The organism is Stenotrophomonas sp. CASM106 (assembly GCF_049384825.1).
Classification (GTDB): domain Bacteria; phylum Pseudomonadota; class Gammaproteobacteria; order Xanthomonadales; family Xanthomonadaceae; genus Stenotrophomonas; species Stenotrophomonas muris.
In genome coordinates, this window is sequence record NZ_JBMRFS010000006.1 from 1 (window position 1) to 111874 (window position 111874).

At 67.9% G+C, this 111874-nt stretch carries 104 protein-coding genes, 1 other RNA gene, 2 pseudogenes and 1 riboswitch (1 of these 108 cut by a window edge); of the genes and pseudogenes, 48 read left to right on the forward strand and 59 right to left on the reverse strand.

Going from position 1 to position 111874, the window contains the following annotated elements; all coding sequences use genetic code 11:
- Positions 1 to 128 precede the first annotated feature (128 nt).
- From VG556_RS14950 to prmC, 3 genes are all read right to left on the reverse strand, one after another.
- A complete protein-coding gene (locus VG556_RS14950) occupies positions 129 to 269 on the reverse strand; it encodes a hypothetical protein (protein WP_154583310.1) in 141 nt (46 codons plus the stop codon).
- Between the two features lie 138 nt (positions 270 to 407).
- A complete protein-coding gene (pip, locus tag VG556_RS14955; protein ID WP_032956979.1) occupies positions 408 to 1349 on the reverse strand; it encodes a prolyl aminopeptidase in 942 nt (313 codons plus the stop codon).
- 48 nt (positions 1350 to 1397) lie between these two features.
- A complete protein-coding gene (gene prmC / locus VG556_RS14960) occupies positions 1398 to 2222 on the reverse strand; it encodes a peptide chain release factor N(5)-glutamine methyltransferase (protein ID WP_275585156.1) in 825 nt (274 codons plus the stop codon).
- Between the two features lie 280 nt (positions 2223 to 2502).
- On the opposite strand from prmC, the gene ahpC reads away from it, so the two are divergent.
- From ahpC to VG556_RS14985, 5 genes are all read left to right on the forward strand, one after another.
- Positions 2503 to 3066: an alkyl hydroperoxide reductase subunit C gene (gene ahpC, locus VG556_RS14965; RefSeq protein ID WP_005408159.1), complete on the forward strand. Its 564-nt coding sequence runs from the start codon at positions 2503 to 2505 to the stop codon at positions 3064 to 3066.
- Between the two features lie 224 nt (positions 3067 to 3290).
- Complete coding sequence (gene ahpF, locus VG556_RS14970; protein WP_100449363.1) at positions 3291 to 4883, forward strand: alkyl hydroperoxide reductase subunit F; 1593 nt, start codon at positions 3291 to 3293, stop codon at positions 4881 to 4883.
- An 85-nt stretch (positions 4884 to 4968) separates the two neighbouring features.
- The gene (locus VG556_RS14975; RefSeq protein WP_100449362.1) at positions 4969 to 5931 is read left to right on the forward strand and encodes a LysR substrate-binding domain-containing protein; all 963 of its coding nucleotides are present in this window, start codon (positions 4969 to 4971) and stop codon (positions 5929 to 5931) included.
- 123 nt (positions 5932 to 6054) lie between these two features.
- Positions 6055 to 6459 carry a nucleoside diphosphate kinase regulator gene (rnk, locus tag VG556_RS14980; protein ID WP_014036052.1) on the forward strand — a complete coding sequence of 135 codons (405 nt, stop codon included), beginning with the start codon at positions 6055 to 6057 and terminating at the stop codon, positions 6457 to 6459.
- A 50-nt stretch (positions 6460 to 6509) separates the two neighbouring features.
- Positions 6510 to 7466, forward strand: coding sequence for a transaldolase (locus VG556_RS14985; protein ID WP_100449361.1), 957 nt, complete (start codon positions 6510 to 6512; stop codon positions 7464 to 7466).
- Positions 7467 to 8031: 565 nt separating this feature from the next.
- Here VG556_RS14985 and msrA read toward each other — a convergent pair.
- Positions 8032 to 8697, reverse strand: coding sequence for a peptide-methionine (S)-S-oxide reductase MsrA (gene msrA, locus VG556_RS14990; protein WP_032956996.1), 666 nt, complete (start codon positions 8695 to 8697; stop codon positions 8032 to 8034).
- 30 nt (positions 8698 to 8727) lie between these two features.
- Positions 8728 to 8991 (reverse strand): DUF2007 domain-containing protein, encoded by a 264-nt coding sequence (locus VG556_RS14995; protein WP_423180028.1) that lies wholly within the window; start codon positions 8989 to 8991, stop codon positions 8728 to 8730.
- A gap of 190 nt (positions 8992 to 9181) precedes the next feature.
- Here VG556_RS14995 and VG556_RS15000 point away from each other — a divergent pair, with 190 nt between their 5' ends.
- The 6 genes from VG556_RS15000 (at position 9182) to VG556_RS15025 (ending at position 14569) form a co-directional block, all read left to right on the forward strand.
- Positions 9182 to 10930: a glutamine--tRNA ligase/YqeY domain fusion protein gene (locus VG556_RS15000; protein WP_111144262.1), complete on the forward strand. Its 1749-nt coding sequence runs from the start codon at positions 9182 to 9184 to the stop codon at positions 10928 to 10930.
- Positions 10931 to 10973: 43 nt separating this feature from the next.
- A complete protein-coding gene (locus tag VG556_RS15005) occupies positions 10974 to 11627 on the forward strand; it encodes a hypothetical protein (protein WP_100449359.1) in 654 nt (217 codons plus the stop codon).
- 48 nt (positions 11628 to 11675) lie between these two features.
- Positions 11676 to 12398, forward strand: a complete 723-nt coding sequence (locus VG556_RS15010) for a DUF6348 family protein (RefSeq protein ID WP_100449358.1) — start codon at positions 11676 to 11678, stop codon at positions 12396 to 12398.
- Positions 12399 to 12494: 96 nt separating this feature from the next.
- Complete coding sequence (locus VG556_RS15015; RefSeq protein ID WP_004154307.1) at positions 12495 to 13055, forward strand: nucleoside deaminase; 561 nt, start codon at positions 12495 to 12497, stop codon at positions 13053 to 13055.
- Entirely contained in the window at positions 13039 to 14106 is a 1068-nt protein-coding gene (gene rlmM / locus VG556_RS15020) for a 23S rRNA (cytidine(2498)-2'-O)-methyltransferase RlmM (protein ID WP_100449357.1), read from the forward strand. Before VG556_RS15015 ends, rlmM begins: the two co-directional genes overlap by 17 nt.
- Before the next feature lie 64 nt (positions 14107 to 14170).
- Entirely contained in the window at positions 14171 to 14569 is a 399-nt protein-coding gene (locus VG556_RS15025) for a hypothetical protein (protein WP_100449356.1), read from the forward strand.
- A 68-nt stretch (positions 14570 to 14637) separates the two neighbouring features.
- Here VG556_RS15025 and VG556_RS15030 read toward each other — a convergent pair whose 3' ends face one another.
- Both VG556_RS15030 and ubiH read right to left on the reverse strand, forming a co-directional pair.
- The gene (locus VG556_RS15030; protein WP_100449355.1) at positions 14638 to 15819 is read right to left on the reverse strand and encodes a UbiH/UbiF family hydroxylase; all 1182 of its coding nucleotides are present in this window, start codon (positions 15817 to 15819) and stop codon (positions 14638 to 14640) included.
- Positions 15816 to 17024 (reverse strand): 2-octaprenyl-6-methoxyphenyl hydroxylase, encoded by a 1209-nt coding sequence (gene ubiH / locus VG556_RS15035; protein WP_049404153.1) that lies wholly within the window; start codon positions 17022 to 17024, stop codon positions 15816 to 15818. Before ubiH ends, VG556_RS15030 begins: the two co-directional genes overlap by 4 nt.
- A gap of 109 nt (positions 17025 to 17133) precedes the next feature.
- Between ubiH and VG556_RS15040 the strand changes: the two genes are divergently transcribed.
- From VG556_RS15040 to VG556_RS15085, 10 genes and pseudogenes are all read left to right on the forward strand, one after another.
- Positions 17134 to 17718 (forward strand): hypothetical protein, encoded by a 585-nt coding sequence (locus tag VG556_RS15040; RefSeq protein WP_014645992.1) that lies wholly within the window; start codon positions 17134 to 17136, stop codon positions 17716 to 17718.
- A gap of 8 nt (positions 17719 to 17726) precedes the next feature.
- Positions 17727 to 18281 carry a cob(I)yrinic acid a,c-diamide adenosyltransferase gene (locus tag VG556_RS15045; RefSeq protein ID WP_014645991.1) on the forward strand — a complete coding sequence of 185 codons (555 nt, stop codon included), beginning with the start codon at positions 17727 to 17729 and terminating at the stop codon, positions 18279 to 18281.
- A gap of 9 nt (positions 18282 to 18290) precedes the next feature.
- Positions 18291 to 19229 (forward strand): histone deacetylase family protein, encoded by a 939-nt coding sequence (locus VG556_RS15050; protein ID WP_014645990.1) that lies wholly within the window; start codon positions 18291 to 18293, stop codon positions 19227 to 19229.
- An 89-nt stretch (positions 19230 to 19318) separates the two neighbouring features.
- A complete protein-coding gene (gene lptD / locus VG556_RS15055; protein WP_197602846.1) occupies positions 19319 to 21820 on the forward strand; it encodes an LPS-assembly protein LptD in 2502 nt (833 codons plus the stop codon).
- A pseudogene (locus VG556_RS15060) lies at positions 21817 to 23148 on the forward strand (peptidylprolyl isomerase); the annotation flags it as partial. The gene lptD and the pseudogene VG556_RS15060, both read left to right, overlap by 4 nt.
- A gap of 18 nt (positions 23149 to 23166) precedes the next feature.
- Positions 23167 to 24147, forward strand: coding sequence for a 4-hydroxythreonine-4-phosphate dehydrogenase PdxA (gene pdxA / locus VG556_RS15065; protein WP_032959015.1), 981 nt, complete (start codon positions 23167 to 23169; stop codon positions 24145 to 24147).
- Positions 24144 to 24947: a 16S rRNA (adenine(1518)-N(6)/adenine(1519)-N(6))-dimethyltransferase RsmA gene (gene rsmA, locus VG556_RS15070; RefSeq protein WP_014645986.1), complete on the forward strand. Its 804-nt coding sequence runs from the start codon at positions 24144 to 24146 to the stop codon at positions 24945 to 24947. Before pdxA ends, rsmA begins: the two co-directional genes overlap by 4 nt.
- Before the next feature lie 13 nt (positions 24948 to 24960).
- On the forward strand, positions 24961 to 25344 hold the full coding sequence (gene apaG / locus VG556_RS15075; RefSeq protein WP_008268668.1) for a Co2+/Mg2+ efflux protein ApaG: 384 nt from the start codon (positions 24961 to 24963) through the stop codon (positions 25342 to 25344).
- Positions 25345 to 25359: 15 nt separating this feature from the next.
- Entirely contained in the window at positions 25360 to 26376 is a 1017-nt protein-coding gene (locus VG556_RS15080) for a symmetrical bis(5'-nucleosyl)-tetraphosphatase (RefSeq protein ID WP_053495547.1), read from the forward strand.
- Positions 26373 to 27035, forward strand: coding sequence for a DUF1287 domain-containing protein (locus VG556_RS15085; protein WP_100449354.1), 663 nt, complete (start codon positions 26373 to 26375; stop codon positions 27033 to 27035). The genes VG556_RS15080 and VG556_RS15085 overlap by 4 nt, the downstream gene beginning before the upstream one ends.
- Positions 27036 to 27148: 113 nt before the next feature.
- Here the strand turns inward: VG556_RS15085 and VG556_RS15090 are convergent, their stop codons facing one another.
- The 9 genes from VG556_RS15090 to VG556_RS15130 all read right to left on the reverse strand — a co-directional run bounded on the left by VG556_RS15090 (position 27149) and on the right by VG556_RS15130 (position 34532).
- Positions 27149 to 27640 (reverse strand): dihydrofolate reductase, encoded by a 492-nt coding sequence (locus tag VG556_RS15090; RefSeq protein ID WP_049440214.1) that lies wholly within the window; start codon positions 27638 to 27640, stop codon positions 27149 to 27151.
- A 5-nt stretch (positions 27641 to 27645) separates the two neighbouring features.
- A complete protein-coding gene (locus VG556_RS15095) occupies positions 27646 to 28440 on the reverse strand; it encodes a thymidylate synthase (RefSeq protein ID WP_049440158.1) in 795 nt (264 codons plus the stop codon).
- Positions 28437 to 29324 carry a prolipoprotein diacylglyceryl transferase gene (lgt, locus tag VG556_RS15100; RefSeq protein WP_014645981.1) on the reverse strand — a complete coding sequence of 296 codons (888 nt, stop codon included), beginning with the start codon at positions 29322 to 29324 and terminating at the stop codon, positions 28437 to 28439. The genes VG556_RS15095 and lgt overlap by 4 nt, the downstream gene beginning before the upstream one ends.
- A gap of 95 nt (positions 29325 to 29419) precedes the next feature.
- Entirely contained in the window at positions 29420 to 29914 is a 495-nt protein-coding gene (locus VG556_RS15105; protein ID WP_053495551.1) for a TPM domain-containing protein, read from the reverse strand.
- Positions 29914 to 30801 (reverse strand): TPM domain-containing protein, encoded by an 888-nt coding sequence (locus VG556_RS15110; protein ID WP_049420663.1) that lies wholly within the window; start codon positions 30799 to 30801, stop codon positions 29914 to 29916. The genes VG556_RS15105 and VG556_RS15110 overlap by 1 nt, the downstream gene beginning before the upstream one ends.
- Before the next feature lie 3 nt (positions 30802 to 30804).
- Complete coding sequence (locus VG556_RS15115) at positions 30805 to 31425, reverse strand: LemA family protein (protein WP_005415338.1); 621 nt, start codon at positions 31423 to 31425, stop codon at positions 30805 to 30807.
- Between the two features lie 539 nt (positions 31426 to 31964).
- The gene (locus tag VG556_RS15120) at positions 31965 to 33125 is read right to left on the reverse strand and encodes an MFS transporter (RefSeq protein ID WP_014645977.1); all 1161 of its coding nucleotides are present in this window, start codon (positions 33123 to 33125) and stop codon (positions 31965 to 31967) included.
- 228 nt (positions 33126 to 33353) lie between these two features.
- Positions 33354 to 34103: a TerC family protein gene (locus VG556_RS15125; RefSeq protein WP_005408127.1), complete on the reverse strand. Its 750-nt coding sequence runs from the start codon at positions 34101 to 34103 to the stop codon at positions 33354 to 33356.
- A 33-nt stretch (positions 34104 to 34136) separates the two neighbouring features.
- Positions 34137 to 34532 (reverse strand): diacylglycerol kinase, encoded by a 396-nt coding sequence (locus VG556_RS15130; protein WP_014036025.1) that lies wholly within the window; start codon positions 34530 to 34532, stop codon positions 34137 to 34139.
- Positions 34533 to 34745: 213 nt separating this feature from the next.
- Here VG556_RS15130 and VG556_RS15135 point away from each other — a divergent pair, with 213 nt between their 5' ends.
- Entirely contained in the window at positions 34746 to 35447 is a 702-nt protein-coding gene (locus VG556_RS15135; RefSeq protein WP_014645976.1) for an SGNH/GDSL hydrolase family protein, read from the forward strand.
- Positions 35448 to 35582: 135 nt separating this feature from the next.
- Here the strand turns inward: VG556_RS15135 and VG556_RS15140 are convergent, their stop codons facing one another.
- The 3 genes from VG556_RS15140 to VG556_RS15150 all read right to left on the reverse strand — a co-directional run bounded on the left by VG556_RS15140 (position 35583) and on the right by VG556_RS15150 (position 38450).
- Positions 35583 to 36854 (reverse strand): sensor histidine kinase, encoded by a 1272-nt coding sequence (locus tag VG556_RS15140; protein ID WP_014645975.1) that lies wholly within the window; start codon positions 36852 to 36854, stop codon positions 35583 to 35585.
- A 153-nt stretch (positions 36855 to 37007) separates the two neighbouring features.
- Positions 37008 to 37721: a response regulator transcription factor gene (locus VG556_RS15145; RefSeq protein WP_002811889.1), complete on the reverse strand. Its 714-nt coding sequence runs from the start codon at positions 37719 to 37721 to the stop codon at positions 37008 to 37010.
- An 87-nt stretch (positions 37722 to 37808) separates the two neighbouring features.
- Positions 37809 to 38450, reverse strand: coding sequence for an arylesterase (locus VG556_RS15150; protein ID WP_049406109.1), 642 nt, complete (start codon positions 38448 to 38450; stop codon positions 37809 to 37811).
- Positions 38451 to 38525: 75 nt separating this feature from the next.
- Here VG556_RS15150 and VG556_RS15155 point away from each other — a divergent pair, with 75 nt between their 5' ends.
- Positions 38526 to 39173 (forward strand): ABC transporter ATP-binding protein, encoded by a 648-nt coding sequence (locus tag VG556_RS15155; protein ID WP_075076551.1) that lies wholly within the window; start codon positions 38526 to 38528, stop codon positions 39171 to 39173.
- Positions 39170 to 41680: an ABC transporter permease gene (locus VG556_RS15160; protein ID WP_100449353.1), complete on the forward strand. Its 2511-nt coding sequence runs from the start codon at positions 39170 to 39172 to the stop codon at positions 41678 to 41680. Before VG556_RS15155 ends, VG556_RS15160 begins: the two co-directional genes overlap by 4 nt.
- Before the next feature lie 102 nt (positions 41681 to 41782).
- Here VG556_RS15160 and VG556_RS15165 read toward each other — a convergent pair whose 3' ends face one another.
- From VG556_RS15165 to VG556_RS15185, 5 genes are all read right to left on the reverse strand, one after another.
- Positions 41783 to 42718, reverse strand: a complete 936-nt coding sequence (locus VG556_RS15165) for a DUF6607 family protein (RefSeq protein WP_032956723.1) — start codon at positions 42716 to 42718, stop codon at positions 41783 to 41785.
- Between the two features lie 73 nt (positions 42719 to 42791).
- Complete coding sequence (locus tag VG556_RS15170; RefSeq protein WP_032956720.1) at positions 42792 to 43391, reverse strand: hemin transporter; 600 nt, start codon at positions 43389 to 43391, stop codon at positions 42792 to 42794.
- A gap of 4 nt (positions 43392 to 43395) precedes the next feature.
- Positions 43396 to 45588 (reverse strand): TonB-dependent hemoglobin/transferrin/lactoferrin family receptor, encoded by a 2193-nt coding sequence (locus tag VG556_RS15175; RefSeq protein ID WP_414616623.1) that lies wholly within the window; start codon positions 45586 to 45588, stop codon positions 43396 to 43398.
- 153 nt (positions 45589 to 45741) lie between these two features.
- The gene (hemP, locus tag VG556_RS15180) at positions 45742 to 45936 is read right to left on the reverse strand and encodes a hemin uptake protein HemP (protein WP_005412278.1); all 195 of its coding nucleotides are present in this window, start codon (positions 45934 to 45936) and stop codon (positions 45742 to 45744) included.
- Positions 45937 to 46138: 202 nt separating this feature from the next.
- Positions 46139 to 47110, reverse strand: coding sequence for an aldo/keto reductase (locus VG556_RS15185; protein WP_014645969.1), 972 nt, complete (start codon positions 47108 to 47110; stop codon positions 46139 to 46141).
- A gap of 193 nt (positions 47111 to 47303) precedes the next feature.
- Here VG556_RS15185 and VG556_RS15190 point away from each other — a divergent pair, with 193 nt between their 5' ends.
- The 5 genes from VG556_RS15190 to VG556_RS15210 all read left to right on the forward strand — a co-directional run bounded on the left by VG556_RS15190 (position 47304) and on the right by VG556_RS15210 (position 52230).
- The gene (locus VG556_RS15190) at positions 47304 to 48602 is read left to right on the forward strand and encodes a NupC/NupG family nucleoside CNT transporter (RefSeq protein ID WP_014645968.1); all 1299 of its coding nucleotides are present in this window, start codon (positions 47304 to 47306) and stop codon (positions 48600 to 48602) included.
- 25 nt (positions 48603 to 48627) lie between these two features.
- Entirely contained in the window at positions 48628 to 49593 is a 966-nt protein-coding gene (locus VG556_RS15195) for a ribokinase (RefSeq protein ID WP_069117984.1), read from the forward strand.
- Positions 49594 to 49742: 149 nt separating this feature from the next.
- A complete protein-coding gene (locus VG556_RS15200) occupies positions 49743 to 50174 on the forward strand; it encodes a hypothetical protein (protein WP_049406097.1) in 432 nt (143 codons plus the stop codon).
- A 147-nt stretch (positions 50175 to 50321) separates the two neighbouring features.
- Positions 50322 to 51317 carry a tRNA dihydrouridine synthase DusB gene (gene dusB, locus VG556_RS15205; protein ID WP_069118098.1) on the forward strand — a complete coding sequence of 332 codons (996 nt, stop codon included), beginning with the start codon at positions 50322 to 50324 and terminating at the stop codon, positions 51315 to 51317.
- Between the two features lie 85 nt (positions 51318 to 51402).
- Complete coding sequence (locus tag VG556_RS15210; RefSeq protein WP_005415318.1) at positions 51403 to 52230, forward strand: class I SAM-dependent methyltransferase; 828 nt, start codon at positions 51403 to 51405, stop codon at positions 52228 to 52230.
- Between the two features lie 57 nt (positions 52231 to 52287).
- Here VG556_RS15210 and VG556_RS15215 read toward each other — a convergent pair whose 3' ends face one another.
- From VG556_RS15215 to VG556_RS15225, 3 genes are all read right to left on the reverse strand, one after another.
- A complete protein-coding gene (locus VG556_RS15215; protein WP_032956710.1) occupies positions 52288 to 53355 on the reverse strand; it encodes a metal-dependent hydrolase in 1068 nt (355 codons plus the stop codon).
- Positions 53356 to 53474: 119 nt separating this feature from the next.
- Positions 53475 to 54275: a UDP-2,3-diacylglucosamine diphosphatase gene (locus tag VG556_RS15220; protein WP_005412268.1), complete on the reverse strand. Its 801-nt coding sequence runs from the start codon at positions 54273 to 54275 to the stop codon at positions 53475 to 53477.
- Positions 54272 to 55987, reverse strand: a complete 1716-nt coding sequence (locus VG556_RS15225; protein ID WP_100449351.1) for a lysophospholipid acyltransferase family protein — start codon at positions 55985 to 55987, stop codon at positions 54272 to 54274. The genes VG556_RS15220 and VG556_RS15225 overlap by 4 nt, the downstream gene beginning before the upstream one ends.
- Before the next feature lie 335 nt (positions 55988 to 56322).
- Between VG556_RS15225 and metK the strand changes: the two genes are divergently transcribed.
- Together metK and VG556_RS15235 are read left to right on the forward strand one after the other, a co-directional pair.
- Positions 56323 to 57534, forward strand: coding sequence for a methionine adenosyltransferase (metK, locus tag VG556_RS15230; RefSeq protein ID WP_111144236.1), 1212 nt, complete (start codon positions 56323 to 56325; stop codon positions 57532 to 57534).
- A gap of 141 nt (positions 57535 to 57675) precedes the next feature.
- On the forward strand, positions 57676 to 58182 hold the full coding sequence (locus tag VG556_RS15235) for an acyl-CoA thioesterase (RefSeq protein ID WP_010481883.1): 507 nt from the start codon (positions 57676 to 57678) through the stop codon (positions 58180 to 58182).
- A gap of 116 nt (positions 58183 to 58298) precedes the next feature.
- Here VG556_RS15235 and ppc read toward each other — a convergent pair whose 3' ends face one another.
- Together ppc and VG556_RS15245 are read right to left on the reverse strand one after the other, a co-directional pair.
- Complete coding sequence (gene ppc, locus VG556_RS15240; protein WP_423180029.1) at positions 58299 to 61010, reverse strand: phosphoenolpyruvate carboxylase; 2712 nt, start codon at positions 61008 to 61010, stop codon at positions 58299 to 58301.
- A gap of 237 nt (positions 61011 to 61247) precedes the next feature.
- Complete coding sequence (locus VG556_RS15245; RefSeq protein WP_100449350.1) at positions 61248 to 63764, reverse strand: S9 family peptidase; 2517 nt, start codon at positions 63762 to 63764, stop codon at positions 61248 to 61250.
- 120 nt (positions 63765 to 63884) lie between these two features.
- Positions 63885 to 63968: riboswitch (S-adenosyl-L-homocysteine riboswitch) on the forward strand.
- Positions 63969 to 64004: 36 nt separating this feature from the next.
- Here VG556_RS15245 and ahcY point away from each other — a divergent pair.
- From ahcY to VG556_RS15270, 5 genes are all read left to right on the forward strand, one after another.
- Entirely contained in the window at positions 64005 to 65450 is a 1446-nt protein-coding gene (gene ahcY / locus VG556_RS15250; RefSeq protein ID WP_014645960.1) for an adenosylhomocysteinase, read from the forward strand.
- Between the two features lie 260 nt (positions 65451 to 65710).
- Positions 65711 to 66499 carry a lysozyme inhibitor LprI family protein gene (locus tag VG556_RS15255; protein ID WP_100449349.1) on the forward strand — a complete coding sequence of 263 codons (789 nt, stop codon included), beginning with the start codon at positions 65711 to 65713 and terminating at the stop codon, positions 66497 to 66499.
- Between the two features lie 50 nt (positions 66500 to 66549).
- Entirely contained in the window at positions 66550 to 67884 is a 1335-nt protein-coding gene (locus VG556_RS15260) for a peptidoglycan-binding domain-containing protein (RefSeq protein WP_100449378.1), read from the forward strand.
- A 110-nt stretch (positions 67885 to 67994) separates the two neighbouring features.
- The gene (ybaK, locus tag VG556_RS15265; RefSeq protein WP_014645957.1) at positions 67995 to 68468 is read left to right on the forward strand and encodes a Cys-tRNA(Pro) deacylase; all 474 of its coding nucleotides are present in this window, start codon (positions 67995 to 67997) and stop codon (positions 68466 to 68468) included.
- Positions 68468 to 68953, forward strand: coding sequence for a hypothetical protein (locus VG556_RS15270; RefSeq protein ID WP_100449348.1), 486 nt, complete (start codon positions 68468 to 68470; stop codon positions 68951 to 68953). Before ybaK ends, VG556_RS15270 begins: the two co-directional genes overlap by 1 nt.
- A 70-nt stretch (positions 68954 to 69023) precedes the next feature.
- Here VG556_RS15270 and VG556_RS15275 read toward each other — a convergent pair whose 3' ends face one another.
- The 5 genes from VG556_RS15275 to VG556_RS15295 all read right to left on the reverse strand — a co-directional run bounded on the left by VG556_RS15275 (position 69024) and on the right by VG556_RS15295 (position 73136).
- Positions 69024 to 69659: an energy transducer TonB gene (locus VG556_RS15275; RefSeq protein WP_100449347.1), complete on the reverse strand. Its 636-nt coding sequence runs from the start codon at positions 69657 to 69659 to the stop codon at positions 69024 to 69026.
- Positions 69660 to 69760: 101 nt separating this feature from the next.
- Entirely contained in the window at positions 69761 to 70345 is a 585-nt protein-coding gene (locus tag VG556_RS15280; protein ID WP_014645954.1) for a DUF3228 family protein, read from the reverse strand.
- A gap of 50 nt (positions 70346 to 70395) precedes the next feature.
- Positions 70396 to 71127 (reverse strand): LytR/AlgR family response regulator transcription factor, encoded by a 732-nt coding sequence (locus tag VG556_RS15285; protein WP_100449346.1) that lies wholly within the window; start codon positions 71125 to 71127, stop codon positions 70396 to 70398.
- On the reverse strand, positions 71124 to 72173 hold the full coding sequence (locus VG556_RS15290; RefSeq protein ID WP_100449345.1) for a sensor histidine kinase: 1050 nt from the start codon (positions 72171 to 72173) through the stop codon (positions 71124 to 71126). The genes VG556_RS15285 and VG556_RS15290 overlap by 4 nt, the downstream gene beginning before the upstream one ends.
- Positions 72174 to 72209: 36 nt before the next feature.
- A complete protein-coding gene (locus VG556_RS15295; protein WP_100449344.1) occupies positions 72210 to 73136 on the reverse strand; it encodes an alpha/beta fold hydrolase in 927 nt (308 codons plus the stop codon).
- A gap of 202 nt (positions 73137 to 73338) precedes the next feature.
- Here VG556_RS15295 and metF point away from each other — a divergent pair, with 202 nt between their 5' ends.
- A complete protein-coding gene (gene metF, locus VG556_RS15300; RefSeq protein WP_032956691.1) occupies positions 73339 to 74166 on the forward strand; it encodes a methylenetetrahydrofolate reductase [NAD(P)H] in 828 nt (275 codons plus the stop codon).
- Positions 74167 to 74206: 40 nt separating this feature from the next.
- Positions 74207 to 74791, forward strand: a complete 585-nt coding sequence (locus tag VG556_RS15305) for a DUF4124 domain-containing protein (protein ID WP_100449343.1) — start codon at positions 74207 to 74209, stop codon at positions 74789 to 74791.
- A 103-nt stretch (positions 74792 to 74894) separates the two neighbouring features.
- On the opposite strand, the gene VG556_RS15310 is transcribed toward VG556_RS15305, so the two are convergent.
- From VG556_RS15310 to VG556_RS15320, 3 genes are all read right to left on the reverse strand, one after another.
- On the reverse strand, positions 74895 to 75848 hold the full coding sequence (locus VG556_RS15310; RefSeq protein ID WP_049406070.1) for a Nudix family hydrolase: 954 nt from the start codon (positions 75846 to 75848) through the stop codon (positions 74895 to 74897).
- A gap of 102 nt (positions 75849 to 75950) precedes the next feature.
- On the reverse strand, positions 75951 to 78683 hold the full coding sequence (gene secA / locus VG556_RS15315) for a preprotein translocase subunit SecA (protein WP_014645947.1): 2733 nt from the start codon (positions 78681 to 78683) through the stop codon (positions 75951 to 75953).
- A 287-nt stretch (positions 78684 to 78970) separates the two neighbouring features.
- A complete protein-coding gene (locus VG556_RS15320; protein ID WP_014645946.1) occupies positions 78971 to 79927 on the reverse strand; it encodes a M23 family metallopeptidase in 957 nt (318 codons plus the stop codon).
- A 12-nt stretch (positions 79928 to 79939) separates the two neighbouring features.
- Here VG556_RS15320 and VG556_RS15325 point away from each other — a divergent pair, with 12 nt between their 5' ends.
- Positions 79940 to 80389, forward strand: a complete 450-nt coding sequence (locus VG556_RS15325; protein WP_032956682.1) for a DUF721 domain-containing protein — start codon at positions 79940 to 79942, stop codon at positions 80387 to 80389.
- Positions 80390 to 80670: 281 nt separating this feature from the next.
- Here VG556_RS15325 and lpxC read toward each other — a convergent pair whose 3' ends face one another.
- The 15 genes and pseudogenes from lpxC to mraZ form a co-directional block, all read right to left on the reverse strand.
- On the reverse strand, positions 80671 to 81582 hold the full coding sequence (gene lpxC / locus VG556_RS15330; protein WP_014645945.1) for a UDP-3-O-acyl-N-acetylglucosamine deacetylase: 912 nt from the start codon (positions 81580 to 81582) through the stop codon (positions 80671 to 80673).
- 205 nt (positions 81583 to 81787) lie between these two features.
- Positions 81788 to 83023, reverse strand: a complete 1236-nt coding sequence (gene ftsZ, locus VG556_RS15335) for a cell division protein FtsZ (RefSeq protein ID WP_005415297.1) — start codon at positions 83021 to 83023, stop codon at positions 81788 to 81790.
- Positions 83024 to 83193: 170 nt separating this feature from the next.
- A complete protein-coding gene (gene ftsA, locus VG556_RS15340) occupies positions 83194 to 84429 on the reverse strand; it encodes a cell division protein FtsA (protein WP_005408083.1) in 1236 nt (411 codons plus the stop codon).
- 68 nt (positions 84430 to 84497) lie between these two features.
- Positions 84498 to 85175, reverse strand: a pseudogene (locus VG556_RS15345) (cell division protein FtsQ/DivIB); the annotation flags it as partial.
- Positions 85172 to 86134: a D-alanine--D-alanine ligase gene (locus VG556_RS15350; protein WP_014645943.1), complete on the reverse strand. Its 963-nt coding sequence runs from the start codon at positions 86132 to 86134 to the stop codon at positions 85172 to 85174. The pseudogene VG556_RS15345 and the gene VG556_RS15350, both read right to left, overlap by 4 nt.
- The gene (gene murC / locus VG556_RS15355; protein ID WP_014645942.1) at positions 86131 to 87567 is read right to left on the reverse strand and encodes a UDP-N-acetylmuramate--L-alanine ligase; all 1437 of its coding nucleotides are present in this window, start codon (positions 87565 to 87567) and stop codon (positions 86131 to 86133) included. The genes VG556_RS15350 and murC overlap by 4 nt, the downstream gene beginning before the upstream one ends.
- 40 nt (positions 87568 to 87607) lie before the next feature.
- Positions 87608 to 88696 (reverse strand): undecaprenyldiphospho-muramoylpentapeptide beta-N-acetylglucosaminyltransferase, encoded by a 1089-nt coding sequence (gene murG / locus VG556_RS15360; protein WP_014645941.1) that lies wholly within the window; start codon positions 88694 to 88696, stop codon positions 87608 to 87610.
- On the reverse strand, positions 88693 to 90018 hold the full coding sequence (ftsW, locus tag VG556_RS15365; protein ID WP_014645940.1) for a putative lipid II flippase FtsW: 1326 nt from the start codon (positions 90016 to 90018) through the stop codon (positions 88693 to 88695). The genes murG and ftsW overlap by 4 nt, the downstream gene beginning before the upstream one ends.
- 1 nt (position 90019) lies before the next feature.
- Positions 90020 to 91105, reverse strand: coding sequence for a phospho-N-acetylmuramoyl-pentapeptide-transferase (gene mraY / locus VG556_RS15370; protein WP_004154219.1), 1086 nt, complete (start codon positions 91103 to 91105; stop codon positions 90020 to 90022).
- Positions 91095 to 92489 (reverse strand): UDP-N-acetylmuramoyl-tripeptide--D-alanyl-D-alanine ligase, encoded by a 1395-nt coding sequence (locus tag VG556_RS15375; RefSeq protein WP_032956672.1) that lies wholly within the window; start codon positions 92487 to 92489, stop codon positions 91095 to 91097. Before VG556_RS15375 ends, mraY begins: the two co-directional genes overlap by 11 nt.
- Entirely contained in the window at positions 92486 to 93994 is a 1509-nt protein-coding gene (locus VG556_RS15380; RefSeq protein WP_032956669.1) for a UDP-N-acetylmuramoyl-L-alanyl-D-glutamate--2,6-diaminopimelate ligase, read from the reverse strand. The genes VG556_RS15375 and VG556_RS15380 overlap by 4 nt, the downstream gene beginning before the upstream one ends.
- A complete protein-coding gene (locus tag VG556_RS15385) occupies positions 93991 to 95835 on the reverse strand; it encodes a peptidoglycan D,D-transpeptidase FtsI family protein (protein WP_014645937.1) in 1845 nt (614 codons plus the stop codon). The genes VG556_RS15380 and VG556_RS15385 overlap by 4 nt, the downstream gene beginning before the upstream one ends.
- Positions 95832 to 96095, reverse strand: coding sequence for a cell division protein FtsL (gene ftsL, locus VG556_RS15390; protein ID WP_005415286.1), 264 nt, complete (start codon positions 96093 to 96095; stop codon positions 95832 to 95834). The genes VG556_RS15385 and ftsL overlap by 4 nt, the downstream gene beginning before the upstream one ends.
- Positions 96092 to 97060 carry a 16S rRNA (cytosine(1402)-N(4))-methyltransferase RsmH gene (rsmH, locus tag VG556_RS15395; protein ID WP_100449342.1) on the reverse strand — a complete coding sequence of 323 codons (969 nt, stop codon included), beginning with the start codon at positions 97058 to 97060 and terminating at the stop codon, positions 96092 to 96094. Before rsmH ends, ftsL begins: the two co-directional genes overlap by 4 nt.
- Before the next feature lie 14 nt (positions 97061 to 97074).
- Positions 97075 to 97521, reverse strand: coding sequence for a division/cell wall cluster transcriptional repressor MraZ (gene mraZ / locus VG556_RS15400; RefSeq protein WP_004143635.1), 447 nt, complete (start codon positions 97519 to 97521; stop codon positions 97075 to 97077).
- 324 nt (positions 97522 to 97845) lie between these two features.
- Here mraZ and VG556_RS15405 point away from each other — a divergent pair, with 324 nt between their 5' ends.
- Positions 97846 to 98634, forward strand: a complete 789-nt coding sequence (locus VG556_RS15405; RefSeq protein WP_100449341.1) for an NRDE family protein — start codon at positions 97846 to 97848, stop codon at positions 98632 to 98634.
- Positions 98635 to 98986: 352 nt separating this feature from the next.
- Positions 98987 to 99466 (forward strand): DM13 domain-containing protein, encoded by a 480-nt coding sequence (locus VG556_RS15410; protein ID WP_049405822.1) that lies wholly within the window; start codon positions 98987 to 98989, stop codon positions 99464 to 99466.
- Positions 99467 to 99551: 85 nt separating this feature from the next.
- On the opposite strand, the gene rnpB is transcribed toward VG556_RS15410, so the two are convergent.
- An RNA gene (gene rnpB, locus VG556_RS15415) (RNase P RNA component class A) lies at positions 99552 to 99903 on the reverse strand.
- 126 nt (positions 99904 to 100029) lie between these two features.
- The gene (gene rsmI / locus VG556_RS15420; RefSeq protein ID WP_014645933.1) at positions 100030 to 100848 is read right to left on the reverse strand and encodes a 16S rRNA (cytidine(1402)-2'-O)-methyltransferase; all 819 of its coding nucleotides are present in this window, start codon (positions 100846 to 100848) and stop codon (positions 100030 to 100032) included.
- Positions 100849 to 100929: 81 nt separating this feature from the next.
- Between rsmI and VG556_RS15425 the strand changes: the two genes are divergently transcribed.
- The 4 genes from VG556_RS15425 to VG556_RS15440 all read left to right on the forward strand — a co-directional run bounded on the left by VG556_RS15425 (position 100930) and on the right by VG556_RS15440 (position 105182).
- Entirely contained in the window at positions 100930 to 102651 is a 1722-nt protein-coding gene (locus tag VG556_RS15425; protein ID WP_032956659.1) for a penicillin-binding protein activator, read from the forward strand.
- A complete protein-coding gene (locus tag VG556_RS15430; protein ID WP_181452944.1) occupies positions 102641 to 103009 on the forward strand; it encodes a YraN family protein in 369 nt (122 codons plus the stop codon). Before VG556_RS15425 ends, VG556_RS15430 begins: the two co-directional genes overlap by 11 nt.
- A 110-nt stretch (positions 103010 to 103119) precedes the next feature.
- Positions 103120 to 103800: a metal-dependent hydrolase gene (locus VG556_RS15435; RefSeq protein ID WP_100449339.1), complete on the forward strand. Its 681-nt coding sequence runs from the start codon at positions 103120 to 103122 to the stop codon at positions 103798 to 103800.
- A complete protein-coding gene (locus VG556_RS15440; RefSeq protein WP_100449338.1) occupies positions 103797 to 105182 on the forward strand; it encodes an FAD-binding oxidoreductase in 1386 nt (461 codons plus the stop codon). Before VG556_RS15435 ends, VG556_RS15440 begins: the two co-directional genes overlap by 4 nt.
- A 110-nt stretch (positions 105183 to 105292) precedes the next feature.
- On the opposite strand, the gene VG556_RS15445 is transcribed toward VG556_RS15440, so the two are convergent.
- Positions 105293 to 107314: an acyltransferase family protein gene (locus tag VG556_RS15445; RefSeq protein WP_100449337.1), complete on the reverse strand. Its 2022-nt coding sequence runs from the start codon at positions 107312 to 107314 to the stop codon at positions 105293 to 105295.
- Between VG556_RS15445 and VG556_RS15450 the strand changes: the two genes are divergently transcribed.
- The 3 genes from VG556_RS15450 (at position 107259) to VG556_RS15460 (ending at position 108720) form a co-directional block, all read left to right on the forward strand.
- On the forward strand, positions 107259 to 107522 hold the full coding sequence (locus tag VG556_RS15450; RefSeq protein ID WP_423180031.1) for a hypothetical protein: 264 nt from the start codon (positions 107259 to 107261) through the stop codon (positions 107520 to 107522). The two genes, VG556_RS15445 and VG556_RS15450, sit on opposite strands and share 56 nt — an antisense overlap.
- 287 nt (positions 107523 to 107809) lie before the next feature.
- A complete protein-coding gene (locus VG556_RS15455) occupies positions 107810 to 108220 on the forward strand; it encodes a hypothetical protein (protein ID WP_049407605.1) in 411 nt (136 codons plus the stop codon).
- A gap of 128 nt (positions 108221 to 108348) precedes the next feature.
- Positions 108349 to 108720 carry a DUF805 domain-containing protein gene (locus VG556_RS15460; protein ID WP_100449336.1) on the forward strand — a complete coding sequence of 124 codons (372 nt, stop codon included), beginning with the start codon at positions 108349 to 108351 and terminating at the stop codon, positions 108718 to 108720.
- 191 nt (positions 108721 to 108911) lie between these two features.
- Here the strand turns inward: VG556_RS15460 and thiL are convergent, their stop codons facing one another.
- From thiL to ribB, 4 genes are all read right to left on the reverse strand, one after another.
- On the reverse strand, positions 108912 to 109874 hold the full coding sequence (thiL, locus tag VG556_RS15465) for a thiamine-phosphate kinase (protein WP_100449335.1): 963 nt from the start codon (positions 109872 to 109874) through the stop codon (positions 108912 to 108914).
- Positions 109875 to 109994: 120 nt separating this feature from the next.
- Complete coding sequence (gene nusB, locus VG556_RS15470) at positions 109995 to 110474, reverse strand: transcription antitermination factor NusB (protein ID WP_032956631.1); 480 nt, start codon at positions 110472 to 110474, stop codon at positions 109995 to 109997.
- Positions 110471 to 110938 (reverse strand): 6,7-dimethyl-8-ribityllumazine synthase, encoded by a 468-nt coding sequence (gene ribH / locus VG556_RS15475; protein WP_005415267.1) that lies wholly within the window; start codon positions 110936 to 110938, stop codon positions 110471 to 110473. The genes nusB and ribH overlap by 4 nt, the downstream gene beginning before the upstream one ends.
- 160 nt (positions 110939 to 111098) lie before the next feature.
- Positions 111099 to 111874: the 3' portion of a 3,4-dihydroxy-2-butanone-4-phosphate synthase gene (gene ribB, locus VG556_RS15480; RefSeq protein WP_053495656.1), read on the reverse strand. It continues 325 nt past the right edge of the window; 776 of the gene's 1101 nt are visible here — the last part of the coding sequence; the start codon falls outside the window, past its right edge — the gene reads right to left on this strand; the stop codon is at positions 111099 to 111101.

The window sequence follows — 111874 nt, forward strand, 5'->3', positions numbered from 1 at the left end:
TCGGCTTCGAACGCCGAATGGCCCGAGGCCTTGGCTATCCGGTAGCGCCGGCCGCTGGCCGGCGAGCCACATCGGGCGGCGGCGAACGGACCGGTAAGGCATTGCCGGCCAGCGGCCGGCACTACCGATCAGGCGAAGCCATCGGTGGCGCGCACCAGCGCGTCCACGTTCTCGGCTTCGAACGCCGAATGGCCCGAGGCCTTGGCTATCCGGTAGCGCCGGCCGCTGGCCGGCGAGCCACATCGGGCGGCGGCGAAACGGACCGGCAAGGCATTGCCGGCCAGCGGCCGGCACTACCGGGTGCAGTAGATCCACGCCATGCGTGGATGGGGTTCCGGACCGGGGTCAGAGCCCTTTCCGTGGGAAAGGGATCTGACCCCTCGCCGGCCAGCGGCCGGCACTACCGATCAGGCGAAGCCGTCGGTGGCGCGCACCAGCGCGTCCACGTTCTCGGCCTCGAACGCCGAATGGCCCGACGCCGGGGTGATTTCCAGCTTTGCCTTCGGCCATACCTTGGTCAGGTCCCAGGCGTTGGCCAGCGGGCAGACCACGTCGTAGCGGCCGTGCACGATCACGCCCGGGATGTCGGCGATGCGGTGCGCGTCGCGCAGCAGCTGGTCTTCCACCTCGAAGAAGCCACCGTTGACGAAGTAGTGGTTCTCGATGCGGGCGAAGGCCAGGGCGAAGTGCGGGTCTTCGTGGCTGTTGATGAAGTCGTCATCGACATGCAGGAAGCTGGTCGCGCCTTCCCACACCGCCCACGCCTTGGCGGCTTCCAGGCGGGTGGTTTCGTCGTCGCTGGTCAGGCGGCGGTGGAAGGCCGAGATCAGGTCATGACGCTCCACCGGCGGGATCGGCTTCAGGTAATGCTCCCACGCATCCGGGAACAGGCGGTTGGCGCCTTCCTGGTAGAACCATTCCAGCTCCCAGCGGCGCAGCATGAAGATGCCGCGCAGGACCAGTTCGGTCACGCGCTGCGGATGGGTCTCGGCATAGGCCAGGGCCAGGGTCGAGCCCCAGCTGCCACCGAACACCTGCCAGCGATCGACCTTCAGGTGCTCGCGCAGCTTCTCGATATCGGCGACGAGGTCCCAGGTAGTGTTGTCCACCAGGTCCGCGTGCGGGGTGGATCGACCCGCACCACGCTGGTCGAACAGGATGATGCGGTACTTGGACGGGTCGTGGAACTGGCGCATCTTGTCGCTGCAACCACCGCCCGGGCCACCGTGCAGCATCACCACCGGCTTGCCGTCCGGGTTGCCGCACTGTTCGAAGTACAGCGTGTGGCGGTCGTCGACCTTCAGGGTGCCGACGTCGTAGGGGGTGATGGCGGGGTACAGCGTACGCATGCTTGCAGCTCCAGGGTGATGCCCTGCCGGGGCAGGAGAACCCCCATTCTAGGCCGGTCGCCGGCCCAGGGTGATGCGGTCGCGCTGCTCCAGGTCCTGCACGGTCTGCACCTCGGCAAAACCGGCGGCGTCGAACAGCGCGCGGATCGCCGCGCCCTGGTCCCATCCGTGCTCGATCAGCAACCAGCCACCGGGCAGCAGATGCGCCTGGCCGCCGTCGATGATGCGGCGGATGTCATCCAGACCGTCCACACCGGACGCCAGCGCGGAGGCCGGTTCGAAGCGCAGGTCGCCCTGTCGCAGGTGCGGGTCGTCGCTGGCGATGTACGGCGGATTGCTCGCAATCAGGTCGAAGCGCATGCCCTGCAACGGCGCGTACCAATCGTGCCCGCCCTCGGCGAAGCGGACGTTGCGCAGTTCATGGCGCGCAGCATTGCGCGCGGCCACGGCCAGCGCACCCGGGCTGGCATCGGTGGCCAGCACCTGTGCCTGTGGCCGCTCGCTGGCCAGCGCCAAGGCGATCGCGCCGCTGCCGGTGCCCAGGTCAGCCAGCCGCAGCGCACGGTCCTGCGGCAGGCGTTCCAGCGCCAGCTCGACCAGCAGTTCGGTCTCCGGGCGCGGGATCAGCGTGGCCGGATCGACCTCCAGATCCAGCGTCCAGAATCCGCGGCGGCCGGTCAGGTAGGCGACCGGCTCGCCGGCCACGCGGCGGGCCAACAGCGTCTCGAAGGCGGCCTGGTCGGCGGCGGCCAGCGGATCGGTGGCATGCGCGAACAGCCAACTGCGTGGGCGTTCCAGCACATGCAGCAGCAGCAGCTCCGCCTCATGGCGGGCTTCGACGCTGCCGAGGCGGACACTGGCCTCGGCCACGATCTGTCGCAGGGTGGGCTCGGCTCTACAAAATCGGAATCCGTTCAGGTTCCGCCGGACGGGATAAGGAGGGGCTATCGGCCCCAGGCAGCGGTCCGGCGAGATTTTCCTTGTCACACAGTCAGTTGCAGGATGAAAGCGGCCGGGTTCAGTGCCTGCTCAGTGCATTTTGATAGACTCCATCTATCAAATAGATGCAATCAATGCATTGTTCTTATCGCCAGCGAATGGGTAACCTAGCTCCTGTCGATTCACCCACTCCCCTTCACCAAGAGGAAAAATGATGTCCCTCATCAACACCCAGATCCAGCCGTTCGAAGCCAACGCTTACCACAACGGCGAGTTCATCAAGGTTTCCGACGCCAGCCTGAAGGGCCAGTGGTCCGTCCTGATCTTCATGCCGGCCGCCTTCACCTTCAACTGCCCGACCGAGATCGAGGACGCAGCTGACCACTACGCCGAGTTCAAGAAGGCCGGCGCCGAGGTCTACATCGTCACCACCGATACCCACTTCTCGCACAAGGTGTGGCACGAGACCTCGCCGGCCGTCGGCAAGGCCCAGTTCCCGCTGGTCGGCGACCCGACCCACCAGCTGACCAACGCTTTCGGCGTGCACATTCCGGAAGAAGGCCTGGCCCTGCGCGGCACCTTCATCATCAATCCGGAAGGCGTGATCAAGACCCTGGAGATCCACTCCAACGAGATCGCCCGTGACGTGTCCGAGACCCTGCGCAAGCTGAAGGCTGCCCAGTTCACCGCCGCCAACCCGAACCAGGTGTGCCCGGCCAAGTGGAAGGAAGGCGAGAAGACCCTGACCCCGTCGCTGGACCTGGTCGGCAAGATCTAAGGCAGTACCGGCCTGCCGTGGCCCCACGCCGCGGCGCGCCCTTCATCCCCGTGCCGGTCCCCCCGCCGGCGTGGGGGTGAACCCAAGACAGCCAACGCTCGCCCGCCTTGGCCAGCCAGCCCCTTCCACGGTCGCTGTCTTGGGTTCACCCCTACCCCCAGCTGGTCCGCTACCTTGTACAGCGGTGCCACGCCCTCTGTTTGCCTGAAGCCAGGAGAAGACCGATGTTGGACGCCAACCTGCAGTCGCAGCTGAAGACCTATCTGGAGCGCGTGACCCGCCCGATCCAGATCACCGCGCACGCCGACGACGGCGCCAAGTCGCAGGAAATGCTGGAACTGCTGCAGACCCTGGACAGCCTGTCGGACAAGATCTCGCTGCAGGTGCTGCGCGATGGGCAGGGCCGCGTGCCGTCCTTCGACCTGGGCACCCCGGGCCAGGACATCCACCTGACCTTCGCCGGCCTGCCGATGGGCCACGAGTTCACCTCGCTGGTGCTGGCGCTGCTGCAGGTCGGCGGGCACCCGTCCAAGGCCACCGCCGAGCTGATCGAGCAGGTGCAGAACCTGGAAGGCGACTACCGGTTCGAGACCTACTTCTCGCTGTCCTGCCAGAACTGCCCGGACGTGGTGCAGGCGCTGAACCTGGCCGCGGTGCTCAACCCGCGCATCCAGCACGTGGCCATCGATGGCGCCCTGTTCCAGGACGAAGTCGAGAAGCGCGAGATCATGTCGGTGCCGACCGTGTACCTCAACGGTGAAATCTTCGACCAGGGCCGCATGACCCTCGAGCAGATCGTGGCCAAGCTGGACACCAACGCCGGCAAGCGCGATGCCGAGAAGATCGCCGCCAAGGACGCCTTCGACGTGCTGGTGGTGGGCGGTGGCCCGGCCGGCGCTGCAGCGGCGATCTACGCCGCACGCAAGGGCATCCGTACCGGCATCGCCGCCGAGCGTTTCGGTGGCCAGGTGCTGGACACCATGGCGATCGAGAATTTCATTTCGGTGAAGGAGACCGAGGGCCCCAAGCTGGCCACGGCGCTGGAGCAGCACGTGCGCGAGTACGAGGTGGACATCATGAACCTGCAGCGCGCCAGTGCGCTGGTGCCGGCCGGCGAGGACGGCCTGGTGCAGGTGCAGCTGGAAAACGGCGCGGTACTGAAGTCGCGTTCGGTGATCCTGTCCACCGGCGCGCGCTGGCGGCAGATGAACGTGCCGGGCGAAGACCAGTACCGCAACAAGGGCGTGGCGTACTGCCCGCACTGCGATGGCCCGCTGTTCAAGGGCAAGCGCGTGGCGGTGATCGGCGGCGGCAACTCCGGCGTGGAAGCAGCCATCGACCTGGCCGGCATCGTGTCGCATGTAACCCTGCTGGAGTTCGATTCCAGCCTGCGCGCCGATGAAGTGCTGCAGAAGAAGCTGCGCACACTGGGCAACGTGACCGTGCTGACCAGCGCGCAGACCACCGAAGTGCTGGGCGACGGCAGCCGCGTCACCGGCCTGGTCTACAAGGACCGCGTCGGCGGCGATGCCCACCGCGTCGAGCTGGAAGGCATCTTCGTGCAGATCGGCCTGCTGCCCAACACCGAGTGGCTGAAGGATGTGGTGGCGCTGTCGCCGCGCGGCGAGATCCTCATCGACGACCGCGGCCAGACCAACCTGCCGGGCGTGTTCGCCGCTGGCGATTGCACGACGGTGCCCTACAAGCAGATCATCATCGCCATGGGCGCCGGCTCGACCGCCGCACTGAGTGCGTTCGACCACCTGATCCGCTCGTCGGTGAGCAACAGCAGCGGTGCCGTTGCTGAAGCAGCCTGATCCACCGTTCCCAGATCACCGGGAACATTGTCTGCCTGTCGGGTAACCACGCCGTCAGCCGGTCCGTTACCCCTGGGGTGTAAGGATGAACCTACGTGATCTGAAGTACCTGGTAGCCCTGGCCGACCACAAGCATTTCGGCCGGGCTGCCGCCTCCTGCTTCGTCAGCCAGCCCACGCTGTCGACGCAGATCCGCAAGCTGGAAGAAGAGCTGGGCCTGCCGCTGGTGGAACGCGCACCGCGCAAGGTGATGCTGACCCCGGCCGGCCAGGAAGCGGCGGCACGGGCGCGGGTGATCGTGTCCGAAGTGGAACAGCTGAAGGAGGCGGCGCGACGCAGCCGCGATCCGGAAGCCGGCACGGTGCGCCTGGGCATCTTCCCGACCCTCGGCCCGTACCTGCTGCCGCATGTGATCCCGCGCATCCGCGAGCGCTTCCCGGAGCTGGAACTGTTGCTGGTCGAGGAAAAGAGCGACGTGCTGCTGGACCGCCTGCGCGAAGGCAAGCTCGACGCCGCACTGCTGGCCCTGCCGGTGATCGACGACCAGCTGCATGCCGAATTCCTGTTCGAGGAACCGTTCCTGCTGGCCGTGTCCGGGCGCCACCCGCTGGCCCGCCGCGAACACCTGGACGTGCAGGAGCTGGCCACGCAGAAGCTGCTGCTGCTGGAAGACGGGCATTGCCTGCGCGACCAGGCGCTGGAAGTGTGCCGCCTGTTCGGCGCCAACGAGAAGTCCGAATTCCGCGCCACCAGCCTGGAAACCCTGCGGCAGATGGTCGCTGCCGACGTCGGCATCACCCTGCTGCCGAGCCTGTCGGTGCAGCCGCCGGTGCCGCGCTCGAACAACATCCGGCTGCTCGATTTCACCGGCGAAGGCCGTCCCAGCCGCCGCATCGCCATGATCTGGCGCCGCAGCTCGGCCATGAACGACTTCCTGATGGAGCTGGCCGACCAGTTCAAGCGCCTGCCGCCGGCACTGTTCACGCTGGAGGCGCTCGATGCCGGCAGCGATGCACCGGCCCTGCCCGGCCCCGCGCTGAACGGCTGAGCCCCCGCAGCACCGGCCCGGAATCGGCAGGAGTCGATTCCGGCCGCATTTGTCCCCACAATACAGACAGGCGGCGCCAGCAGGTGCCGCCTTTTGCATGGCTTTCAACCAAGGAGCTTCACCATGAACACCGCCAGCGGCCTGCCGCCGTCGATCACCGTTTCTACCTTCGACATGGACCGCCTGGACGCCATGCTCGAATCCCCTGCGCTGAGCCAGACGCCTGCCGCGCTCGCGCTTGCTGAAGAACTCAACCGGGCCACCGTGCTGGCACCGGACCAGATTCCCGAAGGCATCGTCATGATGCATTCGCGCGTGGAGTGCGAAGATGAAGTGTCGGGCGAAAAGCACGTCCTGACCCTGGTCTTCCCCCGCGAAGCCAATGTCGATGAAGGCAAGGTCTCCGTGCTGGCCCCGGTCGGCAGTGCCCTGCTCGGCCTGGCCATCGGCCAGAGCATCGACTGGAACGCGCCCGGCGGCCGCAAGCTGCGCCTGCGCGTGACTGCGGTCCACAACGACCGCCCCTGATTACCGCTGCGCACCGCGCGCGATTCGATCCCCCTGCACCAGGAGCCGTAATGAGTACCCCGTCCAAACTGTCCCAGCTGCGCGAACTGTCCGTGGTCGTTGCCGATACCGGTGACTACGAGGCGATCAAGCGCCTGCAGCCGGTGGACTGCACCACCAACCCGACCCTGGTGAAGAAGGCGCTGGACCTGCCGGTCTACGCCGAACTGATCGAACGCGAACTGGCCTGGGGCCGCCAGCAGGCCGGCGACCGCGAAGCCGTGGTGCACGCCGTGGCCGACCGCCTGACCATCGGCGTCGGCGCGCTGCTGAGCACGCTGGTGCCGGGCCGCGTGTCCACCGAAGTGGACGCCGACCAGGCCCACGACACCGCCGCCACCGTGGCCAAGGCCCGCCAGTTCATCCAGATGTACGCCGATGCCGGGGTGCCGCGCGAGAAGATCCTGATCAAGATCGCCGCCACCTGGGAAGGCGTGGAAGCCGCGCGCATCCTGCAGGCCGAAGGCATCGACTGCAACCTGACCCTGATCTTCAACCCGACCCAGGCGCTGGCCTGCAGCGAGGCCGGCGCGTTCCTGATCTCCCCGTTCGTCGGCCGCATCCTGGACTGGTACGTTGCCAACGGCCAGACCCCGGCCAGCATCGACGAAGACCCGGGCGTGAAGTTCGTGCGCGGCGTCTATGCCGAATTCAAGCGCCGCGGTTCGAAGACGGTGGTGATGGGCGCCTCGTTCCGTTCGACCGCACAGATCGAAGCGCTGGCCGGCTGCGACCGCCTGACGATTTCGCCGGACCTGCTGGAGAAGCTGGACGCCGACCACGGCGCGCTGCCGCGCAAGCTGGTGGCCGGTGCAGCGGACGGCGCGGCGGTGACCCCGATCGACGCGGCGACGTTCGCAGCAGACCTGGCGGCCGATCCGATGGCCACCGAGAAGCTGGCGACCGGTATCGATGCGTTTGCCAAGGATCTGGAAGCACTGCGCGAGCGGATCCGCGCGGCACTGTGAGGATTCCGGCCAACGGCTGAGCCCCTCGTGGCAGGTCGGTTGGTCGCCAAGAGCAAAAAGCCGCGCTGGGTCGGGCGGGTTGGGTTCGCGGGAGACGCCGTGAATCCATCCCTGGAGGCTTGGCCGCCGCATCCATGCGGCGGACACTCCCGCGAACCAAACCCGCCCGCCCTCTGACAGTTTCCGGTGGCCACCCGCCACGGAAGAAAGAAGAGCAAACGCGGGTCGCGCGCTTCGCTTGCTTGGAGCGGAGCATGGCTCCGCTCTACAGAAAGCACTGCAGGACCAAACAAGAAGGACGCGGCGAAGGCCGCGTCCTTTTTGTTTTTCTTCAGTCGTCAGTAACCCATGCTCTTGCCCACCGTCACCGGGAAACTGTCGAAGGTGGGACGGGGGCGGCTGGCAGGACCGTTGGCGCCATGGATGGCGCCATCGAGCCCCCATGGACGGGTTTACGGCGTGTCCTGCCAGCCGCCCCCGTCCCGCCCAACCATCAGCAACCCAGAGCCGCTTTGGCTGTTGACGTTGATTTTGACGTTGCCCGCCGCAGGCGGACCACCGCGCGTCAGCGCGGCGCCTCCACATCCAACCCGATCGGGCAGCTCACGCCGGTGCCGCCGATGCCGCAGTAGCCGTTCGGATTCTTCGCCAGGTACTGCTGGTGATAGTCCTCGGCGTAGTAGTACGCCGGTGCCGGGTACACGATCTCGGTGGTGATCGGGCCGTAGCCGGCCGCATCCAGCTGGGCCTGGTAGGCCTCGCGGCTGGCCAGCGCGGCAGCGTACTGTGCCTCGTCGGTGGCGTGGATCGCCGAACGGTACTGGGTGCCGGTGTCGTTGCCCTGGCGCATGCCCTGGGTCGGGTCGTGGCTTTCCCAGAACAGCTGCAGCAGCCGTTCCAGGCTCACCACCGCCGGGTCGAACACCACCTGCACCACTTCGGTGTGCCCGGTCAGGCCCGAGCACACTTCTTCATAGGTCGGGTTCGGGGTGATGCCGCCGGCGTAGCCGACCGAGGTGCTGTACACGCCCGGCTCGGTCCAGAACTTGCGCTCGGCGCCCCAGAAACAGCCCAGCGCGAAGCGGATCTGCTGCAGGCCGGCGAAGCGGTCCTTCAGCGGATGGCTGTTCACGAAGTGCTGGTTGCTGTGCAGCGGCAATGGCTGCTCGCGCCCCGGCAATGCCTCTTCCGGGCGCGGCAGGCGCTGCTTGAAGGCCCCGATGCCGAGGATGCCCTGGCCAATTCCCAACATGATGCGCTCCTACGCCGGCAGTCCGGCCATATCGTCTGCATCGGAAATGGGGTCGGCGGCGGCCTGGCCCAAGTCCAGCGCCGCGATGATGTCCTCCGCCTGCGGCCGCGCCGCGTCGGGGATGCCGACCCGCAACACACCGAACAACGGCAGCTCGCCCATGCCCCCCAGCAGCTGCTCGCCGAACACGAAGGCGGGGATGCCGGCGTTTTCCAGCGCGTGCTTGACCAGATGGGAGTCGAACAGGTTGTCGGCCTTGTACAGGATGTGCATGCGGCGGCTCCTCGGGGCAGGGCTCCAGCATACGCCCGGGGGCTGAATGGTGCCGGGGGTGGGATCCGAGAGTTGCCGGCCAGCGGCCGGCACTACCAGAGGGCGGGGCCGGCATCCCCACACCCCACCGGGCAGCCCCGCCCCGTACGCGCTAGACTGTTGGTCTTTCTGCCTTTCTTTTCGCCGACTCATGTCCGAGCACACCCCCGCCAGCCCCGAGCCCCCCGCCGACAGCCACGAAAAGCGCGATTTCATCCGCCAGATCGTGCGCGAGGACCTGGCCAGCGGAAAGCACCAGGCGATCAAGACCCGCTTCCCGCCGGAGCCGAACGGCTACCTGCACATTGGCCACGCCAAGTCGATCTGCCTGAACTTCGGCATCGCCGGCGAGTTCAGCGGCGTCTGCAACCTGCGCTTCGACGACACCAACCCGGCCAAGGAAGATCCGGAATACGTGGCCGCGATCCAGGACGACGTGCGCTGGCTGGGCTTCGAGTGGAACGAGCTGCGCCACGCCTCGGACTATTTCCAGGCCTATTACCTGGCCGCCGAGAAGCTGATCGAACAGGGCAAGGCCTACGTCTGCGACCTGTCGGCCGAGGAAGTGCGCGCCTACCGCGGCACCCTGACCGAGCCGGGCCGCCCGTCGCCGTGGCGCGACCGCAGCGTCGAGGAAAACCTCGACCTGTTCCGCCGCATGCGCGCCGGTGAATTCCCGGATGGTGCGCGCACCCTGCGCGCCAAGATCGACATGGCCAGCGGCAACATCAACCTGCGCGATCCGGCGCTGTACCGCATCAAGCACGTCGAGCACCAGAACACCGGCAATGCGTGGCCGATCTACCCGATGTACGACTTCGCCCACGCGCTGGGTGATTCGATCGAAGGCATCACCCACTCGCTGTGCACGCTGGAATTCGAAGACCACCGCCCGCTGTACGACTGGTGCGTGGACAACGTCGACTTCGCCCATGACGACGCGCTGACCCAGCCGCTGGTCGATGCCGGCCTGCCGCGCGAAGCGGCCAAGCCGCGCCAGATCGAGTTCTCGCGCCTGAACATCAACTACACGGTGATGAGCAAGCGCAAGCTGATGGCGCTGGTCACCGAACAGCTGGTGGACGGCTGGGAAGACCCGCGCATGCCGACCCTGCAGGGCCTGCGTCGCCGTGGTTACACCCCGGCCGCGATGCGCCTGTTCGCCGAGCGCGTGGGCATCAGCAAGCAGAATTCGCTGATCGACTTCAGCGTGCTGGAAGGCGCGCTGCGCGAGGACCTGGACAGTGCCGCACCGCGCCGCATGGCAGTGGTCGATCCGGTCAAGCTGGTGCTGACCAACCTGCCGGAAGGCCACGAAGAGCAGCTGACCTTCAGCAACCACCCGAAGGACGAAAGCTTCGGCAGCCGCGAAGTACCGTTCGCACGCGAAGTGTGGATCGACCGCGAGGACTTCGCCGAAGTGCCGCCGAAGGGCTGGAAGCGCCTGGTCCCGGGGGGCGAAGTGCGCCTGCGCGGCGCCGGCATCATCCGCTGCGACGAAGTGATCAAGGATGCCGACGGCACCATCACCGAGCTGCGCGGCTGGCTGGATCCGGAATCGCGTCCGGGCATGGAAGGCGCCAACCGCAAGGTCAAGGGCACCATCCACTGGGTCAGCGCCGTGCATGGCGTGCCGGCCGAGATCCGCCTGTACGACCGCCTGTTCTCGGTGCCGAACCCGGACGACGAATCGGAAGGCAAGACCTACCGCGATTACCTCAACCCGGAATCGCGCCGCACTGTCACCGGCTATGTCGAGCCGGCCGCGGCCAGCGCCGCGCCGGAGCAGTCGTTCCAGTTCGAGCGTACCGGCTACTTCGTGGCCGACCGCCGCGACCATACCGCAGCCACGCCGGTGTTCAACCGCAGCGTGACCCTGCGCGATACCTGGTCGGCCTGAGGACCTGCGCGGGCGCCTGGATGGCGCCCGCAGGACCGCGACGATGATCACCGCCCTTTCCGTCCTGCTCTGGTTCATCTCGCAGCATCCGCTGCTGACGTTCTTTGCAGCAATGGTGCTGGCCGGGCTGGTCTCGTGGTGGCGGCGCTTTCCGGGCTACGCCATCGTGGTGTTCCCGCTGGCGATGCTCAACATGTTCCTCGGCCACTTCCTCAACGCCACCTTCCTCAACGTGGTGGGCGAGCGTGGTGAAGCGGTGATCGTCAAGGCCGAGCGAACCAGCTCCACGCTCAACGAACAGTACATCTGGCGCTACGAAGCGGTGCTGCGTACCGCCGAGGGGCGCGATGTGGACGTGGTGTTCCACACCAATACCGCTTCGCTGTGGCCGCTGGAAAACGCCATCCGCATCCCGGCGCGCGACCAGCCGTTCGTGGTGAAGTACACGCCGGGCTTCCCACGCAACATCGTCATCCTCACCAACGAGTCACCGCACGGCATCGCCCAGGCCCGGGCCAGCGCGCGCGAGCGGGTGGAAGTGGCGGCGCGCAAGCTGCACTTCAGCCCGGGCAATGCCGAGTTCCGCGCCGACTATCGCCGCGAACTGGAAAGCTGGCTGCGCGACCACGGCAGCGACCCGCAGCAGCAGCCCGACGCGCAGCGATATCGCGCCGAGCTCGACGCACTCGACCGCTAGCCCCAGGCCCTGCCTGGATGTTCCGCCCCATCCATCCACAGGCCTGACATGACCACGAGCGCCACCGCCCTCCTCCCGCTGCTGCAGCAGGCCCTGCAGGACACCGGCACCGCCAGCCGCATCGACGGCAACGCGCTGCTGCTCGACAGCGGCCTGCGCCTGACCCCGCATGCGATGGCCGCGCAGCCGCGCGACAACGGCGGCTGGCAGACCTCCACCGTCATTGAAAGCCAGCATCCGCAGTTGTTCGCCGATGGCCTGTTCGAGTACCAGCACGCAAATGGTGCCGATGAGCAGGCATCGCTGTTGTCCGGCTTCCAGGCCTGGGCCCGGGTGGACCTGGTGACCCTGCAGACCGCGATCGGCGCCCAAGACGCACAGGGCCTGCCGATGATGGGCCTGACCTATCCGGCCGGTGACAATGGCGAGGAACACGAGCGCACTGTGGTGCTGGGGCCGTTGGCGCACTACCGTGCACAGGACGTGGATGCCTCCACCTGCAGCGAAGACGATCATGGCTCCTGCCCCTGCTGCCTGTTCACCCGCAGCATGGAGGCCTTCGACGAGCTGCTGAAAGCCCGCCAATTCCTGGCCATCCGCCTGTTCGCCTCGCGCCATACCGATGGTCTGTGCGAGGCCGATTGCCGGGTCAACGGCCACGACTTCGCCGCCGCCCTGCCCCTGCTGCGCGCCTATGCCGCCAGTTGGCCGCAGGCCGGGCTGGAATTCCGCAAGCAGTACGTGGTGATCCGCACCGGCTCGCCGGGCTGAGCCACGCCCACACCCGGTACAGGCCGGTGCGGCTACACTGCGCGCCGGTTTCCCAAGCAACCGCACTTTTCCCATCCCACACGAGGCACCCCCGCGATGCTGTACGCGCAAGTCCACCTGACCCTTCCCGCCTGGATCCACGACCAGATCGACCTGGATCGTCGATATCCGGGCGATGAGGCCAAGGTCGCGCTGGCGATCGAGCTGTCGCGGCTGAACGTCGAGCACGCCAGTGGCGGCCCGTTCGGTGCGGTGGTGTTCGGCCCGGATGACAAGGTCATCGCCGCCGGCGTGAACCGGGTGATGCCGCACGCGACCTCGCTGGCGCACGCCGAGAACATGGCCTACATGCTGGCCCAGCAGCGCCTGCAGACCCCGCGCCTGAACGCGGTGCTGTCGCCGGTCACCCTGGCCACCAGCTCGCAGCCGTGCTGCCAGTGCTACGGCGCCACCGTGTGGGCCGGCATCGACCGCCTGCTGATCGGTGCCAACTCGGCCGACGTCGAGGAACTGACCCCGTTCGATGAAGGCCCGCTGCCGGCCGACTGGGTGGGTGAACTCAACAAGCGCGGCATCGAAGTGGTGCAAGGCCTGAACCGCGACGCCGCGCGCAGCGTGCTGCGTGCCTATGGGGAAAGCGATGGCGCCCGTTACTGAAACCGGCATCGGCCTGCTGTGCCTGTGCCGGCAGGGCTTCGAGCCCGACCTGGCCGGCGAGCTGCAGTTCCGCGCCGGTGAAGCCGGTTTCGCCGGCTATGCGCGCACCCAGCGCAATGACGGCTACGTGCTTTTCATGTGCGACGAAGCCGCCGCGCTGGCGCCGCGCCTGCGCTGGCGCGAGCTGATCTTCGCGCGGCAGAAGCTGGTGGTGCTGGCCGAACTGCCGCAGCTGGACCCGGCGGACCGGATCACCCCGATGCTGGAAGTGCTGGCCGATGCGCCGCGCTTCGGCGACCTGTGGGTGGAACACCCCGATTCGGACGCCGGCAAGCCACTGTCCGGTCTGGCCCGTGCCTTCGGCAATGCACTGCGCCCGGCGCTGCGCAAGGCCGGCAAGCTCACTGATAAGCCGAACAACCGCCTGCCGCGCCTGCACGTGGTGTTCGTCGACGGCACCCATGCCTTCGTCTGCGTGGCCGACCCGGCCGACAGCGCGCCGTGGGCACTGGGCATCCCGCGCCTGAAGCTGCTGCCCGAGGCGCCTTCGCGTTCGGCACTGAAGCTGGACGAAGCACTGCTGACCCTGCTGACGCCGGAAGAACGCGAAGCACTGGCCAAGCCCGGCATGCGTGCGGCCGACCTGGGCGCCGCCCCCGGCGGCTGGACCTGGGTGCTGACGCGCCAACACATGCATGTTCTGAGCATCGACAACGGCCCGTTGCGCCAGCATGTGCTGGACACCGGCCTGGTCGAGCACCTGCGCGCCGATGGCTTCCACTGGCACCCGGAACAGCCGCTGGACTGGATGGTCTGCGACATGGTCGAGCAGCCGCGCCGCGTGGCCGAACGCATGGCCACCTGGTTCCGCGAGGGCTGGTGCCGGCATGCGATCTTCAATCTGAAACTGCCGATGAAGAAGCGCTGGGACGAAACCCGGCTGTGCCTGGACCTGTTCCAGGACCAGGCCGGCAAGCCGCTGGTGGTCCGCGCCAAGCAGCTCTATCACGATCGTGAAGAGATCACCGTGCTGGCTTCGCCACTGCGCTGATCCGTCATCGGCGGCACAGGTTGCCGGGAGTACGCTCCCGGTACCCTCTGGCAAGGAGCCTGTCATGAACCTTCCGCGTGCTGCCCTGCTGTTGACCATCCTGCTGGCCTCGGTACCGGCCATCGCTCAGCACGGCCCGTCCACGCCGGCGCAGAGCCAGCCGCTGGGCCCCACCGGCGGCGCGATCCGCCAGCAACCGCTGGATGCGGGCCGGGTCAGCGGCAGCGTCGAGATTCCGCAGCCGGCCGGCGAGGCGCAGGTGACCGTGCGTTCGCTGGAACCGAGCAGCGTGGTCGGCCAGTACCGCATCCATTTCGCCGCGCTGGATGTGAATGGCGACGGTTTCATCAGCCGCGAGGAAGCACAGGCCAATCCGGCGCTGGCCGACGAATTCAATTCGCTGGACCGCAGGCACCGCGGCAAGCTGGACCGCACCGACCTGGCCGGCTGGCTGGTGGATTGAAAAAGGGGACGGAGGGGATTAAGTCGTATGTGCACAAACGACTTAATCCCCTCCGTCCCCTTTTTGCTTCAGACGCCGGCGGCGCGCTTCCAGAACGCCTGTACCAGCGGCGGCCATTTGCCGACACAGCCCAGCGCGCGGCCACGGGCCAGGGTCAAGTGCATCTCGTCGTTGGAGAACAGGCGGTTGATCGCATCGAAGCTGTAGGCGGCGATCTGGTTGTCGCTGCGCCGTTCGCGTGCCCAGCGCTGCAGGCGCTGCGGCGACAGCCGCGGCTGGCCACGGCGCTCGGCCGACGGCGCCAGCCACTGCTGCAGGGCGGCGACATCGCGCAGGCCCAGGTTCACGCCCTGCCCGGCCAGCGGATGCACCACATGCGCGGCATCACCCAATGCCAGTACTCGGCCGGCCACGTAGTGACGGGCCAGTTGGCGACGCAGCGGGAAGGCCGCTCGCGGTGACGCCAGTCGCAGCTCACCCAGCCGTGCCGCGAAGGCGCGGGTCAGTTCCCGGTTGAAGGCGTCCTCGTCCAAGGCCAGCACACGTGCCGCCTCGTCCTCGGGCAGGGTCCAGACGATCGAGCTGCGGCGCTCGGCCACCGGCAGCAACGCCAGCGGCCCGCCCGGCAGGAAGCGCTGCCAGGCGGTGGCCTGGTTGGGAAGATCGCTGTCCACGTAGGCCACCACGCCACGCTGGTGGTAGTCATGCTTTTCAACCTCGATCCCGGCCAGTTGGCGCAGGGTCGATTCGGCGCCGTCGGCGGCCACCGCCAACGCCGCTTCCAGGCGACGACCGTCATCCAGGCGCAGGCGCACGCCGTCGTCGTCCTGCTCCAGCGCTTCCACCCGCGCCGGGCAGTGCAGCTGCACACCCGCCGCCGGCAGTGCCGACCACAGGCGATCCTGCAGCAGGCCGTTCTCGACGATGTAGCCCAGTTCACGACGGCCGAAGCGATCAGCATCGAACAGCAGATCTTCGCCACCGGCCGCATCCCACACCTGCATGCGCCGGTAGGGCCAGGCGCGGGCCTGCGCGATCGCCGGCCACACGCCCAGGCGGCTCAACAGTTGTACGTTGTCAGCAGCGAAGGCGAACACGCGCAGGTCAGGCTGTGCGGCCTGCCACGGCGCGGGCTCACGACCTTCCACCAGCGCAACCGACAGGCCGGCATCGGCCAACGCCAGCGCACAGGCAGCGCCGACCACGCCACCTCCGACGATGGCCACGTCCAGGCGCACACGCCGGCTCATGCCGCTTCTCCACGGCACAGCCGCGGCACTTCGCCACGGAAGCCCATCGCACCACCGACCAGCATCGACTGCACCGAGGCGCGTTGCGCGGCCACCAGGCCGAGGCTGCGCAGCGGCCGCATCAGCGGTGCCGGATTGCTGGTCAGCCGTGCCAGGCCACCCGAGAACGCCACCGTCTGCCGTCGGTCTTCCTGGCGGCGCGCAACATAGGCCTGCAGCAGCACATCGCTGCCGGCATCCTCGTGCGCATCCTCCAGCAGTTCGGCCAGGGTCAGCGCATCGCGCAGGCCCAGGTTGAAGCCCTGCGCACCCAGCGGATGGATGGTCTGCGCGGCATTGCCCAGCAGCACCGTGCGTTCACCGGCCAATGCGCGCGCCAGCACCTGGATGAGCGGGTAAGCGCTGCGCGGGCCGGATTCGAGCAGCCGACCGGCACGCCAGCCGATCGCATCCTGCAGGCGCTGCAGCCAGGCCGCATCGTCCAGCGCCATCACCGCATCGGCCTGGTCCCGCGCCACGCCGTGCACGGTGCCGAAGTGGCGGTCGCCGCGCGGCAGCAGGGCGGTCGGGCCGGTATCGGTGAAGCGCTCCCAGGCCGTGCCATCCGGCGCACGCTGGCTGCGCACGCGGGCCACGAACAGGGTCTGCTGGAAATCATGCCGGTCGACCTCGATGCCCAGCGCGCCACGCACACCGCTGGTCGTGCCATCGGCACCGACCACCAGCCGTGCCAGCAGTACGCGCTCGCCGGTCTCGTCGGCCACCCGCACCTGGCGGTAGCCGTCGACCACCTCGCCCAGGCCCAGGAACCGCATCGGCCGGTAGCGCCGCAGCTGCGGCAGCTCCTGCAGGCGCGCTTCCAGCGCCTGGCCGAAGTCACGCGCGACAACCACCTGGCCGAACCACGGCCGGTCGTAGCCGGAAGCCTCCAGCTGCACGCGGCCGAAATCGCCGGCGCGGCTGACATGGATGCGGCGGATCGGGCCCGGCGCCATCGCCAGCTTCTGCATGACCCCCAACGCGGTCAGCGCGTTGACGGTCGCCGCGGCGAAACTGAGGTTGCGCTGGTCGAACACCGCCGGCAGCTCGCCGGCCGGGCTGGCTTCGAGCAGGCCCACGTCGCGGCCCAACCGGTCCAGGGCAATGGCCAGGCTGGCACCGACCAGGCCGCCACCGACGATCAGCACGTCATGTCGTTCACTCATGGTGTTCATGATACGCGCTCGCCCCGCCCGAACACCCAACAGCCCCCGACCTGCGCCAACCGGCGCGGCGGGCTAGAATGAAACCTGAATCCGCTCCGGGCCCGCTGCCATGTCCGCCACCGCCAACCGTGCCTTCGTCCTGTCCGTACTCGTGCTGTTGCTGGCGGCGACCCGGGTCAACCACTTCGCGGCGATCCCGGATGCCTCCTGGGCGGTGTTCTTCATCGGCGGCTTCTACCTGGCTGGCTGGACCCGCTGGGCGTTCCCGCTGCTGATGGTGTTCGCGGTGCTGGTGGACTGGATCGTGATCCGCAGCAGCGGCCTGGATTTCTGGCAGCACTACTGCGTGTCGCCGGGTTACTGGCTGCTGCTGCCGGCGTATTTCTCGCTGTGGGCCGGCGGCATGCTGCTGGGCCGCAACTACCAGGGGGCACGCTGGCCGGTACTGGCCAAGGGCGCGCTGCTGCTGGTGGCCTCGGTGGCGGTCTGTCACCTGCTCGCGCAGGGCGGCTTCTACTGGACCAGCCGCAACGTGGCCGAGCCGACGCTGGCCGGCTGGGCACAGAACTACGCACAGTGGTTCGGGCCGTACCTGCGCACCACCGCCATCTACGTGGCGCTGGCCGCCGCCCTGCAGCTGGCCGTGGAGCAGGTGCTGAAGCTCCAGCAGGCCCGCCGCGACATCCGGCACTGAGCCGCGCCATGGGTCATCGCCTCTCGCGCATCTATACCCGCACCGGCGACGACGGCAGTACCGGCCTTGGCGACGGCCAGCGCGTGGCCAAGGATGATGCCCGCGTGGCGTCCTACGGCACTGTCGACGAAGCCAATGCCGCACTCGGCCTGCTGCTGGCCACGGCGCTGCCCGACGACGTGCGCGCGCTGGTGGTGCATCTGCAGCACCAGCTGTTCGACCTGGGCGCCGAACTGTGCATCCCCGGCCACGCCGCGATCCACGCCGCCGATGTGTCGGCACTGGAACAGCAGCTGGATCACTACAACGCCAGCCTGCCGATGTTGAAGGAATTCATCCTGCCAGCCGGTGGCGAGGCCGCCGCACGCTGCCACCTGGCGCGCACCATCGTCCGCCGGGCCGAGCGCGAGACGGTCACCCTGGCCCGCCACGACGCCGTGCGCAGCGAGGCGCTGCAGTACCTCAACCGGCTGTCGGACCTGTTGTTCGTGCTGGCCCGGGTGCTGGCCCGTGCCGATGGCCATGGCGAAGCGCTGTGGCAGCCACAGCAGCGCCAGCGCTGAGTCGGCACGATGCTGGTCTTCACCCATCCGTCCTGCCTGCTGCATGACCCCGGCCCTGGCCATCCGGAGTGCCCGCAACGCCTGCAGCATGTGCTCGATGCCCTGCACGCCGCCTTCCCCGGCCAGCTGGACTGGCGCGAGGCGCCGCCGGCCAAGTTCGGCGAACTGACCCGGGTCCACGACAGCGCCCTGCTCGACTTCGTGCTGCAGCCGCAGACCGCGCCGCTGCGACAGCTGGACATGGACACCTGGACCTCGCCCGGCTCGGCCAGTGCCGCCGTGCATGCCGCCGGCGCCGGCGTGGCGGCGGTAGATGCGGTGATGCTGGGCGAGGACCCGCTGGCGTTCTGCGCGGTGCGGCCACCGGGCCACCACGCCACCAGCAGCACTGCGATGGGCTTCTGCCTGCTCAACAACATCGCCATCGCCGCCGCCTACGCCCGTGACCGTCATGGCCTGGAGCGGATCGCGGTGGTCGATTTCGATGTCCACCATGGCAACGGCACCCAGGACATCTTCCAGCACGACGCCCGGGTCTCGTACTACAGCACCCACCAGGCCGGGCTGTTCCCCAACTCCGGCCTGCGCCGCGACCGCGGTGCCGGCAACCTGATGAACATCCTGCTGCCCCCCGGCAGCGGCGGTTTCCGCTTCCGCAATGTGTGGGCCGACGAGATGCTGCCAGCCATCGACGACTTCCGCCCGCAGCTGCTGCTGATTTCGGCCGGCTTCGATGCCCACCTGCGCGATCCGCAGGCCGATCTGATGCTGGAAACCGACGATTTCGCCTGGATCACCCGCGAACTGCATGCGCTGGCGCGCCGCCATGCGGCCGGCCGGGTGGTCTCGATGCTGGAAGGCGGCTATGACCTGCAGGCCCTTGCCGAGTGCAGCGTGGCCCATGTCCGGGCCCTGCTGCCCCCCCCACCGGGCAGCGTCTCCGGATGAACCCGAACCGGCAGGATCCGACGCCCTTCATTGCCCCTATGCAAGGGATGGGGCAAGCTACCGTCCGTTTTCGCCCGAATCCGAACCGCGTGCGCCGAGCCCTCCGCCTGCTTCCCCTGCCTCTGAGCATCGCCATCTGCCTGCCGGCAATGGCCGATGAAAAGCCGCTCAACTGGGGCCTGTGCCCGGCTACCGACGTGATTCCCGCGTTCACCGATGCCCCTGTCCCGGTCCCGGGGCAGGACAAGGCCGCCGCCAGCGCCGCGCGCGAGCAGCAGCCGACCGACATCGAGGGTGACCAGCTGCTGGGCACCACCACCGTGCCGCAGTACGAAGGCAACGTGGCCCTGCGCCGTGGCGACCAGTTCGTCGGCACCGACAAGCTCAGCTTCGATACCGAGACCGGCAACTACATCGCCGACGGCAATGTCCGCTACCAGGACTCCTCGATCCGCATGGTCGCCAAGCGCGCCGAGGGCAACCAGGAAAGCGACACCCACAAGATCACCGACATCAAGTACCAGCTGGTGTCGCGCCGCGGCAACGGCGATGCCGAATCGGTCGACCTGCAGGGCGCGGTCGGCCAGATGCACCGCTCCACCTACACCACCTGCGACCCGTCGCAGCCGGTGTGGAAGCTGTCGGCGCCGCAGATCGAAGTGGACAACGACGAAGGCTTCGGTACCGCCCGCAACGCCGTGCTTCGCATCGGCAAGGTGCCGGTGCTGTGGGCGCCGTACTTCAAGTTCCCGATCGACGACCGCCGCAAGACCGGCCTGCTGTTCCCGCAGCTGGGCATGTCCGGCCGCAACGGTTTCGATTACGCACAGCCGATCTACTTCAACCTGGCGCCGAACTACGACGACACGTTGACCCCGCGCTACATGAGCCGGCGCGGCCTGATGCTCGACAACGAATTCCGCTACCTCTACAACGGCGGCCGCGGCGAACTGCTGACCGCGTTCATGCCCAACGACAAACTGCGCGACCGCGACCGCGGCCGGGTGATGTTCGGCGGCTACCACAACCTCGACGACCACTGGCAGGCCCGCGCCAACCTGGCCTGGGTCAGCGACGAACGCTATGTGGAAGACTTCGCCAACCGCCTGGTGGGGGTCACCGCGTCGAACCTGCAGAGCACCATCGGCCTGTACGGCACTGGCAGGAACTGGACGGCCGGCATCATGGCCGACCGCTGGCAGCTGACCGACTACACCCTCAACGAGGGTGCGCTGGCCTACAACCGCCAGCCGCGCCTGTATTTCAACTGGGACAAGCCGGTCCTGCCGTGGCTGGAAACCGGCATCTACGCCGAAGCCGTGCGTTTCACCCACGACGACATCAACTTCAAGTACGGCGCTGATGCGGGACCGGACCTGCAGTACACCCGCAACGGCAGCCGTCAGACCGACGGCATCGGTGTCAGCGGCGGCTCGCGGCTGGATGTCAAACCCTACGTGTCGTTCCCGATCAGCGGCGCGGCCTGGTATGTCACGCCGACCCTGGCCTACCGCTATACCGGTTACCAGCTGGACCGTGGCCTGGTTGATGGCGTGAACGGCATCCGCGGCCAGATCCTGCGTTCGCAGGGCATCGACCCGAACACCGCCACACCGGAACAGCTGCGCGGCAACACCTCGCCCAGCCGCAGCCTGCCGATCGGCAGCATCGACGCCGGCCTGTTCTTCGATCGCGAGACCCGCATCGGTGGCAAGTCCTTCCTGCAGACCCTGGAACCGCGCCTGTTCTACCTGCGCACGCCCTACCGCGATCAGGACGAGCTGCCGATCTTCGACACCCGCGACTTCACCTTCAGCTGGGGCCAGCTGTTCCGCGATTCTCGCTATACCGGCGCCGATCGCCAGAACGACGCCAACCAGCTGACCATGGCGCTGAGCACCCGCTTCATCGACCAGACCACCGGCAAGGAACGCTTCTCGGCCTCCATCGGCCAGATCCAGTACTTCGACGAATCGCGGGTGACCGTCACCCCGGGTGGCGCGCCGGTGGAGAAGGGCAAGTCGGCGTGGATCGCTGACGGCAACTACATGATCAACGACCGTTGGACCCTGGGTGCCACCTACCAGTGGGACCCCAAGTACAAGCGCGAGGATCTGGCCAGCGTCCGCGCCCGCTACCTGATGCCCAACGATGGCGTGATCAACCTCAGCTACCGTTACCGCATCAACTCCGGCGCCCCGGCCACCGCCAACAAGCATGACCGCACGCTGCTGGAACAGGCCGACCTGTCGTTCCTGTACCCGCTGAATGCGCGCTGGAGCCTGGTCGGCCGCTACTACTACTCGCTGCAGGACAAGGAACCGCTGGAGATCATCGCCGGCGTCCAGTGGGACAGCTGCTGCCTGGCCGTGCGTGCGGTCGCCCGCCGCTACGTCCGCAACCGCGAAGGCGAGATGAACAACGCCATCCAGCTGGAGTTCGTGCTCAAGGGCCTGAGCTCCCTGGGCCAGGACACGGACCGTACCCTGCGCCGTGCTATCCTCGGCTACAACCGCGACGACCTCTATCTCGTGCCGCCGAGCAACACCGGGGCGACCCGGGATGACTACGATCCGAACCTGATCCCATGACCAAGCGCTTCCCCGTTCTTCTCGCCTCGCTGCTGGCGGTGTCCAGCGTGTCCGCCCCCCTGCAGGTGCTTGCCCAGGAGGCGCAGCCGCTTGACCGCATCGCCGCCGTCGTCGATGAGGACGTGATCCTGCAGAGCGAGCTCCAGCGTGCGATCGCCAACATCAAGGCGCAGTACGCCGGCCGTGAAAACCAGCTGCCGCCGGAAGACGTGCTCAGCCGCCAGGTGCTCGAGCGCCTGGTGCTGGTCAAGCTGCAGGTGGCCCGCGCCCAGGGCAGCGGCATCCGGGTCAGCGACCAGGAACTGAACCAGGCGATGAACTCCATCGCCCAGCAGAACGGTTCGAACCTGGATGCCCTGCGCCAGCGCCTGGCCCATGACGGCATCGACTTCAACGATTTCCGCGCCTCGGTGCGTGACGAGATCACCGTGCAGCGCCTGCGCCAGAGCTTCGCGCAGAGCCGCATCAGCGTCAGCGAGGGTGAAGTCGACGCCGCGCTGAAGCAGCAGGCCACGGTGGGCAACCAGTACCACCTGGCGCACATCCTGATCGCCCTGCCCGACGGTGCCAACGCCGACCAGATCGCCACCGGCCAGAAGAAAGCCGATGGTGTGAAGACCCTGCTGGACAAGGGCGAGCTGGACTTCAACGCTGCAGCCGTGCGCTATTCGGACAGCCCGAATGCACTGGAAGGCGGTGACCTGGGCTGGCGCAGCCTGGATGAAATCCCGCAGGCCTTTGCCCAGATGATGGAAAAGATGAAGCCCGGCGAAGTGGTCGGCCCGATCCGTGGCCCGAGCGGCTTCCAGCTGCTGAAGCTGGTGGAAGTGCGTGACGCCAGCTCCGCCGCCGCCGGTGAGCATACGGTCACCGAATTCCACGGCCGCCACATCCTGGTGCGCGTGGACGACCACCAGACCGACGCCGCCGCCAAGGCCAAGATCGACACCCTGCGTGCCCGCATCGCCGGTGGTGCCGAGTTCCAGACCGTTGCCAAGGAATCCTCCGAGGACAACAACAGCAAGGGCCAGGGCGGTGACCTGGGCTGGTTCCCGGCCGACGCGTTCGGTCCGGCCTTCGGCCAGCAGGTGGAAGGCCTCCAGGACGGTGGCGTCAGCCAGCCGTTCCGTACCGATGCCGGTTGGCACATCGTGCAGCGCGTGGCGACCCGCCAGACCGACGTGACCACCGACAACCAGCGTGCCCAGGTCCGCGAGACCATCGGCCGCCGCAAGCTGGAAGACGAGTACAACCGCTTCCTGCAGGAACTGCGTGGCGAAGCCTACGTCAGCTTCCGCAGCGGCGACCGCGCGGAAAACACCGCCACCCCGCCGCAGTCCTGAACGATGCGCCCCGAGCTCGCTCTGGTACCGGGCGAGCCCGCCGGGATCGGCCCGGAGCTATGTGTCCGCCTCGTCCAGCAGCCGCGTGAAGATTGCCGGCTGCTGGCCTTCGCCGATCCGGACACCCTGCACGCGGCCGCGGCCGCGCTGAACCTGCCCCTGCAGCTGCTGCCCGAGGACGCCGAAGCACGCGCCCCCGGCGATCTGCGCCTGCGCGCTGTCCGCAACGCTGCGCCCAGCCGCTTCGGCCAGGCCGATCCGGCCAATGCCGGCGCGGTCATCGGCGCGCTGCTCGGCGCCGGCCAGGCCTGCCTGTCCGGCGAACTGCACGGTGTTGTGACCGGCCCGGTGCACAAGGCGGTCATCAATGAAGGCGGCATCGCCTACAGCGGCACCACTGAACTGCTGGCCGACCAGGCCGGGGTGAAGGTGGTGATGATGCTGGCCAACCACATCGTGCGCGTGGCCCTGGCCACCACCCACCTGCCGCTGCGCGAGGTGGCCGATGCGATCACCGCGCCCGGCCTGGAGCACGCGCTGCGCACGGTGCACGCCGCACTGCGCCGTGAGTTCGGCCTGCCTGCGCCGCGCATCGCCGTGCTCGGCCTGAACCCGCACGCCGGCGAAGATGGCCACCTGGGCCGCGAAGAACTGGATCTGGTCATCCCGCTGCTGCAGCGCCTGCGCGCGGAGGGCATGGACCTGGTCGGGCCGCTGCCGGCCGATACCGCCTTCCTGCCCGCCAAGCTGGCCGGCTTCGACACCGTGCTGGCGATGTACCACGACCAGGGCCTGCCGGTACTGAAATATTCCGGCTTCGAACAGGCGGTGAACCTGACCCTGGGCCTGCCCTATCCGCGCGTGGCGGTGGACCATGGCACCGCGCTGGAGCTGGCCGGCCGCGGCATCGCCGATCCCTCCAGCCTGCAGGCGGCAACGACGCTGTGTGCGCAGCTTGCGCGGCAACGTACACTGGGCGCATGAATTCCCCGCATTCCCCCTCCGGCCCGGTGTTCACCGCACCGGCCAAGAAGCAGCTTGGCCAGCATTTCCTGGCCGACCGCCACTACATCGACAAGATCGTGATGGCGGTCAACCCGAAAGACGGCGACCGCCTGGTCGAGATCGGCCCTGGCCAGGGCGCGATCACCCTGCCGCTGCTGCGCGTGCACCCCACGCTGACGGTGATCGAGTTCGACCGCGACCTGATCGCGCCGCTGACCGCCGCCGCCGAGCCGCTGGGCGAGCTGACCATCGTTCATCGCGACGTGCTGCGCGTGGACTTCACCGAACTGGCCGCCGGCCAGCCGATCCGCCTGGTCGGCAACCTGCCCTACAACATCTCCTCGCCGATCCTGTTCCATGCGCTGGAGCATGCCGCGGTCATCCGCGACATGCACTTCATGCTGCAGAAGGAAGTGGTCGACCGCATGGCGGCCGGCCCCGGCAGCAAGGTGTATGGCCGCCTCAGCGTGATGCTGCAGGCCTACTGCCAGGTGACCTCGCTGTTCGTGGTGCCGCCGGGCGCGTTCCGGCCGCCGCCGAAGGTCGATTCGGCCGTGGTGCGTCTGGTGCCGCGTGACCCGGCCGCGATCAACATCAACGACCACAAGCGCTTCGCCGAGGTGGTCAAGGCCGCCTTCGGGCAGCGCCGCAAGACCCTGCGCAATGCCCTGAACAACGTGGTGTCCGCCGAGCAGTTCATCGCCGCCGGCGTGCGTCCCGATGCCCGCGCCGAACAGCTGGACGTGGCCGAATTCATCGCTTTGGCCAATGCCTCCTGATTACACTGCCGGTATGGAAGACGCTGACGTTTATGCCATCTCCGTCGAAGTCGCGCCGCGCTTCCTCGACGATCAATCCGCGCCGGAAGACGGTCGCTTTGCGTTCGCCTACACGATCCGCATCCACAACCAGGGGCGGGTCGCGGCACGCCTGGTCGCGCGCCACTGGCGCATCACCGATGCCAATGGTCGTGTCGAGCATGTTGATGGCGACGGGGTGATCGGCGAGCAGCCGCGGCTGCGCCCCGGTGAAGACTTCCGTTACACGTCCGGTGTCATGCTGGGGACCGATCACGGGACCATGCAGGGGCACTACGACATGGTCGCCGACGATGGCACCGAATTTGCCGCGCCGGTCGCACCCTTCGTGCTGGCCGTGCCGCGTACCCTGCACTGACACGGAGGCCGAACGATGAGTGTGTGGGCGATCGGCGACCTGCAGGGCTGCTATGACGTCACCCAGCGATTGCTGGAGAAGATCCGCTTCGACCCGGCGCAGGACACCCTGTGGTTCTGCGGCGACCTGGTCAACCGCGGCGGGCAGTCGCTGGAAACGCTGCGGCTGGTGCACTCGCTGCGCGAGCACAGCGTGGTGGTGCTGGGCAACCATGATCTTTCGCTGCTGGCCGTCGGTTCGCGTACCGAAGAGGAACAGCGCAAGGTCAACCCGGACCTGCTGCGCATCGTGCAGGCCGAGGACCGCGACGAACTGCTGGACTGGCTGCGCCTGCAGAAGCTGGTGCACGTGGACCGCGAGCTGGGCTGGATGATGGTGCACGCCGGCCTGGCGCCGAAGTGGACCACGCAGATGGCCGAGAAGCATGCTGCCGAGGTCGAGGTGCAACTGCATGGCGCCGGCTACCGCAAGCTGTTCCGCAACATGTACGGCGACAAGCCGAGCTGGGCCCCGAACCTGTCCGGTTACGACCGCTCGCGCGCGATCATCAACGTGCTCACCCGCATGCGCTACTGCACCCCGCGGGGGCGCATCGGCATCGAGGACAAGGGCACGCCGGGCACGCAGGAACAGGGGCTTTATCCCTGGTTCGAAGTGCCCGGCCGGGTCGAGCGCGACCTCAAGGTCGTCTGCGGCCACTGGTCGGCGCTGGGCCTGACCATCACCCAGGGCGTGCACGCCATCGACACCGGTGCGGTCTGGGGCGGCAAGCTGACCGCGCTCCAGCTTGATACCGACGAGCTGCGCGTAGTGCAGGTTCCGGGCCGCGACGTACCGGCACCCGTGCCCAACGCCCGCCCGCCGGCGCGACCGGCGCACGAGCGCCCCGGCGCCGCGACGCAGGGCAAGGAACAGGGCGGCAACGCCGCTGCCACCCCGGGCAACCGTGGCCCACGCCGCCGTCGCCGTCGTGGTGGCGGAGGGGGCGGCGCGGGTGGCGGCACCCACAACAATCCCCCGCCGCAGGCGTGACGCGGCGCGGCTGGGCACCAGGGACGGTGCTGCTGCTGACGCTGGCCCTGGCCAGCGGCTGCCAGCCCGGCTCGCCGCCTGCTCCCACGGCTGCGGATGGTGCCGCACATGCGCCGACGCAGCCGCAGGCCCCTTCGCCGCCACTGGTGGCCGCAGCCCGCGCGCAGGTCGGCGTCACCACCCGTTACGATCCTGCTTACCAGGTACTGGCCTATCCCGGCGGCGACGTGCCACTGGATCGGGGCGTGTGCACGGACGTGGTGGTGCGCGCCCTGCGCGATCTGGGCCTGGACCTGCAGGCACACGTGCATGAGGACATGCGCGGCAGTTTCAGTGCCTATCCGGCGATCTGGGGCCTGTCACGGCCGGACCGCAACATCGATCATCGTCGTGTACCGAACCTGATGCGCTGGTTCGAGCGCCAGGGCTGGCAGAAACCGGTCACGGCCCTCGCCGCCGACTACGCGGCCGGCGACATCGTTGCCTGGAAGCTCAATGGCAACGGCCTGCTGCACGTGGGCATCGTTTCTGACCGGCGCCTGGCCAACGGCACACCGCTGGTGCTGCACAACATCGCGCGCGGCACGCGCGAAGAGAACCTGCTGTTCCAGCATGCGATCATCGGGCATTACCGGATGCCGTTGCGACAGTCCCGGTAGAGTCGACTGTTAGTCGACTATCGCGCGCAGCGCGGGTTTTTCGGGTGACCGCCGAGAGCAGTCGACCAACAGTCGACTCTACCCCGTCGGTGTTTTCGTTGGTATTTCCGCGATCAGCGGCGCACGTAGTGCACGAAGCGGAACGCGTAGGCGTGCCGTTCGTCGGCCGGGTGCGGCTCGCTGCTCACTTCCTGCCAGTCCTGCACGTCCACTTCGGGGAAATGGGTATCGGCGGGGACTTCGGCATCGACCCAGGTCAGGTACAGGTCACTGGCCTGGTCCAGCAACTGGTGGAAGATCTCGCCGCCGCCGATGATGCACAGCTCGCTGGCGCCCTCGCCTTCGGCAATCGCCTTCGCCTCGTCCAGCGACGCCACCGCACGCATGCCCTCGAACGGCACCTGGCCGCTGCGGGTCAGTACGAGGTTGGTCCGCCCCGGCAGCACGCGGCCGATCGACTCGGCCGTCTTGCGCCCCATCAGGATCGGCTTGCCCAGGGTGAGCGCCTTGAAGTGCTTGAAGTCATCCGGCAGATGCCAGGGCATGGCATTGCCCTGGCCGATGCCACGGTTGCGGTCCAGCGCCACGATCATCGACAGCTTCAGGGCGCTCATACCGCCACCGGCGCCTTGATCGCCGGGTGCGGGTCGTAGCCATCGATGCGGATGTCGTCGAACTGGAAGCCGAACAGGTCGGTCACCTCCGGGTTCAACCACAGCTTCGGCAGCGCGCGCGGTTCACGCGACAGCTGCTCGCGGGCCTGCTCGAAATGGTTCGAATACAGGTGCGCGTCACCCAGCGTATGCACGAAGTCGCCCACGCCCAGGCCGGTGGCCTGCGCCACCATGTGGGTCAGCAGCGCGTAGCTGGCGATGTTGAACGGCACGCCAAGGAAGATGTCACCGCTGCGCTGGTACAGCTGGCAGCTGAGCTTGCCGTCCACCACGTAGAACTGGAACAGGTTATGGCATGGCATCAACGCCATCTGCGAAAGCTCGCCCACATTCCAGGCACTGACCACCAGCCGGCGCGAATCGGGGTTGCGCTTGATCTCGTCCACAAGCCACTGCATCTGGTCGATCTGGCGGCCGTCGGCGGTGGCCCAGCTGCGCCACTGCTTGCCGTAGACCGGGCCGAGGTCGCCGTTCTCGTCGGCCCACTCGTCCCAGATGCGCACCTGGTTGTCCTTCAGGTAGCCGATGTTGGTGTCGCCCTTCAGGAACCACAGCAGCTCGTGGATGATCGAGCGCAGGTGAAGTTTCTTGGTGGTGACCAGCGGGAAGCCTTCGTTGAGGTCGAAGCGCATCTGCCAGCCGAACACGCTGCGGGTGCCGGTACCGGTGCGATCACTCTTCTCGGCGCCGTGCTCGAGCACGTGCGCCAGCAGGTCCAGGTAGGGCTTCATGCCTTGCCCTCGGCAGCCACCGGCAACTGCGGCTGCAATACCGGCGCGCGGCGCGACATCACCAGCAGCACCAGGCCGAAGGCGATCAGCGGCAGGCTGAGGATCTGGCCACGGGTCAGCCAGTCGAAGGCCACGTAGACGCCGTTGTCCGGCATGCGCACGAACTCCACCGCGAAGCGGAACAGGCCGTACATCAACGCGAACAGGCCACCCACCAGGTAGCGGTGGCGCGGCTTGGCCGACACCGCCCACAGCACCACGAACATCACCAGGCCTTCCAGGAACGCTTCATACAGCTGCGACGGATGGCGGGCGTACGGGTTCAATGCGCCGGTGGCGAACTGCGCCTGCAGCGTCGCGTGGTCGAGCTGGTTCAGCGGGGCCGGCAGGCCGGACGGGAACACCACGCCCCAGGTCCCGTCGGTGTACTTGCCCCACAGCTCGGCGCCGATGAAGTTGCCGATGCGGCCGAAGCCCAGGCCCAGTGGCACCAGCGGCGCCATGAAATCCATGGTGTCGAAGAAATGCAGCTTGTGCTTGCGCGACCACCACCAGCAGGCGCCCAGCACGCCGAGCAGGCCACCGTGGAAGCTCATGCCGCCGTCCCACACCTTGAACAGCAGCAGCGGGTTGTGCAGGAAATCGCCCAGCGCGTAGAACAGCATGTAGCCGATGCGCCCGCCCAGCACCACGCCGAGCATGGCGTAGAACAGCAGGTCGGAGAAGCCGTTGGCATCGACGCCCGGCAGGCGCCCCGCGGCAATGCGCGTGCGGCCCAGCAGCCACGCTGCGGTGAAGCCGAGCAGGTACATGATGCCGTACCAGTGCACCTTGATCGGCCCCAGCGAAAGGGCGATGGGGTCGATGTCGTGGAAATAGATCATGGAAAACGCCTGGCGGGAGTACGGGTATTTTAGCGTCCCTGCCCCGCCCGGGGCCGGGGCCGGCACGGGCGGAGGACCACGCCGCAGATCAGGGTTCAGTCCAGGATCTGGGGCGCGTCAGGCAACGCGTCATGCTCGGACCGCATCGAGGCCGGAAAGTGCCCTTCGATCAGGCTGGAGACCTCGTCGATGGCATCCTGCAATGCCTCGACCGGATGGGCGCCGCGCAGGCCCTCGCGCAGGTGGGTGCAGACCCGCTGCCACTGCGCCGGGCTGACCCGGCCGTGCAGGCCACGGTCGGCAACGATCTCGATCGCGTGATCGGCCAGCAGCAGGTAGATCAGTACGCCGTTGTTGTGGGCGGTATCCCAGGTTCGCAGGCGCGCAAAGGCATGCTCGGCGGCCTGGCGCGGGGTCACCCTGTGCCACAGCGCACCCAGCGGCAGGTCCGCTTCCACCGCGAACATCACCTGCCCGCAGTGGCGCTGCTCACCGGCCGCGATGGCCCCGGTGATCGCCTGCAATGTGGCCGGCGGGAAGGCACGCCGCACCGAGGGCGAGAATACATGGCGGAACAGACGTTGGATCATCACCAGCCTCCCGAAGCGCCACCGCCACCGGAACGGCCGCCGCCACCGCCCCAGCCACCACCACCACCGAATCCACCGCCCCCGCCGAAACCGCCTCCGCCACCCCAGCTGCCACCGCCCCAACCGCCACCGCCGGCAAAGCGACCCGGGTGGCCGGACAGCATCGCCACGATCAGGCCGACCACGCCGGCCAGGCCACTGGCCAGCAGCGTGGAGGTGAACAAAAATGCTGCCAGCGCCGCACCCGCGCCGCCGAGCAGGCCGCGCAGCGGACGCGGCACGCGCGAGAACACGCCGCGCAGGATGCTGCCGGCGAACACGCCGATGAACAGCGCCAGGAACCAGGTATCGCCACCACCACCGGGCTCGCGCCCGCGATGACCGCTGACCGGTGCCGGCAGCGGTTCGCCGTCGATCAGCTTGACCAGCACCGCCGTGGCATCGGTGATGCCGCCGGCATAGTCGCCGCTGCGGAAGCGCGGGACCAGGTATTCCTGGATCACCCGGTTGGCGATGGCATCGGGAATGGCGCCTTCAAGGCCGTAGCCCGGCTCGATGCGCACGCGCCGGTCATCCTTGGCCACCACCAGCAGCACGCCGTCATCCACGCCCTTGCGGCCGATCTGCCATTGGTCGAAGACCCGCGTGGTGTATTGCGCGATGTCCTCCGGCTGGGTGGTGGGCACCACCAGCACCTGCAGCTGGCTGCCTTTGCGCTGCTGCAGCTCGATCGCCTGCTGCACCAGCGCCTGCTTCTGCGTGGCGTCCAGCGTGCCGGTGGTATCGACCACCGGCGAGTCCAGCGCAGGAATCGGCGCCAGCGGCTGTGCCTGCGCTGCCAACGGCAGCCACAGCAGCAGGGCCAGCAGCGCAGTGGCCAGGCGCATCGGTCAATGGCCCGGCTGCGGCGCCGGCTGCTGCTGCGGCGCGTTGCCGAAATCGACCGCTGGCGCGTTGGAAATCTGCGCTTCGTTGTCCACCGTGAAGTTCGGCTTGGTCTTGTAGCCGAAGATCTTGGCGGTGATCACCTGGGGGAACGAACGGATGTAGGTGTTGTAGTCCTGCACCTGCTGGATGTAGCGGCCGCGCGCAACCGTGATGCGGTTTTCGGTGCCTTCCAGCTGGGCCTGCAGGTCGCGGAAGTTCTGGTCGGACTTCAGCACCGGGTAGTTCTCGGTGACCACCAGCAGCCGCGACAGTGCGCTGCCGAGTTCACCCTGGGCCTGCTGGAACTGCTTGAGCGAGGCTTCGTCGTCGGCGTTGACGTTGATCTGGCCGACGCGCGAACGGGCGTTGGTGACTTCGGTCAGGACACGCTCTTCCTGGCTGGCAAAGCCCTTCACCGTCTGCACCAGGTTGGGCACCAGATCGGCGCGGCGCTTGTACTGGTTGAGCACCTCAGACCAGCTGGCCTTGACCGCCTCATCCTTCTGCTGGATGGCGTTGTAGCCGCAGCCGGACAGCAGGGAGGCCAGCAGCATCAGGGGCAGGACACGGGTGAACAGGCGCATGGCGGAGGTTCCGGGTGGGCTTGGCGCCGAGCATGCCACGGTTCGGGTGAAAGACCGGCCATCGGGCGCCGCCCCCTCCGCGGTGGGTGGCAAGGAAGCGTTATCGGGGTCGGCCGGGAGGGTGGGTTGGCTGGGGGGCGCTGCAAGTACGTCCATGTAAGCTCGGTCGCCGCATCCATGCGGCTCACGCCCCCAGCCAACCCACCCTCCCGGCCACGGACAATTTCCTGCACACCGCGGGAGGATCAAAAGAAAAAATCAAAAGCAAAAGCCGGTTCTTCAGGCATTCGTGTCGACCAAGGTCGACACCTACCAGAGCGGAACGCCGTTACGACAGATCGCGGGAATCTGTCGAAGGCGGGGTGGGTCCGGTTGAGGGGGCGTGAGCCGCATGGATGCGGCGACCGAGCTTACATGGACGTACTTGCAGCGTCCCCCTCAACCGGACCCACCCCGCCAAGCCACGGAATGCAGGCTTTTGCCGTTGACGTTGATTCAGCGGGTGCAGGGCTGCAAGCCCTGCCGGAATCCAACACCCCTCAGCAGGCCTCAGCCACCGCAGTGCGGGGACGCCCCAGCCACGCCAGCAGCAGGCCCGATGCCGCCAGCAGGCCACCGGCCACCGGAATCGCGGCATAGCCCAGGCCCGAGCTGATCACCGCACCGCCCAGCGCCGCACCCACCGCATTGCCCAGGTTGAACGCACCGACGTTGATCGACGACGCCAGGCCCGGCGCCTCGCTGGCCGCCTGCATCACCCGGATCTGCAGCGGCGGTACGAGGGCGAAGGTCGCCGCGCCGAACAGCAGCACACCGAGGGCGGCGGTGGCGTGGCTCATGAAGGCCAGCGGCAGCACGAACATCAGCACCGCCAGGACGGCCAGCAGGATCCGTGTGGCGCCATCCAGCGACCAGTCGGCCATGCGCCCACCGATGCCATTGCCGAGGGTGAAGCCGATGCCGATCAGCGCCAGCGAGATCGCGATGAAGGTATTGGAGGCGCCGGTCAATTCGGTCAGCACCGGTGCGACGTAGGTATAGAGGGTGAACATGGCACCGGCGCCGAGCACGGTGGTGGCCATCGCCAGCAGCACCGGCGGCTGCAGGATCGCCTTCAGTTCGCGGCGCACGTCCGGGCGCGGCCCCGGTGCAGATGCCGGCAGCGCGAAGCCCAGCGCGGTGATTGCGATCAGGCCCAGCGCCGCAGTACCGGCAAAGGACAGGCGCCAGCCCAGCTGCTGGCCGACCCAGGTCGCCAGCGGCACGCCGCCGATGTTGGCGATGGTCAGGCCCATGAACATGGTGGCCACGGCGGCAGCCTGCTTTTCCTTCGGCACCAGGCTGGCGGCGACCACCGCACCGATGCCGAAGAAGGCACCGTGGTTGAGGCTAGTGACCAGGCGCGACAGCAGCAGCAGCCCGTAGTTCGGCGCCAGCGCGGACAGCAGGTTGCCGACCACGAAGATGGACATCAGCAGCATCAGCGCGGTGCGCTTGCCGAAACGGCCCATCAGCAGGGTCATCACCGGCGCGCCCAGCATCACGCCCACGGCGTAGGCGGTGATCAGCATGCCGGCGGTGGGGATCCCAACGCCCACGCCGTCGGCGATGACCGGCAACAGGCCCATCGGGGCAAATTCGGTGGTTCCAATGGCGAAGGCGCCAACGGCAAGCGCCAGCAAGGCGGCTCTGGAATTCATGGGGGTTTCCTGGGGGGCGGGAATCGGGAGTGCGTAGCCTGCGCGCTTTGCTGCGCCGGATTAAGCCTCGGCCCGGGAAAACACTGTTGATCCTGATTCACAAGTGGAGGCCGGAACGCCGCCGCAAGTGCAAAAACCGCAGCGCCGTTCGTTGTAGAGCCGCGCCCCACAACGCAGAACCCCCGGCCAGGCCGGGGGTTCTGGGTGACACACGTGCCAATGGCGCGCTTACCAGTTGCCGGCGCCCGGCACGTTGTGTTCGCGGGCGCGGCGGCGCATCAGCAGGTTCAACCACTCCACCAGCACCGAGAAGCCCATCGCGGCGTAGATGTAGGGCTTGGGCACGTGCACGTCCAGGCCGTCCAGGATCAGCACCGCACCGATCATCAGGATGAAGGCCAGGGCCAGCATCTTCACGGTCGGGTTGGCGTCGATGAAGCGGCCCAGCGGGTTGGCGGCCAGCAGCATCACCAGCACCGACAGCAGGATGGCCGCCACCATCACCGGGATGTGGTCGGCGATGCCGACGGCGGTGATCACCGAGTCAAGCGAGAACACGATGTCGATCACCGCGATCTGGGCGATCACGTAGCCGAACACGGCCGAGGCCTTGGTGGTGCTGGGGTCTTCGTCCTCGCCACCGCTGATCAGTTCCTTGATCTCCATGCAGCCCTTGATGATCAGGAACAGGCCACCAACGATCAGTACCAGGTCGCGGATGGAAATGCCCATGCCGGCCACGGTGAACAGGTTGGCCGCCATGTGCGCCAGGTAGGCCAGCGAGACCAGCAGGCCGATGCGGGTGATGCAGGCCACCGCGATGCCCAGCTTGCGTGCGAACGGACGACGCTCTTCCGGCAGCTTGCTGACCGCGATGGAAATGAACACCAGGTTGTCGATGCCGAGCACGATTTCCAGCGCGCTGAGCGTGAACAGGGTCACCCAGGCATTGGGGTCGGCGAGGAACTCAAAGGACATGGAAACTCTTCAAGGCAGTGGGGGAATGGGGTTTCAGCCGTAGCTGCCGGCCAGCGCGTGCGGAACCACGACCAGCGCCCAGCACAGCAGCACGTTCATCATCAGCACGAACACCGCTGCCGAGCCCATGTCCTTGGCGCGGCCAGCCAGCTCGTGGATCTCGCTGCCGTAGCGTTCGATCACCGCTTCGATGGCCGAGTTGGCAAGCTCCATCGCCAGCACCAGCAGCATCGAGCCGATCAGCAGCGCGCGTTCGACCGGGGTCTGGCCCAGCCAGATCGCGACCGGAGTCAGCATCACCAGCAGGTATACCTCCAGCCGGAACGAGGACTCGTGCAGCCAGGCGGCGCGCAGGCCCTGCCAGGACCAGCGGGCGGCCTGGAAGATGCGGCGCGGACCGCGGGGCATGTGGCCGAACTGATCAGCCACGGGTGGAACATCCAGCAACAGGGGCGCGGCGCAGCGACCGCTCAGACGCACGGCAGGAAATCATGGGTGCACAGGAATAGGCAGATGGCCGCCATTTTGCCACAAGGCCGCCAACCGCACCCCGCACCGGCCCGCTGAACGGCCTGCCAGGGGCAAGCACCGGGCTGGGCCGTGCTTCTATGATGGAGCTCCCCTTGCCTGCTGGAGCGCCTGATGTCCCGTCGCCGTACCTGCCTGCTGATGCTGGGCCTGCTGACTGCCGCACCGCTTGCCCAGGCCCTGAGCCCGGCCAGGCCGCCGCAGGTGCCCGAACAGGTCTCCAATGTGGCCTGGGCCGGCGACATGGCCCGCTTCGCCAGCGCCGACCAGGCCAACCCGCCGCCGCGTGGTGGAATCGAGTTCATCGGCAGCTCCTCGATCCGCTTCTGGGAGAGCCTGGCCACCGACTTCCCCGGCCAGCCGGTGTTCAACCGCGGCTTCGGCGGTTCGGAAGTGCGCGACAGCACCTGGTATGCCGGCCAGATCGTGGTGCCGTATGCGCCGTGCAAGGTGTTCTTCTACGCCGGTGACAACGACCTCAACAGCGGCCGCAGCGCCATGCAGGTGCGAGATGACGTGGTCGCCTTCGTGCAGCGCGTGCACCGCGACCTGCCGAAGACCAGGGTCGAATACCTGTCGATCAAGCCGAGCCCGTCGCGTGCGCACCTGCTGCCGGCGATCAACGAAGCCAACGCGCTGATCAAGGCTGCGCTGGCCAGGCTGCCCAACACCGGCTTCACCGACATCTACACGCCGATGCTCGGCGCCGATGGACAGCCGGACGCGACGCTGTTCCGCGAGGACATGCTGCACATGACCCCGGCCGGCTATGCGATCTGGACCAAGGCGCTGGCGCCGAAGGTCAACTGCAACTGAGGCACTGTGGACGTCGGGCATGGCCCGGCGCTACCGCACCCCATCCACGCATGGCCTGGATCTACCGACATTTCAGCGGGATGGGGTCAGAGCCGGTTGCGCCGCAACGGGATCCGACCCCGGCAGGTCGCCGCGTTACCGGAAGACCACCGTGGCCTCGGTGCCCTTGCCCGGCTGGCTGGCCAGGCTGACCTTCCAGCCGAAGCGGTCGCACAGCCGGCGCACGATCGACAGGCCCAGGCCGGTGCCCTGCGGGCGGCTCGGCTCGGCGCGGTAGAAGGGTTCAAACGCGCGCGACAGCGCCTCGGCGGACATGCCGATGCCGGTGTCGCGCACCACCACCCGGTCATTGAGCACGTGCACGTCGATACGCCCTTCGTCGGTGTAGCTGCAGGCGTTGCGCACCAGGTTGCTGACCACCACCTGCAGCACCCGCGGCGGCGCGTGCAGCTGCACCGGGCCTTCGCTGTGCAGGTGCACTGACACCAGACGCGTACCCAGCAGTTCGTTGGCGTTGTCCACCTCGTAGCGGACGATGTCGTTGACGTCGAACAGCTCGATCTGGGGTTCGACGTCGGCCTCGCGGGCCAGGATCAGGAACGCGTCGATCACCGCTTCCATGTCACGGCCGGCGCGCTGGATGCGCTGCAGGCTGCGGCGCAGGCGCGGCTGCAGGGTTTCATCGCCCAGGGCCATGTCGCTGGCCACGCGGATGACAGTCAACGGCGTGCGCAGCTCGTGGCTCGCGTCGCGGGTGAAATTGCGCTCGCGCGCCACATGCGCGCTGACCCGGTTGGCCAGCGAATGCAGCGCGGCCGCCAGCTGCCGGGTCTCGCCCTGCATGTCCGCGGGCAGCTTGTTCGGTTCCAGGTCGGCCGCCTCCGGGTGTCCCGGGTCCCAGCGCGAGACGCGCCGTGCCAGCCAGTTCACCGGCGACACCAGGCGCTTGGAGGCCCGGTAGGTGACCCAGCTGGCGCCATACACCGCCAACAGGGTCAGCAGCACCGGCACGATGCCGAACCAGAACGCCAGCATCTCCGCACGCGAACGCAGGAACACCAGGTACAGGCGGCCGGCCGGACGCACATCGACCAGTACCAGCTGGTCATCCTTGGGCAGCTCGTGGAAACCGGGTTCCAGGTTGCGCAGGTTGGCCGGCAACGACAGCGCCGACTGCCCGCTTTCCAGCAGGTAGCCGCGGATGTTCTGGGTGTTGGGCGGTGGCTGCACCGGCGAGGCCTCGTGCAGCGTCCAGTAATAGGCCGCTTCCTCGCGCAGGGCGGCGCCGACCAGGCTGTGCTTGATCACCAGCGAAACCAGCCAGGCACCGAGCAGGATGCCCAGGCTGGCCAGGACTGCCTGCAGGATGAAGGCGATACGGATCTTGCGCGGCAGGCCGTGCGGCATTGCGGGGTCCCGGTCAGAGCGCTGCGATTATAGGCAGCGCGCTGCGCCGTAGTCGTGCACGGAGGATGACCGGCGGCAGTGCCGGCCGGTCATCCGTGCCCGGTGCGGGGTCGTTGCCCGGCCGGGCCTGATGCTGCACCGGCCTGGCCCCGATCAGGCCATCGGCTGGGCGATATCGGCAATGCGGTAACCGGCGCTCTGCACGGTGTGCAGCAGCGGACGGTCGAACGGCTTGTCGATGATCTTGCGCAGGTTGTACAGATGGCTGCGCAGGGTGTCCGAATCCGGCAGGCCATTGCCCCAGATCTCGCGTTCGATCTCCTGGCGGGTGACCACGCGCGGCGATTCGCGCATCAGGATGGTCAGCAGGCGCAGGCCGATCGGCGACAGCTGCAGTTCGGTACCGGCACGGGTGGCCCGCATGCTGACCGGATCGAGCACCAGGTCGGCGACCTTCAGCACTTCCGAACCCACCTGGCGGCGTTCACGGCGGATCAGCGCGCGCAGGCGGGCTTCCAGCTCCTGGATCGCGAACGGCTTGGTCAGGTAGTCATCGGCGCCGAAACCGAGGCCGGTGAGCTTGTCGTCCAGCGTGTCGCGTGCCGTGAGCATCAGCACCGGGGTGGACTTGCGCGCATCGTTGCGCAGGCGACGGCATACTTCGATGCCATCCAGGCGCGGCAACATGAGGTCGAGCACCACGACGTCATAGCTGTTCTCCGCCGCAAGGCGGTAGCCATCCAGGCCGTCCTGTGCATAGTCGACTTCGAAGCCGCGACCTTCCAGGTATTCCCCGATCATCTCGGAGATGTTGCGGTTGTCTTCGACCACCAGCACCAAGCCGGAGGTCTCCTTCGTCTGACGCATGTGATTCCCTCTAACTTCAGCTTTGTGAAACATGCCGGATCGACGGTGGACGCGATGTGAAGTTCCGTCAAGAGGGTTGTAAATCGTTCAGAGCAGGGGCCGCAGGAGTGGCCAGACGTTGTCCAGCACCCTCGATTGCGCCTGCGCCGTGGGGTGCAGTCCATCGGGCTGCATCATGCCCGGCTGCAGGGCCACGCCCTCCAGCAGGAACGGCAGCAGCGGCACCTTGTACTGCGTGGCCAGCGCCTTGTAGGCCGCCGCCAGGCGCTGGCGGTAAGCGGGCCCATAGTTGGGCGGCACGTCGATGCCCAGCAGCAGCACCCTGGCGCCGGCCTTCTGGCTGGCCTGTACCATCTTTTCCAGGTTGCCCTGCACCTGTGCCGGGGTCAGCCCGCGCAGCGCGTCGTTGCCGCCCAGCGCGATCACCACCACCGTCGGCTTTTCCTTCGCCAACAGGCCCGGCAGGCGAGTCAGCGCGCCGGCCGTGGTTTCCCCGCTCATGCTGGCATTGACGATGCGCGCCGGTGTTTTCGACTGTTGCCTGACCCGCTGCTGCAACAGGCTGACCCAGCCGGCGTCGGCAGGGATATTGTGGGCAGCACTGAGGCTGTCGCCGAGCACCAGCACCGTGCCTGCCGGGTCTTTGGCTCCGGCCAGCCCGGGCAGCAGCAATCCCAGCAGCAGCACCATCATCGCGCCGGCTCGCCGGCTCCATCCCGTCTTGCGCATTGGAGTCTCCTCATCGACAGCCTGTCCCCCCGCAGCACGCCCGTCGCCATCGCCGTCGACCAGGTCGGCAAGTCCGTGCAGGGCCCGGAGGGTGAAGTCCACATACTGGACAACATCACCCTGACCGTCCATGAAGGCACCAGTGTGGCCATCGTCGGCGCTTCGGGGTCCGGCAAGACCACCCTGCTCGGCCTGCTGGCCGGACTGGACCTGCCCAGCCGCGGCCACGTCGCGCTGGCGGGCCAGAACCTGGGCGACCTGGATGAAGAAGCACGGGCCCAGCTGCGCGCGCGCGCGGTCGGCTTCGTGTTCCAGAGCTTTCATCTGCTGCCGGCGCTGACTGCCGCCGAGAATGTCGCGCTGCCGTTGGAACTGGCCGGACGCGAGGACCGCGCGCGGGTGGACGAGGTGCTGGCGCAGGTCGGCCTGGCCCATCGCGCCCGCCACTACCCGCGCCAGCTGTCCGGCGGCGAGCAGCAGCGCGTGGCGCTGGCACGTGCCTTCGTCACCCGCCCGCGCATCCTGTTCGCCGACGAACCGACCGGCTCGCTGGACCACGCCACCGGCCAGCACATCAGCGACCTGCTGTTCGAACTCAACGCCGGCAGCGGCACCACCCTGGTCCTGGTCACCCACGACCTGCGCCTGGCCCAGCGTTGCCAGTACATCCACCGCATCGATGACGGCCGCCTGCTGCCGGTCGAGCGTGGGGCACAGGCATGAACGTGCTGCGCCACGCGTGGCGCGCGCTGCGCCGCGAGGCGCTGGCCGGCGACCTGCTGACCGTGTTCGCCGCGCTGGTGCTGGGCGTGGCGGTGATGACTGCGGTGGGCACGCTGGTGAACCGGGTCAACCTGGCGCTGACCGGCAGCGCGGCGGAAATGCTCGGCGGCGACCTCGGCATCGCCGGGCGCGATGATCCGCCGCAGGCATTCGCCGACGAGGCGCAACAGCGCGGCCTGGCGCATACCCGCATCGCCAGCTTCGGCAGCGTGCTGTTCAACGGCGATGCCAGCCAGATGGCCAGCATCAAGGCGGTACAGGCAGGTTATCCACTGCGCGGCACGCTGCGGGTCCGGGCCACGCCCGGCGGTGCGTTGATCGCCGATGCCGGCATGCCGCCCAAGGGCCAGGCCTATGCCGACCCACGCCTGCTGCAGGGATTGGGGCTGAAGGCCGGCGATGACCTCGAGTTCGGCGCCGGCACGCTGCGCATCGCCGGCATCATCGAGGCCGAGCCGGACAGCGGTGGCGACCTGCTGACACTCTCGCCCACCCTGCTGGTCAACCGCGCTGATGTGGAGGGCACCGGCCTGCTCGGCCCGGGCAGCCGTATCAACTACCGGCTGATGTTCGCCGGCGCAGCGGAGCCGATCGCGGCGCTGCGCCAGTGGCTGCTGCCGCAGGTGAAAGGCCTGCGCCTGCTGAGCGTGGACGACACCCAGCGTGGCGTGCGCCAGGCATTCGATCTGGCCGGGCGCTTCCTCGGCCTGAGCGCGCTGCTGGCGGTACTGCTGGCCGGTGTGGCCACCGCGCTGGCGGCCAACCGCTTCGCCCTGCGTCGCATCGACCAGGTGGCGATCCTGCGCTGCCTGGGCGCACGCCAGCGCGACATCCTGCTGGGCCTGGCGCTGCAGCTGCTGATGCTGGCGGTGCCAGCCTGTGCGCTCGGCATCGGCCTGGGCATGGCCGCGCAGGAAGGCCTGGTGCAGGTGCTGGGCAGCCTGGTGCCGCAGCGCCTGCCGCTGCCGGAAGCGATGCCGGCGCTGACCGGTGCCGGCATCGGCCTGCTGCTGCTGTTCGGCTTCGGCCTGCCACCGCTGCTGCGCCTGCGCGGGGTGCCGCCGATGCGGGTGCTCAACCGTTCCTTCGCCGCCCTGCCGCCGGCGTCGCTGCTGGCCTATGTGGCGGCGCTGGCGGCCAGCCTGCTGCTGGCGGTGCAGGTCACCGGCGATCTGAAACTGGCGCTGTGGGTGCTGGGCGGCCTGGCCGCGCTGGCGCTGGCGGCCGGTGCGCTCGGCTTCGTGCTGCTGCAGCTGCTGCGCGGCCTGCAGCACCGCCTGCATGGCAACTGGCGGTTGGGCCTGGCCGCGCTGACCCGGCGCCGGCTGCTGGCGGTGATGCAGCTGGTGGGGCTGTCGCTGTCGCTGTGCGCGTTGTTGCTGCTGGCGGTGACCGGACCCGGCCTGCTGCAGCAGTGGCGCGAGCGCCTGCCTGCGGATACGCCGAACTACTTCCTGATCAACATCCAGCCCGAACAACGCGACGGTGTGCTGGCCGCATTGCGTGGACTGGGCGCCGGCGACGCCAGTATCGAGCCGATGGCGACCGGCCGCCTGATCGCGATCAACGGCAAGCCGCCGCTGCGCGTGGACCAGGCCGCCGCCGAGGGGAACGGCGCGAACAACGGCCCGCGCGAGGACGACGACGAGAACCGGCCGCTGAACTTCAGCTGGCGCAGCAGCTTCCCACCCGCCAATGCGCTGCTGGAGGGTCGCTTCTGGCAGGCCGGCAGCACCGCGGCGGAAGCCTCGGTGGAAACCGGCTGGGCGCGGCGCTACGGCGCGCACCTGGGTGATCGCATTACGATTTCCGTAGGCGAGCAGCAGCGCGAGTTCACCGTCACCAGCATCCGCAAGGCGGACTGGAACACATTCCGCCCGAATTTCTTCGTGCTGTTGAACCCCAATGCGGTGGGCGATACCCCGCACAACCTGCTGTCGGCCTTCCATCTGCCGTCCGGCAACGCGGCCGGGCTGGGCGAGCTGGTGCGCGCGCAGCCGAACCTGTCGCTGCTGGACGTGGACGCGGTGATCTCGCAGGTGCGCGATGTGATGGAGCGCGTGGCGCAGGTAGTGCAGCTGGTGATGGTGTTCAGCCTGCTGGCCGGCGTGCTGGTGCTGCTGGCGGCGCTGCAGGCCACCGCCGGCGAGCGCCGCTACGACAGCGCGGTGCTGCGCACGCTGGGCGCGACCCGGCGCCAGCTGCGCGGCGCGGTGCTGGTGGAGTTCGGCGCGCTGGGCACGCTGGCGGCGTTGCTGGCGGTGGGCGCGGCCGCAGCGATCGGCGTGGCGGTGTCGCAGAAGGTGTTCGAGCTGCCCTTGCTGCCGCCGTGGCCGGGCCTGCTGATCGGCGGCGTGGTCGGCATCGGCTTGAGCCTGCTGGCGGGCTGGTGGGGTACGCGGGCGATCCTGCATACGCCGCCGGCATTGGCGCTGCGCGAGGCCTGAATCGGTTGCGCCTCCGGATGGCGTGCCGAGCAAGCCCGGCCCCCACCGGCAGCCGGTGAATGCGGTGCCGGGTACCCCCGGCACCTCTCTCCATCGCGGCGATCAGCCTTCCTTCGGCGCCTTTTCCACGTACTTGGCGAACACCTCGTCGATCTGCTTGTCCTTCACCTTTTTGCCGGACTGGATCGCTTCGGCCTGGGTGAACAGCGGAATGATCATCGCCATGCCATCGATCTTGGTCTTCAGGTGCACGCCCGGGGCCTGGCCGAGGAAGCCGTCCCAACGCTGGCGCACCTTGGCCCAGTAGCCGGCAGTGGCCTTCCAGTAGTCACGCGCCGGGGTGAAGTCGACCTCGGTGGTCTTCACGTAGTCGTTGAAGCCGAACTCGCGTGCGATCTCCACCTGGCTGCCGTCGGCGTTGCGCTGCACCTTGGTGTTGAACTGCTCGTGGGTCCAGCCATTGGGCGTGAGCGTGTGGCGGTTGACGACGGCCAGCGCGTTGTAGTCGCTGCGCTTGGTGTACTCACGGCGCGGCAACGGGCGCCAGCTGAGGTCGCTGGTCCAGCTCGGCACGTTGTTGGTGTAGGTCCATTTGCCGGTGCCGCAGTAGCGCGGTGCGTCGCTCACTTCGTACACGCACTGGGTCCAGGCGCCCTGGTTCACCGCTGCGGGAATGCGGCGTACCTGCCAGGTCTGGTCGGCGCTGAACTCGAATCGGTTCGGTGCTTCGTAGACCCAGTCCTGGCGCCAGTGCTTGGTGATGTGGCCGCTCTTCTCGTCCAGCAGCAGGTGCTGCAGCACGATGCGCTTCGGCGTGTCCTCGACCACGATCACCAGTTCGTTGCCGCCGCTGCGCATCGCCGGGGCGCGCTCGTAGCCGGGCTTCAGCAGCACGGTCTCGTCGAATGCGAAATCGACGGTGTACTCGCCCTGCATGGCAAGGATGCTGTCGTGGTCGCGGGCGATGCCGGAGGGCTGCGCGCTGGCCACGCCGCTGGTGGCGAGCAGCAGCAGGACGCTGGCTGTCTGGAGCTTCATCGGGGTCTTCCTTCGGGGTTGCAGATGCAGTGAGAGGCCGTCCGTGGCCGACAGGCGTTCCATCGGGAAAGGGTTACAGCCGGATCAGCGGCAGGTCGCCGGGAACCCGCGGCGCCGAGCGACGTGCAGCATCGGCGCAGCAGCAATCGTCGATCGCCAGCTCGCCTTCGGCACCTTCCAGCCGCGCGATGCGACGCGCGGTGGCTGCGCCCAGCGAGGACAACGTCGACAGGCTTGCAGCCAGGGTGCGGCCGTCGTCGGCGGCATGCAGGCGCAGCGCGCACAGTCGCCAGCGCTGGCCACCGAGATGGCCGGCCAGGCGCCGCCACAGGCGTTCGCCGACACTGCCCTCGCTGTCATGCTCCGGGCCCGGCGGCAGCGCCGCGACCAGCCGGTCCCAGGCCAGGAAATCGCTGTCGGGCAGCAGGTACAGCCGCCACACGCAGCGGCCGCGGGCATCGAGGAAACACAGGCTTTCGCGCACGCCCTCGCTGTCCACGCCCTGGCAGGCATGCACGCGTACTGCCTGGCGCCAGCCACCGAGCTCGTTGCCGTCGGCGCGGTACAGGCACAACACGGTGCCGAGCGTGGCCAGCTGTGCCGGCGTCGGCCAGGCCGCGCTGCCCTGCGCGGCGATGGCGTCGTTCCTGCGTGCGGACAAGGCTCGGCTCATGAGGTCACCAGGAAACGGCAAGGCTGGCGGAGAGGGTGCGGCTCGGGTTGGTATAGCGGTCCAGCACGCGGCTGCCCGGCGACAGCGTCGAACCCACGTTGGACCAGTCGATGTAACGCTTGTCGCCCAGGTTGAACACGCCGACGTTGAAGGTGGCGCCCGGGGCGAAGTTCCAGTGCGCCATCAGGTCGGCCACGCCGTAGCCGGCCGGGCGGTACACCGTGGCGGCGGTGACGCGGTCCTTGCGCTTGACGAAGGTACCGGCCAGTTCGACGCCCCAGGTGTCGGTGTCGTACATCAGGCCGACGGTGCCACGCAGCGGGTCGACCGAATCCAGCGGGGTGTCTTCGGTCCTGTTGTCGCCGCGCGACCAGGCCACCGAGCTGCGCAGCGCCCAGCCCTGCAGCGCCGGGCTGATCTGGCCGAAGTCGACGCCGGCCTTCATTTCGGCACCATAGATGCGCGCATCCGCGATGTTGCGCGACTGGAACACCATCAGGCCCTGGGCGTTGGTGCCGACCAGCGATTGCGACTCGATGAAGTCCTTGTACTCGTTGTAGTAGCCGCTGAGGCTGACGTAGGCCGCTGGCGACAGGAAGCGCAGTCCCAGCTCCATGCCGTCACTGGTTTCCGGCTTCAGGTCCGGATTGGGAATGGCGGTGTAGCCGAAGGCGAAGTTGGTGAAGCCCAGGTTGACGTCGTTGTACGGCGGCGAGCGGAAGCCATGCGAATAGCCAGCAAACAGCGACCATTCGTCGGTGAAGCGATAGACCATGCCCAGCTTCGGCGAGACGCTGGTCTTGGTCAGCCTGGCCACCGCAACGCCGGGATTGTCGTCGGCGAAGATGCTGTCCACCTCCGGCTTCAGCTCGTAGCGGTCCACGCGCACGCCCGGCACCAGCGACAGCTTGCCGTTGGCCATGCGCATTTCGTCCTGTGCGTACAGGCCCAGCTCGGTGGTCTTGCTGATCGGGAAATCGCGCACCGGGAAGGCGTCGGGCAGGATGGTGGTGCTGGTGTGGCCATTGGCCAGCACCTGGTAACCGTCGCGCTTCTGGCGGATCTCGGTATGCGCGCCCTCGAAACCGTAGGTCAGCGCGTGTTCGACGCTGCCGGTGCTGAACGCCTTGTTGAACTGCGCCTGCAGGCCGTAGACGCGCTGGTCGAAGTTGAACTCGCGGTGGCGGCGGCTGCGGTTGGCGCGGTCCTCATCGGTGATCTGGGTGGTTTCGCTGTGCTGGGTATACAGCTGCCAATGCAGGCTGTCGGCGAAGCCCTTGTCCAGCGCATCCATTTCATGGGCGAACGACACGCGGGTGCGGTTCTGCGTATCGCGCGCCTTCATGCCGGTGGTGGTGGTGCGGTCGATCGAGGACAGCACGTTGGTATCGGTGTTGTCTTCGTTGCCTTCCACGGTCAGCCGGAAGCGCTGGTCCTCGCTGGGTGCATAGACCAGCTTAGCCAGGCCACTGCGACCATCGCGGTCCTGCGGGTTGGGCGCGGTGCGGGTATTGTCGAGGCTGCGTACATCACCCTTGTTGCCGGTTTCCTGGCCCTGGCGATGGTTGATGTTGACCATGCCGCTCCAGTGTTCGCCGCCGAACGCGCTGGTCACGCCGCCGAGCAGGCCCTTCCACTCACCGTCGTAGCCGAACTTCAGGCCGACGTAGCTGTCCTTGCCATCCTTCAGATAATCGGCAGGATCCTTGGTGACGAAGGCGACCACACCCCCGAGCGCGTCGGACCCATACAGCGAGCTGGCCGGGCCGCGCACGATCTCCACGCGCTTGAGCGTATCCAGATCGGTGAAGTTGCGGTTGGCGTTGGAGAACGAGCCGATGTTGAAGCTGGTGGGCATGGCGATGCCGTCGGTCTGCACGCGCACGCGGTTGCCGTCCAGGCCACGGATGCGGATGCTGCCAAGGCCGAAGCGCGCGGCGCTGCGGCTGACCGACAGGCCCGGCTCGTAGCGCAGCAGATCCTTGATGTCCTGCACCAGGTGCCGGTCCATCTGCTCGCGGTCGATGACGTCCACGGTGGCCGCCACATCGCTCACCGCCCGCTCGGTGCGGGTGGCGGTGACCTGCACACGGTCGAATTCGCGCGCATCGGGCGCGGCGGTGGCCGCGGCAGCAGCATGGGCAGACAGCGGCAGGGCCATCCAGACGGCAAGGCAAAGGGCGGTAGGGCGGGTCATCGGGTTCGTTCGGTCAGGCAGGGGAACCCCCGGTTACCGGCACACCCGGAGGGTGCACGCGGTAGACCGAGGGGGAGAGAGCGGGAGCGGAGGGGTCGCCCACCCTGCCGGCGCGGCCGGCAGGAGGGAGGGGGGCGGGCGACCAGGCCGCGATTACTTGGTCAGGATCAGCTTGTCGTTGCTGGTGTGCCGCAGGCGATAGAAGCGGTCGCCGTGCTGGATCAGGATTTCACGACGGCCCTTGAGCAGGGCTTCGCTGTCGATGACCTCTTCCGGCGGAACGACACGGACCGGACGATCGCGGAGGGTCAGCGTTTCGGGGCGCAGCAGTACAGGTTGAGCATTCATGAGCATCTGGACTCGTGCGAGGGACGAGTCAAATGATAATGATTCTCAGTTGACAATCAACAACCATTCTCAATTTGATTGATGAGATTAATGATCGAATTCTGAAATTCGATAGATCATGTCAATCGAATGGCGACGCAGCCGTGTAGAGTCGACTCTACCGAGGCCCCCGAGGCCCCCGAGGCCCGGTCGGCCCCCGGGTTCAGGCGAAGGCGGCTTCGACGTCGGCCCAGCCGGCGGCGTCGACCTGCTCCAGCACCTCCAGCGCCTGCAGGTTCTGCAGCAGCTGGCTGACCCGGCTGGCACCGAGGATCACGCTGGAGACGTTCGGGTTGCGCAGGCACCAGGCGATGGCCAGCGTGGCCGGCGCCTGCCCCAGCGCACGCGCCACCTCGCTGAAGCGGCGCACCTGGGCCAGGCGGGCCTCGGCGTCGTCACCCAGCACCAGCGCCTGCAGCCATTCCATGCCTTCGCGGCCCAGCCGCGCATCGGCCGGAATGCCCTGGTCGTACTTGCCACTCAGCAGGCCCGAGGCCAGCGGCGAGAAGATGGTGGTGCCCAGGCCGGCACCGGCATACAGCGGCGCGTACTCGACCTCGACCCGTTCGCGGTGCAGCAGGTTGTACTGCGGCTGCTCCATCGACGGGCCCTGCAGGTTGCGCGCCTCGGCGATGTCCAGCGCCTGCTGGATCTGCACTGCCGACCACTCCGAGGTCCCCCAGTAGAGGATCTTGCCTTGCCGCACCAGGGTATCCATGGCATGCACGGTCTCGGCGACCGGCGCGTCCGGATCCGGGCGATGGCAGTAATAAAGGTCCAGGTAGTCCACCCGCAGGCGCTTGAGCGCCGCGTGGCAGGCGTCGGTCACATGCTTGCGCGACAGGCCGCGCTGGGTCGGCCGTGGGTCCTTGGCGCTGCCGAAGAACACCTTGCTGGAGACGCAGATGCCGTCGCGCGGCAGGCGCAGGTCGGCGATCACATCGCCCATCACCTGTTCGGCGCGGCCGTTGGCATAGCCCTCGGCGTTGTCGAAGAAGTTGACGCCGTGGTCCCAGGCGGCGGCCACCAGGTTGCGGGCCTCGTCGCGCGGGATCTGGTCACCGAAGGTCACCCAGGCGCCGAAGGACAGGGCGGAAATCGGCAGGCCGGTGGAGCCCAGGCGACGGTATTGCATGCGAATCTCCTGCTGCGGGCCCGCATCCGGGCCGGGATCGAGCCCCATTCTACCTGCCGCCGCCGGCCGCAAGCCCTTGCCGTTGCTGGCCTGATCGGTACCGATAGATGCGCGCACGCTGCTTTTTCTTGCCCCGGCCCCTGCCCTGCACTAGGCTTCCCGTTTTTCGCGACGCCCCAGGGGAGTCACTCACATGGTCGAAGGTTTGGGCAGGATCGGCTTCGGCCTGTTCGGGTTGGCGGTGCTGATCGGCATCACCTGGTTGTTTTCCAACAACAAGCGTGCGGTTGACTGGAAGCTGGTTGCCACCGGTATCACCCTGCAGATCGCGTTCGCGGCGCTGGTGATCCTGGTGCCGGGCGGCCGCGACGTGTTCGATGCGCTGGGCAAGGGCTTCGTCAAGGTTCTCAGCTTCGTCAACGAAGGCTCGGGCTTCATCTTCGGCTCGTTGATGGACACCAAGAACTACGGCTTCATCTTCGCCTTCCAGGTGCTGCCGACCATCATCTTCTTCTCGGCGCTGATGGGGGTGATGTACCACCTCAACGTCATGCAGGCGATCGTGCGCGTGATGGCGTGGTCGATCACCAAGGTGATGCGCGTGTCCGGCGCGGAAACCACCAGCGTCTGCGCCAGCGTCTTCATCGGCCAGACCGAGGCGCCGCTGACCGTGCGCCCGTACATCGCCAGGATGACCCAGTCCGAGCTGCTGACCATGATGATCGGCGGCATGGCCCACATCGCCGGCGGCGTGCTGGCGGCCTATGTGGGCATGCTCGGCGGTGGCGACCCGGCGCAGCAGGCCTTCTACGCCAAGCACCTGCTGGCAGCGAGCATCATGGCCGCACCGGCCACCCTGGTCGTGGCCAAGCTGCTGATTCCGGAAACCGGCACCCCGCTGACCCGCGGCACGGTGAAGATGGAAGTCGAAAAGACCTCCAGCAACATCATCGACGCGGCCGCTGCCGGTGCCGGTGACGGCCTGAAGCTGGCGCTGAACATCGGCGCGATGCTGCTGGCCTTCATCGCCCTGATCGCGCTGCTGAACGCCCCGTTGACCTGGATCGGCGAGGTGACCGGCCTGGCCGCTGCCATCGGCAAGCCGACCAACCTGTCGACCATCTTCGGTTACGTGCTGGCCCCGATCGCCTGGGTGATCGGTACCCCGTGGGCTGATGCCACCACCGTCGGTTCGCTGATCGGCCAGAAGGTCGTGATCAACGAATTCGTCGCCTACACCGAACTGTCGCAGATCGTGAACGGCCAGGTGGCCGGCGTGAGCCTGTCCGAGGAAGGTCGCCTGATCGCCACCTACGCGCTGTGCGGCTTTGCCAACTTCAGCTCGATCGCGATCCAGATCGGCGGCATCGGCGGCCTGGCCCCGGAACGTCGCCACGACCTGGCCAAGTTCGGCCTGCGCGCGGTGCTGGGCGGTACCATTGCCACCTTCATGACGGCGACCATCGCCGGCGTGCTGACGCACTTCAGTTGAACCCTTGGTTGAGAAAAGATTCCCTATGAGCAGCAGTGTCGTTGTCGTCGGTTCCTTCAATGTCGATCACGTGTGGCGGTGTGAGTCGCTGCCGGCACCGGGTGCGACCATTGCCGGCCGCTACAGCACCGGCCCCGGGGGCAAGGGCTTCAACCAGGCGGTGGCGGCCTGCCGCGCCGGTGCCGACACGCACTTCGTGTGCGCGTTGGGCGATGACGCCGGTGGCGCCACCGCGCGTGAACTGGCTGCGCAGGATGGCTTCGCGCTGATCGCCGAGGCCAGCAGCGAACCGACCGGCACCGCGGGCATCTACGTGGACGCGCGTGGCCGCAACACCATCGTGATCGGCCCGGGTGCCAACGCCGCGCTGGGCACCGATTTCCTGCAACAGCAGCAGGCCCTGCTGACCCGCGCCAAGGTGGTGCTGGTGCAGCTGGAATCGCCGGTGCAGACCATCGAAGCGGCGCTGGCCACGGCCCGCGAGGCCGGCGTCACCACCGTGCTCAACACCGCACCGGCCGATGCCCCCTCGACCATCGGCCTGCTCAAGCTGGCCGATGTGATCACCCCGAACGAAACCGAGTTCGCTGCCCTGCTCGGCCGCCATGTCGGTGAGCGCGTGGATGCCAACGACGTCGCCGCGCTGGATGGCGCCAGCCTGCACGCGCTGTGCCGCAAGCTGGTCGGCAACGGCACCGTGGTGGTGACCCTGGGTTCGGTGGGCGTGTTCGTGTCGCATGCCGACGAGAACCTGCGCGGCGATACCCAGCCGTACTACCGCGTGGGTGCCGAACAGGTGCAGGCGATCGACACCACCGGTGCCGGTGACGCCTTCAACGGCGCGCTGGCCGCGTCGCTGGCGCAGGTGGCCGACGCCCCGTTCGCCCGCCACGTGCGCTTCGCCAACCAGTTCGCCGGCCGTTCGACCGAGAAGGAAGGCGCCGCTGCGGCGATGCCGCGCTTCACCCCGGCCGACGCTGAAACCAGGTAATTCCACGCCACGCGTGGATGACAAGGCCCGGGTGTGCAGACACCCGGGCCATTCTTTTGCCCATTGCCCAGCCCCTGCGACCGCCTGTCGCATTGCCCACATCCTGCCCCTCGCCCACCATCCGCGCAGCTTCCTCGCACGGGCAGGACATGGACGGATTCCCCTGGCTGCTGGTCGCGGCCGCCGGCAGTGCCGTGGCGGCGCTGCTGCATATCGGCTGCATCGCCTTCGGCGCCGCGTGGTACAGGTACTTCGGTGCCGGCCAGCGCGTGGTCCGGTTGGCGCATGCGGGGCACTGGTGGCCACCGCTGATGACCGCCGGCATCACTGCCGTGCTGGTGGCCTGGACCCTGTACGCACTGGCCGCCGCGGGCTGGCATTCGCCGCTGCCGGCCAGCCGCCTGGTCCTGCCCGGCATCGCCGCGCTGCTGTTGCTGCGTGCCGCGATGGGCTTCGGCCTGGCGCTGTTCCGGCCGGGGTACAACGGCACGCGCTTCTGGGCGGTCAGCTCGCTGGTCTGCCTGGGCCTGGGGCTGGCCTTCGCGCTGGGTACCCGCCAGGCCTGGCAGAGCCTGGGGTAGCCGCCCACCATCGCCCGCCCGTGGGGGCGGCGGAAGCAACCGTCAAGCATCTGCTGATGCCGGTACGGCATGAGGTCGGTGCCGATCGGCCTGAACCGGACCGCGCCCGGCACGGCCGTACCGCCGCCCGCGCCCTACAATGGGCGCATGCAGATCGGCCCGTACACCATTGCCCCCAACGTCGTGCTGGCACCCATGGCCGGCGTCACCGACAAGCCCTTCCGCCTGCTGTGCAAACGGCTGGGTGCGGGACTGGCCGCCTCGGAAATGACCATCAGCGACCCGCGCTTCTGGAACACGCGCAAGTCGATCCACCGCATGGACCATGACGGCGAGCCAGCCCCGATCAGCGTGCAGATCGCCGGCACCGAGCCGCAGCAGCTGGCCGAGGCCGCGCGCTACAACGTCGACCACGGCGCGCAGATCATCGACATCAACATGGGCTGCCCGGCCAAGAAGGTGTGCAACGCCTGGGCCGGTTCGGCGCTGATGCGCGACGAGCAACTGGTGGCGCGCATCCTCGAGGCCGTGGTCAACGCGGTGGACGTGCCGGTCACGCTGAAGATCCGCACCGGTTGGGACTGCGACCATCGCAATGGCCCGCTGATCGCACGCATCGCCGAGGACAGCGGTATCGCGGCACTGGCGGTGCACGGCCGTACCCGCGACCAGCACTACACCGGCCAGGCGGAGTACGCCACGATCGGCGAGATCAAGGCCGCGCTGCGCATCCCGGTGATCGCCAACGGCGATATCGATTCGCCGCAGAAGGCCGCCTACGTCCTGAAGGAAACCGGCGTGGATGCGGTGATGATCGGTCGCTCGGCGCAGGGCCGGCCGTGGATCTTCCGCGAAGTGGCGCACTACCTGGCCACCGGCGAGGAACTGCCACCGCCGTCGCTGGCGGAAGTGCGCGACATCCTGCTTGGCCACCTGCACGCGCTGCATGCGTTCTATGGCGAGCCGCAGGGCGTGCGCATCGCGCGCAAGCACCTGGGCTGGTACGCCAAGGATCGTCCGGAGAACGCCGCGTTCCGCGCGGTGGTCAACCGTGCCGAAGACCCGCAGGGCCAGATCGCGCTGACCACGGAATACTTCGACCGCCTGATCGCCGGGGAACCCGCGTTGTCATCTGCTGCCTGAGCGTACTGCCATGCCGTCGAGTCGAGCTTGCTCGACTGAATTTCCAGAGCCGTCGAGCACGCTCGACGCTACAAGAGCCCGCCCCATGACCCCGCCGATTTCCTCCCCGACCTACCTGCACGGATTTTCCGGCACCGAACAGCAGCGCCTGATGACCCAGGCCCGGCTGCTGGAATCGAGCATCTTCGGCCAGATCGACTACAGCGGCGCGCGGCGCCTGCTGGAAGTCGGCAGTGGCGTCGGTGCGCAGACCGAGATCCTGCTACGCCGCTTCCCCGAGCTGCACGTGACCGGCGTGGACCTGAGCGAAACGCAGCTGGCCACCGCGCGCGAGAACCTGGCGCGCACGCCGTGGTGCAGCGACCGATACACCCTGCAGCAGGCCGACGCCGGCGAGCTGCCGTTCGAGGCACGCAGCTTCGACTCGGCGTTCCTGTGCTGGGTGCTGGAACACGTGCCTTCACCGGCGCGGGTGCTGAGCGAAGTGCGCCGCGTGCTGGCTCCGGGTTCGCCGGTCTACATCACCGAAGTGATGAATGCCTCGTTCCTGCTCGACCCGTACTCGCCGCACATCTGGCGCTACTGGATGGCCTTCAACGACTTCCAGTACGACCATGGCGGTGACCCGTTCGTCGGTGCAAAGCTGGGCAACCTGCTGCTGGCCGGCGGCTTCCGCGACGTGCACACCGAGATCAAGACCATCCACCTGGACAACCGCGAACCGGCGCGTCGCAAGACGATGATCGCGTTCTGGGAACAGCTCCTGCTGTCGGCCGCCGACCAGCTGCTGCAGGCCGGCTCGGTGGACGAGGAAACCGTGGAAGGCATGCGCCGCGAGTTCCGCCTGGTGCAGAACGACCCGAACGCCGTGTTCTTCTACTCGTTCGTCCAGGGCCGCGCCACGGTGTATTGATCCGGTGTTCTGCTGTCGATCGGGGCCGTAGAGCCACGCCATGCGTGGATCCAGTGATCAATGCACGGCGGTGTGGTCGGCCGCGCCCGGCGCCGCCGCCGGCTCCTGCCAGATCCGCTGCCACATCGCCGCCAGGCGGCGACCGGCGTCGGCACGCGCGGCGGGACTGCTGTAGTCCACCCGCACCTGCTCGGGAACGATCGCCCGCCACTGCCCGTCGGCCTGCCCGGCCACGACGAAGTTGAAGGTGTAGTCCGGCTCCAGCCCCATGCGCAGGTCACTCAGCACCAACCGGCCGTCAACCACCTGCGCACGCATGAAACCGCGGTTGAACCACGTCAGCTGCTGCACCGCCGGGATGGCCTGCGCTTCGCGCAAGGCCTGTACGTTGGACGCATGGCCTTCGAACCGCATCGGCCCGTGGTCGGCCACCAGCGAGCGGTCACCCACCACGTAGCCATTGGGCGTCATCGCCACCACCCGCCACAGCAGGGTGTTGAACGGCATCGGTACCGAGAAGCGCGGCGCATCGCCCAGGCCCATCGCGGCCAGGCTCTGCTGTGCGGCACGGTCGACCTGTGACTTGGCGATCAGGCCCCAGCCCAGGTAGCCACTGCTGAGCAGCAGGGCCACGCCCAGCACCTTGCCCGCCCAGGGCCGGGCGCGGCCGAACCAGGCCAGCACGCAGCCCAGCAGAAGCCACACCGTATACCCCGGGTCGATGATGAAGACACTGGATCCCATGGTCGGATGCGGGCGCAGCGGCCACCACAACTGGGTGCCATACACGGTGAACGCATCCAGCACCGGATGGGTGACCAGCGCCAGCTGGATCGCCCAGAACCAGCACAGCGGTGACTGCGCGACGCGGCCATTGCCGAAGCGCTTGAACAGCCACCAGATCAATGCCGCCACCCATGGCAGTACCAGCAGCGAATGACTGAAACTGCGGTGCTCGATCATGTTCGCCACCGGATCGGCTGCGGTGAAACCGAGCCACAGCGCGTCGAGGTCCGGCAGGGTGCCAAGCGCGGCACCAGCGAGCAGGGCCGCGCGGCGATGTCCGGGCGGGGCGATGGCAGCGGCGACGGCGCCACCGAGCACGATCTGGGTCAGGGAGTCCATGGGCCGATGCTAGCGGCTTGCGGGCGGTGCATGTAGAGCCGAGCCCATGCTCGGCTGCGCTTCGTTCGGCGCCACGTCAGCCGAGCATGGGCTCGGCTCTACAGTAGGACAGACGCGCGTTATGCCGCCTGCGACAACCGCGCGCCTGGCAGTTCCACCAGGGTCTGGCCGTTATGGTCGAGCAGGCGCAGCGCACCATCATGGTCCTCGGCCAGTGCGGTCAGGCTCTCCACCCAGTCGCCGTCGTTGGCGTAGACCAGGCCATCGCGTTCGACCAGCGCCGCGCGGTGGATGTGGCCGCAGACGATGCCATCCAGGCCGCGCCGGCGCACGTCGTCCAGCCCGGCCTGCACGAAGCGCTCGATGTAGCGTTCGGCGGCCCCGCTGCGCTTCTTCAGGAACTCCGACAGCGACCAGTAGCGCATGCCAAGCCGGCGCCGTACCGCGTTCAGCGCCTGGTTGCCGGTCAGGATGCGGTAGTACAGCCAGTCGCCGAACTTTTCCTGCAGGCCACCGAAATGGGTCACGCCGTCGTAGTCGTCGCCATGCGCGACCAGCAGCCGGCGGCCATCGGCGGTCACGTGGATGGCACGGCGGCGCACCTGCATGGCCGGCAACATCAGCCCGCACACCTGGCGCAGCGAGGCATCGTGGTTGCCGGGAATGTAGATGATCTCGGTCCCTGCACGGCGCAGCGCGTGCAGGGCCTGGATGACTTCGCTGTGCGACTGCCGCCAGTTGGCGCGGCGATGCGCCATCCACCACAGGTCGATGATGTCGCCGACCAGGTACAACCGTTCGCAGCGCAGCTGCGAGAGGAACCGCGCCAGCTCGGTGGCATGGCAATGACGTGAGCCCAGGTGCACGTCGGAGACGAACACTGCGCGCCGGTGCGGCGACAGGTTCGCCAGCGTGCTCATGCCGGCGCACCCGCGTCGCGCAGATAGCGTTTGCGCTTGTTCGGCCGGATCGCGCACAGGTCCACTTCGATCAGGCCGTCGATCGAATCGCTGAAGTCCGGGTCCAAGCCGAAGGCGAGGAAGCGCGCGCCGCCGGGTTCGCACAGATCGGTGTACTGGCGGTACAGCGTCGGCACGCCGGTACCCAGTGCGGCCAGGTTGGCCTTGAGCACATCGAACGCGGCACCCGCATCCAGCTCGCCGAAACTTGGCGGTGCGGCGAAGTACTTGAAGGGGCGGTTCGATTCGGCCAGCCCGGCGGTTCCGCCGTAGTAGCGCTGGTAGTAGGCCACCAGCTGCTCGCGCGCATCGCGCGGCAGCGCTGCGCTGATCGAGACCGCGCCGAACAGGTAGCGGATGCCCGGCCGGCACTGCAGGTAGGCGCCGATGCCCTGCCACAGGTAGTCCAGGCTGCGGCTGCCCCAGTAATCGGGCACCACGAAGCTGCGGCCCAGCTCCAGGCCCTCGGCAATGTGGGTGATGGCATCGTCGGAATAGCGGAACAGCGACGCGCTGTAGAGCCCGGACAGGCCGTGCCGGGCCAGGGCCTGGGCGCCGCGCATGATGCGGTAGGCACCGGCAATGCGCTGCGCCGCCGCGTCCCAGATCACGATGTGCTCGTACTGCGGATCGTAGGCGTCCAGGTCGCGGCTGCGCCCGGTGCCCTCACCCACCTGGCGGAAGGTCAGCTCGCGCAGGCGGCCCAGTTCCAGCAGCAGCGGTGAATCGGCGGTACAGGTCGCCAACAGGATCTGCTTGCCATCGGCGGTCTGGCCCAGCTGGGTGGCCGCGGCAATGCCGGCGGCGACCTGCGAAGGCGGCACCGGAGACGCCAATGGCTCGGGGCCAGCGCAGGCAGCGGCATTGCCGGCCGCGCCGTTGCGGCCCAGCGCGTACAGCGCGCGGCGCACCGCCAGCAGCTGTGCGCCCGGGTCACCGCCCTTGCCCAGCTGCATCGGCTCGCCGATGCTCAGCCGCAGCGGGCGGCCACGACGGGCGAACATTTCGCGCGCCAGCAGCGCGGTGCCGGCCGGCTTGAACAGGGTCGAGGCGCCGTAGAACAGCGCCGAGTTGCGCGCTTCCACCCGCACCGGCAGCACCGGCGCGCCGGCTGCGCGGGCAAAGCGGACGAACCCGCGCTGCCAGCGGCCATCACGGATGCCGCGCAGCGACAGCCGCGAGACCTCGCCGGCCGGGAATACGATCACGCACTGCTCGGCGTTCAACGCTTCCTCCACGGCATGCAGGCTGCCGCGCCGGGCCTTGCCGCCGAGGATGCGCACCGGCAGCAGCAGGTCCTGCAGCGGCGCGATCGCCCCCAGCAGATCGTTGGCCACGATCCGCACGTCGCGGCGGATACGGCCAACCGCGTCCAGCAGTGCGAGGGCATCCAGTGCCCCGGAGGGGTGGTTGGCGACGATCAGCAGGCGGCCGGTGGCCGGGATCCTGGCCAGCGCGGCCGGATCCACCTGGTACTGGCCGCCGATGAATTCCAGGCCGGCGGCGACGAAACCGAAGCCGCGCAGTCCTGAGCTGCGCTGCAGGAAGGCTTCGATCTGGTCCAGGCGCGACCAGCGCCCGACGCTGCGCAGCAGCGGCCGCGCCAGTTGGCCGCGACGGCCATGGAACCAATCGGGGAAACGTTGCTGGAGACGCTGTTCGAGTTCCTGCATGGCGGATCCACTGATGCCCGGCGGCCGGATTGGCCGACAGCCTGCGCCCGGCAGGCGGCAGCCAGATGGCGGTTTCGGGGCAGAACGATGACGGCCGGCCCGCCTTCGCGGCGAGGTCGCCGCCCGCGCGTTCCGGGCCGGTAGCAGCCCGGTGCGTTGTCACGCTGGTGGAACACTGGGCCTCAAGGCTGGGCCCCAATCCCCAAGGGACGGCCCCTCCAGGCCTACGCGGGCTTAACCACCGGCAACCGGCACAGGTTCACAATGCACAGGCGGCGCACCCCGTGTATCATGCGCGCCCATCTTTCCATCCGAATCAAGGGATATTACGCCTGATGTCCAGCTATCTCTTCACCTCCGAGTCGGTCTCCGAAGGCCATCCGGACAAGGTTGCCGACCAGATCTCCGATGCGGTGCTGGACGCGATCCTGACCCAGGACCAGCGCGCCCGCGTGGCCTGCGAGACCATGGTCAAGACCGGCGTTGCCATCGTGGCCGGTGAAATCACCACCAGCGCCTGGATCGACCTGGAAGCGCTGACCCGCAAGGTCATCACGGACATCGGCTACGACAGCTCCGACGTCGGTTTCGACGGCGCCACCTGCGGCGTGCTGAACCTGATCGGCAAGCAGTCGCCGCACATCGCCCAGGGCGTGGATCGCAAGAAGCCGGAAGAAATGGGCGCTGGCGACCAGGGCCTGATGTTCGGCTATGCCACCAACGAGAACGACAGCTACATGCCGGCCGCGATCCACCTGTCGCACCGCCTGGTCGAGCAGCAGGCCAAGATCCGCAAGAAGAAGAACTCGCCGCTGTCGTGGCTGCGTCCGGACGCCAAAAGCCAGGTCACCCTGCGCTATGAAAACGGCGTGGTCTCGGCCATCGACGCCGTGGTCCTGTCGACCCAGCACGCCCCCGGCATCAAGCAGAAGGACCTCATCGAGGCCGTCCGCGAAGAGATCATCAAGCCGGTGCTGCCGGCCAAGTGGCTGCACAAGGGCACCAAGTTCCACATCAACCCGACCGGCAAGTTCGAGATCGGTGGCCCGGTGGGCGACTGCGGCCTGACCGGCCGCAAGATCATCGTCGACACCTACGGCGGCTGGGCCCGTCACGGTGGTGGTGCCTTCTCCGGCAAGGACCCGTCCAAGGTCGACCGTTCGGCAGCCTACGCGGCCCGCTACGTCGCCAAGAACGTGGTGGCCGCCGGCCTGGCCGACCGTTGCGAAGTGCAGGTCTCCTACGCCATCGGCGTGGCTGAGCCGACCTCGATCTCGGTCACCACCTTCGGCACCGGCAAGATCAGCGACGACAAGATCGAGAAGCTGATCCGCAAGCACTTCGACCTGCGCCCGTACGGCATCATCAAGATGCTGGACCTGGTGCACCCGATGTACCAGCAGACCGCGGCCTACGGCCACTTCGGCCGCAAGCCGAAGGAGTTCAGCTACCTCAACGGCGAAGGCGAGACCGTCAACGCCACGGCCTTCTCCTGGGAGAAGACCGACCGCGCCGCCGCCCTGCGCGCCGATGCGAAGCTGAAGTAAGAAACACGAAGGGCCGCTCACGCGGCCCTTCTGCTTTCTGGTAGAGCCGGCCGCTGGCCGGCTTTTTCATGGCCTTCGGGAAACAATCGCGTGATTGCCGGCCAGCGGCCGGCACTACCCGGTTGCCGATACAATCGCCGCATGTCGACCGAACTGAAAACCCACCAGCTGTCCATGACCGTGCTGATGTCGCCGGAGATGGCCAATTTCTCCGGCAAGGTCCACGGCGGCGCCATCCTGCGCCTGCTCGACCAGGTTGCCTACGCCTGCGCCAGCCGTTACGCCGGCAGCTACGTGGTCACCCTGTCGGTGGACCAGGTGATGTTCCGCCAGCCGATCGCGGTGGGCGAGCTGGTCACCTTCCTGGCCTCGGTGAACCATACCGGCACCTCGTCGATGGAGATCGGCATCAAGGTGGTGGCCGAGGACATCCTCAAGCGCAGCGTGCGCCACGCCAACAGCTGCTTCTTCACCATGGTGGCCGTGGATGAGGAAGGCCGGCCGACGCCCGTCCCGCCCCTGCAGCCGGCGACGTCCGACGAGAAGCGCCGCCAGGCCGCCGCGCAGATCCGCCGCCAGCTGCGCCAGGAAATGGAACAGCGCCATCTGGAACTGCTGGCATCGAATCCGCCGTCACCGGAGGAATGAGGTAGTGCCGGCCGCTGGCCGGCAACCTCGCGCGTGCTGCCGGACATCATGAGGTTGCCGGCCAGCGGCCGGCACTACCATTGCGAATTCGCCGGGCCATGCCCGGCGGATGCGGATCAACCGGTGTTCTGCACGCCCTGCGCAACACCGTTCACGCAGGCCACCAGCGCGCGCAGCAACCCGTCATCCTCGCGCCCGCTGGCCCGCCAGCGCTGCAACAGGTCCACCTGCAGCACGCTGATCGGATCGACGTAGGGATTGCGCAGGCGGATCGACAGCGCCAGCCGCGCATCGTGGTCGAGCAGCGTCCGCTGGTCCATCAGCGCCAGCAGCCAGTGCCGGGTGAGTTCCAGTTCGCGCTGCACCTGCGGGAAGAAGTGCCCGTGCCGTTCACCCGACAACAGCGAAAACTGCTCGGCGATGGTGATATCGCCCTTGGACAGCACCATCGCGATGTCGTCCAGGAAGGTGCGGAAGAACGGCCAGTCCCGCGCCATCTCGCGCAGGGTCTGTTCGTGGCCGGCATCAACCGCCGCCTGCAGGCCACTGCCCACGCCGTACCAACCGGGAATCACCGCGCGCGCCTGGCTCCAGGCGAACACCCAGGGAATCGCACGCAGGTTGCTCAGCGCGGCGTCCTGGCCGAGCCGGCGCGATGGCCGCGAGCCCAGCGTCATGCGTTCGATCACGTCGATCGGCGTGGCGGTGCGGAAGTAGTCCATGAAACCGGCCTGGCCAACGAACGCGCGATACACCTCGCTGCTGGCCGATGCCACCGCGTCCATCACCGGTCGCCACTCATCCTCGCGCGGCTCGGCGGCACGCGGGCGCAGGCTGGCACGCAGCACCGCACCGGTGGCCTGCTCCAGCGAGCGCAGGGCCAGCGCACGGATGCCGTACTTGCGATGGATCACCTCGCCCTGCTCGGTCACCCGCAGGCGGCCATCGATGCTGCCGCGCGGCGATGCGTCCACCGCGTGCGTGGTCTTGCCGCCACCGCGGCTGATCGAGCCGCCACGGCCATGGAAGAAGGTCAGGCGGATGCCGGCCTCGGCCGCCACCTCCAGCAGCTCCACCTGTGCACGCTGCAGGCCCCAGCGCGATGCGGCGATGCCACCGTCCTTGCTGCTGTCCGAATAGCCCAGCATCACCATCTGCACGTCATCGCGCGCTTGCAGGTGCGCGCGATAGATCGGGTCGGCCAGCAGATCACGCAGGGTCGCGGTGCCGCGCTTGAGGTCCTCCACCGTCTCGAACAGCGGCGCGATATCCAGCGGTACTGATCCGTTCTCTTCCACCAGGCCGCCACGGCGCGCCAGCGCCAGCACCGCCAGCACGTCGCTGCGGTCATGTGCCATCGAGATGATGTAGCTGCCCAGTGCATCGCCACCATGCCGCGCACGAGCATCGGCCAGCGCGGCGAACACGGCGTCCAGTCGCCGGTTGCCTTCGTCGTCGCCCTTCGGCAACGGCGCGTCACCACTGGCATGCGGCGCCAGCAGGCGTGCGCGGCCCACTGCATCCAGACCGTCCCACGCTGCGTCGCCGCCCAGCACCGTGGCCAGCGCGCGCGCGTGCACGCTCGATTCCTGGCGCACGTCCAACCGCGCCAGGTGGAAGCCGAAGGTCTTCACCCGCCACAGCAGGCGCTGCACGGCGAAGCCACCGGCATGTTCGCCGCGGTTGGCGCGCAGGCTGTCGAGGATCAGCTGCAGGTCGTCGATCAGTTCGTCCGGACCGGCGTAGGCGCCTTCGCCGTCATCCAACGTGGCCTGCAGGCGTGCACGCATGCGGTCGTTGAGCAGGCGGTACGGCATGTCGGCATGGCGCGGGCGCGACTGCACCTGCGGCAGCAGCTGCTGGTAGTGCGCCACGCGCGCCTGCAGCGCCTCGCTCACGCCCACCCGCTCGGTGGACTGGCTGAGCAGGCTGGCCAGCTGCAGCAGTTCCTTCTGGTAACGACCCAGCACGGCCTGCCGCTGCGCGTCCAGCGTAGTGCGGATGGTGTGGGCATCCACGTTCGGGTTGCCGTCCATGTCGCCGCCCACCCATGTACCGAAGCGCAGCAGGCGCGGCAGCGGCAGTTCTTCGCCGTAGGTATCGCGCAGCGCCTGCTGCAGCGATTCGTACAGCACCGGGATCACCCGGTACAGCACCTGCACCAGATAGAAGCCGACGTGCTCGCGCTCGTCATCGACGGTAGGCCGCACCGGCGAGGAATCGGTGGTCTGCCACGAAGCGGTCAGCGCCATGCGGAAGCGCGCAGCATCGGCGGCCGCTTCCCCCGGCGTGCGCTGGCCGTCGAGGTTGTCGACCAGGCTGGCCACCATCAGCTGCTCTTTCTCCAGCAGCGCGCGGCGCACCGCTTCGGTCGGGTGCGCGGTGAACACCGGTTCGATGTCGATGCGCGGCAGCCACTGCGCCAGCTCATCCAGGCCCACGCCCTGCGCCTTCAGGTGCTGCAGCGCATCCTGCAGGCCGTCGGGCTGCGCCCCGGCGGTACCGGCGCGCTGGTAGTCACGGCGGCGGCGGATGCGATGCACACGCTCGGCAATGTTGACCACCTGGAAGTAGGTGCTGAAGGCCCGCACCATGGTCTCGGCCTGCTGCGGCGTGCGCCCGGCCAGCCCTTCGGCCAGCTCCGACAGCGGCGCCTGGTTCTCGCGGCGGGCAATGGCGCGGGTGCGCACGTCCTCGACATCGTCGAGAAACGCGGCCGAAACCTGTTCGACCAGCAGGTCACCGACCAGTGCGCCGAGCCGGCGCACGTCATCGCGAAGCGGAAGATCGGGAGAAGCAAACTCGATGCTGCTGCGGTACTCGTTCATCGGCGACGCACAGGCCTCGGTCAACGGATCCAGACCCCAAGCCTATCCCAGATCGGGCGTCGCGCTGCGATGCAAGAATGGTTTCATCTGCACGTATCCATGGCGGACGCAGCCGAGCATGGGCTCGGCTCTACAAGCGTCATGGCGCGTGACACCGTGTAGCGCCCGAGCCCATGCTCGGGCGGCGGCGCAGCCGCACAGGCGGCCGCTGTTGCAGCGGCCACCCTCATGCACGCATCAGCGCTTCTTCTTCGCCGTGCCCTGCTCGGCCGGGCCGATGGTCTGCTCCAGCCAGCGCTCGCTCTCGGCCAGCATGGTCATGATCGATTCGCGTGCGCGGTAGGCATGCGATTCGTTGGGCAGCACCACCAGCCGCGCGGTGCCACCCAGGCCCTTCACCGCCGCGAACATGCGCTCGCTCTGGATCGGGAACGTCCCGGAGTTGTTGTCGTCCACGCCGTGGATGAACAGGATCGGATCCTTGATCCTGTCGGCGTAATTGAACGGCGCCATCTTCTGGTAGACGTCCTGCGCCTGCCAGTAGTTGCGCTCCTCGGCCTGGAAGCCGAACGGCGTGAGCGTGCGGTTGTAGGCGCCGCTGCGCGCAATGCCCGCCTTGAACAGGCGGGTGTGTGCCAGCAGGTTGGCCGTCATGAACGCACCGTACGAATGGCCACCAATGGCAATGTGATCGCGGTCGGTCACGCCACGCCGCACCACTTCATCCACGGCCGCCTGCGCATTGGCCACCAGCTGTTCGATGTAGGTGTCGTTCGGCTCCTTGTCGCCCTCGCCGATGATCGGCATCGACGGGCTGGCCAGCACCACGTAACCCTTGGCCAGGAACGCCTGCGGACCCCAGTAGCTGACCGCATTGAAGCGATACGGCGAATCGGTCACCTGGCTGGCCGCGGCCGCGCTCTTGAACTCGCCCGGGTAGGCCCACATCAGCAGCGGGCGCGGGCCGTCGCGCTTCGGGTCGTATCCCGGCGGCAGCAGCAGGGTCGCGGTCAGGTCGACGCCGTCCTTGCGCTTGTAGCGGATCTGCTCCTTCTGCACACCCTTCAGCTGCGGCAGCGGATGCGCGAAGTGGGTCAGCGCACGCGGCGCAGCACCGGCATCGGCCAGCGACTGCACGTAGAAGTTGGCCGGCTCGTCCGGGCTCTCGCGGCTCAGCAGCAGCGAGCTGCCCTGCTTGTCCAGCAATGCCACCGGCAGCGCATAGCTCGGCGCCTGCGAGTGGAACAGGCGCGTTGCCTTGCCCGTGGCGATGTCGAAGCGGTCCACGAACGGACGGTCGCCTTCCGGCGAAGCACCGGCGCCGGCCAGGTACAGGCTGCCGCCATCGGCGCTGGTCTGCAGCAGCGAACGGCCGCGCTCGTCGCTGGCCCGCAGCGGCCGGCCCGGATCGGCGTAGCGGTCCTGCGCATCGCGATCCCACAGCAGGCGCGGTTCGGCGCTGGCATTGTCCGGGGCGATCAGCCAGGTCTTGGTCCTGCGGGTCTTCCACCACGATTCGGTCAGCAGGGCCAGGTCGCCACGGCCCCAGCTGATACCGGCCAGGCGGCTACCCAGCTGGGCCAGCGTCACCGGCGGCGTGTCGAACGGCGCGGCCTGCATCAGCACCGCATCGCGCACCTTGGCATCCCTGTTCGGGTCGCCACCATCCTGCGCTTCGGCCCAGACCAGGGTCGCGTCGGCATCACCACGCCAGCCGATGTCACGCACGCCGGTCACTTCGGCGTCGTTGCCGGTCGGCAGGCCTTCCACCAGTGGACGCACGGCCACGGTATGCACCAGCTTGCCGCTGGCACGGTCGATCACTTCAATGCGGCGCGGGAAACTGCTCACCGGCACCACGTAGGAATACGGGCGCTGCACCGGCTGCCGCAGCACGAAGCGGCCATCCGGCGACACGGAGAAGCCCATGAAGATGCCGGCCGCGCCGATCGGGCGGGTGCTGCCATCCAGGCTGACTTCCACCGGCTGTGTGGTGGCGTAGTAGTCGAACTGGCGCGCGTCAGCCTCGTTCTTCAGCAGGTCCTGGTAGGTACGGATCGACACCACGCCATCGCCCCGGCGGGTCTGCTGCACGGCCGGGCCGGTCGGGATGCCGTCGGTGGCCGGGGCCGCACCGAGGTTGGCCGGGCGGGTGAACACCACCAGCCCGCGGCTGTCCGGCAGCCACTGGTAACCGCTGCCGATCACCGTGTTCAAGCCGGCAACCAGGCGGCGGGCGCTGCCGGCGGCCACGTCCACCAGCCACAGTTCGTTGGCGCCGCTGGTGGCGTCGACCTGGTTGAAAGCGAGCCACTTCTGATCCGGAGACCACATCAGGCTGGCGATCGACAGCGTGGCCGGCAGGCCGCTGATCTGCCGTTCCTTGCCATCGGCCACGTTCATCAGCCACAGCTTCTCGCCGAAGCTGAAACGGCTGTCGGAGAACGTGCGCGGGTTGATGCGCAGGCCGGCCAGCTTCAGTTCCGGCTGCGCCACCACCCGGATCGACGGCAGCGACGGCATCTGCATCAACGCGGCCATGTCGCGGCGAGGCGACAGGTGCAGCGACGGCGCGCGCGGTGCGTCGACCACCGCCTGCAGCGCCGCCGAGGGCAGTTCGTAGCCATTGGCACCCTGGGCCTGTGCTGCAGCGGGCTGTGGGGCCAGCGCCCAGGCTAGCGGGGCCACGGCCAGCAGTCCCATCGACAGGACCAGGCCGGTCCAGCGCCGCGTACGGCGCGCGTGCATGCTCATCGTTCTACCTGCGTGATGCGTGAAAGCATCGACCTTAACAGGCCGTGCACGCGCCCCCATCTGCCGATGGTTGGGTCATCCGGATGTCATGCCGGGGCCGCGATATAATGGGGGTTCTCCCCTGCCGAGGGGCGCTGCGACCGGATCCGATGAGGCCCGGCCAGGCTCGGTAAGGTGGCTTTGTAACAACGGCGCCCGGCTAGATGCGAGCACCCGCTCGCCCACAACCGGAGCACACGAATGAACGCTGTTGCCAAGACCTTCTCCACCGAAGGTGATTACAAGATCCGCGACATCACGCTGGCCGACTGGGGCCGCAAGGAACTGGACATCGCCGAGCACGAAATGCCGGGCCTGATGTCGATCCGCCGCAAGTACCAGGCCGAGCTGCCGCTGAAGGGCGTGCGCGTGACCGGCTCGCTGCACATGACCATCCAGACAGCGGTGCTGATCGAGACCCTGAAGGACATCGGCGCCGACGTGCGCTGGGCCTCGTGCAACATCTTCTCGACCCAGGACCACGCGGCTGCCGCCATCGCCGCCACCGGCACCCCGGTGTTCGCCTGGAAGGGCGAGACCCTGGAAGAGTACTGGGACTGCACCCTGGACGCGCTGACCTTCACCCTGGCCGACGGCACCCTGACCGGCCCGGAACTGGTGGTGGACGACGGCGGTGACGTGACCCTGCTGATCCACAAGGGCTACGAACTGGAAAACGGCAGCGACTGGGTCAACACCGCGTCCGCCTCGCACGAAGAACAGGTCATCAAGAACCTGCTCAAGCGCGTTGCCAAGGAGCGCCCGGGTTACTGGGGCCGCGTGGTCAAGGACTGGAAGGGCGTCTCCGAAGAGACCACCACCGGCGTGCACCGCCTGTACCAGCTGGCCCAGGCCGGCACCCTGCTGATCCCGGCGATCAACGTCAACGACTCGGTCACCAAGAGCAAGTTCGACAACCTGTATGGCTGCCGCGAGTCGCTGGCCGACGGCCTGAAGCGCGCGATGGACGTGATGCTGGCCGGCAAGGTAGCCGTGGTCTGCGGCTACGGCGATGTCGGCAAGGGCTGCGCCGCGTCGCTGCGTGCCTACGGCGCGCGCGTGATCGTCACCGAGATCGACCCGATCTGCGCCCTGCAGGCGGCGATGGAAGGCTATGAAGTCAACACCATCGAATCGACCCTGGGCCGTGCCGACCTGTACGTCACCACCACCGGCAACCGCGACATCATCCGCATCGAGCACCTGAGCGCGATGAAGGACCAGGCCATTGTCTGCAACATCGGCCACTTCGACAACGAGATCCAGGTCGACGCACTCGTGTCCTTCGCCGGCATCAAGCACGTCAACATCAAGCCGCAGGTCGACAAGTACATCTTCCCGAACGGCAATGCGATCTTCCTGCTGGCCGAAGGCCGCCTGGTGAACCTGGGCTGCGCCACCGGCCACCCGAGCTTCGTGATGTCCAACAGCTTCGCCAACCAGACCCTGGCACAGATCGACCTGTGGGCGAACAAGGACAGCTACGAGAAGAAGGTGTACCTGCTGCCGAAGAAGCTGGACGAAGAAGTGGCTCGCCTGCACCTGGAAAAGATCGGCGTGAAGCTGACCACCCTGAGCCAGGAACAGGCCGACTACATCGGCGTGCCGGTGGAAGGCCCGTTCAAGCCGGACCACTACCGCTACTGATGCCGTGCGCGGTGCCGGTCAGCGGCCGGCACTACCGGCGCAGGCGGGGTCGGATCCCTTTCCGCAGGAAAGAGCGCTGACCCCGGCAACAGATGCAGACAGAACGGGCGCCTTCGGGCGCCCGTTCTGCGTTGCGTCGCCCCGCAGCAGATCCGCGCGCCCTGTCACAGTGCCCTAAGAAGCCGCTTGCTAGGCTCTATGCCCCCATGGACTGCCAACTGCAGGCCATGCGCCGGGACGCAGACAGCAAAGGACAGGACATGCCGCGCAACAATGACCGAGTGACCCGGGCGATGAAGCCCCTGATGATCCTGTGCTGGGTGGCCCTGCTGGCCGCCTGCAGCCCGCCTGGCAGCGATGCCGGTGCCAGCGCGCCGGCAGCGAACACCGGCCAGGCAAGCACCGACGGCAAGGCAATCAGCACCCCGGCAGCGGCCACGGGCAGCAGCGCTGCCTGCGCCGAGGGGGCATCACAGGTGCAGACCCTGATCTGCAACGACCCCGCCCTGTTGCAGCAGGAAGGCGAGCTGGCCAAGGCTGAAGCCTCCGCACGCGACACCCTCGATGCCGCCGGCAAGGACAAGCTGCAGGCCGAGCAGCAGCGCTGGATCCAGCATACGCGCGACCTGTGCGGTGACGCGCACTGCCTGCAACAGGTATTTGCCGATCGCCTCAAGGTGCTCTCGGCCACGCGCGACGGCCTGGTCGACCAGGACGCCTGCGAAGTGCCCGACGGCCAGCAGCAGTGCGTGGACCTGCTGGTGCTGCGCGACCCCAACAGCCAGTTGGCGAACTTCAACACGCTGCTGGGAGAAAACGGCCAGGAAGGCCGCCTGCTGGGCTGTACGGCCGCCACCAACGTGGGCGGTGGCCCCAACGCCGTGCTGGCGGCCAACTGCATCCAGGAAACCACCGCCGGCAAGCGCAACGTGCAGCTGTGCAGCAACCAGATGGTCGGCCAGTTCGCCCTCGAACCGGCATCGGCCGCCTACGGCACCCAGGCCGTCCGCCAGCTGCTCGGCTTCACGCAGCAGCACTGCGCCGGCTGACATCCGCTGGGTGCGCCCGGCGCTTTTTCCCACATTGAAGGACGATGACCATGGCAAAGGATTCCACCCTTACCCGCGAACAGCTGTCCACGCTGTTCCTCAACACGGAGCTGGGCGGCAACACCCGCCACCTGGACCACTTCTCATACGCGCAGAAAGGCGCAAGCACCTACTCGTTCGGACTGGTGCAGTTCGATGTCGGCGGCAATCCACAGGCCAGGCGTTTCCTGCGCGACAACGGCTTCACCGCCGCTGACATCGAACTGCTGTCCCAGCAGGGCGGATTGAGCACCCGGCAGCTGGCGGCGCTTGACGCCAAGTTGCAGGCCATTCCGCAGGCGAAGATGGACCAGCTCACCAACGACAAGCTGGACAGCGCCATCGAGCGCGTCGATGAAGCCATCGCCAAGGTGCGTGCCACCAACCCGGCCGCCGCCGATGCCATCGCGGCCAACCCCGAACTGCAGCTGGCCATGGCCGACTATGACAACCAGTTCGGCGGCATGGGCCCGCAGTTCATCAGCTATCTGGCCGGCAACGCGGAAAAGCTGCAGGGCGGTACGGTCCAGGCCGGCAATCCGCCGACCCGCGGCGACGTGCAGAACTTCGTCGATGCCACCAAGTACGGCATCCAGTCGCCGGCCGCGGTGACCAGCCGCGATGAGCGCTTCGACCGGGCGATGACCCAGCTGGGCATCACCCCCACCCATGCCCCCTCGCACGGGTCGCCCGGCGGCAACGGCGTACTGGTCAGCGGCGCCAGGGGCGATGAGGTAAAGGCGATGCAGCAGAAGCTGGCCGACCTGGGCTATCTGGGCAAGGACGGCAAGCCACTGGTAGCCGATGGCGATTTCGGGCCCGGCACCCTGGAAGCGGTCAAGCAGTTCCAGCGTGAGCACCAGCTCACCGTCGATGGCAAGGTCGGTGCCACCACCCTGGGTGCGCTCGACAAGGCCATCGCGCAACAGCAACAGCAGGCCGCCGAACCGACCATGGCCACCCCCGGCCACGCCGACAACCCGCGTTACCAGCAGGTCGTGGAAAAGCTGGAAACGCTGGAAGAACAACGCCGCCAGGGTGGCCTGGCGCCACTGTTCAATGACCGCAGCCAGCTCGAGAACGCCGCAGGCCTGGTGGCTTACGAGTCCAAGCTGGCCGGCATGAGCCAGGTCGATACCGTGCTGGCGCGGCCGGACAACCAGGGCGTGTTCGCCGTGCAGGGCCAGCTTGGCGATCCCGCCATGCACCGCACTTACGTCGACCTGTCGCAGGCGGCGAACCACACGCTGCAGGACAGCACGCGGCATAGCCAGGCGCTGGACAACGAACTGTCGCAGCGACAGACCCAGGAACAGATTCAGACGCAGCAGTCGATGTCGCGCTGACGCGGGATGCCGACGATCACAGCCGGGACGGGCGCCTTCGGGGGCCCGTCCTGCGTTGATGCGCGAGTTTCGGTCAAGGCAATATCCCTACCTCGCGCTAGGATGCGCCCATGACCCCGGCCATCAACCTGCTCAAGCGCGAGAAGATCGCCCACACCGTGCGCAGCTACGTGCACGACGCCCACGCCGAATCGTATGGCGGCGAAGCCGTCGACAAGCTCGGCCTCGACCCGGCCCAGGTGTTCAAGACCCTGCTGGCCAGCACGGAAGCACACGAACTGCTGGTGGCGATCGTGCCGGTCGCCGGTCAGCTTGACCTGAAGGCGCTGGCCGAAGCCGCCGGCTGCAAGAAGTGCGAGATGGCCGCCGCCGATGCCGCACAGCGCGCGACCGGCTACCTGGTCGGTGGCATCAGCCCGCTGGGGCAGAAGAAGCGCCTGCGCACGTTCCTGGACGCCAGTGCCGAAGCGCTGCCCGCGCTGCATGTCAGCGCCGGGCGCCGCGGCCTCGAGGTAGAACTGGCACCGGCCGACCTTCTGCGCCTCACCGCCGGCCACTACGCTGCCATCGGCAAGTCACGCTGATGCGCTGGCCGTGGTCTGCAGCGCCGGTACCCCGGCTCGACGATGCACAGGCCGACGTGCTGCTGCAGGACCTGCTGTCGCGCGATGCCACGCGCATCACCGATGCCGCACGCACGGTGGCACGGCTGTTCAGCACCGCGTCGTTGGACGCGTTGGTCGCACATGTGGATACGATCGAACGCAGCTGCGAGGGCATCGCCCTGGGCGGCATGCTGATCAGCAACCAGGCGCACCTGAAGGCGGCCCTGCAACGGCTGCGCTACTGGCAGGCGCGTGAGGGGTGCCTGTGCGCACTCTACCCTTCTTATGTGTTCTTCAACCCTGCACCGCTGCTGGAACAGGGCCACGTGCTGCTGCTCGGACGAGGCGAGGCCGAGGATGGCTGGGGTGAGTGCTACCGGGTGACGTGCACGTCCTGCACGCAGCCGTGGAGCGCCACCGAGCGCGAATACCACTACCCGTGGTGGGAGTGGAAGCGCCTCTGACAGTGATGCAGCCACGCACGGCGTGGCTCCGCTGCGGTACGTCCAGATCCATGCCATGCATGGATGACGCTCACTCCACGAATTCATACCGCATCGGCATGCGCACGAGGGTCAACGCCGGCACCGTACCCTTCGCATCGGCGCGGCTGAAACGCCAGCCCTGCAGCTCCTCCGCTGCAGCGTCATCCAGCAACGCATGACCGCTGGAGGTCTCCACGATCACGGCCGCAACGCTCCCCCGCGCATCGACCAACGCCTTCAGCATGCTGCGGCCGGACAGCCCCTGCCGCATGGCCTCCACCGGATAGCGCGGCGACACGCCGTGTGGAGGCAGCCAGGGAATACCTTCACCCGCGAACAGATCCCGGTTGCTGCGTGCCGTGCAGGGCGTCGGCAGGCGCAGCTGCAGGGATACCTGCACCTCATTCACGGTCACGTGCGCCGGCGCGGCGCAGGCATGCTGCACCAGCGCCTCCAGCATTCGTTGCTGCCGACGCAGCGCGTTGCCATTGGCCGCCGCCACTTCAATCACGCAGCGGCCGTCCTGCGGCTGCATCGACAGCGCGGTCACGCCTGCATCGCGCAGCCCGGGAAGGCGTGCCATGGGTTCGCAGGCCATCCCGGCAGAGGGCTTCGCGGCCAGTACCGGGGTGGCGGGCAGCGTGCCCGCCAGCAACATCAGGATCATCCTTGCCCAGACCGCCATGCCCTGCCCTCCTTGGGTTTGCCTGGCCCGATCATAGCGCGCGCCTGGGGTCGGATCCCGTCCTCAGGAAAAGGCTTCGACCGGGGGCTCGAATGATCGGGTCAGAGCCCTGCGATGCGGGGATCCGACCCCGGCCGCCAGTTGGCGTTGTTCTCCCAGAACTCCACCGAGCGCCGGTAGGCCTCCTTGTCCAATGGCACGCCGGAACCGCCCTCCTCCACGCCCAGCGCATTGCGCATCATGGTGATCGGCGCCATCGGCACTTCTTCCGGTTCGGCGGTGTAGATGCAGCCGACGATGCCCCAGTCGGCTTCGATCGGTGAGCCTTCCCTGGCCAGCTGCTCGGCGTTGTACAGGATCACCACCAGGTAGTTCGCGCGCGGCGACTCCACGCCCTCGAACCAGCGCACCAGTACCGGCAGTTCCTCGCGGTTGCGCGCTTCGTAGCCGCTGCGCAGCTGGTGGCGGTTGGCCTCGGTGACCGGCACCGTCAGGCAGCGCGTGCTGGTCCAGTTCTCGTAGACGAACAACTTGCAGAACGGGGCGTAGCCGTCGAGCACCTTCAGCGGCGCGTGCGCATTGAGGTGTGCCTCGAACTGCTCGGCAGTGCAGTCCTGGATGGTATTGCCGCGTGGCACGCGCGGGAACAGGCGGGGACGGGCGAAATCGGTGAGGACGATGGACATGGCGCGGCGTGATCTGGGAATCCGCTGCACAGGGTAACCGCTGGCAGCACCTACAACGCCATCCGCTCGCGCAGCTCGCGTGCCTGCCGCCGCGATACCTCCACCTCGCTGCCATCATCCAGCGTCAGGTCATAGCCGTCGCCGATGCTGGGCGACACCCCACGGATACGGCGCAGGTTGACCAGTGTGTTGCGGTTGGCGCGGAAGAACAACTCCGGCGGCAGGCGTGCTTCCAGCGCGCTCAGGCTGCGGGTCAGCAGGGCGTTCTGGTCGCGGAACCATAGCCGTGTGTAGTTGCCATCCACCACCAGCCGACGGATCTCCGAGACCGCGACGAACCAGCAGCGTTCACCCTCGCGCACGAACACCTGGTCGTGCGCGCCCAGCGTGCCGCGCGATTCCGGCACGTCGGCCGCAACCGCCTCGCACTGCCGCGCCCGCTCGAGCGCTTCCAGCAGCCGCGGCGCCTCCACCGGCTTCACCAGGTAGTCCAGCGCGTTGGCCTGGAACGCACGCACCGCATAGGTGTCGTAGGCGGTGACGAAGACCACGGCCGGCACCGTGTCCAGGCCGTCCAGCACGTCGAAACCACTGCCGGAGGGCATCTGCACATCCAGCAGCACCAGGTCCGGTGCCAGCGTGGTGATCGCCTCGCGTGCGGCGGGCACGTCGTCGGCCTCGCCCACGCACTGCACCCACGGCAGCGCCGACAGCAGCGTGCGCAGCTCCTGCCGGGCCAGCCGTGCGTCATCGACGATCAACACGCGCAGCATGCCAGTCATTGCGGAATCTCCAGCAGGGCCTGCATGCGGTCACCGGCCGGTTGCAGCACGAATCGGCCACACATGCCCAGCTGCGCACGCAGGTAGGCCAGGCCGACGCCATGGCCATGGGTGGGTTCGCTGCCGGTTGGAAGTGGATTGTCCACCTGCAACCGCAGCACGTCATTGTCCAGCGTGGCGCGGATCTGCACCTCGCCGCCGCCGGGTCGGCTGGCGATACCGTGCTTGATCGCGTTCTCCACCAGCAACTGCAACGCCATCGCCGGCAGCTGCGCCTGCGTGGCATCGGCATCAATCTGCTGCCGCACCTGCAGGCGCTGTTCGAAATGGACCGCCTCGATGGCCAGGTAATCATCGACCACCGCCAGTTCCTCGGCCAGCGTGACCTGCTCGCTGCGGTTGTGGGCGAGCGCCTGGCGCAGCGTGCGCGACAGGCGGGTGACCATGTCACGGGCCCGTTCCGGGTCTTCCAGGATCAGCGCACGCAGGTTGTTCAGCGCATTGAACATGAAATGCGGATTGAGCCGCGCACGCAGTGCGTCACGTTCCAGCGCACTGCGTTCGGCTTCGGCGCGCAGGCGTGCCAGCTCGCTGTGGCGTGCCCGCCGCAGGCCGTGCAGGCCCGCCCACAAACCGGTCCACACCAGCAGGAACAACGCGGTGTTCATCCAATACAGCAGCACCGAAGACCACTGGTAATCCGCATGGCCGCCAGGCAGCTGCACCCAACCCAGCGCCAGCGCCGGCAGCAGCAGCGCCGCCGTTACCGCCTGTGCGACGCTGGCCCCGAGCACCACGCCGGCAGCCAGTTTCAGCACCAGGCTGCCCAGGCTGCCCTCCCACCAGCGCTGGCGCAGTGCAACCGAACGCAATGCGCCGCTGCACAGCCAGAGTGAGACCGCGACGCTGACGGTGATCAGCACGATGCCACTGAACACGATGCCGCCACCGATCCGCATGCCGACCCACAGCCCGTACAGCGCATAGCCGGCCCATGCCAGTGCATTGAGCGTCCAGAAACGGCGGGAAGGCGTGGTGGCGTCCATGCGGGCTCTCGGCGGTGGCAGGAGGGCGGACAAGGGTCAGGGATGCGCGGCGAGGAAACGCTGCACCTGTTCCTGCAACCAGCGCGGATCATCCCACATCAGGAAGTGGAAACCCTGCGCGCTCATCGCGATCTGCACGCCCTGCAGTTTCGCGTACTGGGCCTGGAACACCGCACGCGTGCCGTCCTCGGTGCCGCCCAACGGCTGGTAGCCGGCCCAGCTGCCGAGCACCAGCGTCGGCGCGGTGATCGAAGCGATGCTGTCGCGCAGGTCGGTGGTCATCACCGCATGCATCGCATCGGCCGTGGTCCGGCGGTCGCTGGCTTCGCCCCAGCGGCCCAGCTCGGCCTGGCGCTGCGGATCGCGGGTCATGCCCGGCAGGCCCGCCTTCAACTGCGCCTGCCATTGCACGGCATCGGCGGCCAGCATGCCGCTGCGCAGACGGTCGGCCATCGGCCGCACGCTGTCAGCGGTGGCACTCGGGTCGCGCGCCGCCGGCAGGAACGGCAGGGCATCGACCACCACCAGTGCGCTGATCGCCTTCGGCTCGGCCTGCGCCATCTGCAGGCCCAGCACGCCACCGAGGCTGTGGCCGACCACCACCACCGGCCCCAGGTGCTGGTCATGCAGGTAGGCCAGCAGCTGCCCGCGCATCGCCGGCAGGAAGCCGGCCGGGCGCGGGTCGGCCGCTGCCGCGCCAGCAAAGCCCGGCAACTGCACCAGGTGGCACTGCACGTCCTTCAGGGCCAGGCAGGTCTCGCGCCAGGCCTCGGCGCTGCTGTTGAGGCCGGGGATCATCAGCAGCGGTCGCCCCATGCCGACCACCTCGACCTGTACCTTGCCAGCGGTCGAGCCGGTGGCGGCATGCGCGGAACCGGAGCCGAGCACGGCCATCGCCATGCCGATCATCGCCAGCCGGGCGAGGGCCTTCATCGCGTACCAGAGTGCCAGGAAGATCTTCATCGTCTGCTCCTTCATCAGGTGGGGGTGCCGGGATGGGAGCAGCGTGCGCCCGGCTACGGCAGCCAGGTTGCGATTCCGGAGCAACGGCCGCAGACCCGGGCAAACGGTCGCCGGCGGCGGACGGTGCCAGTCCATGCAGCCAACTAACATCCATCTTGATGAAGCGATATACTGACCCGCACCCGCCGCTGCCGCCCGTGCCATGACCGCCATCAGCTTCGAGTTCTATCCGCCCAAGACCGACGAACAGCGCAGCCAGCTGGACCGCGCCGCGGCCAGGCTGAAGGACTACGGCCCCGAGTACGTGTCCTGTACCTTCGGCGCCGGTGGCTCGACCCTGAGCTATACCTCCGAGACCGTGCGCCACCTCAACCAGCACCACGGCTTCGAGGCTGCACCGCACCTGTCCTGTGTCGGCGGCACCCGCCAGGAAATCCGCGAACTGCTCAAGCTGTACCGCGCCATCGGCTGCCATCGCCTGGTCGCGCTGCGTGGCGACCTGCCCTCCGGCATGGGCTTCCCCGGTGACATGCGCTACGCCGCCGAGCTGATCGACTTCATCCGCGCCGAACACGGCACCGCCTTCCGCATCGAAGTCGGTGCCTATCCGGAGACCCATCCACAGGCCTCCGATGCACTGGCCGACCTGAAGCACTTCAAGGCCAAGATCGATGCCGGCGCCGACGCGGCGATCACCCAGTATTTCTACAACCCGGATGCGTACTTCCACTTCGTCGATGCCGTGCGCCGGCTCGGCGTGCAGGTGCCGATCACGCCCGGCATCATGCCGATCGCCAACTTCAGCCAGCTGCGCCGCTTCTCCGAGCAATGCGGTGCGGAGATCCCGCGCTGGATCAGCCGCAAGATGCAGGCCTATGGCGATGACGCCGAATCGGTGCGGGCGTTCGGTACCGAAGTGGTGGCCAAACTATGCCAGCGCCTGATCGAGGGCGGCGCGCCGGGCCTGCACTTCTACACCTTGAACCTGGCCAAGCCGACCACGTCGGTGTTGAAGCTGCTGCACGGCTGAAAGCACGCCATGCCACCGCGATCGGCGCTACCCTGCGCCGATGAACCGGTTTTCCTTCCTGCTGTTACTGCTGTTGTTGTGTTCGGTATCGAGCATTGTCCATGCGCAGTCCCCGCGCTTGAACCGCTGCACCGATGCGCAGGGGCAGAGCGTGTATACCGACCGCCCCTGCGACAGCGTTGGCGCCCAGTCGCGATTGCCACCGCCCGCGCCCACCGGCAGCACCCTGCCACGCGACACCCTGGGTGCGCGCTGCCCACGACGCCTGAGCGAGCTGGTGGAGGCACTGCGCACCGGCATCGTCAGCAACGATGTGAACCGGCTGTCCTCGCTGTACCTGTGGGGTGCGGTCTCCGATGCCGGCGCGCAGCGCATCCTCGGCCAGTTGGAATCCTTGGCACGGCGGCCACTGGTGGACGTGGTGCCGGTGTATCCGCCACAGGGGCTGGCGTCCTCGCAGGAAGAGGGTCAGAGCCCTGCGGCGCAGGAATCCGACCCTGAGCCGCCAGCGCCACGGCATCCGGTCGGCCTGCGCCTGGAGCAGACGCTGCCCGGCAGCGCGTCGCGAGCGTCCACGGTGCTGGGATTGCGGCGGCAATACGGATGCTTCTGGATCACGCTGTGATCGGGAGGGGTCGGATCCCTTTCCAGCGGAAAGGGCTCCGACCCCGGATTGCCGCGATGGGGTCAGAGCCCTGCTGCGCAGGGATCTGACCCCGCATGCCGGCTCACGCCGGCCACAGCCCACGAATCGCAGCGATGCCCTGCCCGCCATGCCGACGCGCTTCGGCGATATGGCCGGCGGCCATGCCGCCCAACGCGTAGATCGGCAGCGATACCTGCGCGCGCAGCGCAGCGAAGGCCTCCCAGCCCAGCGGCACCGCCCCGGGATGGCTGGCCGTGGCCTGCACCGGGCCGAGCACCGCGAAGTCGCAGCCCAGCTGCTGCGCCGCCTGCAGCTGCTCCAGGTCGTGGCAGGACGCGGCGACCAGCTGTCCTTCCGGCAAGGGCCGCTCCTGCAGGGCCAGCAACTGCTCGCTGCCCAGGTGCACGCCCACGCCCAGTGTGCGGGCCAACGCGACATCGCGGTTGAGCAGCCACTGCACGCCGCGACGATGCGCGCGCACGGCCTGTTCGATCATCGCCTGCCGTTGCGGATGCTCCGGCGGCAGGCGCAGCTGGATGCGCTGCTGGCCCGCCGCCACTGCCTGCTGCAGCCGTTCATGCCAGTGCTGCACGCCGCCGGCATCTTCGGCCGGCGCCGGCGTGATGAGGTAGCGATCCGGTTGGCGCAGTGCGGCCACCACCGGCAGGTCGGCCGGCGGCATGGAATAGCGGCCCAGCTTGTCCTGCGCCACCCAGGTGATCGCCTGGCCCTCGCGCCCGCGCGGTGTGCCCTTCCAGCTGCGCACGTGGCGCACTTCCAGGGTCAGGTGCTTGTCCGGATAGCGCTGCGGCACATCCATCAGCCAGGGCCCGACATCGGCCTCGATGCCCAGCTCTTCGCGCAGTTCACGCACCAGCGCCTGTTCGGAGGTCTCGCCGGATTCGCGCTTGCCGCCGGGGAACTCCCACAGGCCAGCCATGTCGCGGTTCTCGGTACGGCGGTTGAGCAGCACGCGGCCACGGGCGTCGGTGATGACGGCGGCCACGACATGGATCGATCGGGTGGGAGAAACCATGGGGCCAGCATGCCCAGAACAGGGCGGCCAGCGCAATCACGAATCCGCGCCGGATCGCCCGCGCCAAAGCAGAAGGCCCCGCTTGCGCGGGGCCTTCCGGGGTCAGCTCAGCTGGCCGTGGCAGTGCTTGTACTTCTTGCCACTGCCGCACGGGCACGGATCATTGCGGCCGATCTTCGGCTCGTCGCGCTGCAGCGTGGCCACGCCCTGCTGGGCGGCTTCGACCTGCGCGGCTTCCTCGTCGGCGCTGTAACCGCCGGCATCCTGGTGCTGGAACTGCGACTGGCTCAGGCGCGCCTGCGCCTGCTGGCGCTCGGCCGCTTCCAGCGCCTGCACTTCCTCGTCGCTGCGGATGCGCACGCGGGCCAGCAGGGTCACCACTTCGCGCTTGACGTTCTCCAGCATGTCCGAGAACAGCTCGAAGGCTTCCTTCTTGTATTCCTGCTTCGGCTGCTTCTGCGCGTAACCACGCAGGTAGATGCCCTGGCGCAGGTAATCCATGCGCGCCAGGTGTTCCTTCCAGCTCTGGTCCAGCACGGTCAGCATCACGTGCTTCTCCAGCGCGCGCATGGTTTCTTCGCCCAGGCCGGCTTCCTTCTCGGCGAAGTGCTGGTTGACGCGCTCCTGGACCTTGGTGGCGATGGCCTCGGCGTCCAGCTCTTCGTGTTCCTTGACCAGGTCGGTCAGCGACATCTGCAGGCCGAAGTCCGACTCCAGGGTCGCTTCCAGGCCGCGCAGGTCCCACTGCTCGTCGATCGAGTTCGGCGGCACGAAGCGCGCCACGATGTCGAAGATCACGTCGTCGCGGATGCCATCGACATTCGCCTTCACAGACTCGGCATCCAGCAGCTCGTCGCGCTGGGCGTAGATCACCTTGCGCTGGTCGTTGTTGACGTCGTCGAAGTCCAGCAGGTTCTTGCGGATGTCGAAGTTGTGGGCCTCGACCTTGCGCTGCGCCTTTTCGATCTGGCGGCTGACCAGGCGGTCCTCGATGACGTCGTCTTCCTTCATGCCCATCATGCGCATGGCCTTCTGCACCCAGTCGGAGGCGAAGATGCGCATCAGGTTGTCTTCCAGCGACAGGTAGAAGCGGGACGAACCCGGGTCACCCTGGCGGCCCGAACGGCCGCGCAACTGGTTGTCGATACGACGCGATTCGTGGCGCTCGGTGCCGACGATGTGCAGGCCGCCCGCCGCCTTCACTGCCTCGTGGCGCTTCTGCCATTCGGCCTTGACCGCTGCCTTCTGCTCGTCGGTCGCGTCCTCGCCCAGGGCGTGGATCTCGGCTTCCAGCGAACCGCCCAGCACGATGTCGGTACCGCGGCCGGCCATGTTGGTGGCGATGGTCACTGCGCCCGGGCGGCCAGCGTTGGCGACGATGGTCGCTTCGCGGTCATGCTGCTTGGCGTTGAGCACTTCGTGCTTCACGCCGGCCTTGCTCAGGTGCTCGGACAGCATTTCCGAGGTTTCGATCGAGGTGGTACCCACCAGCACCGGCTGGCCGCGCTTGGCGCACTCTTCGATGTCGGCCAGCACCGCATTGAACTTGCCCTTGCGGTTGAGGAACACCTGGTCCGGACTGTCCTTGCGGATGGTCGGGCGGTTGGTCGGGATCACCACCACTTCCAGGCCGTAGATGCTCTGGAATTCAAACGCTTCAGTGTCGGCCGTACCGGTCATGCCGGACAGCTTCTTGTACATGCGGAACAGGTTCTGGAAGGTGATGCTGGCCAGCGTCTGGTTTTCGCGCTGGACCGGCACGCCTTCCTTCGCTTCCACCGCCTGGTGCAGGCCGTCGGACCAGCGGCGGCCGGCCAGGGTACGGCCGGTGAACTCATCGACGATGACCACTTCGCCGTCGCGCACGATGTAGTCCACGTCACGCTGGTAGATCGCGTGCGCGCGCAGGGCGGCGTTGAGGTGGTGGACCACGGTCAGGTTCTGCGCCGCGTACAGGCCTTCGGTCTCGCCGTCGAGGATGCCGGCTTCAACCAGCAGCTGCTCGGCGTGCTCCATGCCCGCTTCGGACAGGTGCACCTGCTTGCCCTTCTCGTCGACCCAGAAATCGCCTTCGCCGTCTTCCGCTTCCTGCTTGACCAGGTGCGGCACGACGCGGTTGACGCGGATGTACAGCTCCGGGGAATCATCGGCCGGACCGGAGATGATCAGCGGGGTACGCGCTTCGTCGATCAGGATGGAGTCGACTTCGTCGACGATGGCGTAGTGCAGGCCGCGCTGGTAACGGTCGGCCTTGGACAGCGCCATGTTGTCGCGCAGGTAGTCGAAGCCGAATTCGTTGTTGGTGCCGTAGGTGATGTCGGCCGCGTAGGCTTCGCGCTTGTCGCTGTGCGGCATGCCCGGGTACACCACGCCCACGCTCAGGCCCAGCCAGTTGTACAGCTTGCCCATCTGCGCGGCGTCGCGGCGAGCCAGGTAGTCGTTCACGGTGACCACGTGCACGCCCTTGCCTTCCAGCGCGTTGAGGTACACCGGCAGGGTCGCCACCAGGGTCTTGCCTTCACCGGTGCGCATTTCTGCGATCTTGCCCAGGTGAAGCACCATGCCGCCGATCAGCTGCACGTCGTAGTGGCGCATGCCCAGCACGCGGCGGCCGGCTTCGCGGCAGACCGCGAACGCTTCCGGCAGCACCTTGTCCAGGGCTTCACCGCCGGCGATGCGCTGCTTGAACTCCGGCGTCTTGGCCTGAAGCTGCTCGTCGGAAAGCTTCTCGATCTCCGGCTCCAGCGCATTGATCTTGGCGACGATGCGGTTGAGCTGGCGCAGCTGTCGTTCGTTACGACTGCCAAATACGCGGGTAAGCAGGCTGTTGATCATTGAAGGAACCGGGTTGGATGGACACGACGCCCGGCCTCCCCCTTGGGATCCGTCCGCCGCAAACGAAACAGGGCGCCTGGCGCCCTGTCGATGGCAACACCCATTGTAGCTTGGGACGGGCGGCTGAGGTTTCAAGCGCCAATCCGGTCGCAATCGCCCCGGATTCGGCAAAGAAACACGGATGCGGGGTCGGACCCCTTTCGCCATGGCGAAAGGGCTCTGACCCCAGCCCTCAACCGAATCGGGTCAGAGCCCTTCCGCGGCGCGGAAGGAATCCGACCCGGGCATCAGCCGCGGCTGACGCGGCCGACCGGCGTGTTGCCGCCGTCGCCGAGGAACTTGCGCGGGTTGACCACGTTGCCGTTCTCCCACACCTCGAAGTGCACGTGGGCACCGGTCGAACGGCCGGTGGAACCGGCCTTGGCCACTTCCTGGCCGGCGCGGACCAGGTCACCGGCCTTCACCACCAGGCGCGAATTGTGCGCGTAGCGGGTGACATAGCCGTTACCGTGGTCGACATCGACGACGTTGCCATAGCCGCCCTTCACACCAGCGAAGCTGACCACGCCTTCGGCCACGGCCATCACCGGGTCACCGACCTTGGCGTGGAAGTCCATGCCCTTGTGGGTGGCGGCGCCGCGGCCGAACGGGTCGGCACGGGTGCCGAAGCCGGAGGTCACGTAGCTGTTGCGGATCGGCATGCGCGACGGCACGGCGTTCTGCTGCAGCTGGTGGTCGAACATCAGCGATTCCATCACCGACAACTGGCGGCCTGAAGCAGCGAAGCGCTGCTCCAGCACCTGTAAGTCGGCGTTGACGTCCTTGACCGGAATGTCGCTGGTCGGGCCGCCGGCGTCGCCATCGCCGAGGCCGGGGGTCTCGTTGAAGTCGAATTCGCCATCTTCCAGCTTGCCCATCTGGGTCAGCCGTTCGCCGAGGGCGTTCAGGCGGGTGGCCTGCGCCTGCAGCTCGCCGAGGCGGGCGGCCAGCGCGTTGACCTGGGTCTGCGCATCGCGCTTGACCTTGGCCAGCTCCGCATCCTGGCGCTCGACCTTGGCCTGCAGGCGCGAATCATTCAGCGCACTGGCGCCAATGCCGCCGGCAAGGCCGATAATGCAGCCTACCCCGAGCACGCTGCCCAGCAGGGCGCGGGGGCGGTCCTCGAAATAGAACCGCAAACGCGTGATCGGCGACGCCTTGGCCTGTCCTTCACGCGTTTTGATTACGATCTTTTTGAATGCCATCAGTGAGTTTTCATGTCTGAGCCGAAATCCAGCGTTCGCCCCGCGTCAGTGCCGAAACCGGCGCTGGATGCGGTAATGGCGGACAAAAGCGGGAACCCGCTGCGTCGGGCCTTGTGGCTCGACGCGCTGGACCGGCAGTTGCGCCCCCAGTTGCCGCCACCTCTGCGCAGCCGCTGCCGGCTGGCCAATGTGGACGGGGAACACCTCGTTTTTCTCGTCGAGTCCCCGGTCTGGCATGCCAAGTTGCGGCTTGCCGAAGCCCAGTTGCTCGACGCGGCCCGTTCCATCGGGCTGAAGGCCACCAGGGTGACCATCAAGACTGCGTCCACCACTCCCTCACGCTCCCCAGCGATCGACAACCGGAATGGCCCCCACGCAGTTTCAGCCGCCACGCACAAAGGGCTACGCGACGCCTTGGCTTGCCTGCAGGACGTTCCCTCGAAGCCGAAGAAGCGGTCCTGATGGCAACGGAGCATCCGGCTCCGCTCCCCGTCGCGCGTGTCACCACGGCGTGAAACATTTCGGGGGCCGGGTCGCATCCTAGCGGCCAACCGGGGGCCTGTCGTTAGATTGAAGTTAAAACTTCGTTAAATTCAGGCTTCCGATCCAACAGGTTCACAAAACCGTGACCTTGAACCGGCCTTGACGCCTTTCAAGCACGCTGAATGCGTCGCAAGCGCCGGAAACAACGACGCCGCCCTGGAAGGCGGCGTTTTTATCTTGAAATTCAACGATCTATGGAATCAGGCGTAGGCCGGGGTGGCATATTCCACCGGATCCGGGCTGGTCGGCGAGTCGAAGCTGACCCATTCCCAGGCGCTGGCGTCGGCCATCAGGGCACGCACCAGCTTGTTGTTGAGCGCGTGGCCGGACTTGAAGCCCTCGTATGCGCCCAGCACCTGGCCACCGGCCAGGTAGAGGTCGCCAATGGCGTCAAGGATCTTGTGGCGCACGAACTCGTCGGCGTAGCGCAGGCCGTCTTCGTTGAGCACGCGGAACTCGTCCAGCACGATGGCGTTGTCCATCGAACCGCCCAGGCCCAGGTTGCGCTCGCGCATGTATTCCAGGTCGCGCATGAAACCGAAGGTGCGCGCGCGGGAGATTTCCTTGGTGTAGGCCAGCGTCGAGAACTCGATTTCCTGGCGCGACTGCTTGGCCGGGATCATCGGGTGGTCGAACTGGATGGTGAAGCCCAGCTTGTAGCCCTCGTACGGGGTGAAACGGGCCACCTTGTCGCCCTCGGTCACCTCCACGGTCTTGAGCACGCGGATGAAGCGCTTGGGCGCATCCTGTTCGATGATGCCCGCCGACTGCAGCAGGAACACGAACGGGCCGGCCGAACCGTCCATGATCGGCAGCTCGGCCGAGGACAGTTCGACGATGATGTTGTCCACACCCAGGCCGGCCAGCGCCGACATCAGGTGTTCGACGGTCTGGATCTTTGCGTCGTTGCAGGTCAGGCCGGTGCACAGGGTCACTTCGGTGACCAGTTCGGCCTTGGCCGGCACCTCCACCACCGGGTCCAGGTCCACGCGGCGGAACACGATGCCATGGTTGACCGGTGCCGGGCGCAGGGTCATGTAGACCTTGTCACCACTGTGCAGGCCAACGCCGGTGGCGCGGATCGTGTTCTTGAGGGTGCGTTGCTGGATCATGGGGGATGGACCGGAAGTGACACATTAGATTAACACGCGCACTCCCCTACCCCGGCTGAAACGCCAGTTGCAGCCACCGGCAGGATCCACCGGCACGCCGCTGGAAAGCGCGTGAAGCAGGGCGGCCGGGCCCATCCTGGCCCGGCGCCCGCGTTTTCAGGACATGGTGGCGCAACCCGGGGAGGACAACCCCGGGCCGCCCCGCTTAGTCCGCCTGGCGGCGCAGGAACGCCGGGATGTCCAGGTAATCGTTCGGCAGTTCCGCCGCCGCCGGGGCCGAAGCGGCCGGGGCCGAAGGGGCGGAGGCCGCTGCGGTATCGCTGCTGGCGCGACGCAGGCCCAGGCCCATGCCACCCACCGCCTTGGAGACGGCATCGCCGCCGTTGTCGAACTCGCCGAACTCCGGCTGGCCGGTGGTGGCGTTGCGGACCAGCTTGATCGGCGCACGCTCGCCCGGACGCTGGGTCTTGCTCGCCGAGACGCGGTTCAGGCCGGTGGCCACCACGGTCACGCGCACTTCGTCCTGCATGTCCGGATCGAGCACGGTGCCGACCACCACGGTGGCATCTTCGGAAGCGAAGCCATCGATGGTGCGGCCGATCTCGTCGAACTCGGCCATGGTGAAATCGGCGCCGGCGGTGATGTTGACCAAGATGCCGTTGGCACCAGCCAGGTTCACATCGTCCAGCAGCGGGTTCTGGATCGCCGATTCGGCAGCGGCCTGGGCGCGGTCATCGCCACGGGCGGTGCCGGTACCCATCATCGCCAGGCCCATTTCGGACATGACGGTGCGCACGTCGGCGAAGTCGACGTTGATCAGGCCCGGACGCACGATCAGGTCGGCGATGCCCTGCACGGCGCCCTGCAGCACGTCGTTGGCAGCGCGGAAGGCCTGGATCATGGTCGCGTTGCGACCCAGCACGGTGATCAGCTTCTCGTTCGGGATGGTGATCAGCGAGTCGCAGTGCTGGCTCAGTTCCTCGATGCCCTTCAACGCCACCTGCATGCGGCGACGGCCTTCGAACGGGAACGGCTTGGTGACCACGGCCACGGTCAGGATGCCCATTTCCTTGGCCAGCTGTGCCACCACCGGCGCAGCGCCGGTACCGGTGCCGCCGCCCATGCCGGCGGTGATGAACACCATGTCGGCGCCCTGCAGCGCGTCCATGATGCGCTCACGGTCTTCCAGCGCGGCCTGGCGGCCGACTTCCGGGTTCGCGCCTGCGCCCAGGCCCTTGGTCACGTTGGTACCCAGCTGCAGCTGCAGCTTGGCACCACAATTCTTGATGGCCTGCGAGTCGGTGTTGGCAGTGATGAATTCCACGCCATCCACCGCCGAGTTGACCATGTGCGCCACGGCATTGCCGCCGCCGCCGCCCACGCCAACCACCTTGATCACCGCATTGGGTGCCATCTTTTCGATCAGTTCAAAATGCGCCATGTCCGTGTCCTCGTTGTATCCGCTTTGGCTGGCATGGGCATTCGGGCGTCCTGCCGTCCTGCTGCATGCCGACGTTGCGGCTGTGTGGGTTGTGTGTAGCCGGTATTGCGTTGTGATGCGGGTACTGCGGGTGTTGCGCCCGGGCGAGGCCCGGGTTTTCGGGTTCCGCGTCAGAACTCGCCGCGGAACCAGGTCTTGAGTTTCTTGAACATGCTTCCGGCGCGCCCGGTGGGCAGCGACGGCCGCCGCGGGTGCTCGATCTGGCTGCCCATCAGCAGCAGGCCCACGCCGGTGGCGTGCACCGGGTTGCCGACCACTTCGCCCAGGCCGGTGACGTGCTGCGGGATGCCCACGCGCACCGGCATCTGCAGCATTTCCTCGGCCAGTTCGACCACGCCTTCCATCTTCGACGCGCCACCGGTCAGCACCATGCCGGCGCGCACCAGCTCCTCGAAGCCGGAGCGGCGCAGTTCGGCCTGCACCATCTCGAAGATTTCCTCGTAGCGGCCCTGCACGGCCTGCGCCAGCGAATGGCGCGGCATGCGGCGCGGCGGGCGGTCGCCCACCGACGGCACCTGGATGCTCTCCTCGGCCGTGGCCAGCTGGGCCAGGGCGCAGGCATAGCGCACCTTGATCTGCTCGGCTTCCGGGGTCGGCGTGCGCAGCATGTGCGCGATGTCGTTGGTCACGTGGTCGCCGGCGATCGGCAGCGAGGCGGTGTGGCAGATCGCGCCCTGCACGAACACCGCGATGTCGGTGGTGCCGGCGCCCATGTCGACCAGCACCACGCCCAGCTCGCGCTCGTCGGCGGTCAGCACTGCCACGCTGGAGGCCAGCGAGGACAGCACCAGGTCGTCCACCTGCAGGCCGCAGCGCTGCACGCACTTGCTGATGTTGGCCGCCGCCGACTGCGCGCACACCACCAGGTGCGCATGCACTTCCAGGCGCACGCCGGTCATGCCGACCGGGTTGCGGATGCCTTCCTGCGAATCGTCCAGCACGTACTCGCGCGGGATCGCGTGGAGGATCTTCTGGTCGGCCGGGATCGCCACCGCCTTGGCCGCGTCGAGCACGCGATCCAGGTCGCCCCAGGTCACTTCACCGTCGCGGATCGGCACGATGCCCGGCGAGTTCTTGCACTGCACGTGGTTGCCGGAGATCGAGGCGTACACCGAACGGATCTCGCAGCCGGCCATCAGCTCGGCTTCTTCCACCGCGCGCTGGATCGACTGCACGGTCGATTCGATGTCCACCACCACGCCGCGCTTCAGCCCGCGCGATTCGTGCGAGCCGATGCCGATCACTTCGATCGGGTTGCCCGGCGAATACTCGCCCACCAGCGCCACCACCTTGGAGGTGCCGATGTCCAGGCCAACGATCAGCGATTTGTCACCCTTGCGATTCATGTCCTTTCCTGCGTGCTTCTGGCCGGGGTCGCCGGCGTTTTCGCCGGCGTGGCCGGGGTACCCCAGCTCAGCGTGAAACCATTGGTGTAACGGAGGTCGGCGCGCTCGATCGGCGCGTCCTGACGGTTGAGCTGCGGCAGTACCTTGACGAAGCGCTGCATGCGCGAGCGCGCGTCGTCGCGGCCGACCACCACTTCGGTGCCGTTGCTCAGCACCAGCGACCAGCTGCCGCGTGCGTCCATCGTCACCCGGCGCACATCGACGCCGGCCGGTGCGAACAATGCACGCGAGTCGCTGTACAGCTTCATCACTTCCGCGGTCTGGCTGTCCGGGCCATCCAGCTCCGGCAGCGCCAGGTCGGACAGCTTCTTCGGCGTGGGGAACAGCTTGCCCTGCTCGGACACCAGGCGGTCGGTACCCCAGCGGGCGAACGGCTTGTGCTCGACCAGGGTCACTTCCAGCACGTCCGGCCACTGCTTGCGGACCTGCGCGCTTTCCACCCACGGCAGCTTCTCCAGGGCGTCCTGCGCGTCCTGCAGCTTGACCGCGAAGAAACCGGCGCGCGCATACGGCAGCAGCACCTGCTGCAGCTGTTCGGCCGGCACCCGCTTGAACTCACCATGCACGCGCAGCTTCGCCAGTGGCCAGCGCTCGGCGCCGACCCAGCCATTGACCACGGCCACCACCGGCAGTGCAACCACCGACAGCGCCAACAGCCAGACGAAGATGCGCAGCACCGCGTTCATGCGTGCGAGGCCTCCAGGGTCTGTTCCAGCACGCGCCACACCAGTTCCTCGAAACCGATGCCGGCCTGGCGGGCCGCCTTGGGCACCAGCGAATGGCTGGTCATGCCCGGCGCGGTGTTCACTTCCAGCAGGAAGAAACGGCCGCTGTCGCGATCGCGCATCACGTCCACGCGGCCCCAGCCACGGCACCCGGCGGCACGGAACGCGGCCAGCGCGATGCGCCGGATGTCCTCTTCGTCGCCACCGTCCAGGCCCGGGCACAGGTACTGGGTGTCCTCGGCGATGTACTTGGCGTTGTAGTCGTACCACTGGCCCTTGGGCACGATGCGGATCGACGGCAGTGCGACGTCGCCAAGGATGGCCACGGTCAATTCGTCGCCGACCACCATCTGCTCCATCAGCAGCTGGCCGTCGTAGCGCGCAGCCAGGGCCACCGCTTCATCCAGCCCGGCGTCATCGGTGACCCGGCTGATGCCCACGCTGGAGCCTTCGTTGGCCGGCTTCACCACCACCGGCAGGCCGAGTTCGGCGGCATTGGCGTGCACGTCCTCGGCAGTGACCTTGCGGTACTGCGGGGTCGGCAGGCCCAGCGACAGCCACACCTGCTTGGTGCGGATCTTGTCCATGCTCAGCGCCGAACCCAGGACGTTCGAGCCGGTGTACGGCACGCCGAAGGCGTCCATCAGGCCCTGCACGATGCCGTCCTCACCGCCACCGTTGTGGCCGTGCAGGATGTTGAAGACGCGATCGATGCCACCGGCGGCGAGCGCGCTGGCGAGCGCCGGAATGCCGTCCACCGCGAACGCATCGACGCCACGCGACTGCAGGGCTTCGAGCACGTTGCGGCCCGAATCCAGCGACACCTCGCGTTCGCTGGAACTGCCGCCCAGCAGCACGGCGACGCGGCCGAACTCGGCCGGGTCGGTCACGCGCAGCGGCGGGAAGGTCAGCGTGCTCACGCCTGGCCCTCCCCCTTGAAACCTTCCACCGCGATATGGGTGGCCACGGCACCGATGTCGCCGGCGCCCATCATCAGCAGCAGGTCACCGTCCTGCAGCACGTCCGGCAGCACGCTGGCCAGCTCGGCGGCCTTGCCCACCACCACCGGCTCACTGCGGCCACGCGCACGGATGGCACGGGCCAGCGCGTGCGAGTCGGCGCCGGCAATCGGTTCTTCACCGGCCGGGTAGACCTCGCTCAGCACCAGCGCGTCAACGCTCGACAGCACGGCGGCGAACTTGTCGAACTGGTCGCGGGTACGGCTGTAGCGGTGCGGCTGGAAGGCCACCACCAGGCGCTTGTCGGCCCAGCCACCACGAGCGGCGGCGAACACCGCCTCCAGCTCGCTCGGGTGGTGGCCATAGTCGTCGATGATGCGGACCTTGGCGCCACTGGCGGTGGTCACCTCGCCCAGATCGTTGAAGCGACGGCCGACACCGGCGAAGCCCTCCAGCGCGCGTGCGATCGCGTCCGGTGCCACGCCCAGCTGCCAGCCCACCGCAGCGGCGGCCAGCGCGTTGAGCACGTTGTGCCTGCCCGGCAGCGCCAGCACCACTTCCTGGCTGGTGCCCTGCGGCAGGCGCAGGGTGAAGCGCATGCGCGACCCTTCCTGCACCACGTTCTCGGCGCGCACGTCGGCCTGCGGGCTCATGCCGTAGCTCATCACGTGGCGCGGGGTCCTGGCGGCCAGCGCGGCGACTTCCGGATCATCGATGCACAGTACCGCCAGGCCGTAGAACGGCAGGCGCTGCAGGAACTCGGCAAACGCCGCCTGCACGCGGGCGAAATCGTTGCCGTAGTTTTCCAGGTGGTCGGCATCGATGTTCGTGATGATCGACATCAGCGGGTTCAGGCGCAGGAAGCTGCCATCGCTTTCATCGGCCTCGGCCACCAGCCACTGCCCGCCACCCAGCTTGGCGTTGGCACCAGCGGCCAGCAGCTGGCCACCGATCACGAACGTCGGGTCCAGGCCACCTTCGCTCAGCACCGCAGCAGTCAGGCTGGTGGTGGTGGTCTTGCCATGGGTACCGGCCACGGCGATGCCGCGGCGGAAACGCATCAGCTCGGCCAGCATCGCCGCACGCGGCATGATCGGAATGCGCTGGCTGCGTGCTTCCATCAGTTCCGGGTTGTCTTCGCGGATGGCACTGGAGACCACCACGCAGTCGGTGCCCAGCACGTTGGCCGCGGAGTGGCCGCGCATGATGCGCGCCCCCAGGCTGGCCAGGCGGCGGGTCGCCACGTTGTCGGCGTTGTCCGAGCCGGACACTTCATAGCCCAGCGTCAGCATCACTTCGGCGATACCGCTCATGCCGGTGCCGCCGATGCCGACGAAATGCACGCGCGGGAACGCGCGCACCAGGTCGTTGGTGTCGTGCAGGCGACGGATCATGCGCGGCCTCGCGCAGGGCAGGCGCGGTGGCATGCCTTCTTCATACAGCTTCCTCGAGAATGATATCGGCGATGCGCTCGGCGGCATCGACCTTGGCCAGGGCACGCGCGGCTTGCGCCATCTGCATGCGGCGGGCGGGATTTTCGGACAGATCGCGCAGCGTTGCGGCAATGCCGTCGGCCAGCGTTCCGTCCTGCTTCAGCAACACCGCCGCGCCGCGCTCGACCAGGTACTCCGCGTTGCGGGTCTGGTGATCGTCGACGGCAGCGGGGAATGGCACCAGCACGCTGCCGACACCGACCGCGCACAGCTCGGCCAGCGTGGACGCGCCGGCGCGGCAGACAACCAGGTCAGCCCAGGCAAAGGCTTCGGCCATGTCGGCGATGAACGGCGTGATTTCCGCCTGCACACCGGCCTTGGCGTAAGCCTCCACCGCTTCGGCATGCATCTTCTCGCCGCTCTGGTGGCGCACCTGCACCGGCAGGCCGGCGCCCAGCGCGGCAATCGCCTGCGGCACGCCGGTATTGAGGGCACGCGCGCCCTGGCTGCCGCCCACCACCAGCACCCGCAGCGGGCCCTGCCGGTCGGCGAAGCGCTGTTCCGGCGGCGCGATGGCAGCGATTTCCGCGCGCACCGGGTTACCGACGAACTCCTCGCCCTTGGCGAAGGTGCCCGGGAAACCGGTCAGCAGGCGACGCGCATAACGCGACAGGATGCGGTTGGTCAGGCCCGGCGCACGGTTCTGCTCATGCACGATCAGCGGCAGGCCATGCAGGCGCGTGGCCATGCCACCGGGGCCGGAGGCAAAGCCACCGAAGGCGACCACCGCGCGCGGCTGGCGCTGGCGGATGATGAGCCCGGCCGCGCGCAGCGCGCGCATCAGCCGCCACGGCGCCGCCAGCAGGGCCAGCTTGCCCTTGCCGCGCAGGCCAGTGATGGCCAGCGTATCGATGGCGATGTCGCGCTGCGGCACCAGGCGGGTTTCCATCGCACCGTCGGCGCCCATCCAGGTCACCGGCACGCCGCGCTCGCGCAGCACGCGGGCCACGGCCAGGCCGGGGAAGATGTGACCGCCGGTGCCTCCGGCCAGGATCATCACCGGGCGCCCACTCTCGGTGGCTGCACTCATGACAGCCTCCCGAAGGTCGGTTCGATGCGCGACTGCAGGCGGCTGGTGCCACGTGCGGCGCTCGCTGCAGCGGACGCGGGTGCGACCGGCTCGGCACGCATCGGCACGCTGGCGTCCACCGCTGCGGCGGGCTTGTCCATCGGTTCGGCCGCGGCGTCTTCGGCGCCACCGATGCGCACGGCCTGGCGGCGCTCGGCGCGCTTGAGTTCATACGACACGCGCAGCAGCAGGCCCATCGCCACGCAGGTCATCAGCACCGACGAACCGCCGGAGGAGATCAGCGGCAGGGTCAGGCCCTTGGTCGGCAGGATGCCCAGGTTCACGCCGATCGAGACGAAGGTCTGCATGCTGATCCACAGGCCGATGCCGAAGGCGATGTAGCCGGAGAAGTGGCGCTTCATTTCCACGCAGCGCATGCCCAGCCAGAAGGTGCGGCCGACCAGCAGCGCATACAGCGCCACGATCACGCAGGTACCCAGGAAACCGAATTCCTCGGCGGTGACCGAGAAGATGAAGTCGGTGTGCGCTTCGGGCAGGTAGTACAGCTTCTGCACGGAGTTGCCCAGGCCGACGCCGGTCCATTCACCACGGCCCACCGCCATCAGCGCGTTGGACAGCTGGTAGCCGTCGCCCTGCTGGTCGGCCCACGGGTCCAGGAAGGAGGTGATGCGGCGCATGCGGTACGGCTCGATGATCGCCAGCGCGCTCATGCCGACCAGGCCGATGATCACCGGCATCGACATGCGCGGCATGTTCACCCCGCCCAGCACCAGCATGCCGGCGGTGATCGCCAGCAGCAGGGTCGAGGAACCGAAGTCCGGCTGCAGCAACAGCAGCACCACCAGCGCACCGGCCACGCCCAGCGGCTTGAGCATTGCCGGCCAGGTCGCATTGACCTCGTCGCGGAAACGCACCAGGTAGCTCGACAGCCAGACGATGTAGAGCACTTTCACCGCTTCGACCGTCTGGAACTTGGAAATGCCCAGGTTGATCCAGCGGCGCGCACCGTTGACCGTGCTGCCCAGTCCCGGTGCGAACACCGCCAGCAGCAGTACGAAGCAGCCCAGCAGCAGCATCTGGTTGTACTGCTCGATCGACTTCAGCTCGGTGCGGGCGGCAATGACCGCCAGCACGATACCCACCGCCAGGAATATCAGGTGGCGGTTGAGGTAATAGAACGGGCTGCTCATCAGCGCGATCGAGCTGGAGGCCACCATCACCACGCCGACACCGGTGAGCGCGATGATCGCGCCCAGCAGCCACTTGTCGTAGCTGCCTTCGATGGCTTCAAGGCGTGTTGCCTGGCGGGACAGGTCGTTCATCTCAGCGCACCTTCAACGTGGCCAGGCCGATCAGCACGAGCACGACGGAGATGATCCAGAAACGCACGATCACGCGCGGCTCCGGCCAGCCCTTCAGTTCGAAATGGTGGTGGATCGGCGCCATGCGGAACACGCGCTTGCCGGTCAGCTTGAACGAGGCGACCTGGATCATCACCGACAGCGTTTCGATGACGAACACGCCGCCCATGATCACCAGCACCAGCTCCTGGCGGGTGATCACCGCGATCGTGCCCAGCACCGCACCCAGTGCCAGTGCGCCGATGTCGCCCATGAAGACCATGGCCGGGTAGGTGTTGAACCAGAGGAAGCCCAGGCCCGCGCCGGCGATGGCCGCACAGATGATGACCAGCTCGCCGGCGCCCGGGATCTGCGGGATCTGCAGGTAGTTGGCGAACACCACGTTGCCCGAGGCGTAGGCGAACACGCCCAGCGCGCAGGCCACCAGCACGGTGGGCATGATCGCCAGGCCGTCAAGGCCGTCGGTCAGGTTCACCGCGTTGGAGAAGCCGACGATCCAGAAGTAGGCGATGGCCACGAAGCCGATGCCGGCCAGCGGCAGCGCGACCGACTTGAACATCGGGATGTAGAAGGTCAGCGCTGCCGGCACGTCGGCCGTGTAGAACAGGAACAGGCCCGCAGCCAGGCCGAAGATCGACTGCAGCAGGTACTTCCAGCGCGACTTCAGGCCGTTCGGGTCACGGCGGACGATCTTGATCCAGTCGTCATACCAGCCGATGGCGCCGAAGCACAGCATCACCGCCAGCACCAGCCACACGTAGCGGTTGCGCAGGTCGGCCCACATCAGCACCGACAGGGTGATGGTGAGCAGGATCAGCGAACCGCCCATGGTCGGCGTGCCGGCCTTGGAGAAATGGGTCTGCGGACCGTCCTTGCGGATCGGCTGGCCGCCCTTGAACTGGGCGAGCTTGCGGATCATCGCCGGGCCCAGCCACAGCGACAGGAACAGGGCCGTCAGCGCGGCAAGGATGGCGCGGAACGTCTGGTAGTTGAACAGCCCGAACAGGCTCTCCAACTGCTGCAACCATCGAGCCAGTTCATACAACATGCGGGGATTCCTCTCCTTGCGCCAGCAGCGCTTTGACAATCGTGTCCATGGCGCTGCCACGGGAACCCTTGACCAGGCAGCGCACGCCGGCGTGCAGCTCGTCCTTCAGCGCCTGCGACAGCGCGTCGTGGGTGGCGAAATGGCGGCCACCTTCGCCGAAGGCGGAGGCGGCAGCGGCGCTGAGCGGGCCCAGTGCATACAGGCGCTTCAGGCCGGCAGCACGTGCGCGGAGGCCGGCCTGCGCATGCAGCGCTTCCGCGTCCGGGCCCAGCTCGCGCATGTCGCCCAGCACCAGCCAGCCCTCTTCCGGCGCCGCGGCCAGGGCATCGATGGCCGCGGCCAGCGACCCGGGGTTGGCGTTGTAGCTGTCATCCACCAGCACCGCGCCATTGCGCAGCTGATGGGCGATCTGGCGACCCGGCACCGGCTGCGCTTCGGCCAGGCCGGCGGCAATCAGCGCCAGATCGACACCGGCGGCCAGCGCCAGGCTGGCGGCGGCCAGCGCATTGCTGACGTTGTGGCGACCCGGCAGGCCCAGCACCACGCGCGCTTCGCCGGCCGGTGCGACCAGAGTGAACTGGCTGCCCTGCGCACCGGCGCGGATATCGCGCGCGGTCACGTCCGCCGAGTGTTCCAGGCCATAGCGCAGCACGCGGCAACGCGCCGGGGTGCTGATGAAATGCTGTTCGAACCAGCGCCCATAGGCATCGTCGGCGTTGATCACCGCCACGCCATCGGCCGGCAGCGCGGCGTAGATCGCGCCCTTGGTCACCGCCACGCCGAGCAGGCTGCCCATGCGTTCCAGGTGCGCCGGGGCGATGTTGTTGACCAGCGCATAACGCGGGCGGGCGACGTCGGTCAGGTAGGCGATGTCGCCCGGCTTGCCGGCGCCCATCTCGTAGACGGCGTAGTCGGCATCTTCCGGCGCATCGATCACCGCCAGCGGCAGGCCGATCTCGTTGTTGCGGTTGCCCGGGTTGGCGTAGACCACCTTGTGCGCGTGCTGGGCCACCTGCTGCAGGATCGACAGCAGCAGGCTCTTCACGCTGGTCTTGCCATTGCTGCCGGTGATCGCGAACACCTCGGTGCCACGGTCACGCTGCATGCCGGTGGCGATCTTCGCCAGCGCCAGTTCGCTGTCGGCCACCAGCACCTGCGGCAGTTCGACCGGCAGCAGGCGCTCGACCAGCAGCGCACTGGCACCGCGCGCCTGCGCGTCGGCCGCGAAGTCATGGCCGTCGAAACGCTCGCCGCGCAGCGCCACATACAGACTGCCCGGACCGAGATTGCGGGTGTCATTGCTGACCGCATCGATGGCCACGTCATCGCCGTGGATCTCGCCGCCGGCCCAGTGTGCGATCAGCGAAAGCAGGGTGCGCTTCATGCGGCGCCCTCCCCGGCCTGCGCGCTGAGCACACCGGCCTTGGCCGCCAGTGCGGCGGCGGCCACTTCGGTGTCGTCGAAGTCATGGCGCACGCCATTCACTTCCTGGTACGGCTCGTGGCCCTTGCCGGCGATCAGGATGATGTCGCCGGCACCGGCACGCTTCACCGCCAGGCCGATCGCACGCGCGCGGCTGCGCTGCACGGTCACGGCATCGGCGTTCTGGAAGCCGGCCAGGATGTCAGCCACGATCACATCGCCATCTTCGCCGCGCGGGTTGTCGTCGGTGACGATGACCTGGTTGGCCAGGCGCTCGGCGATCGCCGCCATCTGCGGGCGCTTGCCGGTGTCGCGCTCGCCGCCGCAGCCGAACACGCAGAACAGCGTGCCCTGCAGGTGCCCGTGGAGGCTGTCCAGCGCCTGTTCCAGCGCATCCGGGGTGTGCGCGTAGTCGACCACCACCGTCGGCAGGCCGTCTTCACCGCCCAGGCGGTTCATGCGGCCACGGATCGGCTGCAGCGCCGACAGCACCTCGGCAATACGCGGCAGCGGCTGGCCCTGCGCATGCAGGGTACCGGCCACGGCCAGCAGGTTGTCCACGTTGAAGCGGCCCAGCAGCGGCGACTGCACCGCCGCGCGCTGGCCGTCGATGACCAACTCGAAGGCAATGCCACGACCGTCCAGCTGCAGCGCCTCGGCGCGCACGCTGGCGTCAGTGGCACCGCGCGAGCTCAGGCCGATCGGCTGCACGCCGGCCGGCAGGCCCGCGAACAGCTGCCGGCCGAAGGCATCGTCCAGATTGATCACCGCGGCCTTCAGGCCCGGGCGATGGAACAGCCGCGCCTTGGCCGCGCCGTAGCTGGCCATGTCGCCGTGGTAGTCCAGATGGTCGCGGGTGAGGTTGGTGAACACCGCCACGTCGTAGTGCACGGCGTCCACGCGGCCCTGGTCCAGCGCATGCGAGCTGACTTCCATCGCCACCGCGCGCGCACCGGCGTCGCGCAGCTGCGCCAGAAGCGCATGCATCTGCAGCACCAGCGGCGTGGTGAAGCCGGTCGGCTCGACCGCACCATAAAGCCCGGCACCCAGCGTGCCGATACTGCCACTGGGCGTTCCGAGCAGATGCCAGGCCTGGGCCAGCAGCTGCACGGTGGAGGTCTTGCCGTTGGTGCCGGTCACGCCGACCATCGCCATCGCCCGCGATGGCGCGCCATGGAACTGGTCGGCCATCGCGCCCATGCGCGCGCGCAGGCCCGGCACGGCGATCGCATCGGCCGGGGCCGGCAGATCGGCCGGTGCCGGCGGTTCGAACAGGATGGCACTGGCACCGGCAGCGCGCGCCTGCTCGACAAAGCCCAGGCCATGCGCGCCGAAACCGGCGATGGCGACGAAGGCGTTACCGGGGCGCACGGCACGGCTGTCCAGCACCAGGCCGGTCAGAACGGGATCATGACCCGCCAGGGCCACGTCCGGAAGCAACTGCGAAAGCAACATCGAAGGACTCATTGCGTGCCTCCCGTAGCGGGCGGCGTCTGGGCTTGCGCGCTTGGCAGCGCAGCGTCGAATTCAGCGGCGGCATCGACCGGCAGCGCGGTCTCGGCCGGCGGCGCAGGCAGAATCGACGCCGAATGGCCGACCTTGCCCGACTGCTGTGCGGCCAGCCACGACTGCAGGTCGTCCAGCGGCACGTCCATGAGGCGCAGGGTGCCTTCCATCACGTTGTGGTAGACCGGCGCCGACACCAGGCCGCCGTAGAACTTGCCGGCCTGCGGGTCGTTGATGACGATGACGGTGGCGAAACGCGGGTTGGTGGCCGGCACCACGCCGGCGAACAGCGCGTTGTAATGGCCGCGCTCATAACCGCCCGGGCCGGCCTTGCGCGCGGTGCCGGTCTTGCCGGCCACGCGGTAACCCAGCACCGCCGCCTGCTTGGCGCCGCCCTGGGTGACTACCGTTTCCATCATCGCCACCACCTGCCGGGCGACGTTCTCGTCGATGATCTGCTGGCCTTCATTGCGCTGGCCCTTGACGAAGGTCGGCGCGATCAGGCGCCCGCCGTTGGCCAGCGCCGAGTACGCGGTGGCAATCTGCAGCGGCGTGACCGACAGGCCATAGCCATAGGACATGGTGGTCTTGGTGGTACCCGACCAGCGTGCCGGACGCATCACCACGCCGGCCGATTCGCCCGGGAAACCGCTGTGCGGCGCCGAGCCATAGCCGAAGCGGCGCACGCCGTCGTAGAAGGTCTGGTCCGGCATCTTCGCCGCAACCTTGGCCGCACCCACGTTCGAACTGCGGGTGATCACGCCGGTCACGTTGAGCACACCGTTGTTGCGCGGCACGTCGCGGATGGTGAAGCGGCCCAGGGTCATGTAGCCCGGGTTGGTGTCGATGATGGTGTCCTTGGTCACCGCACCGGCCTGCAGCGCGGTGGCGATGGTCAGCGGCTTCATCGTCGAACCCGGCTCGACCAGGTCGGTCACCGCGCGGTTGCGGCGCGTATCGGGGATCGCGCCGGTCAGCGAGTTCGGGTTGTAGGTCGGCAGGTTGACCATGGCCAGGATCTCGCCGGTGGTCACGTCCATGATCACCATCGAACCACCGGCCGCCTTGTTGGCCACCAGCGCGTTGCGCAGTTCCTTGAAGGCCAGGTACTGGATGCGGCGGTCGATGCTGAGGGTCAGGTCCTTGCCCGGCTCGGCGGCGCGCAGCAGATCGCTTTCGACGGTCTCGCCCTTGCGGTTGCGGATCACCCGCTTGGCACCGGCCTTGCCGCGCAGCCATTCGTCGAACGCCAGTTCCAGGCCTTCCTGGCCGCGGTCGTCGATGTTGGTGAAGCCCAGCACGTGCGCCATCGCTTCGCCCTGCGGGTAGAAGCGGCGGAACTCGCGCTGCGCGGCCACGCCCGGAATCTTCAGCGCGACCACCTTCTCTGCCTCGTCCGGATTGATCCGGCGGCGCAGGTACATGAATTCCTTGTCCGACTTCTGCGACAGGCGGCTGCTCAGCTCATCCACCGACATGCCGACCGCCTGGGCCAGCTCCGGGATGCGCTCGGGCGAACGCAGCAGGTCCTGCGGGTTGACCCAGATCGAGGCGACCGGGGTGGACACCGCCAGCGGCTCGCCGTTGCGGTCGGTGATCATGCCGCGCGAGGTCTTGATCGGCAGCTCGCGCAGGTAGCGGGCCTCGCCCTGGCGCTGGTAGAAATCGCTGTTGATGATCTGCACGTAGGCCGCGCGACCCACCAGCGACACCGAGCACAGGCCAAGCGCCAGCGCGACCCAGCGCAGGCGCTGGCGCAGGTTGAAGGCGTTGCGCGGGCGGTTGCGGCCGGTCTTGCTCATGGGCGCACCACCACGATGTCAGCGGCCTCGGGGAACTTCATGCCCAGCTTCTCGCGGGCAATGCGGTCCACGCGGTTGGCTTCGGCCAGGGTGGCCTGTTCCAGCTGCAGGCGGCCGAACTCAAGGTTGATGTCATCGCGCTTGCGCTCGGCACGCGACAGTTCGATGAAGGTCTGCCGGTGGCGGTGGCGCACGAACACCACGCCGATCGCCGAGGCGACGGTGCAGGCCAGCAGGATGATCAGCAGCAGCCGGCTCATGCATCGGCCCCCCGCTTCTGTGCCACGCGCAGCACGGCGCTGCGGGCACGCGGGTTGGCGGCCAGCTCTTCGTCGGTGGCCTTGATGGCGCCGCCGATCAGGTCCAGCGTCGGCACGAACGCAACCGCCTCGGGCAGCCGGCGGTTGGCCGGCGGCGCCTTGGCCAGGCGGTTCATGTACTGCTTGACGATGCGGTCTTCCAGCGAGTGGAAGCTGATCACCGCCAGGCGGCCACCGGGCTTGAGCCGTTCCACCGCCGCATCGAGCCCGGCTTCCAGATCGGCCAGCTCGCGGTTGATGTGGATGCGGATGGCCTGGAAGCTGCGCGTGGCCGGGTGAATCTTGTCCTTCCCACGCGGCATCACCGAGGCGATCAGCTCGGCCAGTTCGGCGGTGCGGGAGAACGGCTGCTTCTCGCGGCGGGCCACGATGGCGCGGGCGATGCGCCGGCTCTGGCGCTCTTCGCCGTAGGTCCACAGCACATCAGCGATCTCGCGCTCTTCGACGCGGTTGATCCACTGCGCGGCGCTTTCACCGCTGTCCGGATCCATGCGCATGTCCAGCGGGCCGTCCTTGCCGAAGCTGAAGCCACGTTCGGCCACGTCCAGCTGCGGCGACGACACGCCGAGGTCGAACAGCACGCCGTCCAGGCCTTCGGCCGTCGCGTTCCACTGCAGCAGCTGGGCGAAGCTGCCCCGGAAAATGGACACGCGCGGGTCCGGCGCGAAATCGCGCTCGGCAACGGCGATGGCTTCCGGATCCTTGTCCATGACCAGCAGGCGCCCCTCGGGACCGAGCTGGGTGAGCACGCCACGCGCATGACCGCCACGACCGAACGTGCCATCCAGATAACGTCCGTTTTCGATCACCCTCAGGCCTTCAAGGACCTGGGTGTACAGGACCGGCAGGTGCACCGCCGGCGACTGCGACACCGGAAGGTGACCGGCCTGCGCTTCTGTGCGCATCCGGGCACCCCGGCTCACAACTTCAGGTCGAGCAACCCATCACCCAGATCCTCGTCAGACAACGTCTGCTGGATCAGGGCCCGATGCGCCTGCTCGCTCCACAATTCGAACTTGTCGCCCATACCGAGCAATACCGCCTTCTTCTCAATGCCCACCGCACCGCGGTGGCTGGCGGGGATGCTGATGCGACCGTTGCCGTCCAGTTCCAGATGGGCGGCCGAGCCGACCAGCTTCTGCTGCAACAGGCGCACGACGCGCTGGGTGTTGGGCTTGGACATCACATCGTCGCGGACCCGCTCCCATTCCGACTCTGCATACAGCCACAGGCAGCCGGCTTCGAACGGGTTGTAGGTCAGCACGAGACGGTTGTTGCTGGCGCGCGCGACGAGGTCGCGGTAAGCGGTGGGAACCGCCATGCGCCCTTTGTCGTCAACTGTGATGGCCGTCTCGCCCTGGAACACGACGCCTGCACCTTGTCCTTCGCCCGGTGAAACATTGAACCACGAAAACCCACAAAACACCCGGATTTCCCTCTGATGCCCACCTTAGCAGCGGGCCGAGGGTTGTCAACAACTTTTCAGCGGGGAAATCGCCAGCCGCATCAATGGCTTGCAACAACCTTTAGAGAATTGTTCAAGGCTTATCCACAAGTTGCTGATCCGTCTCAATTTTTGAGATTGAACGGAAGTTCAGGGGCGTGGAGAGGGCGTGAAACATCGGCCGCGCATTCATCCGGAACGGGCCGGAAACGGCGCCGGACTGCGCAAACCGTGCACAATGAGGCCATGTGCCTGCTCGCTCTTGGCTGGATGCACCACCCGCGCTGGCGGCTGGTGATGACCGGCAACCGTGATGAGTTCCACGCCCGCCCGACGGCGGCGCTGGCCCCCTGGCAGGATGAGACGTCCGTCATCGGCGGGCGCGATCTGCGCTCCGGCGGTGGCTGGGCCGGGGTTGGCGCCTCGGGCCGGATGGCGGTGGTCACCAACGTCCGCGACCCGCTGGCGGCCCAGACCGGCCCGTCGCGGGGCGCGCTGGTGGCCGACTTCCTGCGCGGCCGCGACCCGGCCGCTGTGCATATCGACCGATTGGCGACCGTGGCTGGCGCCTATGCCCCGTTCAATCTGTTGCTGGCCGATAGCGACAGCCTGGAGTACCTCGGCAACCATCCCGCCGAACGGCAGACCCTCGGCCCGGGCGTGCACGGCATGTCCAACGGCGCGCTGGACGCGCCCTGGCCGAAGACCCGGCGGCTGATGGCGGCCCTTGAAGCCTGGCTTCAGAATGACGGGGTCAGATCCCTTTCGCACAGCGAAAGGGATCTGACCCCGGACCTGACCCCACTCTGGAATGCTCTGGCCGACGAACACCGCCCTGCCGACAGCGACCTGCCCGACACCGGCATCGGCCTGGAACGCGAGCGCTGGCTGAGCCCGGCCTTCATCCGTGGCGATGACTACGGCACCCGCGCCAGCACCGTGCTGCTGATCGACGCCGACGGCCATGGCGAGATCCACGAACGCCGCTTCGGCCCGCAGGGCACTCCCAGCGGACAGAGCCACGTCATTTTCTGACCCGGTCATGACGGCCCTTGGCCGGATGCTCTTGGCGGGGGTAGTGCCGGCCGCTGGCCGGCAGCCCTGCGATGTCTGGACGGACAGGAAGTTGCCGGCCAGCGGCCGGCACTACCCGCACGCGTGTCGTCATTGAAGTGACGGTCGTCGTCAGCGCACCACGCCTGAAACGTCATTCAGCTTCCAGCCGCGACCGCGATCCGTCCGCGCCACAGCGGTTTCAGCATCACAGCCAGCCGACTGTGCCCTTTTCGCAATCGACACTGTGTCTATAAATGTCGCCCCTGACCTCCCAGGTTGGTCGCGCCCGGCATCGCGCCGCGCAATCGACCACACCCCCCAAGGAGGCCCCATGCGTCGCATTCTCATCCTGTTCGCCACCCACCTGCTTGCTCTCGGCCTGGGCTTCGGCCTGGGCATCTATCTGCTGCCGATCCTGATCGCCCCCGATGACCCGCCGGTCACGCAGGTGCAGGCCGCGATGAACGACGCCACCTATCGCACCACCTTCCGTCGCGACCTCAAAGGCAGCGACGCGGTGCACTGGGCCGAAGGCAAGGTCAGCGTCAGCGCCACCCAGGTTGCCTTCGACGGCAAGATGGGACCGGGCCCGGACTACAAGGTCTACCTGGTCCGCGACTTCGTCGACAACAAGGCCGACTTCCTGAAGATCAAGGCGCAGGCCCAGCGCATCGGCGAGGTGAAGACCTTCAACCGCTTCCTGGTGGATGTGCCCGCGAACGTGGACGTGGACGACTACACCACGGTGGTGGTGTGGTGCGAGCGCTTCTCGCAGTTCATTTCCGCCGGGCAGTACCGCACGCCGGGCTGACAGCATGGGGTCGGATCCCTTTCCTCCGGAAAGGGATCCGACCCCGCAATCACGGTAGCTCCACGCCATGCGTGGAAGAAGAAGGAGGCGGAGCCGGCCGATAAGCCGGGTTCTGTCGTGGACAGTCATTCCTCTAGGCGTTACGTCACCGCAACGCTCAAGCAACCTACCCGGATCCAACGCGGGCCGCGCCAAAGGATCCCTATTTGGTCTTGCTCCAGGTGGGGTTTGCCGTGCCGGTCTGTTGCCAGACTCGCGGTGCGCTCTTACCGCACCATTTCACCCTTACCGGCCTTCCGAAGAAGACGTAGGCGGTATCTTTCTGTTGCACTTTCCGTCGGCTTGCGCCGCCCAGGCGTTACCTGGCACCTTGCCCTATGGAGCCCGGACTTTCCTCGGCACCCCCGAAGGGATGACGCGACTGTCTGGCCGGCTCCGCCAGCGCATATTCTAGCGTACGCAGGTCCTTCCTGCCGTGCTGATCGCGGCGTCCGGTTCATCCATCCACGCATGGCGTGGATCTACTGCAGTAGCGCCACGCCATGCGTGGCTGCAGCAATCCATCAACTACCGTACAACGCCTTGCGCGGCGCGCCGGTCAGTTCCGCGGCCAGTTTGGCGGCGGTGGACGGTGGCAGGTGCTCGCTCAGCTTCGCGTAGACGCGGCGGCCATGTGCCAGCTGCGCTTGTTCGTCATCACCCGCTCCCTGCACCATCACCACGAACTCGCCCTTGCGCTGGTTGTCGTCGGCCTCGACCTTGGCCAGCAGGCCCGCCAGGTCACCATCGAGCACGGTCTCGAACAGCTTGGTCAGCTCGCGGGCCAGCACCGCCGGGCGTTCGCCACCGAAGATCGCCGCCATGTCGGCCAGCGATTCGGCGATGCGGTGCGACGATTCGTAGAACACCATCGTGCGCACTTCGCCGGCCAGCGCCTGCAGGCGGTCGCGGCGGCCGCTGGCCTTGGCCGGCAGGAAGCCCTCGAAACTGAAACGGTCGCTGGGCAGGCCGGCCACGCTCAGCGCGGCGATGGCGGCACAGGCACCGGGTACCGGGCTGACCTTGATGCCCGCCGCGCGCGCGGCACGCACCAGGCGGAACCCGGGGTCACTGACCAGCGGGGTACCGGCATCGCTGACCAGCGCCAGCGACTCGCCGGCCTGCAGGCGCGAGACCAGGCGCTGCGCCAGGGCCTCTTCATTGTGTTCGTGCAGGGCCACCAGTGGTTGCTGGATGCCGAAATGGGACAGCAGCTGGCCACTGCGGCGGGTGTCCTCGGCACAGATGGCCGCCACCGAACGCAGCACCTCCTGCGCGCGCGGGCTCAGATCGGCCAGGTTGCCGATCGGGGTGGCGACGACGTACAGGGTTGGGACACTCATTTCAGCGGTACTCACGGGGCAAGGGTAGAATCGTAGCGTGTACCCGGCCAAGGCCGCTGCCCTCATCGCATGGACCCGATCATGAACAAGCCCGCCGCACGGTTCTCCGCCCTGTCGTTGTCGCTGATGCTGCTGGCCGGTTGTGCCACCACCAGCCTGACCAGCACCCCCGATTCGCCGGCCCAGGGCCAGGCGCTGGCGCTGATCGAACAGGGCAAGCCGCGCGACGCCGCACTGCAGCTGGAAGGCCTAGCCGCCACGCTGCGTGGCGGCGCCCGCAGCAACGCACTGGCCGACGCGGCCTGGGCCTGGCACCTGGCCGGCGACAGTGCCCGCGCGCGCAGCCTGCTGGGCCAGCTCACCGCCCGCCAGCTGTCCGGCGCCAGCCTGCAGCGCTACCAGCTGACCGGTGCCGAGCTGGCGCTGGCCGACAAGCAGCCTGCGCAGGCGCTGGCGCTGCTGAAGGATCATGCCGACAGTGTTGCGGTCGGCCTGCGCACCCGCTGGCTGCTGGCCCGCGCCCAGGCCCTGCAGGGCACCGGCGATGCCTTCGGTGCCGCCAACGAGCGCGCCCGTGCCCATGCCGGCCTGACCGGCAGCGCGCGCAGCGAGAACCAGGCCGCCATCGCCGGCCTGCTCGGCACCCTCGACGACGCCACCCTGCGCAGCCGTGCCGCCGCGCTGCCGGCCAACGACCCGCTGTACAACTTCGCCGGCCGTGCGCTGATCGCGCGCGGCCTTCCGCTGCCGCGCCCGTTCGACCGCGATGGCGCGGCCCAGTTCGACACCAGCAAGCGCCCGCCGGCGATGAGCGACGGTTACCGCCCGCCGGCCAAGCTGGCCGTGCTGCTGCCGCTCAGCGGCCGCCTGGCCACCGCCGCGCAGCCGGTGCGCGATGGCCTGTTGAGCGCCTACTACGGTGAAAGCCGCCGCCGCCCGGACATCAACTTCTTCGACACCGCCGGCACCCCGGCCGGTGCCCTCGCCGCCTATGACAAGGCGGTCGCCTCCGGTGCCGACTTCGTGGTCGGACCGCTGGGCCGCGACGAAGTGGACGCCGTGTACGGCCGCCAGCAGCTGCAGGTGCCGGTGCTGGCCCTGAACCGTGGCAAGGACGCACCGCCGGCCGGCAGCGCCGGTTTCTCGCTGGCACCAGAAGACGACGGCATCGTCGCCGCCGAATACCTGCGTGGCCGCGAACGCAACCGCGCACTGGTGATCAGCAGCAATGACGACACCGGCCGCCGTTCCGCCGCCGCCTTCGCGCAGCGCTTCGCACAGCGCGGTGGGCAGGTGGTGGCCACCTTCAACGTCAGCGATGCCGTTGGCGATGTCGGCGCGCAGGTGCGCAATGCCGGCCAGGTCGATGCGGTGTTCCTCGCCGTGCGTGCACCGCAGGCCCGCCTGCTGGCGCCGCAGCTGGCGCTGGCCGGTGCCGGTGGCGCCACCCGCGTCGGCACCTCGCAGCTGACCGTCGGCAGCGGCAAGGTGGAAGAAGACGTGGCCCTGGACGGCATCGTCTACCCGAATGAAGCCTGGAACGTGCGCAGCGTGTCCGGCCTGCCCTCGGCCAGCCAGGTGGCCAGCACCCTGCCGAGCGCACGCGGTGCGGCCGGCCGCCTGTTCGCGTTCGGCGCCGACGCCTGGAAGATCACCGCCTATCTGGACAAGCTGTCCAACGAAGGCGGCCTGGACGGTGCCACCGGCACCCTGTTCCTGGACAGCAACGGCAACATCCTGCGCCAGCCGGCATGGTCGACCTTCAATGGCGGCCGGCCGATGCCGATCGTCGGTGGTCGCTGAGCGCAGCCAACGTGGCTCGGCGGTGGAAGCCGCCGCCGAGCAGCATCTGCAACAGGCCGGACTGCAGCCGCGTGCGCGCAACGTGCGTTATCGCGGCGGTGAACTGGACCTGGTGATGGACGATGCCGGCATCGTGGTGTTCGTGGAGGTGCGCTATCGCGCGCGATCAGAGTACGGTGGCGGTGCCGCTTCAGTCGATGCGCGCAAATGCCGGCGCCTGGCGCATGCCGCGCAGCTGTACCTGCAGGACAACCCGACGCTGGCCAATGCGCCCTGCCGTTTTGATGTGGTCGACGCCACCGGCGAGCCGCCGCAGCTGCGGTGGCTGCGTGATGCGTTCCGGCTGGATGATTGCTGATGGGTACCGTCCGCTCTGGTAGAGGCCGACCTTGGTCGGCGCTTCTGTGCCAACCAAGGTTGGCACCTCCCAGAGCGCAGCCAGGCCGGCACGACCACGGTGTGTGACTGATGCCTTCGATCATCACCCATGCTGCTGTGCCGCTGGCGCTGTGGTGCGCCGCTGATCGCGGCCGCATCCCGCCGCGCCTGCTGGTTGCAGGCGTGATCGCCGCGATGCTGCCCGATGCCGATGTACTGGCCTTTGCGCTGCACATTCCCTATGCGGATGCCTTCGGCCATCGCGGTGCCAGCCATTCGCTGCTGTTTGCCGGAGTGCTGGCGGCATTGGCGGCGGCGTTGGCGTTCTTTGGTAGTCGCCGACCTTGGTCGGCACCACACAGCCCCGGTAGTCGCCGACCTTGGTCGGAGCAGCACAGCTCCGGTAGTCGCCGACCTTGGTCGGCGGTTTCGTGCCAACCAAGGTTGGCACCTACCAAGGCAGGGCCAACGGTGACATCGACCGTACAAGCCGCTGTATTCGTCTTCGTCTGCGCCGCCAGCCATCCACTGCTGGATGCGATGACCTCCGGCGGCCTCGGCGTCGCACTGGCCTGGCCGTGGAGCGAACACCGCTTCTTCGCGCCGTGGCGACCGATCCGCGTTTCACCCTTCGCCCCACAGTTCTTCAGCGCACGCGGCGTGGCTACCCTGCTCTCCGAACTGCGCTGGGTGTGGCTGCCACTGGCCGGCGCCGTTGTCGCCTGGAAACTGATCCAACCCGCTCCTGCTGCCTCTCGAGATCCGTCATGAGTCCTGCCCTGCCTGCTGCCCTGGTCGCCGAACTGTCCACCCTGCTGGGCGCGGAGGGCTGGCGCATGGATGACAGCGCGCTGGAGGCCAACGCGCAGGACAATTCATGGCGCCGCCAGCGTCCGGCAGCCGTGGCGCTGCCCGCCGACGTCGAACAGGTTCAGGCACTGGTGCGTGCCTGTCGCGCGCATGGCGTGGCGCTGGTCGCGCGCGGCGCCGGCACCGGCACGACCGGTGCAGCCGTCCCGCGGCCGGGCAGCATCGTGCTGTCGTTCACCCGCATGGACCGCATCATCGAGATCCGCGCCGGTGATCGTTGCGCGGTCGTGCAGCCGGGTGTGCTCAATGGAACCCTGCAGCAGGCCCTGGCCCCGCATGGCCTGTTCTGGGCACCGGATCCTTCCAGCGCCGAGATCTGCAGCATCGGCGGCAACCTCGCCTGCAATGCCGGTGGCCCGCGCGCGGTGAAGTACGGCACCAGCCGCGACAATGTACTGGGCCTGGTGGCGGTGACCGGCACCGGCGAAGTGGTCCGCTGCGGCGGCGCCTACACCAAGGACGCCACCGGCTACGACCTCACCCATCTACTGGTGGGCAGCGAAGGCACACTGGCACTGATCGTGGAAGCCACGTTGAAGCTCACCCCGTTGCCGGTCAGCCAGGCCGGGCTGCGCGTGCTGTACCGCGACGCCGATGCCGCCGCCGCCGCGGTTTCCCGGTTGATGTCACAGCCGGTGGTGCCGACCCGGCTGGAGTTCATGGATGCGCGTAGCCTGGAGCTGCTGCGGCTCAATGGTGCCGACGTGCCAGAGGCCGGTGCGATGCTGCTGGTCGAGGCCGATGGTGACCACGACACCCTGCCCTATCTGCTGCAGGCCCTGGCCAGCGCCGCCGAAGGCGACGGCATGATCGAACTGGACGTGGCGATGGAAGGCCGCGCACGCGACCAGCTGTGGGCGGCGCGCAAGGCGCTGTCGCCTGCGCTGCGCAGTGTGGCGCCGGGCAAGATCAATGAAGATGTAGTGGTCCCGGTGTCGCGCATTCCGGAGCTGGTGGCCGGCGTGCAGGCGCTGGCACGTGACTACACGCTGACCATCGTCACCTTCGGCCATGCCGGCAACGGCAACCTGCACGTCAACATCCTCTACCACCCGGACGATGCCGACGAGAACGCACGCGCACATGCCGCGCTGCCAAGGATCTTCGAGCTGACGCTGGCATTGGGCGGCACGTTGTCGGGCGAACACGGCATCGGCCTGGCCAAGCGCGATTTCATGGCGCAGGCCTTCACCCCGGAAACGCTGGCAACGATGCGCGCGATCAAGGCCGCGCTGGACCCGGACGGCATCCTCAACCCCGGTAAGGTGCTGCCGCCGGCATAGACTGCGCGCACTCCTGCGCGCTCCTGTAGAGCCGAGCCATGCTCGGCTGCTCTTCGACCAGATCGCGATGACGCCCGCGCTGTGCGCGCAAGCCGAGCGTGGGCTCGGCTCTACACCGTCTTGTCGGCTGCGATATCGATCAGGGTCTGCCGGAAACTGGGCAGCAGCACGCGGTTGCCATGCCCGCTCAGGTGATCATTGTCGAAGAACAATGGTTCGCCGTCTTCCACCGCCGAACAGGCCTGCGGCCCGCACAGCAGTGGCAGCGGATCCCACACGGTCATTGACGGGTAACGTGCCGCCAGGTCATCCAGCAGTGCCATCTGCGGCACGCGCAGCATTTCCAGATCCGCACGCGGCATGCTCAGACCGCCGGCACACGCCGGATTGCGGCGGTTGAACCAGTCCGAACAGCGGTACGCACCGGCCTTGAACAACGGCAACGGTGCATCCACAACCACGTGCACGCCCAGCTTCTGCAGACGCCCAAGAACACGACCAGCCTCATCACGCGCGGCCTGCGCATTGGTCGGCGTGCGTTCGGCCAGCAGCTGTTGATAGATCTGCTGTGCATCCTGCCGCTGCCAGTCGAACCCACGCAGTTCCGGCATGCGCAAGGCCGCCAGCAGCACGATGTCACCCGGGCGCGCCTCGCGTTCGATGGTCGACAGCGTGTCTTCAATGAAGTCCTGGCAGTCGGCCGGGCTGGCCCGCAGCAGGTTGACGAAGCTGCAGCCGCCGCGATCCTGCTGGCGCACCTCCATGCCGGTCTGCCGCGCGACCATGCTGGTCATGGTGCGATACGCCGCCGCATGCGAGTCGCCGGCCACGAACAGGCGCCGCCCTTCAAGCGCCGGCGCACTCACCGGTTCCAGCGGGCGCCACGCCGGGTAGCGACGCGCCTGCCATGCGTAGCCGTTGCGGGTGACGCTGAGCGAGACCTGCTCGTGGTACTCGACCGTGGCCCAGGCGCCGGCACCGCACAGCGCCACCAGCGGAAACGCCATCGCCAGCACCTTGGCCGGTGCCAGCCGCAGCAGCGGCGCCGCACTGCGCAGCGGGCGCTCGATGAAGTGGTAGGACGCGGCCGACACCGCCAGCAGCAGCACCGGATACAGCCACAGCGCGACGCCATGCAGGCCATACGTCCAGCGCAGCAGTACCAGCAGCGGCCAATGCCACAGGTACAGCGAATAGGACAGCCGACCCAGGTAGGCCAGCGGTGCGCAGCCCAGCGCACGGGCGATGCGCGATGTCCCCGCTGTCGACACGCCCGCCAACAGCAGCAGGGTACCGGCCACGGTCGCCAGCACGCCCGGCACCGGCATCGCCAACTGCGGGGCGATCAGCACACCCGCGGCCAGCAGCGCCAGGCCCGCCGCGGCAGCCGCGCCGCTGCCCTGGCGTGGCGTACGTTTATGCATCCACTGGTAGAGCAGCGCACCTGCGGCCAGCTCCCAGAACCGCGCCGGCAGCAGATAGAACGCCGACGCCGGCGCCGATCGCGCCTGCCAGCCCGCCCACGCCAGCGACAGCATGGTGAGCGCCGGCAACAGCCAACGCGCCCCCGGCCAGCGCTCACGCCCGCGCAGCCACACGAAGAACAACAGCGGGAAGACCAGGTAGAACTGCTCTTCCACACCCAGCGTCCAGGTATGCAGGAACGGATTGAGTTCAGCGCCGGGCGAGAAGTAATCGTCCTGCTGGCCGGCCAGCACGATGTTGCTGAAACCGACCAGCGCGGCCCAGCCGGTCTGGTCGAACTGCTCATTGCGCCACGCGCGGGGAATGAACAGTGCCGACAGTACGAAAGTGGCCATCAGCATCACCAGCAGCGCCGGCAACAGGCGCAGCACGCGACGCCGGTAGAAATCGAGCAGCATCGCACCCAGCGATGCTTGGGCGCGCGAGGCCAGCGACTGGCTGATCACGAAGCCGGATACCACGAAGAACAGGTCCACACCGGTGAAGCCGCCGGGCAGCCACGTCGCGTTGGTGTGGAAGACGACGACGGCCAGCACCGCCAATGCGCGCAGGCCATCGATGGCGGCGTTGTGGGAACGTTCGGGAGGGGACATGCAGGCAACGGACGGAGAACGATCCGACAGCATCACCATCACTGCCGCAGTCATTCAATGGATGATCGCGACAGGCGTGGACAACGTTCAGGTCCGGTCCCGGATCGACGCGATTGTAGCGTCGAGCCATGCTCGACTGCTTTCCGGTCAGGTCGCGCTGAGTCGAGCATGGCTCGACTCTACAGGAAATGTCGCAATTGCCACATTGAAGCGCGCGCCGCACGTCTGCAACGTTTTCGAATTTTCAAATCTTTCTCATTGACATACCTGGCACGGCATGCAAATCATGTAGCGCCACCGACAACGGGTGGCACGGGCTTCCAATCCCGATCGGTAACACTGTTGTTTACGCTTGTCTGCCGGCGTCACCCTTTCCTTGTTGGGTGGCGTCGGCAGGCATTCTGTCCGCGCACCTATGGCGGGCGGTGCGTGGGGGCCTCGTGCCCGCCGGCGTTTCGCAGTGTTACCACCGGTATTGGAACCACTCACCGTCCGCCACCCCCGCTGTTAAGCAGGGTGGCCCCTTGCCGCTTGCACAAGGACGCCGCCATGACCGCTTCCCCTTACCCGCACCTGTTCGCCACCTTGGGCGAGGCCGCCACGCGCCTGCCCGATGACCTGGCCCGCACGCTGGAAGACACCTTCGTTGCGCTGCAAAGCGGCAACAGCGCTGGCGCCATCACCCTGCAGGCCTGCCTGCAGTACATCCGCCAGGGCGATGCCGCCGATGGCCAGCCGTGGCCCGGCCACAACCGTACGCCTGGTCAGCGGCTGGCATTGGCGCGCATCGACCGCGCCAATGCGGGGCTGAGTTTCCTGCTGGAGCTGCTGCACGCCACCGAACGCGTACGCGTGGACGGGGATATTGATCAGCAGATAGGCGATGGCGCGCGCGAGGGCCTGCTGCTGGCCTGCCGTGGACTGGCCGAGTATGTGGATGTGCAGTTGCGGGCAGTGTAAGCATCCAACAAGGAGAACTGCGGGGTAGCGCTCAGTTCAGTCGCGCACTGCGCGCAATTGCAACGATTCCGATGGCTCCTCATCACAGGAGCACCAATAGTGCGCACTTCTTTTCAGGGAGTGCCCAGATGCACAAGATGATGATTCCGCTTGTCCGCTACGCACAGTTCAGCGGACGCGCCAGTCGCAGTGAATTCTGGTGGTTCCAGTTGTTCGTCGTGATCGTGCTGATACCGTCGAATGTGCTGGGCTTCATTGCTGGCTACACCGGTTCAAGCACGCTGGCACTGATATCGACGGGCGTGGGCGCATTGGTGTGGCTGGCGATCATCGTGCCGATGATTGCAGTGACCGTGCGCCGCCTGCATGACACCGACCGTTCCGGCTGGTGGTACCTGCTGATGCTGGTGCCGATTGTGGGCCTGGTGGTGCTGGTGTTCCTGCTGCTACCCGGCACGCCGGGCAACAACCGCTTCGATGCAGCGGTTCCGCACGTGTAACCAGCCCGCGTTGGTAGGTGTCGGCCTTGGTCGACACGGTGTTGCCAAGGGCGACTGACACATCCGTGCCAACCAAGGTTGGTACCTACCAGAGCAACATCGATGCATTTCACTTGGGGTCAGATCCCTTTGCGGCGCAAAGGGATCTGACCCCCCGAAGCTTGGCACCCAGCAGGGCGGTACCGCTGCGGCTACGCGAAGTGCTGGTAACCGCCGTCGGCGGCTTCGCCATCCACATGCACGCCCTGCCCTTCGGCAATCCGACCGATGCGGGTGAGCGGCACGTCCAGCGATTCGGCGAGGTAGTGCAGTGCCTCGCGCTGGTCGGCGGCGGCGGTGAAGCACAGTTCGTAGTCGTCGCCCCCGCGCAGTGCGCAGTCGCGCGCAGTGTCGCGGCCGAGCAGCTCACGCAGCGCGTGCGAGATCGGCAGCGAATCGGCATCCACATGCGCGGCCACGTTGCTACGCGTGGCGATATGACCGAGGTCGGCCAGCAGGCCGTCGGACACATCCACCGCCGCGTGCGCGAAGGCCCGCAGGCGCAGGCCGAGGGTCACGCGCGGTGTCGGCCGCAGCAGGCGCAGGCGCAGGCTTTCGTAGTCGGCCAGCAGCGTGGCGGTGGCGATGCTCAACGCACCTTGTTGCCACAGGCGCAGCGCACCGGCGGCATCGCCGAGCGTGCCACTGACCCAGATGTCATCACCCACCTGTGCGCGGTCGCGACGCAGGGCCTGGCCACGCCCGACCTGGCCCATCGCGGTCACCGACAGCGACAGCGGACCGCGCGTGGTGTCGCCACCGATCAGCGCGATGTCGTGCTGGTCGGCCAGGGCGAAGAAGCCATCGGCAAAGGCCTCGATCCAATCTTCAGACGCTTCCGGCAGTGACAGTGCCAGCGTGCACCATGCCGGGCGCGCGCCCATCGCGGCCAGGTCCGACAGGTTGACCGCCAGGGTCTTCCAGCCGATGTCGAAGGCAGGCGTCTCAACCGGGAAGTGCACGCCGCTGTTGAGCGTATCGGCGGTGACCACCAGTTGCTCGTTGGCACGCGGCTGCAGCAGCGCGGCGTCGTCACCGATGCCGAGCAGGATGTCGTCGCGCTCGAGGGTGCGGGCGCGGATGCGGTCGATGAGGGCGAATTCGGCCAGGGACATGGGGCGTTCCCGCTGTTGTACGTGCCGCGCAAGGCGCGGTGGGCGGTAGTGCCGGCCGCTGGCCGGCAACCTCAGGATCCCTGCAGCTGCCGGCCAGCGGCCGGCACTACCACAGGTGGGTCAGTGACCCGATTCGACCTTGCGCCATTCCACGGCGGCACGATCCAGCACGCCGTTGACGTAGGTGTGGCCGTGTTCGGAACCGAAGCGCTTGGCCGATTCGATCGCTTCGTTGATCACCACGCGGTATGGCACGTCCAGGCGGTAGCGCAGCTCGTAGGCGGCCAGGCGCAGCACCGCGCGTTCGATCGCGTCCACTTCCTCGATGTCACGGTCCAGGTACGGGCCGAGCGCTTCATCGATGTCACGACGGTTGTCGAGCACGCCGTGCAGCAGCGCCTCGAAGTACGCCAGGTCAGCGATTTCACGGGCCTGCTCGTGGGCGAACTGGGCGATCAGCGACTGTGCGTTGCCGCCGGAGATCTGCCAGGCGTAGATGGCCTGCACGGCACGACGGCGGGCGCGCGAGCGCAGCACCGGATCGACGCCATCGCGGCGGACGGGTTTACCGGAGGGCTTGCCCTGGGTGTTCTTGTTCATGGCAGTTGCTCCAGCAGATTGACCATTTCCAGTGCGGCGAGTGCGACTTCCTCGCCCTTGTTGCCGTGGCTGCCGCCTGCGCGGGCCTCGGCGTCTTCAACGCGTTCCACCGCCAGCACGCCGTTCAGCACCGGCACGCCGAAATCCAGCTGCACGCGCATCAGGCCTTCGGCGCAGCGGTCGGCCACGTGTTCGTAGTGGCGGGTGTCGCCACGGATCACGCAGCCCAGGGTGAGGATGGCGGCGTGTTCATGGGCGGCGGCCAGGCGCGCGGCCACCAGCGGCAGTTCCCAGGCACCCGGCACGCGGATCACGTCGATGTTGGCTTCGGTGATGCCGTTGCCGGCCAGGCTCAGGCGCGCGCCTGCGACCAGCGCGTCGGTGATGCGGGCGTTCCAGCGGCTGGCCAGGATGGCGAAGCGCGCCGACTCGGGAGTGCGAAGATCGCCTTCGTAGTGGCTCATATGCGGCTTGGGGACTCGATAAGGGGGTAATTCTAGCGTGGATGGGCCCCGGCCGTGGCTGGCGGGGGCCCGCAGGGTGTGCCGACCAACGGTCGGCACCCACCGGTGGCATGGGGTCGGCACCCACCGGTAGTGCCGGCCGCTGGCCGGCAATCCCCCATTACAGGGTGACCGTCTCCACCACTTCCAGGCCGTAACCGGCCAGGCCAACCTGGCGGCGCGGGGTGCCCAGCACCCGCAGCTTGCCCAGGCCCAGGTCGGACAGGATCTGTGCGCCGGCACCGTTGCGGCGCCACTGGCCCACATCCTTGTCCTTGCCCGGCACCACCGGCGCCGGCTGCTGGCGCAGGCGGGCCAGCAGGGCTTCACCGTCGCGCGGGGCCGACAGCACCACCATCACGCCGGCGCCCTCGGCATTGATCGCGCGCAGGGCATCGGTGGCCGCCACGCCGAAGTCGTCGCGGCGCCAGTGCAGCAGGTCGGCCAGCGGGTTTTCCACCTGTACGCGTACCAGGGTCGGGGTGTCCGCATCCGGCGTGCCACGAACCAGCGCGAAGTGCAGGTCGTGGGCGATGCGGTCGCGGTAGGTCACCAGCTTGAACGGACCGAATTCGGTGTCGATCTCGCGCTCGTCCACGCGCTCGACGGTCTTTTCGGTGGCCAGGCGGTAGGCGATCAGATCGGCGATGGAGCCCATCTTCAGGCCGTGCTCGCGGGCGAACACTTCCAGCTCCGGGCGGCGCGCCATGCTGCCATCCGGGTTCAGGATTTCCACCAGCACGCCGGCCGGTTCCAGCCCGGCGAGCATGGCCAGGTCGACGCCGGCTTCGGTGTGGCCGGCGCGGGTCAGCACGCCGCCCGGCTGGGCGATCAGCGGGAAGATGTGGCCCGGCTGGTGCAGGTCCGACGGCTTGGCATTGGGCTTTACCGCGGTGC

What these genes read in the sequence shown, in the direction of transcription:
- VG556_RS15295 (WP_100449344.1), bottom strand. Translation starts at nt 73,136, where the DNA reads ATGAAGATCTTCCTGGCACTCTGGTACGCGATGAAGGCCCTCGCCCGG.
- ahpF (WP_100449363.1), top strand. Translation starts at nt 3,291, where the DNA reads ATGTTGGACGCCAACCTGCAGTCGCAGCTGAAGACCTATCTGGAGCGC.
- VG556_RS15010 (WP_100449358.1), top strand. Translation starts at nt 11,676, where the DNA reads ATGACCACGAGCGCCACCGCCCTCCTCCCGCTGCTGCAGCAGGCCCTG.
- VG556_RS15030 (WP_100449355.1), bottom strand. Translation starts at nt 15,819, where the DNA reads ATGAGCCGGCGTGTGCGCCTGGACGTGGCCATCGTCGGAGGTGGCGTG.
- VG556_RS15215 (WP_032956710.1), bottom strand. Translation starts at nt 53,355, where the DNA reads ATGGACTCCCTGACCCAGATCGTGCTCGGTGGCGCCGTCGCCGCTGCC.
- VG556_RS15095 (WP_049440158.1), bottom strand. Translation starts at nt 28,440, where the DNA reads ATGAAGCCCTACCTGGACCTGCTGGCGCACGTGCTCGAGCACGGCGCC.
- VG556_RS15040 (WP_014645992.1), top strand. Translation starts at nt 17,134, where the DNA reads ATGTCCGCCACCGCCAACCGTGCCTTCGTCCTGTCCGTACTCGTGCTG.
- VG556_RS15050 (WP_014645990.1), top strand. Translation starts at nt 18,291, where the DNA reads ATGCTGGTCTTCACCCATCCGTCCTGCCTGCTGCATGACCCCGGCCCT.
- VG556_RS15045 (WP_014645991.1), top strand. Translation starts at nt 17,727, where the DNA reads ATGGGTCATCGCCTCTCGCGCATCTATACCCGCACCGGCGACGACGGC.
- VG556_RS15080 (WP_053495547.1), top strand. Translation starts at nt 25,360, where the DNA reads ATGAGTGTGTGGGCGATCGGCGACCTGCAGGGCTGCTATGACGTCACC.
- VG556_RS15220 (WP_005412268.1), bottom strand. Translation starts at nt 54,275, where the DNA reads ATGAGCACGCTGGCGAACCTGTCGCCGCACCGGCGCGCAGTGTTCGTC.
- VG556_RS14995 (WP_423180028.1), bottom strand. Translation starts at nt 8,991, where the DNA reads ATGCACATCCTGTACAAGGCCGACAACCTGTTCGACTCCCATCTGGTC.
- VG556_RS15305 (WP_100449343.1), top strand. Translation starts at nt 74,207, where the DNA reads ATGAACCGGTTTTCCTTCCTGCTGTTACTGCTGTTGTTGTGTTCGGTA.
- VG556_RS15150 (WP_049406109.1), bottom strand. Translation starts at nt 38,450, where the DNA reads ATGCGCAAGACGGGATGGAGCCGGCGAGCCGGCGCGATGATGGTGCTG.
- ftsZ (WP_005415297.1), bottom strand. Translation starts at nt 83,023, where the DNA reads ATGGCGCATTTTGAACTGATCGAAAAGATGGCACCCAATGCGGTGATC.
- VG556_RS15115 (WP_005415338.1), bottom strand. Translation starts at nt 31,425, where the DNA reads ATGCGCCTGTTCACCCGTGTCCTGCCCCTGATGCTGCTGGCCTCCCTG.
- ybaK (WP_014645957.1), top strand. Translation starts at nt 67,995, where the DNA reads ATGACCCCGGCCATCAACCTGCTCAAGCGCGAGAAGATCGCCCACACC.
- VG556_RS15125 (WP_005408127.1), bottom strand. Translation starts at nt 34,103, where the DNA reads ATGTCCTTTGAGTTCCTCGCCGACCCCAATGCCTGGGTGACCCTGTTC.
- VG556_RS15160 (WP_100449353.1), top strand. Translation starts at nt 39,170, where the DNA reads ATGAACGTGCTGCGCCACGCGTGGCGCGCGCTGCGCCGCGAGGCGCTG.
- murC (WP_014645942.1), bottom strand. Translation starts at nt 87,567, where the DNA reads ATGATCCGTCGCCTGCACGACACCAACGACCTGGTGCGCGCGTTCCCG.
- VG556_RS15140 (WP_014645975.1), bottom strand. Translation starts at nt 36,854, where the DNA reads ATGCCGCACGGCCTGCCGCGCAAGATCCGTATCGCCTTCATCCTGCAG.
- VG556_RS15255 (WP_100449349.1), top strand. Translation starts at nt 65,711, where the DNA reads ATGCCGCGCAACAATGACCGAGTGACCCGGGCGATGAAGCCCCTGATG.
- VG556_RS15190 (WP_014645968.1), top strand. Translation starts at nt 47,304, where the DNA reads ATGGTCGAAGGTTTGGGCAGGATCGGCTTCGGCCTGTTCGGGTTGGCG.
- apaG (WP_008268668.1), top strand. Translation starts at nt 24,961, where the DNA reads ATGGAAGACGCTGACGTTTATGCCATCTCCGTCGAAGTCGCGCCGCGC.
- VG556_RS15200 (WP_049406097.1), top strand. Translation starts at nt 49,743, where the DNA reads ATGGACGGATTCCCCTGGCTGCTGGTCGCGGCCGCCGGCAGTGCCGTG.
- VG556_RS14975 (WP_100449362.1), top strand. Translation starts at nt 4,969, where the DNA reads ATGAACCTACGTGATCTGAAGTACCTGGTAGCCCTGGCCGACCACAAG.
- VG556_RS15375 (WP_032956672.1), bottom strand. Translation starts at nt 92,489, where the DNA reads ATGAAGCGCACCCTGCTTTCGCTGATCGCACACTGGGCCGGCGGCGAG.
- VG556_RS15450 (WP_423180031.1), top strand. Translation starts at nt 107,259, where the DNA reads ATGCAGGCAACGGACGGAGAACGATCCGACAGCATCACCATCACTGCC.
- VG556_RS15445 (WP_100449337.1), bottom strand. Translation starts at nt 107,314, where the DNA reads ATGACTGCGGCAGTGATGGTGATGCTGTCGGATCGTTCTCCGTCCGTT.
- VG556_RS15145 (WP_002811889.1), bottom strand. Translation starts at nt 37,721, where the DNA reads ATGCGTCAGACGAAGGAGACCTCCGGCTTGGTGCTGGTGGTCGAAGAC.
- mraY (WP_004154219.1), bottom strand. Translation starts at nt 91,105, where the DNA reads ATGTTGTATGAACTGGCTCGATGGTTGCAGCAGTTGGAGAGCCTGTTC.
- VG556_RS15005 (WP_100449359.1), top strand. Translation starts at nt 10,974, where the DNA reads ATGATCACCGCCCTTTCCGTCCTGCTCTGGTTCATCTCGCAGCATCCG.
- thiL (WP_100449335.1), bottom strand. Translation starts at nt 109,874, where the DNA reads ATGTCCCTGGCCGAATTCGCCCTCATCGACCGCATCCGCGCCCGCACC.
- VG556_RS15235 (WP_010481883.1), top strand. Translation starts at nt 57,676, where the DNA reads ATGTCGACCGAACTGAAAACCCACCAGCTGTCCATGACCGTGCTGATG.
- VG556_RS15175 (WP_414616623.1), bottom strand. Translation starts at nt 45,588, where the DNA reads ATGACCCGCCCTACCGCCCTTTGCCTTGCCGTCTGGATGGCCCTGCCG.
- rnk (WP_014036052.1), top strand. Translation starts at nt 6,055, where the DNA reads ATGAACACCGCCAGCGGCCTGCCGCCGTCGATCACCGTTTCTACCTTC.
- VG556_RS15015 (WP_004154307.1), top strand. Translation starts at nt 12,495, where the DNA reads ATGCTGTACGCGCAAGTCCACCTGACCCTTCCCGCCTGGATCCACGAC.
- VG556_RS15135 (WP_014645976.1), top strand. Translation starts at nt 34,746, where the DNA reads ATGTCCCGTCGCCGTACCTGCCTGCTGATGCTGGGCCTGCTGACTGCC.
- VG556_RS15385 (WP_014645937.1), bottom strand. Translation starts at nt 95,835, where the DNA reads ATGAGCAAGACCGGCCGCAACCGCCCGCGCAACGCCTTCAACCTGCGC.
- VG556_RS15410 (WP_049405822.1), top strand. Translation starts at nt 98,987, where the DNA reads ATGCGTCGCATTCTCATCCTGTTCGCCACCCACCTGCTTGCTCTCGGC.
- VG556_RS15185 (WP_014645969.1), bottom strand. Translation starts at nt 47,110, where the DNA reads ATGCAATACCGTCGCCTGGGCTCCACCGGCCTGCCGATTTCCGCCCTG.
- VG556_RS15025 (WP_100449356.1), top strand. Translation starts at nt 14,171, where the DNA reads ATGAACCTTCCGCGTGCTGCCCTGCTGTTGACCATCCTGCTGGCCTCG.
- lgt (WP_014645981.1), bottom strand. Translation starts at nt 29,324, where the DNA reads ATGATCTATTTCCACGACATCGACCCCATCGCCCTTTCGCTGGGGCCG.
- VG556_RS15270 (WP_100449348.1), top strand. Translation starts at nt 68,468, where the DNA reads ATGCGCTGGCCGTGGTCTGCAGCGCCGGTACCCCGGCTCGACGATGCA.
- ppc (WP_423180029.1), bottom strand. Translation starts at nt 61,010, where the DNA reads ATGAACGAGTACCGCAGCAGCATCGAGTTTGCTTCTCCCGATCTTCCG.
- lpxC (WP_014645945.1), bottom strand. Translation starts at nt 81,582, where the DNA reads ATGATCCAGCAACGCACCCTCAAGAACACGATCCGCGCCACCGGCGTT.
- nusB (WP_032956631.1), bottom strand. Translation starts at nt 110,474, where the DNA reads ATGAACAAGAACACCCAGGGCAAGCCCTCCGGTAAACCCGTCCGCCGC.
- VG556_RS15285 (WP_100449346.1), bottom strand. Translation starts at nt 71,127, where the DNA reads ATGACTGGCATGCTGCGCGTGTTGATCGTCGATGACGCACGGCTGGCC.
- ftsL (WP_005415286.1), bottom strand. Translation starts at nt 96,095, where the DNA reads ATGAGCCGGCTGCTGCTGATCATCCTGCTGGCCTGCACCGTCGCCTCG.
- VG556_RS15280 (WP_014645954.1), bottom strand. Translation starts at nt 70,345, where the DNA reads ATGTCCATCGTCCTCACCGATTTCGCCCGTCCCCGCCTGTTCCCGCGC.
- VG556_RS15455 (WP_049407605.1), top strand. Translation starts at nt 107,810, where the DNA reads ATGACCGCTTCCCCTTACCCGCACCTGTTCGCCACCTTGGGCGAGGCC.
- ftsW (WP_014645940.1), bottom strand. Translation starts at nt 90,018, where the DNA reads ATGAACGACCTGTCCCGCCAGGCAACACGCCTTGAAGCCATCGAAGGC.
- ribH (WP_005415267.1), bottom strand. Translation starts at nt 110,938, where the DNA reads ATGAGCCACTACGAAGGCGATCTTCGCACTCCCGAGTCGGCGCGCTTC.
- VG556_RS15120 (WP_014645977.1), bottom strand. Translation starts at nt 33,125, where the DNA reads ATGAATTCCAGAGCCGCCTTGCTGGCGCTTGCCGTTGGCGCCTTCGCC.
- metK (WP_111144236.1), top strand. Translation starts at nt 56,323, where the DNA reads ATGTCCAGCTATCTCTTCACCTCCGAGTCGGTCTCCGAAGGCCATCCG.
- ahcY (WP_014645960.1), top strand. Translation starts at nt 64,005, where the DNA reads ATGAACGCTGTTGCCAAGACCTTCTCCACCGAAGGTGATTACAAGATC.
- metF (WP_032956691.1), top strand. Translation starts at nt 73,339, where the DNA reads ATGACCGCCATCAGCTTCGAGTTCTATCCGCCCAAGACCGACGAACAG.
- dusB (WP_069118098.1), top strand. Translation starts at nt 50,322, where the DNA reads ATGCAGATCGGCCCGTACACCATTGCCCCCAACGTCGTGCTGGCACCC.
- ubiH (WP_049404153.1), bottom strand. Translation starts at nt 17,024, where the DNA reads ATGAGTGAACGACATGACGTGCTGATCGTCGGTGGCGGCCTGGTCGGT.
- pdxA (WP_032959015.1), top strand. Translation starts at nt 23,167, where the DNA reads ATGCGCCCCGAGCTCGCTCTGGTACCGGGCGAGCCCGCCGGGATCGGC.
- VG556_RS15110 (WP_049420663.1), bottom strand. Translation starts at nt 30,801, where the DNA reads ATGCGCCTGGCCACTGCGCTGCTGGCCCTGCTGCTGTGGCTGCCGTTG.
- VG556_RS15225 (WP_100449351.1), bottom strand. Translation starts at nt 55,987, where the DNA reads ATGCAGGAACTCGAACAGCGTCTCCAGCAACGTTTCCCCGATTGGTTC.
- VG556_RS15210 (WP_005415318.1), top strand. Translation starts at nt 51,403, where the DNA reads ATGACCCCGCCGATTTCCTCCCCGACCTACCTGCACGGATTTTCCGGC.
- rsmA (WP_014645986.1), top strand. Translation starts at nt 24,144, where the DNA reads ATGAATTCCCCGCATTCCCCCTCCGGCCCGGTGTTCACCGCACCGGCC.
- secA (WP_014645947.1), bottom strand. Translation starts at nt 78,683, where the DNA reads ATGATCAACAGCCTGCTTACCCGCGTATTTGGCAGTCGTAACGAACGA.
- ahpC (WP_005408159.1), top strand. Translation starts at nt 2,503, where the DNA reads ATGTCCCTCATCAACACCCAGATCCAGCCGTTCGAAGCCAACGCTTAC.
- VG556_RS15260 (WP_100449378.1), top strand. Translation starts at nt 66,550, where the DNA reads ATGGCAAAGGATTCCACCCTTACCCGCGAACAGCTGTCCACGCTGTTC.
- VG556_RS15325 (WP_032956682.1), top strand. Translation starts at nt 79,940, where the DNA reads ATGTCTGAGCCGAAATCCAGCGTTCGCCCCGCGTCAGTGCCGAAACCG.
- VG556_RS15165 (WP_032956723.1), bottom strand. Translation starts at nt 42,718, where the DNA reads ATGAAGCTCCAGACAGCCAGCGTCCTGCTGCTGCTCGCCACCAGCGGC.
- VG556_RS15435 (WP_100449339.1), top strand. Translation starts at nt 103,120, where the DNA reads ATGCCTTCGATCATCACCCATGCTGCTGTGCCGCTGGCGCTGTGGTGC.
- VG556_RS15245 (WP_100449350.1), bottom strand. Translation starts at nt 63,764, where the DNA reads ATGAGCATGCACGCGCGCCGTACGCGGCGCTGGACCGGCCTGGTCCTG.
- VG556_RS15440 (WP_100449338.1), top strand. Translation starts at nt 103,797, where the DNA reads ATGAGTCCTGCCCTGCCTGCTGCCCTGGTCGCCGAACTGTCCACCCTG.
- VG556_RS15310 (WP_049406070.1), bottom strand. Translation starts at nt 75,848, where the DNA reads ATGGTTTCTCCCACCCGATCGATCCATGTCGTGGCCGCCGTCATCACC.
- rsmH (WP_100449342.1), bottom strand. Translation starts at nt 97,060, where the DNA reads ATGCGCACAGAAGCGCAGGCCGGTCACCTTCCGGTGTCGCAGTCGCCG.
- VG556_RS15405 (WP_100449341.1), top strand. Translation starts at nt 97,846, where the DNA reads ATGTGCCTGCTCGCTCTTGGCTGGATGCACCACCCGCGCTGGCGGCTG.
- VG556_RS15195 (WP_069117984.1), top strand. Translation starts at nt 48,628, where the DNA reads ATGAGCAGCAGTGTCGTTGTCGTCGGTTCCTTCAATGTCGATCACGTG.
- VG556_RS15460 (WP_100449336.1), top strand. Translation starts at nt 108,349, where the DNA reads ATGCACAAGATGATGATTCCGCTTGTCCGCTACGCACAGTTCAGCGGA.
- VG556_RS15320 (WP_014645946.1), bottom strand. Translation starts at nt 79,927, where the DNA reads ATGGCATTCAAAAAGATCGTAATCAAAACGCGTGAAGGACAGGCCAAG.
- VG556_RS15105 (WP_053495551.1), bottom strand. Translation starts at nt 29,914, where the DNA reads ATGATCCAACGTCTGTTCCGCCATGTATTCTCGCCCTCGGTGCGGCGT.
- VG556_RS14985 (WP_100449361.1), top strand. Translation starts at nt 6,510, where the DNA reads ATGAGTACCCCGTCCAAACTGTCCCAGCTGCGCGAACTGTCCGTGGTC.
- rlmM (WP_100449357.1), top strand. Translation starts at nt 13,039, where the DNA reads ATGGCGCCCGTTACTGAAACCGGCATCGGCCTGCTGTGCCTGTGCCGG.
- ftsA (WP_005408083.1), bottom strand. Translation starts at nt 84,429, where the DNA reads ATGAATCGCAAGGGTGACAAATCGCTGATCGTTGGCCTGGACATCGGC.
- murG (WP_014645941.1), bottom strand. Translation starts at nt 88,696, where the DNA reads ATGAGTGCAGCCACCGAGAGTGGGCGCCCGGTGATGATCCTGGCCGGA.
- VG556_RS15170 (WP_032956720.1), bottom strand. Translation starts at nt 43,391, where the DNA reads ATGAGCCGAGCCTTGTCCGCACGCAGGAACGACGCCATCGCCGCGCAG.
- VG556_RS15425 (WP_032956659.1), top strand. Translation starts at nt 100,930, where the DNA reads ATGAACAAGCCCGCCGCACGGTTCTCCGCCCTGTCGTTGTCGCTGATG.
- VG556_RS15000 (WP_111144262.1), top strand. Translation starts at nt 9,182, where the DNA reads ATGTCCGAGCACACCCCCGCCAGCCCCGAGCCCCCCGCCGACAGCCAC.
- VG556_RS15290 (WP_100449345.1), bottom strand. Translation starts at nt 72,173, where the DNA reads ATGGACGCCACCACGCCTTCCCGCCGTTTCTGGACGCTCAATGCACTG.
- hemP (WP_005412278.1), bottom strand. Translation starts at nt 45,936, where the DNA reads ATGAATGCTCAACCTGTACTGCTGCGCCCCGAAACGCTGACCCTCCGC.
- VG556_RS15380 (WP_032956669.1), bottom strand. Translation starts at nt 93,994, where the DNA reads ATGAGTCCTTCGATGTTGCTTTCGCAGTTGCTTCCGGACGTGGCCCTG.
- VG556_RS15275 (WP_100449347.1), bottom strand. Translation starts at nt 69,659, where the DNA reads ATGGCGGTCTGGGCAAGGATGATCCTGATGTTGCTGGCGGGCACGCTG.
- rsmI (WP_014645933.1), bottom strand. Translation starts at nt 100,848, where the DNA reads ATGAGTGTCCCAACCCTGTACGTCGTCGCCACCCCGATCGGCAACCTG.
- pip (WP_032956979.1), bottom strand. Translation starts at nt 1,349, where the DNA reads ATGCGTACGCTGTACCCCGCCATCACCCCCTACGACGTCGGCACCCTG.